Source organism: Stenotrophomonas sp. EMP41 (genome assembly GCF_047495535.1).
GTDB lineage: Bacteria > Pseudomonadota > Gammaproteobacteria > Xanthomonadales > Xanthomonadaceae > Stenotrophomonas > Stenotrophomonas sepilia.
In genome coordinates this window covers 680,280-792,582 of the sequence record NZ_CP179923.1, presented here as the reverse complement: position 1 = coordinate 792,582, position 112,303 = coordinate 680,280, and the positions used below count along the sequence as shown (strand labels likewise).

General features: G+C 66.9%; 109 protein-coding genes (2 of these 109 only partly in view). 59 read left to right on the top strand and 50 right to left on the bottom strand.

Translation table 11 applies throughout. The features are described from left to right. From mdcB to ACMGRF_RS03645, 4 genes are all read left to right on the top strand, one after another. Positions 1–503, top strand: the 3' portion of a protein-coding gene (gene mdcB, locus ACMGRF_RS03660; RefSeq protein WP_049414202.1) for a triphosphoribosyl-dephospho-CoA synthase MdcB. Its footprint begins 355 nt before the window's first position; the window shows 503 of its 858 coding nt (coding positions 356–858); its start codon lies off the left edge, out of view; it ends in the stop codon at positions 501–503. After that, positions 500–1,420 (top strand): malonate decarboxylase subunit epsilon, encoded by a 921-nt coding sequence (gene mdcH / locus ACMGRF_RS03655; protein ID WP_049414201.1) that lies wholly within the window; start codon positions 500–502, stop codon positions 1,418–1,420. The genes mdcB and mdcH overlap by 4 nt, the downstream gene beginning before the upstream one ends. A 105-nt stretch (positions 1,421–1,525) precedes the next feature. After that, positions 1,526–2,893: an SLC13 family permease gene (locus ACMGRF_RS03650; protein WP_414485640.1), complete on the top strand. Its 1,368-nt coding sequence runs from the start codon at positions 1,526–1,528 to the stop codon at positions 2,891–2,893. Between the two features lie 105 nt (positions 2,894–2,998). Further along, entirely contained in the window at positions 2,999–3,718 is a 720-nt protein-coding gene (locus ACMGRF_RS03645; RefSeq protein WP_049414197.1) for a GntR family transcriptional regulator, read from the top strand. Positions 3,719–3,810: 92 nt separating this feature from the next. Here the strand turns inward: ACMGRF_RS03645 and ACMGRF_RS03640 are convergent, their stop codons facing one another. After that, entirely contained in the window at positions 3,811–4,143 is a 333-nt protein-coding gene (locus ACMGRF_RS03640) for a hypothetical protein (RefSeq protein ID WP_414485639.1), read from the bottom strand. 152 nt (positions 4,144–4,295) lie between these two features. Between ACMGRF_RS03640 and ACMGRF_RS03635 the strand changes: the two genes are divergently transcribed. Further along, positions 4,296–5,243, top strand: a complete 948-nt coding sequence (locus tag ACMGRF_RS03635) for a nucleoside hydrolase (RefSeq protein WP_414485638.1) — start codon at positions 4,296–4,298, stop codon at positions 5,241–5,243. 4 nt (positions 5,244–5,247) lie between these two features. Here the strand turns inward: ACMGRF_RS03635 and ACMGRF_RS03630 are convergent, their stop codons facing one another. From ACMGRF_RS03630 to ACMGRF_RS03610, 5 genes are all read right to left on the bottom strand, one after another. Beyond that, positions 5,248–6,507 carry an MFS transporter gene (locus ACMGRF_RS03630; protein ID WP_414485637.1) on the bottom strand — a complete coding sequence of 420 codons (1,260 nt, stop codon included), beginning with the start codon at positions 6,505–6,507 and terminating at the stop codon, positions 5,248–5,250. Positions 6,508–6,691: 184 nt separating this feature from the next. Further along, positions 6,692–8,005, bottom strand: coding sequence for a sensor histidine kinase (locus ACMGRF_RS03625; protein ID WP_099495243.1), 1,314 nt, complete (start codon positions 8,003–8,005; stop codon positions 6,692–6,694). Next, a complete protein-coding gene (locus tag ACMGRF_RS03620; protein ID WP_005415664.1) occupies positions 8,002–8,742 on the bottom strand; it encodes a response regulator in 741 nt (246 codons plus the stop codon). The genes ACMGRF_RS03625 and ACMGRF_RS03620 overlap by 4 nt, the downstream gene beginning before the upstream one ends. A 57-nt stretch (positions 8,743–8,799) precedes the next feature. Then, on the bottom strand, positions 8,800–9,345 hold the full coding sequence (locus ACMGRF_RS03615; RefSeq protein ID WP_099495242.1) for a redoxin family protein: 546 nt from the start codon (positions 9,343–9,345) through the stop codon (positions 8,800–8,802). Between the two features lie 3 nt (positions 9,346–9,348). Beyond that, positions 9,349–10,143: an alpha/beta fold hydrolase gene (locus tag ACMGRF_RS03610; RefSeq protein WP_049416535.1), complete on the bottom strand. Its 795-nt coding sequence runs from the start codon at positions 10,141–10,143 to the stop codon at positions 9,349–9,351. A 338-nt stretch (positions 10,144–10,481) separates the two neighbouring features. Between ACMGRF_RS03610 and ACMGRF_RS03605 the strand changes: the two genes are divergently transcribed. The 5 genes from ACMGRF_RS03605 to ACMGRF_RS03585 all read left to right on the top strand — a co-directional run bounded on the left by ACMGRF_RS03605 (position 10,482) and on the right by ACMGRF_RS03585 (position 14,068). Further along, entirely contained in the window at positions 10,482–11,126 is a 645-nt protein-coding gene (locus ACMGRF_RS03605) for a DoxX family protein (RefSeq protein WP_111191509.1), read from the top strand. Between the two features lie 96 nt (positions 11,127–11,222). After that, positions 11,223–11,699 (top strand): EF-hand domain-containing protein, encoded by a 477-nt coding sequence (locus ACMGRF_RS03600; protein WP_134708962.1) that lies wholly within the window; start codon positions 11,223–11,225, stop codon positions 11,697–11,699. A 56-nt stretch (positions 11,700–11,755) separates the two neighbouring features. Then, a complete protein-coding gene (locus tag ACMGRF_RS03595) occupies positions 11,756–12,601 on the top strand; it encodes a DUF692 domain-containing protein (protein ID WP_049438582.1) in 846 nt (281 codons plus the stop codon). After that, a complete protein-coding gene (locus ACMGRF_RS03590) occupies positions 12,594–13,328 on the top strand; it encodes a DUF2063 domain-containing protein (protein ID WP_049438581.1) in 735 nt (244 codons plus the stop codon). The genes ACMGRF_RS03595 and ACMGRF_RS03590 overlap by 8 nt, the downstream gene beginning before the upstream one ends. Positions 13,329–13,411: 83 nt before the next feature. Next, the gene (locus ACMGRF_RS03585; RefSeq protein ID WP_262258150.1) at positions 13,412–14,068 is read left to right on the top strand and encodes a ferric reductase-like transmembrane domain-containing protein; all 657 of its coding nucleotides are present in this window, start codon (positions 13,412–13,414) and stop codon (positions 14,066–14,068) included. A gap of 117 nt (positions 14,069–14,185) precedes the next feature. On the opposite strand, the gene ACMGRF_RS03580 is transcribed toward ACMGRF_RS03585, so the two are convergent. From ACMGRF_RS03580 to ACMGRF_RS03555, 6 genes are all read right to left on the bottom strand, one after another. After that, positions 14,186–15,322, bottom strand: a complete 1,137-nt coding sequence (locus ACMGRF_RS03580; protein ID WP_414485635.1) for a metallophosphoesterase — start codon at positions 15,320–15,322, stop codon at positions 14,186–14,188. 120 nt (positions 15,323–15,442) lie between these two features. Then, the gene (locus ACMGRF_RS03575; protein ID WP_414485634.1) at positions 15,443–16,984 is read right to left on the bottom strand and encodes a TerC family protein; all 1,542 of its coding nucleotides are present in this window, start codon (positions 16,982–16,984) and stop codon (positions 15,443–15,445) included. A gap of 43 nt (positions 16,985–17,027) precedes the next feature. Next, a complete protein-coding gene (locus ACMGRF_RS03570) occupies positions 17,028–17,252 on the bottom strand; it encodes a helix-turn-helix domain-containing protein (RefSeq protein ID WP_049416521.1) in 225 nt (74 codons plus the stop codon). Then, the gene (locus ACMGRF_RS03565) at positions 17,252–17,719 is read right to left on the bottom strand and encodes a DUF2975 domain-containing protein (RefSeq protein WP_099486882.1); all 468 of its coding nucleotides are present in this window, start codon (positions 17,717–17,719) and stop codon (positions 17,252–17,254) included. Before ACMGRF_RS03565 ends, ACMGRF_RS03570 begins: the two co-directional genes overlap by 1 nt. A 203-nt stretch (positions 17,720–17,922) precedes the next feature. After that, positions 17,923–18,504 carry an NMCC_0638 family (lipo)protein gene (locus tag ACMGRF_RS03560; RefSeq protein WP_414485633.1) on the bottom strand — a complete coding sequence of 194 codons (582 nt, stop codon included), beginning with the start codon at positions 18,502–18,504 and terminating at the stop codon, positions 17,923–17,925. A gap of 94 nt (positions 18,505–18,598) precedes the next feature. Further along, the gene (locus ACMGRF_RS03555) at positions 18,599–19,030 is read right to left on the bottom strand and encodes a pyridoxamine 5'-phosphate oxidase family protein (RefSeq protein WP_111191517.1); all 432 of its coding nucleotides are present in this window, start codon (positions 19,028–19,030) and stop codon (positions 18,599–18,601) included. A 285-nt stretch (positions 19,031–19,315) separates the two neighbouring features. On the opposite strand from ACMGRF_RS03555, the gene ACMGRF_RS03550 reads away from it, so the two are divergent. After that, on the top strand, positions 19,316–19,750 hold the full coding sequence (locus ACMGRF_RS03550) for a hypothetical protein (protein ID WP_312546836.1): 435 nt from the start codon (positions 19,316–19,318) through the stop codon (positions 19,748–19,750). A gap of 35 nt (positions 19,751–19,785) precedes the next feature. Then, positions 19,786–20,292, top strand: a complete 507-nt coding sequence (locus ACMGRF_RS03545; protein WP_414485632.1) for a PaaI family thioesterase — start codon at positions 19,786–19,788, stop codon at positions 20,290–20,292. 9 nt (positions 20,293–20,301) lie between these two features. Here ACMGRF_RS03545 and ACMGRF_RS03540 read toward each other — a convergent pair whose 3' ends face one another. From ACMGRF_RS03540 to ACMGRF_RS03525, 4 genes are all read right to left on the bottom strand, one after another. Beyond that, positions 20,302–22,044: a diguanylate cyclase gene (locus tag ACMGRF_RS03540; protein WP_312546837.1), complete on the bottom strand. Its 1,743-nt coding sequence runs from the start codon at positions 22,042–22,044 to the stop codon at positions 20,302–20,304. Positions 22,045–22,206: 162 nt separating this feature from the next. Next, positions 22,207–23,232 carry an AI-2E family transporter gene (locus ACMGRF_RS03535; RefSeq protein ID WP_072168658.1) on the bottom strand — a complete coding sequence of 342 codons (1,026 nt, stop codon included), beginning with the start codon at positions 23,230–23,232 and terminating at the stop codon, positions 22,207–22,209. Positions 23,233–23,348: 116 nt separating this feature from the next. Further along, complete coding sequence (locus ACMGRF_RS03530; RefSeq protein WP_414485631.1) at positions 23,349–24,401, bottom strand: diguanylate cyclase; 1,053 nt, start codon at positions 24,399–24,401, stop codon at positions 23,349–23,351. Between the two features lie 148 nt (positions 24,402–24,549). Next, positions 24,550–25,554, bottom strand: a complete 1,005-nt coding sequence (locus tag ACMGRF_RS03525; RefSeq protein ID WP_414485904.1) for a LacI family DNA-binding transcriptional regulator — start codon at positions 25,552–25,554, stop codon at positions 24,550–24,552. 95 nt (positions 25,555–25,649) lie between these two features. Here ACMGRF_RS03525 and ACMGRF_RS03520 point away from each other — a divergent pair, with 95 nt between their 5' ends. Genes ACMGRF_RS03520 through ACMGRF_RS03500 form a run of 5 tightly spaced genes read left to right on the top strand, consistent with a single transcriptional unit; the run spans position 25,650 to position 30,285 of the window. After that, on the top strand, positions 25,650–26,702 hold the full coding sequence (locus ACMGRF_RS03520; RefSeq protein ID WP_100477701.1) for a sugar phosphate isomerase/epimerase family protein: 1,053 nt from the start codon (positions 25,650–25,652) through the stop codon (positions 26,700–26,702). Positions 26,703–26,729: 27 nt separating this feature from the next. Continuing rightward, positions 26,730–27,947, top strand: coding sequence for a nucleoside permease (locus ACMGRF_RS03515; RefSeq protein ID WP_100477700.1), 1,218 nt, complete (start codon positions 26,730–26,732; stop codon positions 27,945–27,947). Between the two features lie 12 nt (positions 27,948–27,959). Then, positions 27,960–29,084 carry a Gfo/Idh/MocA family protein gene (locus tag ACMGRF_RS03510; RefSeq protein ID WP_100477699.1) on the top strand — a complete coding sequence of 375 codons (1,125 nt, stop codon included), beginning with the start codon at positions 27,960–27,962 and terminating at the stop codon, positions 29,082–29,084. Positions 29,085–29,103: 19 nt separating this feature from the next. Then, positions 29,104–29,970: a sugar phosphate isomerase/epimerase family protein gene (locus tag ACMGRF_RS03505; protein ID WP_049416503.1), complete on the top strand. Its 867-nt coding sequence runs from the start codon at positions 29,104–29,106 to the stop codon at positions 29,968–29,970. A gap of 18 nt (positions 29,971–29,988) precedes the next feature. Beyond that, positions 29,989–30,285: a c-type cytochrome gene (locus tag ACMGRF_RS03500; protein ID WP_049416501.1), complete on the top strand. Its 297-nt coding sequence runs from the start codon at positions 29,989–29,991 to the stop codon at positions 30,283–30,285. Positions 30,286–30,295: 10 nt separating this feature from the next. Here the strand turns inward: ACMGRF_RS03500 and ACMGRF_RS03495 are convergent, their stop codons facing one another. The 9 genes from ACMGRF_RS03495 to ACMGRF_RS03455 all read right to left on the bottom strand — a co-directional run bounded on the left by ACMGRF_RS03495 (position 30,296) and on the right by ACMGRF_RS03455 (position 43,231). Further along, on the bottom strand, positions 30,296–31,054 hold the full coding sequence (locus ACMGRF_RS03495; protein ID WP_049416541.1) for a DUF1080 domain-containing protein: 759 nt from the start codon (positions 31,052–31,054) through the stop codon (positions 30,296–30,298). Next, positions 31,054–31,629: a gluconate 2-dehydrogenase subunit 3 family protein gene (locus tag ACMGRF_RS03490; RefSeq protein ID WP_049416500.1), complete on the bottom strand. Its 576-nt coding sequence runs from the start codon at positions 31,627–31,629 to the stop codon at positions 31,054–31,056. Before ACMGRF_RS03490 ends, ACMGRF_RS03495 begins: the two co-directional genes overlap by 1 nt. Continuing rightward, on the bottom strand, positions 31,629–33,314 hold the full coding sequence (locus ACMGRF_RS03485; RefSeq protein ID WP_049416498.1) for a GMC oxidoreductase: 1,686 nt from the start codon (positions 33,312–33,314) through the stop codon (positions 31,629–31,631). Before ACMGRF_RS03485 ends, ACMGRF_RS03490 begins: the two co-directional genes overlap by 1 nt. A 26-nt stretch (positions 33,315–33,340) precedes the next feature. Continuing rightward, the gene (locus tag ACMGRF_RS03480; protein ID WP_134708964.1) at positions 33,341–34,234 is read right to left on the bottom strand and encodes a hydroxypyruvate isomerase family protein; all 894 of its coding nucleotides are present in this window, start codon (positions 34,232–34,234) and stop codon (positions 33,341–33,343) included. 511 nt (positions 34,235–34,745) lie between these two features. Continuing rightward, a complete protein-coding gene (locus ACMGRF_RS03475; protein ID WP_157803431.1) occupies positions 34,746–35,291 on the bottom strand; it encodes an Imm57 family immunity protein in 546 nt (181 codons plus the stop codon). A gap of 1,437 nt (positions 35,292–36,728) precedes the next feature. Then, entirely contained in the window at positions 36,729–37,067 is a 339-nt protein-coding gene (locus ACMGRF_RS03470; RefSeq protein WP_414485630.1) for an RHS repeat-associated core domain-containing protein, read from the bottom strand. 151 nt (positions 37,068–37,218) lie between these two features. After that, positions 37,219–37,635, bottom strand: coding sequence for a hypothetical protein (locus ACMGRF_RS03465; protein ID WP_049416238.1), 417 nt, complete (start codon positions 37,633–37,635; stop codon positions 37,219–37,221). Beyond that, positions 37,622–42,169, bottom strand: coding sequence for an RHS repeat-associated core domain-containing protein (locus ACMGRF_RS03460; RefSeq protein WP_241896433.1), 4,548 nt, complete (start codon positions 42,167–42,169; stop codon positions 37,622–37,624). Before ACMGRF_RS03460 ends, ACMGRF_RS03465 begins: the two co-directional genes overlap by 14 nt. Positions 42,170–42,658: 489 nt before the next feature. Beyond that, the gene (locus tag ACMGRF_RS03455; protein ID WP_043034165.1) at positions 42,659–43,231 is read right to left on the bottom strand and encodes a single-stranded DNA-binding protein; all 573 of its coding nucleotides are present in this window, start codon (positions 43,229–43,231) and stop codon (positions 42,659–42,661) included. Positions 43,232–43,522: 291 nt separating this feature from the next. On the opposite strand from ACMGRF_RS03455, the gene ACMGRF_RS03450 reads away from it, so the two are divergent. Then, entirely contained in the window at positions 43,523–44,554 is a 1,032-nt protein-coding gene (locus tag ACMGRF_RS03450; RefSeq protein ID WP_049440213.1) for a LacI family DNA-binding transcriptional regulator, read from the top strand. 112 nt (positions 44,555–44,666) lie between these two features. Here the strand turns inward: ACMGRF_RS03450 and ACMGRF_RS03445 are convergent, their stop codons facing one another. The 5 genes from ACMGRF_RS03445 to ACMGRF_RS03425 form a co-directional block, all read right to left on the bottom strand. Further along, entirely contained in the window at positions 44,667–44,984 is a 318-nt protein-coding gene (locus ACMGRF_RS03445) for a hypothetical protein (RefSeq protein WP_180879873.1), read from the bottom strand. Between the two features lie 141 nt (positions 44,985–45,125). Continuing rightward, positions 45,126–45,512 (bottom strand): SseB family protein, encoded by a 387-nt coding sequence (locus tag ACMGRF_RS03440; RefSeq protein ID WP_049440217.1) that lies wholly within the window; start codon positions 45,510–45,512, stop codon positions 45,126–45,128. Positions 45,513–45,633: 121 nt separating this feature from the next. Continuing rightward, the gene (locus tag ACMGRF_RS03435; protein WP_180879875.1) at positions 45,634–47,349 is read right to left on the bottom strand and encodes an alpha-amylase family glycosyl hydrolase; all 1,716 of its coding nucleotides are present in this window, start codon (positions 47,347–47,349) and stop codon (positions 45,634–45,636) included. Further along, on the bottom strand, positions 47,349–48,836 hold the full coding sequence (locus ACMGRF_RS03430; protein WP_049411627.1) for an MFS transporter: 1,488 nt from the start codon (positions 48,834–48,836) through the stop codon (positions 47,349–47,351). Before ACMGRF_RS03430 ends, ACMGRF_RS03435 begins: the two co-directional genes overlap by 1 nt. Continuing rightward, the gene (locus ACMGRF_RS03425; protein WP_414485629.1) at positions 48,833–51,022 is read right to left on the bottom strand and encodes a Six-hairpin glycosidase-like protein; all 2,190 of its coding nucleotides are present in this window, start codon (positions 51,020–51,022) and stop codon (positions 48,833–48,835) included. Before ACMGRF_RS03425 ends, ACMGRF_RS03430 begins: the two co-directional genes overlap by 4 nt. A 237-nt stretch (positions 51,023–51,259) precedes the next feature. Between ACMGRF_RS03425 and ACMGRF_RS03420 the strand changes: the two genes are divergently transcribed. Together ACMGRF_RS03420 and ACMGRF_RS03415 are read left to right on the top strand one after the other, a co-directional pair. Next, positions 51,260–53,311, top strand: coding sequence for a glycoside hydrolase family 97 protein (locus ACMGRF_RS03420; RefSeq protein ID WP_049411632.1), 2,052 nt, complete (start codon positions 51,260–51,262; stop codon positions 53,309–53,311). A 250-nt stretch (positions 53,312–53,561) separates the two neighbouring features. Further along, the gene (locus ACMGRF_RS03415) at positions 53,562–56,318 is read left to right on the top strand and encodes a TonB-dependent receptor (RefSeq protein ID WP_198994648.1); all 2,757 of its coding nucleotides are present in this window, start codon (positions 53,562–53,564) and stop codon (positions 56,316–56,318) included. Between the two features lie 269 nt (positions 56,319–56,587). Here the strand turns inward: ACMGRF_RS03415 and ACMGRF_RS03410 are convergent, their stop codons facing one another. Further along, positions 56,588–58,201 carry an alpha-glucosidase family protein gene (locus tag ACMGRF_RS03410; RefSeq protein WP_099495223.1) on the bottom strand — a complete coding sequence of 538 codons (1,614 nt, stop codon included), beginning with the start codon at positions 58,199–58,201 and terminating at the stop codon, positions 56,588–56,590. Between the two features lie 214 nt (positions 58,202–58,415). Between ACMGRF_RS03410 and ACMGRF_RS03405 the strand changes: the two genes are divergently transcribed. Continuing rightward, positions 58,416–59,414, top strand: a complete 999-nt coding sequence (locus ACMGRF_RS03405) for a polyprenyl synthetase family protein (RefSeq protein WP_005408451.1) — start codon at positions 58,416–58,418, stop codon at positions 59,412–59,414. A gap of 155 nt (positions 59,415–59,569) precedes the next feature. Here the strand turns inward: ACMGRF_RS03405 and ACMGRF_RS03400 are convergent, their stop codons facing one another. Then, positions 59,570–60,361, bottom strand: a complete 792-nt coding sequence (locus tag ACMGRF_RS03400) for a dienelactone hydrolase family protein (protein WP_049440230.1) — start codon at positions 60,359–60,361, stop codon at positions 59,570–59,572. Between the two features lie 133 nt (positions 60,362–60,494). Between ACMGRF_RS03400 and ACMGRF_RS03395 the strand changes: the two genes are divergently transcribed. Continuing rightward, on the top strand, positions 60,495–61,088 hold the full coding sequence (locus ACMGRF_RS03395; protein ID WP_032953996.1) for an SMI1/KNR4 family protein: 594 nt from the start codon (positions 60,495–60,497) through the stop codon (positions 61,086–61,088). An 87-nt stretch (positions 61,089–61,175) separates the two neighbouring features. Here ACMGRF_RS03395 and ACMGRF_RS03390 read toward each other — a convergent pair whose 3' ends face one another. The 4 genes from ACMGRF_RS03390 to ACMGRF_RS03375 form a co-directional block, all read right to left on the bottom strand. Continuing rightward, complete coding sequence (locus ACMGRF_RS03390; protein ID WP_180879879.1) at positions 61,176–61,709, bottom strand: hypothetical protein; 534 nt, start codon at positions 61,707–61,709, stop codon at positions 61,176–61,178. A 106-nt stretch (positions 61,710–61,815) separates the two neighbouring features. Then, a complete protein-coding gene (gene murD, locus ACMGRF_RS03385; RefSeq protein WP_180879880.1) occupies positions 61,816–63,225 on the bottom strand; it encodes a UDP-N-acetylmuramoyl-L-alanine--D-glutamate ligase in 1,410 nt (469 codons plus the stop codon). After that, a complete protein-coding gene (murL, locus tag ACMGRF_RS03380; RefSeq protein ID WP_100477685.1) occupies positions 63,206–64,558 on the bottom strand; it encodes a UDP-N-acetyl-alpha-D-muramoyl-L-alanyl-L-glutamate epimerase in 1,353 nt (450 codons plus the stop codon). Before murL ends, murD begins: the two co-directional genes overlap by 20 nt. 76 nt (positions 64,559–64,634) lie before the next feature. Beyond that, entirely contained in the window at positions 64,635–67,229 is a 2,595-nt protein-coding gene (locus ACMGRF_RS03375; protein WP_049440238.1) for a bifunctional aspartate kinase/diaminopimelate decarboxylase, read from the bottom strand. Positions 67,230–67,304: 75 nt separating this feature from the next. Between ACMGRF_RS03375 and ACMGRF_RS03370 the strand changes: the two genes are divergently transcribed. After that, a complete protein-coding gene (locus tag ACMGRF_RS03370; protein ID WP_099495217.1) occupies positions 67,305–68,180 on the top strand; it encodes a PhzF family phenazine biosynthesis protein in 876 nt (291 codons plus the stop codon). A 108-nt stretch (positions 68,181–68,288) separates the two neighbouring features. Then, a complete protein-coding gene (locus tag ACMGRF_RS03365; protein ID WP_049440242.1) occupies positions 68,289–69,167 on the top strand; it encodes a PhzF family phenazine biosynthesis protein in 879 nt (292 codons plus the stop codon). A gap of 185 nt (positions 69,168–69,352) precedes the next feature. On the opposite strand, the gene ACMGRF_RS03360 is transcribed toward ACMGRF_RS03365, so the two are convergent. Then, positions 69,353–69,784, bottom strand: coding sequence for an OsmC family protein (locus ACMGRF_RS03360; RefSeq protein ID WP_049414152.1), 432 nt, complete (start codon positions 69,782–69,784; stop codon positions 69,353–69,355). A gap of 374 nt (positions 69,785–70,158) precedes the next feature. On the opposite strand from ACMGRF_RS03360, the gene ACMGRF_RS03355 reads away from it, so the two are divergent. The 4 genes from ACMGRF_RS03355 to ACMGRF_RS03340 all read left to right on the top strand — a co-directional run bounded on the left by ACMGRF_RS03355 (position 70,159) and on the right by ACMGRF_RS03340 (position 72,434). Next, entirely contained in the window at positions 70,159–70,557 is a 399-nt protein-coding gene (locus ACMGRF_RS03355) for an HU family DNA-binding protein (RefSeq protein WP_005408442.1), read from the top strand. A gap of 294 nt (positions 70,558–70,851) precedes the next feature. Further along, a complete protein-coding gene (locus ACMGRF_RS03350; RefSeq protein ID WP_005415605.1) occupies positions 70,852–71,160 on the top strand; it encodes a DUF3861 family protein in 309 nt (102 codons plus the stop codon). A 56-nt stretch (positions 71,161–71,216) separates the two neighbouring features. After that, positions 71,217–71,756 (top strand): hypothetical protein, encoded by a 540-nt coding sequence (locus tag ACMGRF_RS03345; RefSeq protein WP_180879882.1) that lies wholly within the window; start codon positions 71,217–71,219, stop codon positions 71,754–71,756. 81 nt (positions 71,757–71,837) lie between these two features. Then, the gene (locus tag ACMGRF_RS03340; protein ID WP_049414158.1) at positions 71,838–72,434 is read left to right on the top strand and encodes a DUF1439 domain-containing protein; all 597 of its coding nucleotides are present in this window, start codon (positions 71,838–71,840) and stop codon (positions 72,432–72,434) included. 38 nt (positions 72,435–72,472) lie between these two features. On the opposite strand, the gene ACMGRF_RS03335 is transcribed toward ACMGRF_RS03340, so the two are convergent. Together ACMGRF_RS03335 and ACMGRF_RS03330 are read right to left on the bottom strand one after the other, a co-directional pair. Continuing rightward, positions 72,473–73,015, bottom strand: coding sequence for a type 1 glutamine amidotransferase domain-containing protein (locus ACMGRF_RS03335; RefSeq protein ID WP_099495215.1), 543 nt, complete (start codon positions 73,013–73,015; stop codon positions 72,473–72,475). A 122-nt stretch (positions 73,016–73,137) separates the two neighbouring features. Further along, entirely contained in the window at positions 73,138–73,605 is a 468-nt protein-coding gene (locus ACMGRF_RS03330) for an SET domain-containing protein (RefSeq protein WP_012479369.1), read from the bottom strand. A 210-nt stretch (positions 73,606–73,815) separates the two neighbouring features. On the opposite strand from ACMGRF_RS03330, the gene ACMGRF_RS03325 reads away from it, so the two are divergent. The 5 genes from ACMGRF_RS03325 to ACMGRF_RS03305 all read left to right on the top strand — a co-directional run bounded on the left by ACMGRF_RS03325 (position 73,816) and on the right by ACMGRF_RS03305 (position 79,118). Then, positions 73,816–74,271, top strand: coding sequence for an SUF system Fe-S cluster assembly regulator (locus ACMGRF_RS03325; protein ID WP_049414161.1), 456 nt, complete (start codon positions 73,816–73,818; stop codon positions 74,269–74,271). 17 nt (positions 74,272–74,288) lie between these two features. Next, on the top strand, positions 74,289–75,764 hold the full coding sequence (gene sufB, locus ACMGRF_RS03320) for a Fe-S cluster assembly protein SufB (protein ID WP_049414162.1): 1,476 nt from the start codon (positions 74,289–74,291) through the stop codon (positions 75,762–75,764). A 74-nt stretch (positions 75,765–75,838) separates the two neighbouring features. Then, positions 75,839–76,603, top strand: coding sequence for a Fe-S cluster assembly ATPase SufC (gene sufC, locus ACMGRF_RS03315; protein ID WP_049414163.1), 765 nt, complete (start codon positions 75,839–75,841; stop codon positions 76,601–76,603). Then, positions 76,603–77,865, top strand: coding sequence for a Fe-S cluster assembly protein SufD (sufD, locus tag ACMGRF_RS03310; RefSeq protein WP_180879884.1), 1,263 nt, complete (start codon positions 76,603–76,605; stop codon positions 77,863–77,865). Before sufC ends, sufD begins: the two co-directional genes overlap by 1 nt. Further along, a complete protein-coding gene (locus tag ACMGRF_RS03305; RefSeq protein WP_049414166.1) occupies positions 77,862–79,118 on the top strand; it encodes a cysteine desulfurase in 1,257 nt (418 codons plus the stop codon). The genes sufD and ACMGRF_RS03305 overlap by 4 nt, the downstream gene beginning before the upstream one ends. A 41-nt stretch (positions 79,119–79,159) precedes the next feature. Here ACMGRF_RS03305 and ACMGRF_RS03300 read toward each other — a convergent pair whose 3' ends face one another. Next, entirely contained in the window at positions 79,160–79,810 is a 651-nt protein-coding gene (locus tag ACMGRF_RS03300) for a transposase (protein WP_049440250.1), read from the bottom strand. Positions 79,811–80,017: 207 nt separating this feature from the next. On the opposite strand from ACMGRF_RS03300, the gene ACMGRF_RS03295 reads away from it, so the two are divergent. From ACMGRF_RS03295 to ACMGRF_RS03235, 13 genes are all read left to right on the top strand, one after another. Continuing rightward, positions 80,018–80,557, top strand: coding sequence for a GNAT family N-acetyltransferase (locus ACMGRF_RS03295; protein WP_049413172.1), 540 nt, complete (start codon positions 80,018–80,020; stop codon positions 80,555–80,557). Beyond that, positions 80,554–80,886 (top strand): non-heme iron oxygenase ferredoxin subunit, encoded by a 333-nt coding sequence (locus tag ACMGRF_RS03290; RefSeq protein ID WP_049413175.1) that lies wholly within the window; start codon positions 80,554–80,556, stop codon positions 80,884–80,886. The genes ACMGRF_RS03295 and ACMGRF_RS03290 overlap by 4 nt, the downstream gene beginning before the upstream one ends. A 176-nt stretch (positions 80,887–81,062) precedes the next feature. Next, a complete protein-coding gene (locus ACMGRF_RS03285; protein ID WP_049413176.1) occupies positions 81,063–81,467 on the top strand; it encodes a hypothetical protein in 405 nt (134 codons plus the stop codon). Positions 81,468–81,615: 148 nt separating this feature from the next. Continuing rightward, on the top strand, positions 81,616–83,907 hold the full coding sequence (locus ACMGRF_RS03280) for a TonB-dependent receptor (protein ID WP_049440252.1): 2,292 nt from the start codon (positions 81,616–81,618) through the stop codon (positions 83,905–83,907). Positions 83,908–83,975: 68 nt separating this feature from the next. Further along, a complete protein-coding gene (locus ACMGRF_RS03275) occupies positions 83,976–84,695 on the top strand; it encodes a tetratricopeptide repeat protein (RefSeq protein WP_414485628.1) in 720 nt (239 codons plus the stop codon). A gap of 10 nt (positions 84,696–84,705) precedes the next feature. Further along, the gene (locus tag ACMGRF_RS03270) at positions 84,706–85,383 is read left to right on the top strand and encodes a Fe2+-dependent dioxygenase (protein ID WP_414485627.1); all 678 of its coding nucleotides are present in this window, start codon (positions 84,706–84,708) and stop codon (positions 85,381–85,383) included. A gap of 164 nt (positions 85,384–85,547) precedes the next feature. Then, positions 85,548–85,949, top strand: coding sequence for a hypothetical protein (locus ACMGRF_RS03265; protein WP_049413184.1), 402 nt, complete (start codon positions 85,548–85,550; stop codon positions 85,947–85,949). A 145-nt stretch (positions 85,950–86,094) separates the two neighbouring features. Next, positions 86,095–88,515, top strand: a complete 2,421-nt coding sequence (locus ACMGRF_RS03260; protein WP_180879888.1) for a TonB-dependent receptor domain-containing protein — start codon at positions 86,095–86,097, stop codon at positions 88,513–88,515. Positions 88,516–88,681: 166 nt separating this feature from the next. Then, entirely contained in the window at positions 88,682–89,320 is a 639-nt protein-coding gene (locus ACMGRF_RS03255) for a PepSY-associated TM helix domain-containing protein (RefSeq protein WP_049440259.1), read from the top strand. A gap of 40 nt (positions 89,321–89,360) precedes the next feature. Beyond that, positions 89,361–89,879, top strand: a complete 519-nt coding sequence (locus ACMGRF_RS03250) for a DUF2271 domain-containing protein (RefSeq protein WP_049413191.1) — start codon at positions 89,361–89,363, stop codon at positions 89,877–89,879. A 75-nt stretch (positions 89,880–89,954) separates the two neighbouring features. Next, positions 89,955–90,758, top strand: coding sequence for a DUF4198 domain-containing protein (locus ACMGRF_RS03245; protein WP_099486860.1), 804 nt, complete (start codon positions 89,955–89,957; stop codon positions 90,756–90,758). Between the two features lie 55 nt (positions 90,759–90,813). Then, positions 90,814–91,785 (top strand): FAD:protein FMN transferase, encoded by a 972-nt coding sequence (locus ACMGRF_RS03240; protein ID WP_414485626.1) that lies wholly within the window; start codon positions 90,814–90,816, stop codon positions 91,783–91,785. Beyond that, positions 91,782–93,386: a sulfite reductase subunit alpha gene (locus ACMGRF_RS03235; RefSeq protein WP_414485625.1), complete on the top strand. Its 1,605-nt coding sequence runs from the start codon at positions 91,782–91,784 to the stop codon at positions 93,384–93,386. Before ACMGRF_RS03240 ends, ACMGRF_RS03235 begins: the two co-directional genes overlap by 4 nt. A gap of 50 nt (positions 93,387–93,436) precedes the next feature. On the opposite strand, the gene ACMGRF_RS03230 is transcribed toward ACMGRF_RS03235, so the two are convergent. From ACMGRF_RS03230 to ACMGRF_RS03215, 4 genes are all read right to left on the bottom strand, one after another. After that, entirely contained in the window at positions 93,437–94,045 is a 609-nt protein-coding gene (locus tag ACMGRF_RS03230) for a HutD family protein (protein ID WP_414485624.1), read from the bottom strand. 34 nt (positions 94,046–94,079) lie between these two features. Beyond that, the gene (locus ACMGRF_RS03225) at positions 94,080–94,805 is read right to left on the bottom strand and encodes a murein L,D-transpeptidase catalytic domain family protein (protein WP_099495204.1); all 726 of its coding nucleotides are present in this window, start codon (positions 94,803–94,805) and stop codon (positions 94,080–94,082) included. 17 nt (positions 94,806–94,822) lie between these two features. Continuing rightward, complete coding sequence (locus ACMGRF_RS03220; protein WP_049413199.1) at positions 94,823–95,908, bottom strand: L,D-transpeptidase; 1,086 nt, start codon at positions 95,906–95,908, stop codon at positions 94,823–94,825. 352 nt (positions 95,909–96,260) lie between these two features. After that, the gene (locus tag ACMGRF_RS03215; protein WP_414485623.1) at positions 96,261–96,572 is read right to left on the bottom strand and encodes a ComEA family DNA-binding protein; all 312 of its coding nucleotides are present in this window, start codon (positions 96,570–96,572) and stop codon (positions 96,261–96,263) included. A 216-nt stretch (positions 96,573–96,788) separates the two neighbouring features. Here ACMGRF_RS03215 and ACMGRF_RS03210 point away from each other — a divergent pair, with 216 nt between their 5' ends. From ACMGRF_RS03210 to murU, 4 genes are all read left to right on the top strand, one after another. Then, entirely contained in the window at positions 96,789–98,282 is a 1,494-nt protein-coding gene (locus tag ACMGRF_RS03210) for a M20 family metallopeptidase (protein ID WP_069139004.1), read from the top strand. 69 nt (positions 98,283–98,351) lie between these two features. Beyond that, positions 98,352–98,621 (top strand): GlsB/YeaQ/YmgE family stress response membrane protein, encoded by a 270-nt coding sequence (locus tag ACMGRF_RS03205; protein ID WP_005415577.1) that lies wholly within the window; start codon positions 98,352–98,354, stop codon positions 98,619–98,621. A gap of 64 nt (positions 98,622–98,685) precedes the next feature. Next, positions 98,686–99,711, top strand: a complete 1,026-nt coding sequence (locus ACMGRF_RS03200; protein ID WP_414485622.1) for an aminoglycoside phosphotransferase family protein — start codon at positions 98,686–98,688, stop codon at positions 99,709–99,711. Continuing rightward, positions 99,708–100,418 (top strand): N-acetylmuramate alpha-1-phosphate uridylyltransferase MurU, encoded by a 711-nt coding sequence (gene murU / locus ACMGRF_RS03195; protein WP_049413204.1) that lies wholly within the window; start codon positions 99,708–99,710, stop codon positions 100,416–100,418. The genes ACMGRF_RS03200 and murU overlap by 4 nt, the downstream gene beginning before the upstream one ends. A 517-nt stretch (positions 100,419–100,935) precedes the next feature. Here murU and hda read toward each other — a convergent pair. From hda to ACMGRF_RS03180, 3 genes are read right to left on the bottom strand one after another with little or no spacing between them, the layout of a single operon-like run. Then, the gene (gene hda, locus ACMGRF_RS03190) at positions 100,936–101,643 is read right to left on the bottom strand and encodes a DnaA regulatory inactivator Hda (RefSeq protein ID WP_049415140.1); all 708 of its coding nucleotides are present in this window, start codon (positions 101,641–101,643) and stop codon (positions 100,936–100,938) included. Then, positions 101,643–102,812, bottom strand: a complete 1,170-nt coding sequence (locus ACMGRF_RS03185; RefSeq protein ID WP_049415142.1) for an AI-2E family transporter — start codon at positions 102,810–102,812, stop codon at positions 101,643–101,645. Before ACMGRF_RS03185 ends, hda begins: the two co-directional genes overlap by 1 nt. Then, complete coding sequence (locus tag ACMGRF_RS03180; RefSeq protein ID WP_414485621.1) at positions 102,809–103,948, bottom strand: DUF2066 domain-containing protein; 1,140 nt, start codon at positions 103,946–103,948, stop codon at positions 102,809–102,811. The genes ACMGRF_RS03185 and ACMGRF_RS03180 overlap by 4 nt, the downstream gene beginning before the upstream one ends. Positions 103,949–104,047: 99 nt before the next feature. On the opposite strand from ACMGRF_RS03180, the gene purM reads away from it, so the two are divergent. The 7 genes from purM (at position 104,048) to ACMGRF_RS03145 (ending at position 108,968) form a co-directional block, all read left to right on the top strand. Then, the gene (purM, locus tag ACMGRF_RS03175) at positions 104,048–105,106 is read left to right on the top strand and encodes a phosphoribosylformylglycinamidine cyclo-ligase (protein ID WP_049415145.1); all 1,059 of its coding nucleotides are present in this window, start codon (positions 104,048–104,050) and stop codon (positions 105,104–105,106) included. 21 nt (positions 105,107–105,127) lie between these two features. After that, the gene (locus tag ACMGRF_RS03170; RefSeq protein WP_049415148.1) at positions 105,128–105,616 is read left to right on the top strand and encodes a hypothetical protein; all 489 of its coding nucleotides are present in this window, start codon (positions 105,128–105,130) and stop codon (positions 105,614–105,616) included. After that, positions 105,613–106,035: a hypothetical protein gene (locus tag ACMGRF_RS03165; protein ID WP_049415149.1), complete on the top strand. Its 423-nt coding sequence runs from the start codon at positions 105,613–105,615 to the stop codon at positions 106,033–106,035. The genes ACMGRF_RS03170 and ACMGRF_RS03165 overlap by 4 nt, the downstream gene beginning before the upstream one ends. Positions 106,036–106,073: 38 nt before the next feature. Further along, positions 106,074–106,736 carry a DUF2238 domain-containing protein gene (locus ACMGRF_RS03160; RefSeq protein WP_111190419.1) on the top strand — a complete coding sequence of 221 codons (663 nt, stop codon included), beginning with the start codon at positions 106,074–106,076 and terminating at the stop codon, positions 106,734–106,736. Further along, entirely contained in the window at positions 106,733–107,392 is a 660-nt protein-coding gene (gene purN, locus ACMGRF_RS03155) for a phosphoribosylglycinamide formyltransferase (RefSeq protein WP_111190418.1), read from the top strand. Before ACMGRF_RS03160 ends, purN begins: the two co-directional genes overlap by 4 nt. 68 nt (positions 107,393–107,460) lie before the next feature. Continuing rightward, complete coding sequence (locus ACMGRF_RS03150; protein WP_414485620.1) at positions 107,461–108,282, top strand: DUF3108 domain-containing protein; 822 nt, start codon at positions 107,461–107,463, stop codon at positions 108,280–108,282. A 2-nt stretch (positions 108,283–108,284) separates the two neighbouring features. Next, positions 108,285–108,968 carry a DUF3108 domain-containing protein gene (locus ACMGRF_RS03145; RefSeq protein WP_049415158.1) on the top strand — a complete coding sequence of 228 codons (684 nt, stop codon included), beginning with the start codon at positions 108,285–108,287 and terminating at the stop codon, positions 108,966–108,968. Between the two features lie 122 nt (positions 108,969–109,090). On the opposite strand, the gene ACMGRF_RS03140 is transcribed toward ACMGRF_RS03145, so the two are convergent. The 3 genes from ACMGRF_RS03140 to ACMGRF_RS03130 are packed head-to-tail and all read right to left on the bottom strand — an operon-like array spanning position 109,091 to position 110,928. Next, positions 109,091–109,408, bottom strand: coding sequence for a hypothetical protein (locus ACMGRF_RS03140; RefSeq protein ID WP_049440428.1), 318 nt, complete (start codon positions 109,406–109,408; stop codon positions 109,091–109,093). Further along, a complete protein-coding gene (gene murA / locus ACMGRF_RS03135; protein WP_049415159.1) occupies positions 109,405–110,676 on the bottom strand; it encodes a UDP-N-acetylglucosamine 1-carboxyvinyltransferase in 1,272 nt (423 codons plus the stop codon). The genes ACMGRF_RS03140 and murA overlap by 4 nt, the downstream gene beginning before the upstream one ends. Positions 110,677–110,697: 21 nt before the next feature. Next, a complete protein-coding gene (locus ACMGRF_RS03130; RefSeq protein ID WP_005408396.1) occupies positions 110,698–110,928 on the bottom strand; it encodes a BolA family protein in 231 nt (76 codons plus the stop codon). Between the two features lie 54 nt (positions 110,929–110,982). On the opposite strand from ACMGRF_RS03130, the gene ACMGRF_RS03125 reads away from it, so the two are divergent. Both ACMGRF_RS03125 and ACMGRF_RS03120 read left to right on the top strand, forming a co-directional pair. Then, a complete protein-coding gene (locus tag ACMGRF_RS03125) occupies positions 110,983–111,984 on the top strand; it encodes a KpsF/GutQ family sugar-phosphate isomerase (RefSeq protein WP_049415161.1) in 1,002 nt (333 codons plus the stop codon). A 66-nt stretch (positions 111,985–112,050) separates the two neighbouring features. Further along, positions 112,051–112,303: the 5' end (the start) of a KdsC family phosphatase gene (locus ACMGRF_RS03120; protein ID WP_049415164.1), read on the top strand. 296 nt of this gene lie beyond the right edge of the window; the window shows 253 of its 549 coding nt (coding positions 1–253); it begins with the start codon at positions 112,051–112,053; its stop codon lies beyond the right edge, outside the window.

Sequence of the window (112,303 nt, the reverse complement as noted above, 5' to 3'; positions counted from 1 at the left end):
CCGCGGCCTGTCGCTCCCGCTTGGGCCATGCCGCCACGGGTGAGCAGGTCTGCCAGGAAGTGTGCCGCTGGTCTGCCGAACTCGCCGACGCACCCCTGGATGCGAACAGCCCTGGCCAGCGCGCTCGCGCCCGGCATGGCGTGCAGGGGGTGCGCGAACAAGCAGCCGCTGGCTACCCGCTGCTGCGCGAAGTGGCGCTGCCTGCCCTGCGCCACGCAGTGGCCAACGGACTGCCGCGCGAGGCCGCGATGTGCCAGGCCCTGATGCAGCTGGTCGCATGCGTGGATGACCTCAACCTGCTGCACCGTGGCGGCGCCGACGGCCTGCGCTGGGCACAGCGACAGGCGCATGGTTTCCTCGACGGCGGCGGTGCGTTCGTGCCCGGCTGGCAGGCACGCCTGCACGGCATCGGTGAGCGCTTCGTCGCGCGCCGCCTGAGTCCCGGTGGCAGTGCCGACCTGTTGGCCTGTGCCTGGTTCCTGCTACAGCAGGAGGACGCATGAGCCTTGCCCTGCTCTGCTCCGGCCAAGGTGCGCAGCATGCGGCGATGTTCGACCGCGTGCGCGATCTTCCGACCGCACGCCATACCCTTGATGTGGCCAGCACGGTACTCGGCCGCGATGTGTTTTCCGCCGCTGCGGCCGACGACCGTTTCGACAATGCGCAGGCGCAACCACTGCTGTGCGCGGCCACTCTGGCGCAGTGGCAGGGGCTGCGCGACAACGTGCCAACGCCGACGCTGGTCGCCGGCTACAGCATCGGCGAGTTGGCCGCGCATGCCATCGCCGGCAGCTTCGATGCGACCACCTGCCTTGCCCTGGCTGCGCAGCGCGCGCAGTTGATGGACGGCGCCAGCCCCGCCGATGCAGGCCTGCAGGCCGTGCTCGGCCTGGAACGCCATGTACTGCAGCCGCTGTGCGATCTGCACGGTGCGCACATGGCCATCGCCAACGGGCAGGACCATTTCATCGTGGGCGGCACGCACGCCTCGTTGCTGCGGCTAGCCGATGCAGCGCAGGCGCAGGGTGCGGACATCCGTCCGCTGCCGGTGAACGTGCCTGCACACACACCGTTGCTGGCGGCGGCGGTAGCACCGTTTGCTGCCGCACTCGATGCCTCGCCACTGCAGGCCCCACGCCTGCCGCTGCTGGCCGGCATCGATGCGCGACCGGTGCGGGATCGCGCAATGGCGGTCCACACGCTGTCGGCGCAGCTGGCGCAGACCATCGAATGGGCGCAGGTGATGCGCCAGGCCTTCGAGCGCGGCGCGCGGGTTTTCCTGCAGCTGGGCCCGGGCAACGCGCTGGCGCGCATGGTCGCACCGGCCTATCCGTGCTGCGAAGTGCGCGCGGTGGAAGAGTTCCAGAGCCTGGAAGGCGCCGCGGCGTGGGTCCGCAGTGCGCTGGAGCGGCTGCAGTAACGGGTTCGAGCAGTACGTATCACGCATCACGCAGTACGTCGCCTTACCCCGGGGATGGCGGGTCTCCATCCGCGCTGTACGTGAGTCACGTGTCTGGGAGGGCGCATGAGTCCACAAATCGCAACGATCATCGGTCTGGTGATCATGTTCATCGTCGCCACGGCGATGCCGATCAACATGGGCGCGGTCGCCTTCGCGTTCGCCTTCATCATCGGTGGGCTGTGGGTCGACATGGGCGGCAAGGAGGTCCTGGCAGGCTTTCCCGGCGATCTGTTCCTGACCCTGGTCGGCATCACCTACCTGTTCGCCATCGCGCAGAAGAACGGCACCATCGACCTGCTGGTGCACTGGGCTGTAAAAGCCGTGCGCGGCCATATCGTGGCCATCCCGTGGGTGATGTTCGTGATCACCGCGGTGCTCACCGCGTTCGGTGCGCTGGGCCCGGCAGCGGTCGCGATCATCGGCCCGGTCGCGCTGCGCTTTGCCAAGCAGTACAACATCAACCCACTGATGATGGGCCTGCTGGTCATCCATGGCGCGCAGGCGGGCGGCTTCTCGCCGATCAGCGTGTACGGCAGCATCACCAATGGCGTAGTGCAGAAGGCCGGGCTGGAAGTGACCGAGATGGCGGTGTTCCTGACCAGCCTGGGCTTCAACCTCATGATGGCGACGATCTGCTTCTTCGCCTTCGGTGGCATCGCCCTGCTGCGTCGCGGCTCGATCACCGCAGCAGGAACGATCGGCAATGCCGAACTGGCGATGGCCGGTGGCCCGCAGGCGTCGTCGCGCCAGTTCGCGATCGAAGGCCATGGCGCGCTGGTCGCAGCAGGCGGCGGCACGCTCAGCAATGATCCGGCGGCACTGGATGCGGTGGGCCTGACCAGCGAACGGTTGTTCACCCTGATCGGCCTGCTCGGCCTGGGCGTGGCCGCGCTGATCTACAACCTCAACGTCGGTCTGGTCTCGATCACCGTGGCGGTGGCACTGGCGCTGCTGTCGCCACAAAGCCAGAAGGGTGCGGTCGATGGCATCAGCTGGTCCACCGTGCTGCTGATCTGTGGCGTGGTGACCTACATCGGCGTGCTGGAACATGCCGGCGCGGTGGACTTCATCGGCAATGGTGTGTCCGACATCGACATCCCGCTGCTGGGTGCACTGCTGGTCTGCTACGTGGGTGGCATCGTCTCTGCATTCGCCTCGTCGGCCGCGGTGCTGGGCGCCACGATTCCGCTGGCGGTACCGTTCCTGATGCAGGGTCACCTCAGCGCCGCCGGCGTGATCTGCGCGCTGGCGGTGTCGTCCACCATCGTCGATGTCAGCCCGTTCTCCACCAATGGCGCACTGGTGGTGGCCTCGGCAGCGAAGGAAGAGCGCGAAACCCTGTTCCGCCGCTTTCTGGTCTACAGCGGTCTTGTGGTGGCGCTTGGACCGCTGCTGGCCTGGCTGGTATTCGTGGTGCCCGGCTGGATGTAACCACCCAGCGGTAGTGCCGGCCGCTGGACGGCAATCTCATGAAGCCATCCAGCGATCACGGGTTGCCGGCCAGCGGCCGGCACTACCTGGCGGTACACTTCCTCCATGGCCATTGCCCCTGCCCCGCGATCACCGAAGAAGCGCGCGCCTCTGTATGAAGAGGTGGCCGACCACGTGCGCGAGCGCATCTACGACTACCGGCTGCCGCCGGGCGAGTGGATCGACGAGCCCGCGCTGTGCGAAGAACTGGGCATCAGCCGCACGCCGCTGCGCGAGGCGTTGAAGCTGCTGGCCGCCGAAGGCCTGGTACAGATCGACGCAGGTCGTGGCAGCCGGGTCACCCGGTTGACGCTGGAAGACCTCAACCAGCTGTTCCCGGTAATGGCCATGCTGGAAGGCCGTTGCGCACACGAGGCGGTCAGGCACATCGATGATGCCGGCGTGCAGCAGCTGGAAGACCTGCATGCAGCGATGGAAACCGCGGCGGCCGAGGGCAACATTGCCGAGTACTACCGCAACAACTACCTGATCCACGAAACCGTGCAGCATTACGCGGGCAATCCGTGGCTGATCCGCATCACCCACGACCTGCACCGCATCCTGAAGATGCATCGCGGCCGCCAGCTGCTGACTCCAGGCCGCACCGCGCAGTCGCTGGCCGAACACCGCGAGTTGATGGAGTGCTTCCGCCGCCGCGACGCGCAGGCTGCCGAACGCACCATGGAACGCCATCTGCTCAGCCAGGGCCAGGCCCTGGCCGCCTATGTGGCAGCGGGCGGGCTGTTGAACGTGCCGGCGCCGTTGCCGACCGAAGGCGGCGGTTGAGCGGATGAGGGTGTCGGCCAGCGGCCGGCACTACCCAGCCGAGGTCACGCCCTGGTAGTGCCGACCGCCGGCCGGCATCCTGGAACATCTCGTCAATCGCCACCACCGCAGCTGCCGCCGTCACCGCTGCCACCGTCGCTGCTGCAGTCGGAGCTGCTGTAGCTGTGATGGCTGTAGCTGTCGCCGGAATGGCCGCCTGGATGGTCGTAGCCACCGCCGAAACTGTTGTCGCCCCGGATCCCGGAGCCATCGGCCGTGGCCACCGCCATGCACAGGATGGCGCCGACCGGCGGCGGCAACCAGACCAGCAGCAACTGCACCGTCCGGCAACCCGCCGACAGCCCATCACGCCTGACGATCACCACGGTGGCCACCACGTTCAGGCCCAGCACCAGCAGGACCAGCAGAAGGGCAACGATCAGCATTCGGCGACTCCATGCCTGGACTGGGGGCATTATGGCCTGCCACCCCGGCAATGGCCCTGCCTGTCATGAAGATGGGACAATGTGGGCGCGCGCCGGCCTGCCCCGTGGCCGCCGGCGCCCCCCGCACCACACGGAAGAAGAAGAACAACAACATGCTGAAAGTCATTTTCGATACCGACCCGGGCGTCGACGACGCCCTGGCCCTGCTGTACCTGCACAAGCACGCCCAGATCGACCTGATCGGTGTCACCACCACCTTCGGCAATGCCTCGGTGGAGTCGACCACGCACAATGCGCTGTACCTGAAGCAGGCCTGGGGCTTTGCCGCCCCGGTCGCGCGCGGCGCCGGTGGCCCGCTGCAGCCGGAAGCCACCCCCGAAGCCTGGCCGGTCCACATCCATGGCCACAACGGCCTGGGCAACCACCCGGTGCCGGCCGAACTGGACGTGGCCGCCGACACGCGCCCCGCCCACCAGCTGATCATCGACCTGGTCCGCGCCCATCCGGGCGAAGTGACCCTGGTCGCGGTCGGCCGCATGACCAACCTGGCCCTTGCCCTGCAGCAGGCCCCGGACATCGCCGGCCTGGTGCGCGGCGTGGTGATCATGGGCGGCGCCTTCCACGTCAACGGCAACATCACCCCGGCCGCCGAGGCCAATATCTGGGGCGATGCCGAAGCGGCCGACGTGGTGTTCACCGCCAGCTGGCCGGTCACCGCGATCGGCCTGGACGTGACCACCCGCGTGGAAATGGACCGTGACGGCCTGGATAGGCTGGCCGCCATCGGCGGCGCCGACGCCGAGCTGGTCCGTGCGCTGTCGCAGGATTACGTGGACTTCTACCTGCAGGCCGGCCACAAGGGCATGGTCGTGCACGACTGCTGCGCGTGCATCGCGCTGACCCGCCCTGAGCTGTTCCAGTTCGAGCGCGCCAGCGTGCGCGTGGCCACCGACGGCGTTGCCAGAGGCATGACCATTCCCAAGCCGGAAGGCCTGGCCTTCGGCCCGAGCGTGTGGGACGGCCACGTGGTGCAGTCGATTGCCACCGGCGTGGATGCGGCTGCGGTACTGGCCGACATAGAGCAGACCCTGAAGGTCTGACCGGCTAGCGCCTGGCCCTGCCCGGGACCGTCTCGGGCAGGGTCCACAGCACCGGCAGCACCAGCACCGCCACCAGCGCGATCATCGCGCCCGGCGCCGCCGCCCAGCCGCTGCGTTCCACCCACCATTGCGCCAGCCACGGCGTCGCACCGCCGAACACCGCCGTGGCCATGGTTACCCCCAGTGCCAGCCCGCTGACCCGGCCTTCGCCGGGGAACTGCTCTGCCGTGGCCGGCGCCGCCACCGCGCTTACACCGCCGGCCACGCAAGCCAGCAGCACCGCAGCCAGCACGATGCCCAGCGCCGTCGCCTGTGCCATCCACGCAAACAGGGACAGCGGCAACAGCGCTGCCAGCACGGTCAGGCCCAACAACACCGGCCGTCGTCCGACCCGGTCCGACAATGCGCCACACAGGGGCGTGATTGCGATCACTGCCACCGCCGCGATCGTCGACAGCCACAGTGCGTCACCCTCATTGTGGCCCTGCGCGTGCAGGAATGCAGGCACATAGGTGATGCCCACGTAGTAGGTGATCGACCCCAGCGCCGAAATCGCGAACGTGCGCGCCACGGCCAACGGATGTTGCTGCAGCACATGCCGCAGCGGTGTGGCGGGAATGCTGCCTTCGCGGCGCTGGCGCTCGAACTCCGGCGACTCGTGCATGCCCGAACGCGCAATCAGGATCACCAGCGCAAGCGCCGCGCCGACGAGGAACGGAATCCGCCAGCCCCAACTGTCCAGCTCCGCGGTGGGCAGCAGCGCGACGGTAAGTGCAGAGATCGCCACCGCCAGCAGGGCGCCCACTTCGCTGGCGGCCGAGGCCAACGAGGTCACCAGGCCGCGTCGGCGCGCCGGTGCGCTTTCCAGCAGGTAGGCCACCACCCCGGTGTACTCACCGCCCACCGAAAACGCCATCACGCAGCGCAGGATCAGCAGCAGCACGCCGGCCGTCGTACCGGCCGTGGCCGCGGTCGGCAGCAGTGCAGTGGTCAGCATCGCCGCTGCCATCAACGCCATCGACGCCAGCAACATCCAGCGCCGGCCCAGGCGGTCACCCAGGTGACCAAAGCACAGCGCGCCCAGCGGACGCATCAGATAGGACACCGCGAAGCCAGCCAAGGTCACCAGCAACGCCTGCTCGCCACCGCCGAAGAACACCCGCGACAGCACCGTGGCGAAGTACAGGTACAGGGTGAAGTCGTACCACTCCACCACCGTGGACAGGCCCGCCACCCACATCGAGCGCTGCCGCGCCGCGGTCATTGCGTATTCGCCTTCAACAGCCTCTATCCCGGTTGGGCAGGTTCCGCGCAGCGTGGCATGGACCGGGTGAAATGCCGGTCATCGGCTGTCGGCTGCGTGCATGCACTGGGTTTCATGACCGGTGAAGCGCTCACCGCCAAGGCCGAAGCAGAAGCATCCTTGCTGGAACGCAAGGCCGGGCAACTCAGCCCGGCAGCTGCAGTTCCGCCCGCAGCCCGCCACCCTCGCGGTTGTGCAACCGCAGCGAACCACCCAGCGACTGCGCCAGCTGCACCGCGATGGCCAATCCCAGGCCAGTGCCCCCGGTATCACGATTGCGCGAGCTTTCCAGCCGGTGGAACGGCGCCAGCACTGCCTGCAGCTGATCCTCGGGAATGCCGGGGCCACGGTCGGAAATGCTGATCCACACCCTTCCGGCCTTATCGCGGCCCGCCTCGATCTCGGCGGCGCCGGCGTAGCGCAGTGCGTTGTCGACCAGATTGCCGACCACGCGGCGCAGCGGCTGTGGCCAGGTCTGCACGACCAGTCCAGCGGGCGCACCGCCAGTGACCGGCTTGCCCATGTCCTCGTAGTCGCCGACCACACTGGCGAGGAACGCGCCCAGGTCCATCGACACCGGCGCGCCAGCGGCAACGTGGCTGCTGCGCGCATAGGCCACGCCCTCACGCACCAGCTGCCCAAGGTGATCGAGGTCGGCCAGCAGGCGCTGCTGGGTGCTGTCTTCGGGCAGGGTCTCCACCCGCAGCTTCATGCGCGTGATGGGGGTCTGCAGGTCATGCGAGATCGCGGCCAGGATCTGCAGGCGTTCACTGACATGGCCACGAATGCGTGCCTGCAGTGCATTGAGTGCGGCCGCCGCGCCGCCCACTTCGGCAGGGCCATCTTCAGGCAGTGCGGGCCCGTCCTTGCCCGGCTGCAGATGCTCCACCGCATGCGACAGCTGTTGCAGCGGGCGCAGGGCCAGACGCACCGCCAGCCACGCGCACACCAGCAGCAGCGCCAGCTGCACCAGCAGCACGGCGGGCAGCCAACGTGCCAGCGGCAGGCCCGACGGGGTGACTTCAATGGTCAAGGGTGTGCCGTCGTGCAGGCGCAGTTCCACCTCGAACCGCTCCGGCAGGCGAGCCAACTGGCGCGCCTGCAACGGATAGCCGTGCTGCAGGCTGTCGTCGATGATCGCCGTGACCTGGCGTGCACGATCGGTCTGCAGCCCTGGTCCGGCCGCGGCCGGGCGCAGCAGATAACGGTAGGTGCGCCGCTCCAGCCGCGGCACCCAGGCCTCACGCTGCTCCGCAGGCAGGTGCTCCAGCAGCGCGACACTCACCGCCACGTCCTCGTCGAGGTTGCGCAGCATCATGCTGCGGGTGGACTGGTAGCGTTCGAAGAACAGCAGGCCGAAGGACAGTGCGTGGGCCAGGGCCAGTCCGCCCAGCAGCACCAGCAGCAGACGCGCCGACAGCGTGCGCGGCCAGCGTGGACGGCGTGCGGCGGTGTTCATTCGTCCGGCCCCAGCAACTGCACCGGTACGCTGAACACATACCCTTCGCTGCGCACGGTCTTGATGTAGGTCGGCTCGCGCGCGTCGTCACCCAGGCGCTGGCGCACGCGGCTGACCAACAGGTCGATAGAGCGATCGAACAGTTCGGCATCGCGGCCCTGGGTGAGGCTGAGCAGCTGGTCGCGGCTGAGCACCCGATTGGCGTGGTCGAGGAACACGCGCAACAGGCGGAACTCGGCGCCGCTGAGCGGATATGCGGTGTCCTGTGCGTCCAGCAGGTGGCGGGCGGTGGTATCCAGGCGCCACTCGCCGAAGGCCAACTGGCGGCCGGCTTCGCTTACCTGCAGATTCGGCGGCAGCATCTGCGTGCGACGGATCACCGCATTGATGCGTGCCAGCAGCTCGCGCGAAGAAAAGGGCTTGGTCACGTAGTCGTCGGCGCCCATTTCCAGGCCGATGATGCGGTCGGTCTCGTCGTCGCGCGCGGTCAGCAGCACCACCGGTACCGCCCGATGCTTGCCGGCGCGCAGGTTGCGGCACAGGCTCAGGCCGTCCTCGCCCGGCATCATCACGTCCAGCACCACCAGATCCACGGCATGGGTATCCATCAGCGCGCGCATCGCGCGGCCACCGTCGGCCTGGCTCACGCGCAGGCCGTTGCGCTGCAGGTAGTCGGCCAGCATCTGGCGGATCTCGCTGTCATCGTCGACGACCAGGATGTGCGGTACATGGTTCATTGCGTTCTCGATGAAGACGGAGGTCAGGGCCGCGCGGCGCGGCCATGGTAGCGCGGCTCAGGGGCTGGCCAGCAGGCGCTGGATCTCGCTTTCGGTACGTGCGTAGTCGCCCTCGCCGTAATGGCGGTAGACCACCCGCCCCTGCCGGTCGAGCAGGTACAGTGCGGGCCAGAAGCGGTTGCCCCAGGCGTTCCAGATCCGGTACTGGTTGTCCTGCACCACCGGCCAGGTGATATCCAACCGTGCGATGGCCTTGCGCACGTTGCCGGGCAGCCCTTCATGGGCGAACTCCGGCGTATGCACGCCGATCACCCTCAGGCCCTGCGGCGCGTAGCGTGCATGCCACTGGTGGACATACGGCGCCACGTTGAGGCAGTTGCTGCAGGTATAGGTCCAGAACTCGACCAGCACGACCTGCCCCCGCAACTGCTTCAGTGTGAGCGGCGAGCTGTTGTGCCAAGGCCCGCCACCGTCGAACCCGGCGGCGGGAAGGGCCTGTGCCGACTGCGCACCGGCCTCCGGGCCGGGCCAGGCCAGCAACAACGCTGCTCCGCCCAGCAGGCCCAGCAGCAACGGCAGTGCGTACCCTCGCAGGGCGGCCATCGTTCAGCCCCCCTGCTCGGCCAGCGGCAGTTCCGCCGGCTTCACCCCCGCCGCTTCCAGGATGCTGTCGGCCACCTGCGCCGGATGCGAAAGCAGCGACACATGGCTGCTGCCGATCGATTGCAGCTGTGCACCGATGCGACGTGCGGTCGCGGCCTGCAGCTGTGGCGACAGCATGCGGTCATCACGACTGAGCACGTACCAGCTCGGCTTGCTGCGCCACGCCGCAACGTTCACCACCTCGCCCAGCGCGCTGGCCTTCAACGGGACCTGCGTGCTGTACAGCAGTGCGGCCGACTTTTTCATCACGTCCGGCGCGAAGTCCTGGGCGATGGCATCGGCCGGCAACGTCAGGTAGCCATCCCTCTCCTGCAGCCGGGCCAGGCCCGGCCCGACCGGGAAGCCTTCGCCCTGTTGCGCTGAAGACTGCCCTGCATCCGGTGCGAAGGCCGCCACGTACACCAGCGCCTGCACCTTCGGGTCATTGCCCGCTTCAGTGATGACCGTGCCACCCCAGCTGTGGCCGACCAGCACCACCTTGCCGGGCGCGGCGGCAATCGCGCGGCGGGTGGCGGCCACATCGTCGGCCAACGAGGTGAGCGGGTTCTGCACCGCCACCGCCGGCACCTTCCAGTCTTGCAGCGTGGTGATGACCTTGCTCCAGCTGGAGCCATCGGCAAACGCGCCGTGCACCAGGATGACGGTGGGCGGTGCAGCGATATCGGCCTGGGCAGCGAAGGCGGGGGCGGCAGCGCTGGCCAGGGCGAGAGCGGCGGCAAGCAAGGAGATACGGATCATGGGTGGCACTCCGGTGTTGGGAGTGGCCATTTCCGCCTGCCGGTGTATCGGCGCTGTTTCTCCGTAGCGCGGAGTTGTACCGGACTGTAGGGCGCAGGCGGGTTTCTACAGTGGGATACATTCGCGCGCCGGGCCAGGCCGGCCGCTACCGGCTGGATATCGTTCCCCGCGCGCGCGCAACGCCCCGATGTGCATCCACGCATCGTCTTTGTATCCGACTGTACGAAACCCCGGTCGCGGCCACAGTCGCTGACAAAACCCCGGGCAACGGCACACGTTGCCGATACCTGCACCGCCTGGAATGGCCTCCATCGACCACTGGCCCGCAGGACACCACCATGATCAGCACCGCCTCTTCCGTGTATACCCCCCGCCTGGACGCCGTCGGCCGCTGGCTCTCGCCACTGGCGCTGCGCACGCTGCTGGCCTGGGAGTTCTTTGAGTCCGGCCGCGAGAAGCTGGGCGGCCAGAACTGGTTCGCCGACCTGGAAGGCCGCTTCCCGTTCCCGTTCTCCACCCTGCCCGCATCGTTGAACTGGCAGCTGGCCACCTGGCTGGAACTGGTGGGTGCGGTGATGCTGCTGCTCGGCCTGGCCACGCGCTCGGTGGCCTACGTCTTCTGGGTGTTGACGGTGGTCGCCATCGCCGCCGTGCACTGGCCCGACCAGTGGAACGGCCTGGGTGAACTCTGGCAGGGCTATGCGATCACCGACCAGGGCTACGGCAACTTCAAGCTGCCGCTGCTGTTCCTGGCCATGCTGCTGCCATTGATCCTCAACGGCGGTGGCGCACTCAGCGTGGACCGGCTGCTGGCCGGCCCACAGCATGCCCCCGTCGGCAGTGACGGCCTGGGCTGGGGCGTCAGCCTGATCGCCCTGTTGCTGCCGGTTGCCGCGCTGTTGCCCGGCATCGGCTTCGGTGGCGCCCTGCTCGGCGGTGTGCTGCTGCTGGGCCATCTGCTGCGCCGTCGCCGCGCCGCCTGAGCCGACTCCCCTGTTCCCGCGCGTTTCGCTTTCCGTCGCCTCTTCGGCGGCGTCCATCCCGCACGCCTGGCGTGCCATTCCCAAGGAGTCACCACCATGTCCGTCTCGACCAAGAACACCCCCTCCTCCCGCCTGCCGCGCATGGGTGCCATCGGCATCGCCCTGGCCGGTGGCCTGCTGCTGGCCGGCCAGGCCGCAGCGATCCAACCGCTGGCGATCAGCGCCGTAGCCATGAGCGCCGCCGCCGAAGGCAAGTGCGGCGAAGGCAAGTGCGGGGCCAACAAGGCCACCGCCGGCAAGCCCGCCGGCAAGGCCAAGGTGGCCGAAGGCCAGTGTGGTGAAGGCAAGTGCGGTGACGCCTCGTTTGCCCGCACCGACCGTGACCACGACGGCAAGGTCTCCCGTGCCGAGTTCAACGCCGTGGCCGCCAAGCGTGCTGCCGAGTTCGACCGCATCGACACCGACCACGACGGTTACATCAGCGAGCAGGAAGCGCACGACTACCTGCGCAGCGTCTACACCGCCAACGGCAAGCCGATGCCGAAGGGCCTGTTCTCCCGCGTTGCCGATTGATCGACGTCCAACCGGCGCCGCCTTCAAGGCGGCGCCCTTTCTCTGGAGCATCCGCCATGTCCCTGCCCCTGCCCTTCAATGCCGCCGGTCTTGGCCTGCGCCGTGGCCTGATCGACGAACTGCTGGCAATGCCGGCCGGTGCCATCGACTTCCTCGAAGTCTCCCCTGACAACTGGATCGGCGTCGGCGGTGCACACGGCGCCGCGCTGCGCCAGCTCAGCGAGCGCCATCCCCTGACCTGCCACGGCCTGTCGCTGTCGCTGGGAGGTCCTGATCCGCTGGACCGCACCCTGCTGGCACAGACCCGTGCCTTCCTCGACCTGCACCAGGTGCAGCTGTACAGCGAACACCTGAGCTACTGCGCCGCCGGCGGCCATGTCTACGACCTGCTGCCGCTGCCGTTCACCACCGAGGCTGTACACCATGTCGCCGGTCGCATCGCCCAGGTACAGGACATGCTGGGCCGACGCATCGCCGTGGAGAACATCTCCTACTACGCCGTTGCCGGCGCGGACATGAGCGAGATCGACTTCATCAACGCCGTGCTCGCCGAAGCCGACTGCGACCTGCTTCTGGACGTCAACAACGTTTTCGTCAACGCCTGCAACAACGGTTATGACGCCTTCGAATTCCTGGCCCGCGTGCCGGCCCACCGCGTCGCCTCGCTGCACGTCGCGGGCCACTTCGATGAAGACGATGGCTTCAAGATCGATACCCACGGTGCCCCGGTGAAAGGCGTGGTCTGGACGCTGTTGCGCGAGGCCTATGCGCGGGTCGGCGTGCGCCCCACGCTGCTCGAACGCGACTTCAACTTCCCGCCGCTGGCGGAGTTGCTGACCGAGGTTGCGCAGATCCGCCAAGCGCAGGTCGAGGCACGTTCACCCGAGGTGGCCCATGGCTGAGTCGCTGGCTACGCTGCAACGGCGCTGGGCCGATCATGTGCGCGACCCAGCAATGGCCGCACCCGACGGCGTCGAGGCGGGCAGGCTGGCGGTTTACCGCCGCCTGTGCATCGACAGCCTGGACACTCTGCTGGCCGGCAGCCTGCCGCGCCTGCAACAGCAGTTGGGCACGCCACGCTGGCGTGACACAGTGGAGCACTACTACGCCCGCCACGCCTGCCAGACCCCGTTGTTCCCACAGATCGCCGGCGAGTTCGCGGCCTGGCTGGCAGTGCAGGACACGCTGGCACTCCCGGCCTGGGCAGCGGAACTGGCGCACTACGAGAGCACGCAGCAGTCGCTGCACATTGAAGCGCGTGACGCCGGGCGGTCGCTGCACCGCGTTCCCGGGGGCAGCGATGTGCTGGCGGTTTCGCCGCTGGTGCGGGTGCTGGGCTACCAGTGGCCGGTGCACGAGGACGAGGCCCTGGAGCCGGTGCTGAGCGCAGCTCCCACGCTGCTGGTGATCCGGCGCCGCGCCGATTTCAGCCTGCAGGTCGAGCAACCGTCACCGCTGGCCTACGCGCTGCTATCGGTCTTCGGTGACGACGGCGCGCCTGTGGATGAGGCACTGCAGGTGCTGTCCGAAACACATGGCATGGCAACGGACGCATTGCGCTTGGCCTGCGTGCCCGTTCTGGGCGAGCTGTGCGCGGCGGGCGTGCTGGTTGCATTGCCTGCTTTCTGAGGTTGCCGGCCAGCGGCCGGCACTACCCGTTCCTTGACCGGCCAGCGGCCGGTGCTACCCATCCCCTACTTCGAGGTTTGATCATGGCCGTTTCCAATCCCCCTCTGCTGCACGGCTGGCGCCTGTTCGTGGCCATCGCGGCGGTACTGATCGCCTTCGCGCTGGGCGCGTTCGTCCTGCATGCCGATGTGGCCGAGGGCAGCCGAGCAGCGATCCGGGTCACTGCACGCACATCGTTCCTGCTGTTCCTGGCGGCGTTCACCGCATCGTCGTTCGCCAGTCTTCTGCCCGGCCCGTTCACCCGGTTCCTGCTGCGCGAACGGCGCACCGTCGGTTTGTCCTTCGCGTTCTCGCACCTGCTGCATGCCATCGCCATCACCAGTTTCGGCATCCTCAACCCGGCGTTCTGGCCAGCACGATCCGCGCTGGCCAACCTCCCGGGCACGGTGGGCTACATCGCCATCCTGGCGCTGGCCATCACCTCGCACCGGGGGCTCGCCCGGCGCATGGGACCCACCGCCTGGCGTCGCCTGCACGTCACCGGCATGTGGATCATCGCGGCGGTGTTCACCTACTCGTACTTCAAGCGCGTGCCAGGCAACTTCTGGTATGCGGTGCCGTCGGCACTGCTGTTCACCGCCTTTGTGGTGCGCTGGATCGCCAAGCGGGCGCAGGCGCTGCGCCGAAGCGCGCATGCGCGGCCACCGCTGCGGAGTTCTCAAGGAGGCGGTTACTTGTAGAGCCGAGCCCATGCTCGGCTGCCTCTGGTTCAGCCGAGCATGGGCTCGGCTCTACAGAGGGATCCCAGCACGATAGGCAGCCAATTCTCGGCGGAAAGGGATCTGCCCCACTTCAGGTCACGGCGCGCGGCGCAATGTTACCAGGGTGATCTCCGAAGGCACGCCGATGCGTGCCGGGAAACCGGCCCAGAGGCCCGCACCATTGCTCACGTACAGCGTCATCCCATCCACGTCGTAGCGGCCGGACACGAAGCCACCATTGGCCCGCTTCACCAGTTGGTCCATGCCGATGATCTGCCCGCCGTGGGTATGGCCGGACAGCTGCAGTTTGACGCCGCGCGCCGCTGCCGCACGTGCATTGCGCGGGCGGTGATCGAGCAGGATCACGGGCGCAGCGGGATCGGCGCCGGCCAAGGCGGCGTCCAGATCCGGCAGCGGCAGGCCGTAGCGTGCGGCCACCGGATCGGTGACCCCGGCAATGGTCAGCGCCGCGTCGCCACGGCGTACCTGCAGGTGGCTGTTCTCCAGCACCTGCATGTGCAGCGCGCGGAACGCCTGCATCCACGCCTGGTACTGCGCGTAGTACTCGTGGTTGCCGGTGATGGCGACGACGCCGTCCGGCGCCCGCAGGTCCGCGAGTGGACGCGCGTCGTCACGGCGGGCCTCGACACTGCCGTCGATCAGGTCGCCGGTGATCACGATCAGGTCCGGCGTCAGTGCGTTGCTCTCATCCACCACCCTGCGCACCCAGTCGCCGGTCAGCAGGCGACTGGCATGGATGTCGGTCAGCTGCAGCACGCGATAGCCGTCGAACGCAGCGGGCAGCCCGGCGATGCTCACCTCGATCTGCCGGGGCTTGGGCACCGCCATGCCCTGGCTGACGCCATACCCACTGACCAGCAGGGCCAGCACGCTGGCCGCCGGCCGCAAGCGCCGCGTGCGCAATGCGGCTACCGCACGTGGCCAGCGCAGCAGGCGGGACGCGAGCAGGCCCACATCCATCGCCAGCATCAGCAACGCCAACAGCAACACCGCCGTGGAGCCGGTGGCCAGCGTGGCGATGGCCAGTTTCGGAATTTCCGGCGACGCCATGGTGCCCCAGAAGGCGGCGACGATACGCAGCTGCACGGCTACGCCCACCAGCAGCAGCGACAGCACGACCTTCAGCCAAGTGGGCATGCGCAGTGGCCAGAACAGGCGCCAGGCCACATACAGGCCCATCAACAAACCGATCGTACTCAGCACTGCAACCATCCTGGAAAGAAAGCGGGCCGCCATGGTGACGGCTGCGGGTCGTGTTGTGTAGCGCCGAGCCCATGCTCGGCATTTCAACCTGCAGCCGAGCATGGGCTCGGCGCTACAACAACAGGTGCGTCAAGCCATTCCGTCGAGGCGCTGCACCCGAAGGCGGGCGATACGGCGTTTTTCCATCGCCAGCACGGTGATGCGGAAACCGGCCACTTCCACGCTGTCGCCCACGTCGGGCAGGCGCCCCAGCTGGTCCAGCACCAGGCCGGAAATGGTCATGTAATCGGCGCTGCGCGGCAGATCCACGCCAGTCATCCGCTGCAGGTCATCGAGAGTCAGCGCGCCATCGGCCTCCCATTCGTCCTCGCCCTGCGCCACCACGCCGTAGCGTTCGTCCTGGGTGTCGGCCAGGTCGCCGGCAATGGCCGCCAGCAGGTCATTGGCGGTCACCAGGCCTTCCACGCTGCCGTACTCGTCCACGGCCACCGCCAGCGGCACCGGATGCTGGCGGATCAGCTCCAGCGCCTGCAGCGCACTGGCACTGGACAGTACGTACTGCGGCTCACGCAGGTTGCCTTCCAGCTGTAGTGGCTTGCCCTGCAGCAGGTCGGCCAGCAGGTCGCGGCTCTGCACCACGCCACGCAGGCTGTCCAGGTCACCCTCACCCACCAGCAGGCGGGTATGCGGCGATGCCACCACGCGCGCCACCACATCCTCGTGGCCACGGGCCAGGTCGATCCACTGCACGTCGGCGCGCACGGTCATCACGCTGGACACCGGGCGATCGGCCAGGCCCAGCACGCTGCGGATCATCTCGTGCTCGGCCGGCTGCAGCCGCTCCTCGTCTGCATGTTCTTCCTCGCCGTGGCCATCGTCGTGGCCGTTGGCCGGGCGTGCCCCCAGCATGCGCAGAACGGCGTCGGCGGTGCGCTGGCGGAAGGGCTGGCGGCGCTCGTTGCGCTCACGGTTGAAACGCACCCACTGGTTGAAGGCTTCCACCAGGATCGAGAACGCGATGGCCGCGTACAGATAGCCCTTCGGGATCTTGTAGCCCAGGCCTTCGGCCACCAGGCTGAAGCCGATCATCAGCAGGAAGCCCAGGCACAGCACCACCACTGTCGGGTGCTTGTTGACGAAGCGGGTGAGCGGCTTGCTGGCCAGCAGCATCAGCGCCATCGCGATGGTCACCGCGGCGTACATCACGCCCAGGTTGTCGACCATGCCGACCGCAGTGATCACCGAATCCAGCGAGAACACCGCATCGAGCACCACGATCTGCGCAACGACCATGGCGAAACTGGCGTAGACCTTCTTGCCATCGTCGTGGTGCTCGCGGCCTTCCAGCCGTTCGTGCAGCTCCATGGTGCCCTTGAACAGCAGGAACAGGCCACCGCCCAGCAGGATCAGGTCACGCCCGGAAAAGCTGTGCTCGAACAGCGTAAGCAGCGGCTCGGTCAGTTTCATGATCCAGGCCAGCGCCGCCAGCAGCACCAGCCGCATCAGCAGGGCCAGCGCCAGGCCGATCACCCGCGCGCGGTCGCGCTGGTGTGGGGGAAGCTTGTCGGCCAGGATCGCGATGAACACCAGGTTGTCGATGCCGAGCACGATCTCAAGCACGACCAGGGTTGCAAGGCCCATCCATATCGAGGGGTCAGCCAACCATTCCATTTCAGGTCCGTTTCGTCAGTAGGTAAGGGAGAAGAACAAACACTCAGTCTGCGTCCTGCGCGCGCGACGGGTCGTGCCCGAGCAGGTCGCCAGGCGTGCACTGCAGCTCGCGGCAGATCGCATCGAGCGTGGAAAAGCGGATGGCGCGCGCCTTGCCGGTCTTCAGGATCGACAGGTTGGCCAGGGTGATGTCGATGCGCCCGGCCAGCTCGGACAGGGTCATGCCCCGTTCCTGCAGCACGCGGTCCAGGGTGATGATGATTGCCATCAGATGACACCGTCGAGGTCATCGCGCATCGCCGCCCCCACGGCGAAGACGCGTGCCAGCACGAACAGCATCAGCACCGCCACCAGCCCGGTGATCGACATGCCGCCGCCCACCTCCATCCAGGTGAAGTCGGGACCCATCCAGGCCGCGTAGGCGCCGATCAGGATAGACAGCAGCTCCATCGCCAGCATCAGCCACGCCATCCGTTGCAGGCGCTGCGCATTGGCGTGGGTGAACGGCCTTTCGCGCGCCGCCGATTTCAGCAGCCGCAGCAGATGGCGCAGGAACAGCAGGCACAGCACCAGCAGCGCGACGATCGCAGCCAGCCCCAGGCAGAAGTGCAGGAACAGAGCGTTGCCGTGTGCAGCAGCGGCAGCGGCATCGTGGACGTTGTCGAGCAGCCAGCGGCGGTCGTGGGCGACCAGCGGCACCGCCAGCAGTGCGGCCAGGATGCCCAGCCAGCACATCGCCCGGACGGCCTGGACGGCGGCCTGGGCCAGGGTGAACAAGCCTCGCGCGGGCCTGGCGCGGGCGGGACGAGCGGTCAAGCGGCCTCCGGCATTGGGGCGGCCTCGCCGCCCCGGGTGGATTTATCGATAAACGATATATCACAACCTGCGTGAAAGGCTGAATCGCAGGCAGGGGCGGTCTGCGCGGCGCGGGGCCAGCGTTACCGGCTGGGTGCAGCCTGCTCCAGCATCGCTTCGCCCGGCGTCACCGAGGCCATCGCCTGCACGCCGGCCTCGGCCGCCTGCCGCGTGACCAGCCGGAAACGCACCTGCAGCTTGGCCTGCCCCGGCGTGGCCCAGCCGTACTGGATCGCCACCTGGTCCGCCGACAACGGCCCACGGCCTGGCAGCGAGCGCGCCTGCAACGGCTTCGGCGCCGCCTGCACCAACCGGGCAAAGCCCTTCTGCACGACCGCCGCGTCGGCCTTTTCGGCGTAGACCGTGCACGTGCCATCGTCAGCCCAGCTGACCGCATAGCGGCCGCTGGCCAGCGGCACCATCCAGGCCACGCCCGACTGCCCCTGCAGCAACGTTGCCGCCTCGGCAGGCTGCAGCGGTGACAGCCCGTTTGATTCCATCAACGACTGCAACCGCGCCGGCGCGCCGATGTGCTGCATGCAGGCGGTATCGAACAACTCACTGAAAGGGACCTGCGCCTGTGCGCTGGCCTTGGGTGCACGCGCAGGCTGCGCCGCCGCCAGGGCAGGCAGCAGGGCCAGGATCAGCCAGGAGGCAGGGCGCATTGGAACTCCACGGTACGGAACGCAGCGGGGAGGATGGCAAAGCCCGGGCGTGGCGTGCAATGGCCGCGTTGCCGCCGGCCTCCCCGCGCCGGGATCAGGCTGTGATTTCGCCCTCGTCCTCGCCATCCCAGTAGTGGATGCGGCTGGCGCGCACATGGATCAGTACCAGTCCCGGTGTATCCACTCCCTGTTCGAACCACCGTTCCAGGTCCTTCACCCAGTGCTCGCGCATCGTGGCCCGATCGCGCACCAGCGCCGCCCTTCCCTGCACGTGCACGAACAGCGGCGGCTTGCCCAGCAGCGACTTGCTGCCGGAGAAACCCAGCGCGACGGTGGGGTCAGCCTCGATCTCGCGCACCATGTCGGTGTCTTCCATGGTGAAGAACCAGCTGTCACCGTCATAGTCCACGTCACCGTTGTTGCTCATCGGGCGACCGGCAATTTCTCCACCGGCGTGGGTCTGCAGCATCGTGAAATCGATGCCGGCCATTTTCTTGGCAAGTTCTGGGAGGGTGAGCTGGGTCACGGCGCGGTCCTTGATCGGAGGGACGCCCAGCGTCTGCGCAGAGCGGTGACCGGAAAGTGGATGAGCACTTGCGGCCTCTTCACGGGAAACGAGATAGGGCGCGTGGTCTGTGTGTGACGTACTCCACACCACCACACCCACGTTAAAGGCAGATGGAGGAATGCCCCTGCGAAGCACCACAGCCGGCTAACAGGGGGGTGCCCGAGAATCGCGCAACCCCGTGGCACGACCGGCATGGCAGGCGGCGTGCACGCGGCGACTCCTCTGCAACCGCATGGCCTCCACATGGATCTGTTCGCCTGGCTCGCGTTCGGCTGCTACCTGTTGGCGTTCTTCATTGTCTCGCTGTTTGCTGCGGCCTATCTGAAACGTTCCGACTTCATGCCCTACCACGCGCAGGCCGTGGGCATGTCGTGGGCGGAGATCGAACCGCGCATGCAGGTGCTGCTGATGGCACTCATCCGCGTAGTCGGCGCCGGCTGGATCGCACTGGCCGGCGCCGGCGTGATGCTGGCCTGGCTGATCTTCTTCGGCGGACACTTCGCGCTGCCGCAACTGCTGGCCTTCCAGTTGTTCTGCCTGGTCGCCACCGTGCCGCCGGTACTGGTCGCTTCCGGCGTGCGGCGACGCACCGGTGCACGCACACCCGTACCCGCTGGCGCCATGGTGGCGCTGCTGTCGGTCATCGGATTCGCGCTGGCCCTGTTGGCACTGTCCTGATGCGTGCTCCCTCCTCTCCCTCCATCGAGGCTCCCATGAATCCCGAATCGATCTTCTACAGCGTGGTCAACGGTGATCTGCCGCCCTCCCAGGCGGGCACCCTGCTCGGCTGGCGATTCGTCGACTACGACGATGCGCTGCGCCGCATCCATGTCGAGTTCGACGCCGGGCCGATGCTGACCAACCCGATGGGCAACGTGCAGGGAGGCTTCCTGTCGGTGATGCTGGATGACTGCATGGGGCCGGCGATCTACGCCACACTGCCCGCCAACCGCATCGCGGTCACGGTGGAATCCAAGACCAGTTTCGTCAGTCCGGCGCGGCCCGGGCGGATCATCGGCTGGGGCGAGGTCGAGCACAGCAAGGGCAGCATCGCCTTCACCCGTGGCTGGCTGACCGACCCGGGCGGCAAGGTACTGGCTACCGCCAGCGCTACCTTCCGGGTGGGTGCGCTGCGCTGGCGCGGGCTCTCGGTGCCGCGTCCCATCGCCCGCCGGATGATCGCGCGCACGCTGCGGCGCGTGCATGCGCGCGTCGGCTGATGCGTGTGCTCAACGTGCGTTGCGGCCGCCGCCGGCCACCCGCACGCGGTCGCGGCCCTGCGCCTTGGCCTGGTACATCGCCGCGTCGGCGGCACGCAGCAGGGTGCGCCAGCCCAGCGCATCGGTGCCCCCCTCGGCGACGCCGAAGCTGGCAGTGACCCGCAGCACGTTGCCTCCGGCCAGTGCGATGTCCAGCTGCCGCATGGCCACGCGCAGCGACTCGGCCAACTGGCGGCCGCCGGCCAGATCGCCGTCGGCCAGCAGCACCAGGAATTCCTCGCCACCGTAGCGGGCGATGCTGTCGCTGCGGCGCAGGTGACGCTGCAGCAGCTGTGCCACCTGCACCAGCACCTGGTCGCCAGCAGCATGCCCATGGCCGTCGTTGATGGCCTTGAAGCGATCGACGTCAAGCAGGATCACCACCGCGCTGTTGCCACCGTCGGCATGGCGCTGCTGCACCCTCTGGTCCAGCGCGCGCCGGTTCAACAACCCGGTCAGTTCATCGGTGCCGGCCAGCTGGCGCAGCTCGCTGGTCAATGCCGAGCGCTCGCGCGACTTCTCGCGCAGCACTTCGATGGCATCGAACAGGCGCTGCATCTCGGCCAGCGGGTGGGTCACATGCTGCTCCGGGCCGGGGGCTTCCGAGGCGATCTGGATGACCTGCTTCTGCGCCTGCAGCAGCGGCCGCAGGATCTGCAGATGGGCAATGCGCAGCGCCACGCCCAGCACCACCAGCGTGCCCAGCACTGTCGCCACCAGCACCACCAGGCGCGTCGCTTCGCGGTTGCGGGTGCGCTCGAAACGGGCGATGGACACGCTCAGGTAACCATCACGCAGCGCTTCCAGCGACCGCAGGGTCGGTACGTAGCGCGTGGTGAACTCGGCGGCAGTCCACGGCGGCGGCACGCCGCGCCGTCCATCTTCGATCAGCTGTTCGATCATCGGTAGCGATTCGCCGAAGAACTGGCGGCGTGCCATGTCCCAATGCCAGGACAGCGTCGGATCGCTGCGGAACACGGCTTCATGGCTGCCTGCCAGCCGCCACAGTTCCAGCAGGCGTCCTTCGGTCTGCAATGCAGCCTGCACCTGTTCGTCACGCCAGGCCCCCGGTACCGCCACCGGCGCCATCACGTTCGAGGCCAGGCGGCCGCCATGCTCGCGCAGGTCGATCAGCACCTGGCCCTGCATCGCCGGGATCGCCGCTTCGCGGTCGGCACTGACCAGCACGCTGATCTGCGCCGAGGTCAACACGTGCAGGCGATCGACCACGGCGAACATGCTGCTGATCGCGCGCTCCACGTCTTCCACCCGGCGCGCGTCGTGCGGCTGTGCCACCACCTGGTCCACCGCGGCCCGCGCCAACTGCAGGCGACGTTGCACGTCGGCCAGCAGCCCATGCTCGTCGACCACGCCCGGATCGGCCTTGAACACGGCGTCCAGTTGCAGCAGGGCAGTGTCGACCCGCTTGCGCGCAACCGCCAGCTGCGCGGCCAGCCGGGCCTGTTCGGCCGCATCGGCCGTATTGGCTCCCAGCAGGCTGTTGGCGGGGCCGCGCTCGGCCGACACCCGGTTGGCCAGGTCGAAGGTCTGCCGCAGCTGGCGCAGGCTGGCCAGGTTGTCCTCGGCGGCGGTGAAGCGCAGCGTGCCCTGCACCAGTGCGATGGCCATCAGCGGCAGCGTACAGAGTACGAACAGCCCGGCCAGGATCCAGACCCAGGTCCGCAATCCGATGGGCGACGCCTTGCGGGCCATGCACATTTCCCCTGTCGTGCGGAACACTGTAGCGGCCGCCTGCACAGGCGCCAAGCCGCTAATGGGCCAGCCGTGGCCGTGGGTATATCGTGCCCGCCGCGAACGCACCGGCAAGGTCGTGCGAACGCTGGAACCGGGACGAACACATCATGCCCCGCCGCGTCAGATCCAGCGCTGGTCGACCAGTTCGCGCTTCACGTAGGCATAGAACACCGGCGCGGCGACCAGGCCCGGCAGGCCGAAGGCCGCCTCCATCACCAGCATTGCCAGCAGCAGCTCCCAGGCCCGCGCCTGGATTTCACCACCGACGATGCGTGCGTTGAGGAAGTACTCCAGCTTGTGGATCACGATCAGGTACAGCAGCGCCGCCACCGCCACGTAGAACGAGACCGACAGTGCGACGATGGTGATGATCGTGTTGGAGATGATGTTGCCCACCACCGGCAGCAGGCCGGCCAGGAAGGTGATCAGCACCAGGGTCTTGGACAGCGGCAGGTGCACGCCGAACAACGGCAGCACGCCCAGCAGGAAGATCGCGGTGAACACGGTGTTGAGCAGCGAGATCTTCACCTGCGCGAACACCACCTGGCGGAACGCGGTGGCCAGGCGGCTGGTGCGCCCGATCAGCTCCTGCGCCAGCGGGCCCATCTTCGGCAGCGGCAGTTCGTCATACAGCGCGATCATGGCGCCGAGCACCATGCCGATCAGCACGCGCACACCGACCTGTACCACCGAGGTACCGGCCACGCCCAGCTGGCGCTGATGCTCGGCGGCCCAGTCGTTCAGCGCCGCGCGCAGTGCCGGCATGTCCTCGGGAATGTAGGGTTGCAGCAGCGCCGGCACCTGGTGCCGCGAGGTGTTGAGGATCTCCATCAGGCGCGCCAGCAGTGCGTCCGGGCCGCCGGTCTCGTTGCGGAAGAACGAGGCCACGCCGATCCCGGCCAGTACCAGCGCGCTGATGATGATCGCCGAGAGCACGATCACTGCGATCGCCCGTGCGCGTCCCGGCGGCAGCCTGCCTTCCACGGTGGAGGCCAGCAGGTGGGTCAGCTGGAACACCAGCAGGCCGGACAGAAGGGTGACCACCAGGCCCAGTTTCAGCGCCAGCCACATGCCCAGCAGCATCATCAGCCACGCCGCGATCCTTGGAATGGGGGGCTTGGGCTGGGCAACGAGAGCGTCTTGCATGGGAGCGCGTCCGGGCGGGGTGGCCCATGGTAGAGGATTGGCGTGCTGATTCCGCGTGCAGGATGAATGGGCATTTCATCCTCGGCCGGCAGCAGCCGTGCCGTCCCCACGCGCGCTCACTCGCCGTAGCTGGCGGTGTTCTTGCCCTGGCGCTTGGCGTGGTACAGCGCGCGGTCGGCCAGTGCCAACCAGTCCTCGACACTGCCGCCACGCGGCGTGGCCGCAATGCCGATACTGACGCTGAATTCCACACCCGGCGTGGCCTGCCGCGCGGCCTCGAGCAGGTGCAGGCGCACCCGCTCGGCCACGTGCATCGCATCCACCGGCGCGCAGTCGCGCAGCAGCACCACGAACTCATCGCCCCCCAGCCGCGCGGGCGTATCACCGGGCCGGGCAACGGTGCGCAATGTCGCCGCGATATGCCGCAGCACCTCGTCACCGGCGCGGTGGCCATGCGAGTCATTGATGCGCTTGAAGTCGTCCACATCGAGCATCAGCAGGCAGGCAAGGCCGCCCTGGCCCTGGGCCCGGTCCAGCGCCTGCTGCGCACGCTGGATCAGGAAACCACGGTTGGCCAGCTCGACCAGCGGGTCCATCCGGCTGAGCCGCTGCAGCTGGCGGTTCTGCGATTTGACCCGGCGCGCCAGCTGCCAGCTGAGGATGCTCAGGCCGATGCCATAGACGAACAGGAACGGCACACTGAGCACGATCGTGCGCTGCGAGGTGACCGGCTGGTAAGGGAAGCCGAGCGTCCACCAGGTCAGAGCGAAGCCCAGCAGCAGGGCCAGCGTGGCACGCATCGCCAGGCGAACGCCACCGGCAGCGATCTTGTCGGCCACCAGCAGTGCGGTGAACAGTGCACTGGGCACCGCGCTCAACGCCATGAAGGCGATCCAGCCACCGCCGAAAAAGGAGTCGGCCACCATGCAGCGGAACTGGACGAGCGCGGGCTGGGCGGAGCGCTGGGTCAGCATCAATGCCAGCGCAGGCCACGCCAGCGCGTTGAGCAGCAGCAGGGTCCATGCCAGCGGCCCATCGTGGCGTTCGAGGATGATCGAAGCGATGGGGATTGCCCCCAGTCCATTGCCGACGAAACGCATCCAGCCGATGCGACGTGCCGCGCCAATGCCTTCGACCGCGCCTTCCGCCGAATCGGTGAAGAATGGCATTGCCCCCCCCTGCGCGATCGCACCTGCTGCTACGGCCCTTGCCGGGCTGCCTGCGATGAGTCTGACAGCTTTGCGTCAATTCGGGATCAAGGTCGTGGCACGGCGCGCGGGCCGGCCGCCCTGCTCCGGCTGCCCTGCCTCGCCTCCGCTACCGCCTGGGCACCGCCGTCGAACCGCGCAGCATGAAGCTGAACTCCAGCGTCTGCTGAAGCGGTACATCGACCTGTTCGATGATGGAGAGCAGCAGGTTGACCGCGCGCTCGCCGATTTCACGCATCGGCTGCCGGACGGTCGTCAGCGGCGGGGTGAGGTAACGCGAAGAGGCCAGGTCGTCGAAGCCGACGATGGAGAGCTCGTCCGGAACGCGGATACCCCGGTCGCGGCAGGCCGCCAGTGCCCCCAGTGCCATCTGGTCGCTGAAGCAGAACACCGCGGTCGGCACGGGCGTGCCGTCCAGCAGCGCAATCACCGCCGCATGCCCGGACTCAACGGAAAAGTCCCCCGGCACGATGCTCAGCTGGCGCAGGCGACCCCGCGCCTTGCCGGCGGCCCGGACCCCTTCCAACCGCTGCTGGTGCAGGGGGTTGTCAGGTGGCCCGCCGACCACGGCGATCCGTTCGTGCCCCAGGCCGTACAGGTGCTCCATCACCGCGCGTGCGGCGGCCGCGTTGTCGATGTGGACGCTGGGGATGCCCAGTGCGGGGTCGAACTCGCATCCATTGACCACCGGCGCAGCCGCGCCGCGCTGCTCGACGATCTCGCGCGCGGTCGGTGGCAGGCGATGGCCCAGCACGATCATGCCGTCCGCCTCGTTGCGCCGGAGCATCTGTGCGTAGCGCTCCTCACGATCGGGTTGATGCTGGGTATCGCCCAGCAGAACCGCGTAGCCGACCGCCTGCGCGGCCTCCTCCGCACCCTGCAGGATCTGTGCGAAGAACGGATTGGCGATGTCCGGGACGGTGACCAGGATCTTGCCGCTGCGCTGGGTCTTGAGCGTGCGCGCCACCGTGTTGGGCACATAGCCCAATGCGGCGGCGGCCTGCTCGATGCGCGCACGGGTGGCCGGCAGCACCTTGTCCGGCCGGGAAAGCGCCCGTGACACCGTGCCTGCGGAGACGCCGACGTGCCTGGCGATGTCGTAGATGGTGGCGATGGCGTTAGTTCTCCTGTCCGCTGTGCAGTGCACAACAGGTCCTGCGTGCGCCCCTGCTAGGATAATGCAATCGATTGCATCGAGGGCGAATCACGTTGAAGACGCTCAAGGGTCCAGCGCTGTTCCTGGCGCAGTTCATCGGCGACACGGCTCCTTTTGATCGGCTGGACACGCTGGCCGGATGGGCCGCGGGTCTGGGCTATTCTGGCGTACAAGTTCCCACCTCCGCGCCCCACCTGTTCGACCTGGCCGAGGCCTCCCGCAGCCAGGCGTACTGCGACGATGTTGCCGGCATGCTGGCCGGGCACGGCCTGCAGATCACCGAACTGTCAACCCACCTGCAGGGGCAGCTGGTCGCGGTCCATCCCGCCTACGACAGCCTGTTCGACGGATTCGCACCCATAGACGTGCGCGGCAACCCGCCGGCGCGCCAGGCCTGGGCCGTGGAGCAGCTGCGGCTCGCTGCGCAGGCCAGCCAGCGCCTGGGGCTGACCGCGCACGCCACGTTCTCCGGTGCGCTGGCCTGGCCCTACTTCTATCCGTGGCCGCAGCGCCCGCCGGGACTGGTGGAAGAAGCCTTCGCCGAACTCGGCCGTCGCTGGCGCCCGATCCTGGATGTGTTCGACGCCTGCGGCGTGGACCTGTGCTTCGAACTCCACCCCGGCGAGGACCTGCACGACGGCGCGACCTTCGAACGCTTCCTCGATGTGGTGGATCACCACCCGCGCGCGAAAATCCTTTACGACCCCAGCCACCTGCTGCTGCAGCAGATGGACTACCTCGGTTTCATCGACCGCTACCACGCCCGCATCGGCATCTTCCACGTCAAGGACGCGGAGTATCGCTCCAGCGCGCGCAGTGGCGTGTACGCGGGCTACCAGGACTGGATCGATCGTCCGGGCCGTTTCCGTTCACTGGGCGACGGCCAGATCGACTTCAAGGCGATCTTCTCGAAGTTCGCCCAGTACGACTTCCCGGGCTGGGCGGTACTGGAATGGGAGTGCTGCCTGAAGCACCCCGAGGACGGCGCGCGCGAGGGTGCCGCCTTCATCCGCGATCACATCATCCATGTGACCGAACGCGCCTTCGACGACTTTGCCGGGAGCGACACGGACGCTGGATCACTGCGCCGCATGCTGGGAATCTGAGCCAAGACCGCCCCGGGAGGGCAAGCCATGACGCACGCCATGTCGCGCCTGGGCGCGATGATGTTTCTGCAGTTCTTCATCTGGGGGGCGTGGTTCGTCACCCTGGGCACCTACCTGGTACAGGGCCCGCTGCAGGCCAGCGCAAGCCAGGTGGCAACGGCGTTTCTCAGCCAGTCCATCGGTGCCATCGTGGCGCCGTTCCTGGTCGGCCTGATCGCAGACCGCTATTTCGCGGCACAGCGCATCCTGGCGGTACTGCACCTGGCCGGCGCGGTGCTGATGTGGCTGGCGTCCACCGCCACCAGCTTCAGCGTGTTTTCCGCGTGCGTCATGGGCTACATGCTGCTGTTCATGCCGACGCTGGCACTGGCCAACAGCGTCGCCATGCGGCACATGCAATCGCCGGAGAAGCAGTTCCCGCTGGTACGCGTGGCCGGCAGCGTCGGCTGGATCGTCGCAGGGGTGCTGATCGGCTGGCTGGGCTGGGAACAGGCGCATCGGCTTGAACTGACCTTCCGGATGGCGGCGGCGGCATCGCTGGTGCTGGGCCTGTATGCGTTCACCCTGCCGCACACGCCGCCACTGGCACAGCAGCGCGATGCCGGGCTGGGGCAGATCCTCGGGCTGGATTCGTTGCGGCTGCTGAAGTCGCGTGCCTACCTGGTGTTCTTCCTGGCCTCCATCGCCATCTGCATCCCGTTGTCGTTCTACTACAACTTCACCAATCCGTATCTCAACGACCTGGGCGTGCAGGGCGCCGCCGGCCTGCAGTCGCTGGGCCAGGTGTCCGAAGTGCTGCTGATGCTCGCCATGCCTTTCCTGTTCGTGCGGCTGGGGGTGAAGACCATGCTGGCGGTCGGCATGGCCGCCTGGGTGGTGCGCTACGCCCTGTTCGCCTTCGGCGATGCGGGCAGCGGCTTCCCGCTGCTGGTGATCGGCATCGTGCTGCACGGCATCTGCTACGACTTCTTCTTCGTCACCGGCCAGATCTACACCGACGCACACGCCGGCCCCGCCGCGCGCAGCAGTGCGCAGGGTTTCATCACCCTGGCCACCTATGGCGTGGGCATGTTGATCGGTACCTTCCTGTCCGGTGCGGTGGTGGAGCACTTCACCACTGCAGCGGGCCCGGACTGGCAGCAGATCTGGTTGTTCCCTGCCGGCGTCGCACTGGTGGTGCTGATCGCCTTCCTGCTGCTGTTCCGCGACCGCCCGGTAGCGGTGGCGGCGTCGTCCACACCCTGAGGAGACCAGCCGATGCCCCCGCTTGGAATCGCCATCGTTGGTACCGGCATGATCGGCGCGGTGCATCGCCGCGCAGCACTGCTGGCTGGCGCCGAGGTGCGCGGCGTGGCCGCCTCGTCGCCGCAGCGCGCGCGCGAGGTGGCGCACGTGTGGAATGTCCCGCGCGCCTATCGCGATATCGAGGACGTCGTCGCTGATCCCCAGGTACAGGTCGTGCACATCTGCACGCCCAACCACCTGCACCGCGCGATGGCGCAGGCCGCACTGGAAGCCGGCAAGCACGTGATCTGCGAGAAACCGTTGGCGACGACGCTGGACGACGCGCAGGCGCTGGCGGCGCTGGCCGCCTCGACCGGATTGGTCGCCACCGTCCCCTTCGTCTACCGCTACCACCCGGTGGTCCGCGAGGCGCGTGCGCGCATCGCGCAGGGCGACCTGGGGCCGCTGCACCTGATCCATGGCAGCTACCTGCAGGACTGGCTGCTGGATCCGGCCAGCAACAACTGGCGGGTTGACCCGGCACTGGGCGGCACATCGCGCGTGTTCGCCGACATCGGGTCGCACTGGTGCGACCTGGTTGAATGGGTCAGCGGCGAGTGCTTCGCCGAAGTGAACGCGGCGTTTGCCACGGTGATCGCCGAGCGCAGCGCAACCACTTCCCAGAGTTTCAGCACGCCGGCGACAGACGGCGCAAAGCAAGCGGTCGAGAGCGAGGACGTAGCCGCAGCGATGTTCAGGACCGGCGCGGGCACGCTGGCGTCATTGACGGTCAGCCAGGTCTCGGCCGGACGCCACAACCGGCTCTGGTTCGAGATCGACGGCGCCAACGCCAGCGTGGCGTTCAACCAGGAGGATGCCGAGCGGCTGTGGATCGGCCTGCCCGAGCAGCGCGAGGAAATCTTCGTGCGCGGCCCGGGCGCCGGCAGTGCCGAACAACGCCGGTTGTCGCCGCTGCCAGCGGGACACGCGCAAGGCTACGGGCAGTGCTTCGAAGCGTTCGTGGCCGACACCTATCGCGCCATTGACGGCGAGCGGCCGCAGGGCCTGCCCACCTTCGAAGACGGCCTGCGCTCGGCGCAGATCGTTGATCGTGTCATTGCATCGGCCAGGTCACGCACCTGGACCGCCATCGGTTGAATCCCGGGAGGATCTGTTGATGAACATCCCTGTCCGTAGAACTGCAACCCTCGTCCTGCTGCTGCTCGCAGTCCTGCCCGCCTTCGCAGGAAACACAGCCGGTGCGCAGAAGCCCATCGCCGTGCAGATGTACACGCTGCGCAACGCCGGCCCGCTCGACCAACAGCTGAAGATCGTCCACGACGCGGGCGTGCGTGCGGTGGAGACTGTCGGTACGCAGAATGCAAGCGCTGCGGAACTGAAACAGTTGCTGGACCGTTACTCGATCAAAGCGGTTTCGTCGCACGTTCAGCTGGCCGAGCTGCGCGACAACCTGGATGCCGTGGTGGCCTTCAACCGCTCGATTGGCAACAGCACGCTGGTGGTGCCCTACCTGGACCAGAAGGATCGTCCGCGCGATGCCGCCGGCTGGACCGCATTGGGCCGGGAGCTGGGCCGGATTGCCAGGCAGGTGCGCGGCAAGGGCATGCAGCTGGCCTACCACAACCACGACTTCGAGCTGGTCGACTTCAATGGCAGGACCGGACTGGAGCTGCTGTTCGCCGCCGCCGGACCCGAACTGCAGACCGAACTGGACCTGGCCTGGGTCGCGCGCGCGGGACTGGACCCGGTAGTGATGCTGGGTAAGTTCCGCGGCCACGTATTTGCGGTACACGCCAAGGACAATGCGCCCAAGGGCCAGGCCGAAGACGAAGGTGGATTCGCTGCGGTCGGCCAGGGCGTGCTGGACTGGAACGCGATCCTGCCGGCCGCCGCCACCGCTGGCGTGCAGTGGTACATCGTGGAACACGACCAGCCACGCGACCCGGCCAAGGTCATCCAGGCCGGCGCGGACTACCTGCGTGGACACCTGACCACCAACCTGCCCACCCGTGCCCACCGGTGACGCATCAAGGAGCCCCACATGAAAATGATCCTGGCAGTGGCCGTGGCCCTGGGCGGCATGAACGTTGCGCCGGCAGCGTGGGCCAAGGACGACCCGGCCGCCGGCGCTAAACTCTACGCCCAGCACTGCACCGCCTGCCACGGTGCTGAACGCACCGGTGTACCGCCGACGTTCCCGGCGCTCACCGATGTCGGCAAGCGGCTGCAGCCCGCCCAGGTCAAGGACAAGATCAGGAAGGGCGGCGGCCTGATGCCGCCCTTCCCGCAGCTGTCACAGCAGGAGATCGATGACATCGCCAGCTACCTGGCGAAGTAGCGGGTGGGCGCTACAGCTCGCGCACCCAGATGTTGCGGTAGCTGACCTTGGAGTCATGTTCCTGCAGATACAGCGGCGCGCACCCATGCGGTGCGTACGAAGGCGCACCGATGTATTCGGTCTTGCCTGCCAGCACGGTATCGTCCTGTACCAGCACGCCGTTATGCAGCACGGTGATCCGCGCGGGCGACGTCAGGCCGCCGCCCGGCGAGAAGCGCGGGGCCTTCCAGATGATGTCGTAGGCCTGCCACTGGCCCGGTGCGCGCGAGGCGTTCACCCGTGGCATGGCCTGCTTGTAGATCGAACCCGCCTGGCCATTGGCGTAGGTCGGGTTGTTGTAGCTGTCGAGTACCTGCAACTCATAGAGTCCCTGCAGGAAGATCCCGCTGTTGCCCCGGTTCTGGCCGTCGAAGCCCTTCGTTTCGGTGGGCGTACGCCATTCGACATGCAGCTGGACATCGCAGAAGGGTTGCCGGGTACGGATGCCCTTGCTGCCCGGAACAACCGTCATGGCGCCTCCGGCAACCTTCCAGGGCACGCGGCCACCCCGCTCCGACTCCCACGCGGAGACATCCTTGCCATCGAACAGCACGATCGCATCGGACGGTGCCTTGCCGGGCGGCGTTGCCACGGTCGCGGGCACAGGGGCCCACACTTCGGTCTTCTTCGGGTCACGCACAGCGTCGGCACTGTCCTGTGCGAACGCCGATGCAGCGGCCAGCAGGCCGGCGGTGATCAACGCAGGGCGGATCATCAGGGTGGTGTCCATCAGCTGGTCCCCCACGCGGGCGTACCGGGGACATAGGCGAGGTCACCGTCGTAGCGCCCCGGCACGGCGACGTACTGCAGCACCCCGGTCGCACCGACCCTGGATGTGAAGAAGCCGAAGATGGCCAGCTGCTTGATCATCGTGAAGTAATGCGGCATGGCTTCGCCCTCTTCGGGCGTTCCGGTCTCGGTCACGTCCGCATTGCGCGCCTTGGCCTCGGCATCCAGTGTACGCAGCAACCCGGTGCGCGCCTCCGGCGTGAGCGACACGAAGCGGCCACCGGCGCGCTTGTCGATGTCCGCCAGCCCGGCGCGGAACACCGCCTGCTGCCTGGCGGTGTAGCAGTCGCTGACGAAGGTTGCCATGAACAGACCGGCGCCCGCGTCTTTCGCCCCGGGTGTCCGGGTCCGCGGCAGGATGGTCTCGGCGATCTCGTCCAGCGTGCCGATATCGGCATCGGAGAACGCGGCCATCGCCCCGGCCGCTGGCGCTTTGCCATGCACCAGCGCAGGCAGGCCGACCATGGCCGCACCGGTGGCGGCGACGATCATCTTCAGCAGTTCGCGGCGATCCATCACAGGTTCCCCGCTTTCAGTTCGCGTACCGCGTGGTCGGCCGCGCGCGCGGTCAGCGCCATGTAGGTCAGCGACGGATTCACGCAGGCGCTGGAGGTCATGCAGGCACCGTCGGTGACGTACACATTGGGCGCATCCCACACCTGGTTGTGCGCGTTCAATACCGAGCTCTTCCGGTCACGTCCCATACGCGCAGTCCCCATCTCATGGATGCCCTTGCCCGGGGCGTAGTCGTTGTCGTGCATCTTCACGTCCTTGACCCCGGCCGCCTCCAGCATCTCGGCGGCGTCAGCAGCCATGTCCTTGCGCATCGCCAGCTCGTTGGCACGCATGGACACGTCCATCGCCAGCACCGGCAGCCCCCACTTGTCCTTGCGCTCCCGGTCCAGACGGATCGCGTTGTCGTGGTGCGGCAGCATTTCGCCAAACCCGGTCATGCCGATGCGCCAGTCACCCGGCACGGTCAGGGCCTCCTTCAGATCCGCACCGATGTTCAGCTCGGCGATCTCGCGCGACCAGCCGGTGCGGCTGGCACCGCCCTGGTAGCCGAACCCGCGCAGGTAGCCGCGCTTGTCGGCGGCCACGTTGCGGAACCGCGGAATGTAGAAACCGCAGGGACGACGACCGAAGTAGTACTTGTCTTCGTAGCCCTCGACCCGGCCCGAGGCGCCCGCACCGAAATGGTGGTCCATCACGTTGTGCCCGAGCTCACCCGACGAAGAGCCCAGCCCCCCGTCCCAGACGTCGGTCGCCGAATTCATCAGCAGCCAGGTCGAATTGAAGGACGATGCATTGAGGAAGATGACCTTGGCCGTGTACTGGTAGGTCTGGCCGGTTTCGGCGTCGATGACCTCCACGCCGCGCGCACGCTTGCGGTCCTTGTCGTAGAGCACTTCCTTGACGATCGAGAACGGCCGCAAGGTCAGGTTGCCGGTCTTCATCGCCGCCGGCAGCGTCGCCGACTGGGTCGAGAAGTAGGCACCGAAGGGACAGCCCAGAATGCACTTGTTGCGATACTGGCAGTTGACGCGCCCCTGCTCGGGCATCGGCTGGGTGATGTTGGCGGTGCGCGAGTGGATCATGTGGCGGGTGCCGCCAAAGGCCTTCTTGATCCGCGCGGCCACATCCTTCTCGACGATGTTCAACGGGATCGGCGGCAGGAACTCGCCGTCCGGCAACACGTCCAGTCCCTCGCGCGTGCCGGCGATGCCGGCGAACTTCTCCACGTGGTCGTACCACGGCGCGATGTCGGCGTAGCGGATCGGCCAGTCGGTGGCGATGCCGTCCTTGAGATTCGCCTCGAAGTCCAGGTCGGAGAAGCGATAGCTCTGCCGGCCCCACAACAATGAGCGGCCACCGACGTGGTAGCCGCGGAACCAGTCGAAACGCTTGGTTTCGATGTAGGGTGAGTCCTGCTCGTTGGCCCACATTCCTTCCAGGTTCTCGGCCAGGCCGTAGTCGCGCATCAGCACCGGAAAAGCGGCCTTCATGGCCTGCGTCGGACGGTTGCGATGCGGGAAGTCCCACGCTTCCTTCATCGCATTGACGTAGTCCTTGACGTGCTCGATGTTGCGCCCGCGTTCCAGCATCAGGACCTTCAGGCCCTTCTCGGTCAGCTCCTTCGCTGCCCAGCCGCCACTGATTCCCGAGCCAACAACAATGGCGTCGTAGTGATTATCTGCCATGGTCTCTCACCTGGGTGGATATCGTTTCAGACGTCGCAGAGGCGGATCGCCTCGCGCAATGAAGCAACGGGATCGGGCGCGGCAGGCGTGAACTCCTGCGCCAGATACCCCTTGAAACCGGTGTCGCGGATCGCGCGGCAGATGGCCGGATAGTTCAGCTCCTGCCGGTCTCCGATCTCGTTCCGGCCGGGCACGCCTGCGGTGTGGTAATGCTTGAAGCAGGCGTGGTGTTTGCCGATGGTGGCGATGATGTCGCCTTCCATGATCTGCATGTGGTAGATGTCGTAGAGCAGGCCGAAATTGTCCGAGCCCAGCCGCTGGCACAGCTCCACGCCCCAGGCCGAGTGGTCGCACAGGTAGTCACGATGGTCGACCCTGGAGTTGAGCAGCTCCATCACCAGCACCACGCCGCGCTTCTCGGCATGCCCGAGGATGCGCTTGAGGCCGGCCTCGGCATTGGCCATGCCGTCGTGGGGGTCCATGCCATTGCGGTTGCCGGAGAAGCAGATGAGATTTCGGTAACCGGCATCGGCCACCAGATCGATGTGCCGCGTGTAGCGCTCTATCAGCTGGTCGTGGAACTCACGGCCGGCAAAGCCCTTGGTCAGGCCCAGCTCCGCGCCATTGCACATCGAGCTGTAGACGCCGTTCGCCTTCAGCGTGGGCCAGTCTTCCGGGCCGACCAGGTCGATGGCGGCGAAGCCGATGTCCTTCACCGTCGTGCAGAGCTGGGCGACCGACAGCTGCGGGAAGGTCCAACGGGCGACGGAGTGCTTCAGGTTTCCTTTGAGTGGCGCAGCGGCGAATGCAGGCAACGCTCCCGCAGTACCCAGGGCTACGCCTCCAGCAACCGCCATGCGCAACGCATCACGCCGCGTGAGGCCCGTCGCCGGAGCCGGTCTGATCGAATGGATGGACATCCACCTGCCGGCCTCCCAACCGGTATCAAACGCAACGATTCACAGCAATGCAATCGATTGCACCATAGGGGATGAAATTGGATGCTTGCAAGTTGCGGTGCACGAAAACTGATGCTGCGAAGCACAATGCCAACGACATCGCGCAGAAAGAAAAGCCCCGCATTGGCGGGGCTTTCTTTTCTAACCAGATCAGTCGCTTGAGATAAAATCTACTGGCTTTTTTCTCAAGCGAGCGAGCAAAGTCAGTAGAACTTCGACGCCCCGACCCAATGCATTGGCCCTATTCTCGGAAGCATTGAATGATCACCGGGCGTTCGTAGCCTCACGAACCATATCAGCCAGTTCCTGGATGTCTTCGTTCTGCATCCGGGTGCACCCCGCCGCCAGGGTCCAGCCCTGCCTCGGAGCCAGCGGATTGCAGAACTGCATAGCTCGCGACGGCGAGCGACAGCAGTCAACCAAGCCAAGGCTTCGCGAATCACGTACGCATCAGCTTGTTCCGATGACCGACTCAGAAGCCGTCACATTCACCGCCTGCATTGGCTAGTCGAACAGCTTCACGCAGGGATCGCTGGATGTCCGCCACTGAGCTGCAAACATTATCGGGCGCCACGTCGAACTTTGCAGCGCCGGCCCGACGTTTGAAAGCAGCAAGTTCGGACATGCATTGCCCTGCCAGCTTTTTGGCATCCAGCTTCGACGCGGCCTGAACCGTTGAATTGCCATGCGCGGCGAGGTAGCACTTGTAGTCCTCGGAAAGCGCTCCATCCATACGAAATCGCGACAGCTCAACCAAGTGCCGAGGAGCGGCAGCACTCCTGCTGCCCCCTGTCAAGGCGAGACCAAGCTCAGCACCGTCTGCCCCTACACAAGCATATGGCGTCTGAGAGCACAGTGACTTGCTCTCGGAACTTTTGTGCACCACCAGCGAGGCAAGAATAGAGTGTTCGGCCATCTCAATGTCCGCCGCGAGTCTCTCTGCAAGCGGCCGCGCGGACACGGAAGAGCCAAGCAGAACGCAAAGGATGAGGCACGAAATTTGCGCAGTGGTATTCATCGGCTCACCAGAAACGTGGGGGAAGACGGACCAAAAGGCGTTTGCACAGCTGTGTGACCTTATCAGGGATCTGCCAAATGTATTGGTTCCTTGAGCGGGCTCCAAGGCTCGGCGATTGGGCTTGCTTTGGTGAAGAACAGCGCAATTGGGCATAGGCCCGCGGTGACCGTGTCCGCAGGATCTGCGACAGTCCCGCGCCAGTTCGCCAGGCTTATGGCCGTCCTTCGCACGCCGTCATCAAGACCCGCCGAGACCCTGCACAGATCCATAGTCGAAACGGGCCGATGCTGATGATTGCCTCCCCGGCCAGCGATGGACTCGAGCAGACTTCTTCCCGTACTGCTCTGCGTTCTCAAATCTGATTAGCTCAGATGTTTCGTCCCTCATCCATCAACATCTCGCCGTAGGTAGAAGGCTGGGTCACGACCGGATGCTGCCAAACGAAAAAGGCCCCCATTCATAAAGATGGGGACCTCTATCAACACTAAAAGTGTCCAGTAGGAATCAGAACGGTTGTGACTACCAAGCGTGTAAACAAATCCTCGCTGGTCAGGCAAGACAGGCGTTCTGTTCGATTGAGCCTGTTCGAACGTAAACATCTGCACTCGTCAGGTGCACCCGTCAGTCAAGAGCATCGACACGGCCCGGCAGGCGCGCGCCCCAAGGACATCTCCGCCTTCAAGCCATTCCTTTAATTCATCCAGGCCCAAGAACTTCGCCATCCTCATCCTCCAAACCGAGGCAACGCCTGCCCTGTGGCGAATCAAAAACTATGTTCTCGCCTAAAAGCTTGAAGAACTCATCGAAGACAGCGTTGCCAGCTACGCACGGCCCGGAGGGCAATTCCACCGAGGTATATAGCTCTCGACGCCGGGATGAAATCCTGTAAATCGATAGAATTCTAGTCTCTTCATCTATCTCAACCAAGTGGGAATAACCCCCAGAATTCATTGACTTCCACCTGAAATTAATTGTTCCATACGTCAAATACGGGAACGTGCTCGCCCCGTAAGCACGCTGCATATCGCTGTGCGCCGGAAGCGTAGCACCTTGCGGCTGCTTTTGAGCTTCGGCGATTCTTTATCGCCCTGCACACTGCCGTCTCTTCCGCATACCTCTTGTCACAGTGATCATCTTCGTCGCCCTCATCTGTGGAGCAAGCCTGCTTAATCACGGCCAATGACATCTGCGACGTAGCGCTATTGGGGTTAAGCCAACCGTTGGGACCGATCCCCATCATTTCTTGGAGCATCAAGACATTCTTGAGGGAGTCCAAGTTGATCTTCGGACCAAAATCCCAATTGCCGTTCGGGTTGCTGAGGTCTGTCCCATTGTACGCCCCAACGGCATCCGGGGCGCCCGTGACCACGGGGGGCGGGGGCAGCAAAGGAATTGCCTGCATCCCATCGGGGTCAATCGAGGTAAGCGGGTTGCCCTTCACGTAGCCATAGGTGCTGATTCCCCCTGCAATCCGAGCGGGTCTGACGTCACGAAGCGTCCACTGGCGGGATCGTAGTCACGCTGAACATTGTAGTGAAGACCGCTCTCAGCGTCGTATCGCTGCCCAGGGAAGCGCATCGCGAACTCAAACAGCGTGCCGTCCTGGTCCGGATCCTCGTTTGGTGCCGTCGCACCGAACGCTTCCCCCTTCAGATCCCAACTCCAAACTACGACGTCACGGGCTGGATCAACGACAACGCGAGGGGTGCCCAGATGATCCGGCTGAACGTAGTAGAGCGCGCTACCCTTCAGCAATCCGACAGGCAGGTTGTCCAACCAGATCACCTGCTGAAGTGCAATACCCGGTCGCCGAAAGCCACCGACGCGGCCCTGGAGGCGTCTTGATTGCTCAAGCTGAAGCGCTTCCTATTGACAATCAGATGACTGGACCTCAACCAGGAGAGGGAATGCCCCTCTCCTGACATCTTCAATCACCGCTCCCAGTTCGGCCGTCACCCAACGACGGCTGCTCCGCACGCATTCGCTCTTCAATCAAACTCAGTGCGTCCTCGTGTTCTTCCAAGACTGCATCGTGGAAGGGAGCGCCTCTTTTGGCCACCTTACGGAAGGAGAGGATTACCTCGCGGGCCTCCTGGTAGCGCTCGATACTCATAAGTGCATCGACCAACCCAGACGCCACATAGGCATCGTGAGGGCGGGTCTTTTCGAGTGCCCGAAACGCGCGAAGGGACAATTCTGCGTCATTCGCACGCATGCCGATGGCTGCGAGAAGTAGCCAAGCCCCTTCCGTTTCATGGCCCTGGTCAACGAAATCAATCAGCCAAGCGCGTGCTCTAGGAACGTCTCCCGCTTCAAGCCAGCTTTTTACTTCATCGAATTCCATTGAGGTCATCTTCAGTTATTTTGTCTTGGCAACGCCAAGATACGCATCCAGTAAGGCAACGGGCCCTGCTTCCACCCCATACTCCCTTAAGGTCGGGATCCCTGCGAGCGCGACTGCAGATTGACACGCAGTGCTCAATCTCCTTCCTGCAGTCCTCATCCTTGTCTCTGTCCGAGCAGGCTTGCTTCAGCACTGCCAATGACATCTGCGACGTAGCGCTATTGGGATTGAGCAAACCGTTGGGACCGATCCCCATCATTTCTTGGAGCATCAAGACATTCTTGAGGGAGTCCAAGTTGATCTTCGGACCAAAATCCCAATTGCCGTTCGGATTGCTGAGGTCGCCCCCATTGTACGCCCCAACGGCACCCGGGGCGCCCGTGACCACGGGGGGCGGGGGCAGCAAAGGAATTGCCAGCATCCCATCGGGGTCAACCGAGGTGAGAGGATTGCCCTTCACGTAGCCATAGGTGCTGATTCCCCCCTGCAATCCGAGCGGGTCTGACGTCACGAAGCGGCCACTGGCGGGATCGTAGTCACGCTGAACATTGTAGTGAAGACCGCTCTCAGCGTCGTATCGCTGCCCAGGGAAGCGCATCGCGAACTCAAACAGCGTGCCGTCCTGGTCCGGATCCTCGTTTGGTGCCGTCGCACCGAACGCTTCCCCCTTCAGATCCCAACTCCAAACTACGACGTCACGGGCTGGATCAACGACAACGCGAGGGGTGCCCAGATGATCCGGCTGAACGTAGTAGAGCGCGCTACCCTTCAGCAATCCGACAGGCAGGTTGTCCAACCAGATCACCTGCTGACGCGCAATACCCGCCTGGTCGTATTCCCCCAGCCATTGCCCGCGCTCATCGTAGAGACTCAGCGCTGAGGCACCTCCGGCCTTACGTGCTATCTGCTGGCCAAGATCGTTGTAATGGTATTCCGCAGCAACCGTGCCGTTTCGCTTCACCGCACTCAGGCGCCCCATTGCGTTGTAAGCAAACTCGCGTTCTACGCCTTGGATCGAAAGCGTGTTGCCAGCCGCATCGTAGGCACGCGACACGCCCCCGACGCTTTGCAGGCGATGACTGTCTGACGGATAGACGTAGGCTTGATCAACTCCATTGACCTTCGCGGACGTGCGATTGCCCGTGGCGTCGTAGGCGTAGCTGTCGATGATCGAGCCAGTCGCCGCATCCTTGAAGGCAGTCAGTCGGCTCAATGCGTCATAGGTCAGCGATACGGACGTTGCCCCAGTCCCTCCGGAGGTGAGGCCGGTCAACTCGCCCACGGCACTGAACGAGAAGGCTGCATTCAGTGCTCCCGAGCCACTGCCGATCAACGCTGACGGACGGTAATCCTGGTCAACGTCTCGCGCCAGCGTACGCCCGTTGCCGTAGGCCCAGCCCGCAGTGGGGCCGAAGGGATGGCGCTTTGCACTGGAAAGCAACACGACACGAGCAGCCCCCGGTCGCGTCACGCCGATCTCGGTGACCATGCCGGCTGCATCTCGCTTGTAGTCCGCCACCATTCCGTCAGGATAGGTGACAGAACGAAGTCGGCCAGCATTGGTATAGGCATAGCTGACGCCTACGCTCTGCCCCGATGACGTCTGCACCTTGCGCGTCACATTGCCGGCGCGATCGTAGCAATACTGGGTTTTAGCGCCGTCATCCTGCATGGATGAGAGCCGCCCGCTTGCAAACGACTCACCAGCTGAGCAGATGTCCTCGACTTGGTCATACACGTATGACGCAACAATCGCCTGGTCCCCATAAACCTTGCGCACCACGCGTCCCAGGGCATCGTATGTGTAGCTGCTAGCCGTGCCATTGGCGTCAACCTGCTTCGCCGGCTGCCCTGCACTGTTGTAACTGGCAGTGGTTGCGCCCGTGTCAGGACTCTGGCGGCTCAACAAGTCGCCCAGCCCTGAATAGCCGTAAATGGTCGCCAGGCCTTTGGGATCGACCACCTTGGTGGTCCGGCCTTCGACGTCATACTCGTATCGCGTCTCGACTGCCATTCCGGAAACGTCCTGAAGCACCCTGCTGGGCCTTCCATAGGGATCGTAGTCAAACTGCGTCTTGCGCTTCAGGGCATCGGTGATGAGCTGGACGTTGTTCGCCAGGTCATACGTAAAGTCGGTTGAATTCCCCGCTGCCGTCTTCTGGGACACCAGTTGCCCCAGCTTGTTGTAAACGCGAGAGAGCGAACGCTTCAGTCCACCACCTGCGTCGAACACCTCCTCTTTCGTGCGATTGCCTGCCACATCGAGGGTGTAGCGAATGTTGTTCCCGGCCCCGTCATTGATCTGGACGAGACGGTGCGCATCATCGTAGGTGTAGCTGAGGGATACTCCATCGGGGTCAACAAGCGATGCGACATTACCTGTCGCATCATAGGAAAGGGAGGTCACTCGATCGTTGGTAGACGCAGCTCCGTCCACGCTGTTCCGCTCAGTTATCGAGGTGAGCTTGCCTCGAGTGGAATAGCCAAAATCATGGATCGTACCGGTCGCGTCTCGAAGGCGGCTGACACGTCCATTTCGGTCGTAGGCCAGCCGTGTCGTCACTTGACCGAGAGCATTGGTCTCGGACTGAAGGTCACCAGCGCGGTGGCAGGAGCCCCCGAGAACGCCGCAACCCGACTCATCCGCGGCCAGGTAGTAGCTGTACCTGGTAACGTCCTGAACATCGGACCGCGGCCCGTCTTCGGCAAGGACAAGACCGACTTGCGGGCATTGGGTGGCATCCACCGCCGAGCAGTAGGCGGTGGTCCATTGACGAACCCCAGCGGGTGCATTGGTTGCAGTTCCGCACGCATACGCGACCGCAGCCGAATTGGCAGGATCCACCTCGCACCGCGCGACCTCCAGGCCCAACGCGTTGTACTTCCATGAACTGCTGGAAACGGCCACGCCCGCGGAGTTCTTTACCACCCGACTCAGGGGCAAACGCAGTGCGTTATCCCACGTGGTCGTCGTGGTGCGCTGCTGGGGGGTGTCGGCGGCGTCAACCTGTTCGGCCAGCAACCCGTCTGCCGTGTAAGTGGTCCTTGTGGTGATTCCCTTGAAGTCCGTGACCGACGCCGGGTAGCCGTTCGCGTCATAGGTCATGGCTTTGTAGGGTTGGTTGCACTGGTCGCCACAGGGGGCCGAACCGCCCGCGGGCATCAAACGCCCCTTTCCTGTATCCACGAAGCCCAACTTAGAAGTGGCTCCGAGTGGCCCCTTGACGGTGACTGGCAGCGTTCCCTTCCACGTGGAAGCGGCATAGTCCAGGGTTGTGGTATCAACTCCGCCAGCGAATTCAGCGTGATAAGCGCGATGGGTGTAGTCGAACTTTATGGTCTCGTAACGGACGCCTTTCTCATCCACAATTCCTGTGAGGAAGGACGCCCCTGCGACAGTGGGACTGTTTGCTGTTTCGTTGTAGATGTAGCCCTTGCTTGTGGCGTCCGGATAGGTCACCGATGCAAGCTGCCCGGCGGGGTTGTAGCCAAACGCTTGCGATACACCGTCCGGCAACATCATCGTGGTCAATCGCGATGAGGCATCATACTTAAAGCTCAGCGTGCGCCCGCTGGCGTCGCCAACGGTCAACAGGAGTCCAGCGACTGGCGCCACATCTGCCGGCGTGGTTGCGTCCGAATACTGCAAGGACAGAAGCTTCCTGCCTGCAGCGTCGTAGACTTCCTTCAGCAAGCCTGTCGCATCGTAGATTTCGGTTTGGCGGTTCGCCGCCAACTGCAATGCATAGCCGGTGCCCGCCTCTCGATCGACGAGCACGTCTGCGACATCGGCGTCGACAGTCCAGCCGCTTGAGGTTCGAGTGAACCGCTCTGAACTGCCATCCGGCCGAATAGCACGGATGAACGTGTATTCTCCGGCAGCTCCAGTATTGGAAGCTAGCACCTCAAGTCGCCGATCAAACAGGTGGCGCCACTGAGGCCCCAAGGAAGAACCCGGAGCACGGGGAGAACTGTTGTAGAACCGCCGGAACATCAGGCCTGATGGAGATTCGAAGTCGGTTTCCTGCCGGTAAAAGTTGCCGGTAGACGTATTGATCGGATCGCCCTCAAACGGGCTCCCTGGGTCACGGGCATTGGCCTTTGAAGCACTGTCAGCAGCACCTCGAGCCCCAGTTCCATCGGTTGCAGAGCCAAGCCCGGCTGAACAGCGTTTCTGACACCCTCCGAAATTTTTCTGGGGCTGTCCAATCAATATCTCGGAAGCAAAAACATTGTCACTTGCACTCCCGTTGACGTAGATCGTCGCCGCCCAGCCATCGTTGCCGTATCGCACGGTAACAACGGGCGGCTTGGTGCACTTGGGGTCCTGTTGGCAAGGGGCTTGGATCTTCCCAACCAGGAAGTTGACCGCAGCACCGACGCTCTCAAACGAGCCAACCCCGCGGAACGACTGGACCTTGTAGGGAGGGCCGTAGTAGGTGGCTGCACTTGCAGTCGATGCACCGCCTAATGCCAGGCAGAATGAGAGAATCGCGGCAGCCTTGTGACTGCGCAAGGGCATTGCAAATGCCATTGGTACACACTCCATGTGAAAGAAAACTGGCAATTCCGGCCAAAGCATTCCATCCGACATCCGTCCTTAATGCGCGGAACGAACATCTTCTCCCCCAACCTTGCTGGGGATCGGCAAATCCTAGAGCAAGCTAATGACAGATTTTGTGCGACAAGACAAGCTTTGGAGAAGCACACCGCAATTGAGCATAGGCCCGCGGTAACCGTGTCCACACGGTGTGCAGCAGCCCCGCGCCAGCTCGTTAGGCTTATGCCTGTCCTTCGCACGCCGTATCAAGACCCGCCGAAGCCATGCACCAGCGGTGGGCTCGCGCAGACGGCTTTCCCGTGCCGCTCTCCATTCTGATTTGCTATGGTGTGTCGCCAGTCATCCATCAACACCCTGCCGCAAGTAGAAGGTTAGATCACGGCCGGATTCTGCCGAACGAAAAAAAGGCCCCCATCCGCAACGATGAGGGCCTCTATCAACACTAAAACCGTCAAGTAGGAATTAGAACGGAATATCGTCGTCAGCGAAGTCGTCCATCGGCGGCGCCTGCTGCGGCTGCGGGCGCTGGTTGCCGCCCTGGTTGCCGTAGCCGCCACCCTGGTTGCCGCCTTGGTTGCCATAGCCACCGCCCTGGCCACCACGCTGGCCGCCGCCACCGCCGCCGTACTCCTGGCGCGGTGCCTGCTGGCGCTGCGGTCGATCGCCGCCGTAGTTGCCGCCACCACCGCCGCCGCCTTCACCGCGGCCGCCCAGCATCTGCATTTCATCGGCGATGATGTCGGTGGAGTACTTCTCCACCCCGTCCTGGCCGGTGTACTTGTCGTAGCGCAGGCTGCCTTCGACGTAGACCGAGCTGCCCTTGCGCAGGTACTCGCCGGCGATCTCGCCGAGCTTGCCGAAGAACACCACGCGGTGCCATTCGGTGCGCTCCTGCTGGTTGCCATCCTTGTCCTTGCGGACGCTGGTGGTGGCCAGGCTGATGCGGGTGATCGCCATGCCGCCCTGGGTGTACTTCACGTCCGGGTCGTTGCCGAGATTGCCGACCAGGATGACTTTATTGATGCCGCGCGCCATAGGTACCTTCGTCCGTTGTCCAAGGGCAGACCGCCAGTGATAGCACAGCCCCGGGCGGGGTGCAGTACGCTGGGCCGCCCCTGGTGAAATTTGGGGGAATGCGAGAACGACGCATCTTACCATTGCCGCCGCCATCCGCCCGGTCAGGAGACCCCGACCGCACAGAAGGATCAGGCTGATTTCCTTGTCCGGCAATGACTTACCTGCGCCCCGACCGACGTTCAGAGGGGCATTCGCGTCTGCGCATGGCATCATGCCCGGGCACCTTCCACCTGCCCGCTCCGCCCGCACATGACGATCAAAGGCAAAGCCACCTCCCTCGACATCGCCCACCTGGCCGGGGTCTCCCAGCCGACCGTGTCGCGGGCCCTGCGTGGCAGCCCGATGGTCAACGCCGAGACCCGCGAGCGCATCCTGCGCATCGCCCGCGAGCTGAACTACAAGGTCGACAAGAACGCCTCCAGCCTGCGCCTGCGCAATGCCGGCACGCTGGCCCTGCTGTTCTTCGAGGACCCGACCAACGACGATTCGCTGATCAACCCGTTCTTCCATTCGATGCTGGGCTCGATCACCCGCGCCTGCGCCCTGCACGGGCAGGACCTGCTGGTGTCGTTCCAGCAGCTGTCCACCGACTGGCAGGCGGATTACGAAGACAGCAACAAGGCCGACGGCATCATCCTGCTCGGCTATGGCGACTACCACGAATCGCGCGACCGCCTGCAGCGGCTGGTTGAACAGGGCACGCACTTCGTGCGTTGGGGCGCCGCACTGCCCGGCCAGCCCGGTGTCTCGATCGGCAGCGACAACTTCCAGGGCGGGCATGACATCACCACCCACCTGTTGCAGCAGGGCTGCCGCCGCATCGCCTTCCTCGGCCATGCCTCCAGCCATTACCCCGAATTCCAGGAGCGCTACCGCGGCCATGTCGCGGCGCTGCAGGACCACGGTCTGGCCGCCGAACCGGTGCTGCAGCACGATGCGATCACCACTGAGGCCTCCGGCCAGGAAGCCTGCCAGGCGCTGCTGGCGCGCGGTGAACCGATCGATGCGATCTGCGCCGCCAGCGACCTGATCGCCATCGGTGCGATGCGCGCCCTGCGCGAGGCCGGGCTGCGCGTACCGCAGGACGTGGCGGTCACCGGCTTCGACGACATCCCGCTGGCGGCCTCGGTGTCCCCGGCGCTGACCACCGTGCAGCAGGACACCAAGCAGGCCGGCCAGCTGCTGGTGGAACGCCTGCTGGCGCTGATCGGCCGGCAGCCGGTGGACAGCCAGAGCATCCCGGTGAAGCTGGTGGTGCGGGAATCGTCGCTGCGCGGGTAGGCGCCGCTGGGCCGGCATCGCTCTTGGCCTCACCCGTGTTGTTTGGCCTGGTCGTACCCAGGTGCCAGTACCGAGCCGTGCTCGGCAAACTACCCGCGACAGGCGCGCAGGTTCAGCGTGCCCCGGCCTTCGGCCCCAGCAATGCCAACAGCACATAGACCACGATCGAAGCGACCGTACCGAGCACCGCCGGCAGTCCGAATGCCCACGCCGAACGACCCTGCTGGCGCGCCCACTGGGCCAGATACCAGGCCGAACCCAGGTTGATCAGCCAGGCAATGGCGAAGGCCGGCCACTGCACCATGCCCATCGCGCGCAGCAGGGGCACGGACACCAGCGCGGCGACGATGGCTGCGATCAGGAAGATCAGTGCGGAGCAGGAATGGCGTGATCGTGCCGGTGAGCCGGCAGGTAATTCCCTCAATTCCATGGCAGAGCCTCGATCCTGGTGTCATCCAAAGGGGATCACGTACGGCACCCGAAGGGAAGCGTTCGGTAGCTTCGAGCCGTGCTCGACCGATCCGGCATTGCGCGAACGGCAGCCGAGCATGGGCTCGGCTCTACAGGACAATCAGCCCTGCGCGAAGTCCTTCAGGATCTCGCCGACGCCGCTGGACGAGATCTCGAAGCCCAGCGCGGTGCCCGGATTGATCACCACGCCGTAGCCACCGGGCACGCGGCGCAGCACGTCCAGCATCCGCCAGCGGATCTGGTGCTCGGCCTGCTGGCTGTAGATACCCACGCGCGATGGATCGGTGAACACGGCCACGTGCAGGGTGCCCTGCTTGTCGAACAGCAGCGGGTCGAAGCCGCTGCCGTCGGGGGTCACCAGGCTGCCGGTGAGCAGGACCACGTCGGAGGCGACGAAGGCCTCCATGAAGGCGCGGATCGGCACCGCCCCGTCCATCGCCGCCTTCAGCAGGGTTTCGATCGGGGTCTGCGGGGCGAGGTCGGTCATGGCGATACGGCGGGGCGTGAGGGGTGCCTATTGTGCCGGATGTGCCCCCCCCGGTAGTGCCGGCCGCTGGCCGGCACCTGAAGGGACCATGGATTCACGAGTTGCCGGCCAGCGGCCGGCACTACCGCCCCAGACGCACGTCCCGCGCCTTCTGGTCGGCCATCGCCTTGTCCAGTTCGGCCTGCAGTGCCGGCTGCTGCACGGGCGCATCCAGTACGTAGACCTTCACCCCATGCGCTGGCACGTCAGCCTTCAGCTGGCGCTTGACCTGCACCGTGCCGCCACCCAGCGCGTCACGCCAGGTGCCGGCTTGCAGGTAGCGATCCACCTCGAAGGTGCGCGCCACATCGCCCTTGTTCAGCAGCACCAGCACGGTCTGCGCCACCTCGCCCTGTTGCAGCACGCGGAAGAACACCGCCTCGTCGCCCTGCAGGCGCTCGTTCACCTGCAGGCCGCGCTGCAGCGCCGGGGTGGCTGCGCGCAGCCTGGCGATGCGCTGCAGCGGCGCGAAGATCGGGCTCTGCGGTGCAGCGTCCACGCGCGGCTGGCCGAAGTAGGCACGGTTGCCGGCGTGCTCGGCGCGGCCGCGCATGAAGCCGGTCTCCGAGCCGTAGTAGACCACCGGAATGCCGCGCGCGGTGAACAGCCAGTTGTGCGCGTCGATGAAGCCGTTGTCGCTGGCCTGCAGGCGCGGCATGTCGTGGTTGTCGTAGAAGCTCATCAGCTCGTACGGATTGGCATACGGGCCACCGCTCAGGTGCAGTGGCTCGGCCAGGGTCTCGAAGCCCTTGTTGGCGGTGCCGAAGGTCTGCTCCAGTGCGCCGCGCAACGGGAAATCGAGCACGCTCACGTTGGCATTGGATGGCCAGGTGTGCTCGGCAATGGTCGCCGCGTTGTAGTCGAAGGCTTCGCCAAACATGAACATGCCCGGGTGCTCGGCGCGGATGCGCTTGACGAATTCATGCCACCACGGGTGCGGCAGCCAGCCGATGGTGTCGATGCGCAGCGCGTCCACGCCCTGCGCGGTCCACTGCAGGTAGGCGCCGACCAGGTAATCCATCACCGCCGGATTGTCCTGGTTGAAGTCGGACAGTTCGGCCAGGTTGCCGTCGAAGATCGAACCGTCCTTGCTGTCGACCGGACCGATGTTGTTGTAGAACGCGTGCAGCGGATTGTGCGTCGGATCCAGCTTCTGCGGCGGCAGGTTCTGGTGGTCGGCAATCAGCGTTCCGTCCTTGTCGAAGATCTGGCCGAACTGCGGCTGCCGCGTCGGCATGGTCCAGGCCGGCGAGCCGTGGTTGCCGACGATATCCAGCACCACCTTCAAGCCGGCGCCGTGCAGGCCCTTGGTCAGCCCGGCGAAGTCCAGGTCCCTGCTGGGCAGGTGCTCATCGAGCTTGTAGAAATTGATGCCCCAGTAGCCGTGGTAGCCGGTCTTGCCGCGATCGGTCAGCGTGCTGGTGCAGCTGATCGGCTTGCTGCCGGTAAAGGCCTGGTCCGGGTTGTCGACGATCGGCGTGATCCACACCGCGCCGAAACCCAGGTTGCGGATGTACTGCGCATTGTCGAGCACGCCGCGGAAGTCGCCGCCGAGGTAGCCGATGTTGCCGTCCACCTTGTCCGGGCACGGCACCGGAATATCGAAGGTGCGATGCGTGCCGCCCTGGTCGCGGTGATCGTTGGACGGATCGCCGTTGACGAAGCGGTCGGTGACCACGAAGTACACCGCATCGCTGGCGAATGGCTCGGTGGTGCCGACGTAGTCCGGGCGCGGCGTGGCCACGGCCTGGCCGGCGAACAGGGCAAGGGAAACAGCAACAGCCAGGACACCACGCATCACACCACCTCCGGACGGGACGGAACCCGCAGCACGCACAGGCCGGCGACGAACAGGCTGCAGCCGCCCAGCACCAGCACATGCATCGGCTGGCCACCCAGCCAGGCGCGCAGGGCAAAGCCGAGCGCACTGGCCGCCACCAGCTGCGGGATCACGATGAAGAAATTGAAGATGCCCATGTACACGCCCATCTTCGACGCCGGCACGCTGTCGGACAGCAGTGCATACGGCAGCGAGAGAATCGATGCCCAGGCGAAGCCGACGCCGACCATCGACAGCAGCAGCCAGTGCGGGTCGCGGATGAACATCAGCGAGACCAGGCCGGCAGCGCCCAGCCACAGGTTGACCAGGTGGCTCCAGCGCAGGCCGATCGCACGCACCATCGGCGGAATCAGCACCGCCGCCAGCGCAGCGAAGCCGTTGTAGGCGCCAAACAGCACGCCCACCCAGTTGGCACCTTCGTTGTAGGCCGCCGACTGTGGATCGGTCGAACCGAAGTGGGCACCGGCGACCGCAGCAGTGGTGTAGATCCACATGGCGAAAAGCGCGAACCACGAGAAGAACTGCACCCACGCCAGGCGGCGCATGGTCACCGGCATCGCGCGCAGGTCGCCGACGATGGCGGCCAGCATGTGCGTGGCCGGCAACGCGCGCGCGGCCGCCAGCAGCAGGCCGTAGCCGGCGCACAGGCCTGCGAGCACGTACAGCATTCTGTCGCCTTGTCGCCAGGTGATCAGCAGCGCCAACAGCACACCCAGCCCTAGCCACAGGGTCACCCGCGTCCATGGAGCCGGGCCGTTGATCACCGCTCCCGCATGATGCGCCGGCGGCTCGGCATCATCGAAGGCAGCCAGTTCGGCTGGTGAATATTCGCGGGTGCTGAGCACCGTCCAGGTGATCGCCGCCAGCAGCACCACCGCGCCGAAGTAGAACGCATAGCGCACGGTGTCCGGCACCTCTCCTGCGGCGGCCGTATTGGCGACCCCGAAGTGGGCCAGGATGAACGGCAGGAAGCTGGCGACGATGGCGCCCACGCCGATGAAGAAGCTCTGCATCGCGTAGCCGGCCGGACGCTGGCGTGGCGCCAGCTGATCGCCGACAAAGGCACGGAAAGGCTCCATCGATACGTTGATCGAGGCATCGAGCACCCACAGCGTGCCGGCCGCGATCCACAGCGTCGGCGAATTCGGCATCACCAGCAGGGCCAGCGTGGTCAGCACCGCACCGATCATGAAGAACGGACGGCGCCGCCCCCAGCGCGTCCAGGTGCGATCGGACAGGTAACCGATCACCGGCTGCACCAGCAGGCCGGTCAGCGGCGCGGCGATCCACAGCCCCGGTACCGCGTCGATGTCCGCGCCCAGCGTCTCGAAAATGCGGCTGGCGTTGGCATTCTGCAGGGCGAAGCCGAACTGGATCCCGAGAAAACCGAAACACATGTTCCAGATCTGCCAGAACGACAGCTGGGGTTTGGCGGGGCGATTCATCGTGCGCCCTCTACGGCCACGGGCGCCACCGTCAGCGCCTGCACCTGCGCCTGGTTGAGCGCGCCGTCGCGCCCGCCCTTGCCCCCGGTGTAGTGCGCGAAGTGCTGCAGCGCGCTCATGTTGAAGCCTTCTTCAAGCGCGACCGTGCATCGGCCCTTGGGCACCGTAAATGCCGCCGAGGTCGAGTGCTGCACGGTCACGCTGTGCGGCAGGGTGACCGCATGCCGCTGCAACGGCTGGCCCGGACACTGCAGCACCAGCTGCTTCACCGCGGCGGTCACGCCCGTGTTGATCGGCCCATTCGGGTTGCTGTACTGCAGGCGCAGGCGCACCTGCCCCGCCTTGGCCGAGGTGAACTGCCAGCGCTCGGCACCCTTCAGTCGCTGCTGCGGACCGACGCAGACCATCGGGCTGTGCAGCGATTCCAATGCACCATCGCGCCGGGTCAGGCTGAGGCAATGCTGCAGGCCGTCATCGACGATGCGTGCCACGCCCTGGGTGATCGCGGTCACCGCCCGGCCGTCCTGCCACAGCACCTGGCCTTCAGCCACCGGTACCGACCAACCTCTGCCGCTGCGTCGCGCCTGCGGCGCGGGCGGGGTTGCCGGCGCGCGCGCATTGGCATCGACCGTGCTGGCGGGCGACGTGCGCGACGGCGCGGCCACCAGCTGCACGGTGGTGGCGGTACCACGCGTCTTTACCTCGCCCGCCACCAGCAGGCCATCACCCACCTGCTTCGGCCGCTCCAGCACATAGCGCTTGCCATCGGCCTCCAGGGAGATGCGGCGCCGCTTGCCGAACAGTTCGGGGACCAGCGCCGCTGGCAGCTTGGGCTGCACGCGGCCATCATCCTGCACGCCGAACACGCCCTCGACCACCATCGACAGATACCCAGCCACCGACCACAGCTGGCGCTCCGAATTGACCACCGGCCCGCTGAGCGCGCCTTCCTCGACATGCACGGCCTGGCTGACCAGCTCGTAGTTCTCCATGTTGGAGCCGGCCAGCGCGGCACCCTGCATCAGCGAGCGGATCTCGGCGGCAATGCGCGGCGCATCGTCCAGCTGCCGCGCCGCACGCAGCGAGTAGGCACTGACGAACGGCCAGATCGCGCGGTTGTGGTAGATCGGCTGTTGTGCTTCCTGCGGCCAGACCACCGGGCTGCCGGCCGGGCCCATCGGATACGCCGCCAGCGCACGCCGCGCGCGCTCGGGCGGCAGCACCTCGGCGAGGATGCCCAGCGAGAGGCCGAGCAGATCGACCTTGGCGTACGGCACCGGGTGCGCGGCTTCGCCGATGTAGCTCATGTACTGGCCGATATCCTCGCGCCAGAAGCGCGCATCGATCTGCTGCGCCAATGCATCGGCCCAGGCCTTGTAGTCGGTCGCGCGGGCATCGCCGTGCTGCCCGGCCAGGCGTTCGGCCAGGCGCAGTGCCTGGTAGTGCAGCACGTTGGTGGACAGTGCGTAGGAATCACCGATGAAACGCACATCCTCGCGGGTCCAGTCTGGATAGGTCTGCTCGCGCCAGTCCAGGAAGGAGGTCTCGCCGCGGTACAGGCCCATCTGCACGTCGAACACCATCGCGCGGTCCTGCGCCAGCGTGCCCTGCAGCGCCTGCCAGACCTGGTCGGCAAACGCGCGATCCTCCAGCAGGTGACGTGCTGCCAGGAACCACACCACGCGGTCGCTGCTGATCGGCCAGCTGCCGCCGGAACCGGTGTCCTGCGCAACGAACAGGCCGGACGTATGGCCATCGCGGGCCGCCGACAGCTTGAACTGCAGCGACTGCCGGGTGCGCTGCGGATCCAGCCGCGCCAGCGCCAGATCGGCGGCGAAGCTGACATCGCGCGTCCACACGTAAGGCCAGCGCGCACCGGTCTGGAAGCACTCGCAGGGCACCGGCCGGCCTTCGTCGAAGGCGGGATCACGGATGGCATCCACGCGGTCCTGGTCCATTTCCTGCTGGGCCAGCGCGAACAGGGCGTCGAACATCACGCTGCCGGTCTGGCTGCGCATCGGCATCGGCGCGATGCGCACCTCACCTTTCGGCGCATGCAGCACGAAGCTGCCCTCGGCAGCGGCTTCGGCGCGCGCATGGCGGCCGTCGAATTGCAGGTCGGCCGCCTGCGCGGTCGTCCCCAGCGCTGCCCCCAGGGCAGCGGTCAGGCAAATGATCTTCAGCATCGAAGCGGCGGACCGGCTTGCGCCCGTCGGCCTCCCTCCCTCTCTGCACGCGTTGTAGGTCCGCACCGTCGTTGCCGGCGGGCGGGCGCGGCCCCTCCCTCAAGGTGCCCTGGCCCCATGGTAGACGCGGGGCTGTCGGCTGCGTCCAGTTGCATACGTATTCATGGCATCGCGCGGTAGCGCACCCGCCGCGCTGGCTTATGGTCCGGGTCTGCCAACGGCGCCTTGGGAGGGGAATTGCCGATGTCACCCACTGCTGTACGCGCGCTATTCGCGCACATGCTCGGTCTGGCCCTGATCGGATGGGCCACGCTGGTACAGGCCGCGCCCCAGGTGGCCAGCGTCGAATCGCCGGGCAAGGTATTGAAGGTCAGTCTGCTGCTGGATGGCGGCACGGCCCGCTACCGGGTCGAGCGCCTGGGCGACACCGTGGTGGAGGATTCGAAGCTCGGCTTCGCCCTGCGCGACGGTCGCCTGGACCGCGATTTCACCCTGCTGGGCCAGCAGCGGCACAGCGTGGATGACACCTGGGAGCAGCCTTGGGGAGAGCGCCGGCTCACCCGCAACCACTTCAACGAGCTGACCGTGCAGCTGGCCGAAACCACCGGCAGCAAGCGGCGGCTGGATGTGGTGTTCCGCGTCTACGATGATGGCCTTGGCTTCCGCTATGTGTTCCCTGAACAACCGAACCTGCGCGAGGCCATCATCGATGACGAACTGACCGAGTTCGCCATCGCGCCCGAATCAACCGCCTGGTGGATTCCCGCCGGCGAGCCGATCCACTACGAATACCTGTACCAGCGCACGCCGCTGCGCGAAGTGCCGCTGGTGCATACGCCGATGACCCTGCGCAGCCGCGACGGCCTGCACGTGGCGATCCACGAAGCGGCGCTGGTGGACTATGCCGGCATGTGGCTGCGCCGGACCGAGGGACAACGCCTGCGCGCGCAGCTTTCGCCCTCGGCCGAAGGCTGGAAGGTACGCCGCACCCTGCCCTTCGCCACGCCCTGGCGCACGCTGCAGATTGCCGACCGCGCCGGTGGCCTGGTCGAATCGGACCTGATCCTCAATCTCAACGAACCCAATGCGCTGGGTGATGTGAGCTGGGTGAAGCCGGCCAAGTACCTGGGCGTGTGGTGGTCGATGCACCTGGACAACGAGAGCTGGGCGACCGGGCCGAAGCACGCGGCCACCACCGCCAAGACGAAAAAAGTCATCGACTTCGCCGCCGCGCACGGCTTCCGTGGCGTGCTGGTGGAAGGCTGGAACCCGGGCTGGGACGGCATGTGGGTGGGCAATGGCTACGACTTCGATTTCACCCGTGCCACGCCCGATTTCGACATTGAGGCGCTGTCCGCGTACGGCCTGAAAAAGGGCGTGCACCTGATCGGCCATCATGAAACCGGCTGCGCCATCGAGCACTACGAGGACCAGCTGGGTGCCGCGCTGGACCTGTATGCACGGCTGGGCGTGGACCAGTTCAAGACCGGCTATGTGTGCGACGACGGCCAGGTCGATCGTCGCAATCCGGCAGGGGGACCGCTGTGGCGCGAGTGGCACGACGGGCAGTTCATGGCACGCCACCATCTGAAGGTGGTGCAGGAGGCCGCGCGCCGGCACCTGTCGGTCAACCCGCATGAGCCGATCAAGGACACCGGCCTGCGCCGCACCTATCCCAACTGGATCTCGCGCGAAGGCGCACGCGGCATGGAGTACAACGCCTGGGGCCAGCCGCCGAACCCGCCCGAGCACGAGGTCAACCTGGTGTTCACCCGCATGCTGGCCGGGCCGATGGATTACACCCCCGGCATCCTCAGCCTGAAGGGCCGCCACGGCCAGGCCATCCCCAGCACGCTGGCGCGGCAGCTGGCGCTGTATGTGGTGCTCTACAGCCCGATCCAGATGGCCGCCGACCTGCCCGAGCACTACCTGCAGCATCGCGAGGCGTTCCGCTTCATCGAGGACGTGGCGGTGGACTGGGAGCAGAGCCGCGTGCTCGATGGCGAAGTGGGCGACTACGTGACGATCGTGCGCCGCGACCGCAACAGCCGCGACTGGTTCCTCGGCAGCATCACCGATGAACACGGACGCGTGCTGCCGGTCTCGCTGGGCTTCCTGGAGCCGGGTGTGCGCTATCGCGCCGAGATCTACCGTGATGGTGAAGGCGCTGATTTCCGCAGCAACCCGTTCGGGTTCGTTCGCGAAACCCGCGAAGTGACCAGCGCCGATGCACTGACGCTGGTGCTGGCACCAGGCGGTGGCCAGGCCATTCGCTTCACACCGCTTTGAACGCACGGGTAGTGCCGGCCGCTGGCCGGCAACCCGCTGATCGTGATGCCGGCCAGCGGCCGGCACTACTGCAAGCAGTACCTGAAAGCGATTACATCCCTGTAGACGCCATTGAATACGTATGCAGGGTGATTCCCGCGAAGAATGCGCTGCCTACCATAGCGGCGACGACAGCGGCCACCGCGTCGCACGTTCACGGCCCCGCCGGAACGCTCACAAATCGATCTGCAACATTGCCTGGGAGGGGAAAATGTTGAACCACAAGCGCAGCGCGCTGAGCATCGCGCTGGCCGTTGTCCTGGCGCCGACACTGGCGTCGGCACAGTCCACGCAGAACACCACCACACCGGCCGGCACCGCCGCCACCAACCTCGATACGGTGCAGGTCACCGGCATCCGCCGCGGCATCGAGAGCGCGATCGCGGTCAAGCAGGACGCCACCTCGGTGGTGGAAGCAATCTCCGCCGAAGACATCGGCAAGCTGCCCGACGTCAGCATCGCCGAGTCCATCTCGCGCCTGCCTGGCCTTGCCGCACAGCGCGTCGCCGGACGTGCGCAGGTGATCAGCGTGCGCGGCCTGTCGCCGGACTTCGCCACTACACTGCTCAATGGCCGCGAAGTGGTCAGCACCGGCGACAACCGCGGCGTCGAGTTCGACCAGTACCCGTCCGAGCTGGTCAACGGCGTGACCGTGTACAAGACCCCGGATGCGGCGCTGGTCGGCCAGGGCCTGTCGGGCACCATCGACATGCAGACCGCGCGCCCGCTCAGCTTCGGCGAGCGCGTGATCGCGGTCAGTGGCCGCTACCAGAAGAGCTCGCTGGGCCGCGCCGCCAACACCGATCCGTACGGCAACCGCTTCAGCGCCAGCTACATCGACCAGTTCCTGGACAAGACCCTGGGCATCGCCATCGGCTATGCGCACAGCGACATGCCGATCCAGGAGAACCAGGTCGGCCTGTACGAGCCGTGGACCACCGAGCACACCGACAAGGGCGACCGCCCGGGCGTGGGCGCCGGCACCTACTTCTCCGATGGCATCAAGGCGCTGCGCCGCACCGGCAACAACAAGCGCGACGGCGTGATGGCCACGATCCAGTTCCGGCCCAACAACAGCTGGACCAGCACCTTCGATGCGTTCCACACCGAAGCCGAGCAGATCGATACCGCCAACCAGTTCGAGCTGAATCTCAGCAACTACAACGGCAACTACACCCCGGGCCTGCTGGTCAGCAACCCGCAGGTCAACGCCAATGGCTCGTTCACCGGCGGCACCGCCAGCGGCGTGTATCCGCTGGTGCGCGGCATGTACAACAAGCGCAAGGACAAGATCGACGCGTTCGGCTGGAACAACGAGTTCAACTTCAGCGGCGTCAAGCTGGTCGCCGACCTGAACTACTCCAAGGCCACGCGCGATGAGCTGAACCTGGAAAACAACCTGCAGCTGACCCCGATGCCGCAGCTGGATACGGTCGGCGTGTCGATCCGCCAGGACGGCTTCTCGCAGATCAGCCCGGGGCTGAACTACTCCAACCCCGACGCTCTGTTCCTGACCAACACCATCTACGGTTCCGGCTACGGCAAGGTGCCGCAGGTGGAAGACCGCCTGAAGGGTGGCAAGCTGGCAGCCACCATCGCCCTGCCCGATGCCGTCGCGTCGTGGGCGCCGGACATCGACATCGGCGTGAACTATGCCGACCGCCGCAAGGTGAAGACCCAGTCCGAAGGCAACATCCTGCTGGGTGCTCAGGGCGACGCCAACATCGCCTCGGACCTGCAGTACCGCCCGGTCAACCTGGGCTTCGCCGGCCTCGGCACCATCCCGGCCTGGAACGTGCCCGCCGCGGTGGGGCGCTACATGACCTTCAACCCGGTCGACAACCTGGACTACCTGATCCCCAAGTCGTGGACGGTACAGGAGAAGATCACCACCGCCTGGGCGCGCCTGAACATCAACGCCGACATCGGTGAAGTCGGCGTGCGCGGCAACATCGGCGTGCAGATGCAGCACACCGACCAGAGCTCGGATTCGCGGTACTGGGACAGCTCGCAGTCGGCCGGCAACAACGTGCAGCCGTACTCCAATGGCCGCACCTACAATGACTGGCTGCCGAGCCTGAACCTGGCCTTCCTGTTCCCGCATCAGCAGACGCTGCGTTTTGCCGCCGCCAAGCAGGTTGCGCGGCCGCGCGTGGACCAGATGCGCGCCGGCCTGGAGTTCGGCGTGGACACCGGCACCGGGCGCCCCGGCGGCAGCGGCGGCAATCCGCTGCTGGACCCGTGGCGTGCCACCGCGCTGGACCTGTCCTACGAGAAGTACTTCGGCGAGAAGGCCTACGTGGCCGCCGCGATCTTCTACAAGGACCTGAAGAGCTACGTCTACACCCAGTCGGTCGACAACTACGACTTCACCGCGCTGCTGGGCAGCTACGTGCCGCCGCCGGGAATGACGGCACCGGTGCTGACCACCGGCACCTTCTCCGCCCCGCAGAACGGCAAGGGCGGCACGCTGAAGGGCCTGGAACTGACCGCCTCGTTCCCGCTGGAGATGCTGACCGACAGCCTGCGTGGCTTCGGCGTGCAGGCCAGCGCGACCTTCAACAAGAGCGACATCACCATCCTGGACCCGGAAAGCGCGTCCAGCGTGGGCAGCGACCCGATCAGCCTGCCCGGCCTGTCCAAGCGCGTGTACAACTTCACGGCCTATTACGAGCGCAGCGGCTTTGAAGCTCGCGTCAGCCAGCGCCGGCGTTCGGACTTCATCGGCGAGATCGGCAACTTCAACGGCAACCGCAGCCTGCGCTACGTTGTCGGCGAGAACGTGACCGACGCGCAGATCAGCTACACCTTCAGCGACAGCAGTGCCCTGCGTGGCCTGACCCTGCTGCTGCAGGGCAGCAACCTGACCAACGAGCCGTACCGCACCTACGCCGGCAGCAAGGACCGCCCGCTGGAGTACATCGAGTGGGGCCGCACCTACATGCTGGGCGTGAACTACAAGTTCTGAGGTAGCGCCGGGTCCTGCCCGGCAGCCCGGACCCGGTAGTACCGGCCGCTGGCCGGCAACACAAAGGGAGCAGGACCGGAAACCCGCTGCGCAGGCAGCGGGTTTTCTTTTGCGCGGATGCCAGCACGTGATCGGCAAGGCCCATGCAGCGACGTTCCAACCCGTAGATCTGCGTCATGCGTGGATGCCGTTCTCTGGAATCCCACCCACAAAAAAGGGACGGGGCGCTTCGGCCCCGTCCCCGCAAGTACCGCCACCGGAGAAAACGGTCAGCTGCGTCGGGCGCAATACACCGCGCGCGGCGGCAGCTGGAGTTCGTTGCCCTGCACCGTGCCCGCATCCGGGCCCGGTACCGCCACCTGCTGCCAGTTGCCCAGCGGCAGCGGATGGGTTACCGCCTCGGCCGACAGGTTGAAGGCCAGCAGGAGGGTTTCATCTGCAAGCATACGCTCGAACAGCAGCACAGGCTCGGCGCTTTCAAGGAATCTGATGCTGCCATGCAGAAGCGCCGGCTGGGTATGCCGCCAGGCCAGGAACGCGCGGAACGCCGCCAGCACCGAGTGCGGGTCGCGTTCCTGCACGGCCACCGCCGCCGCGCGGTGCTCGGCCGGGATCGGCAGCCAGGGCTGGCCGGTGGTGAAGCCGGCCAGCGGTGCATCGGTCCACGGCAGCGGCGTACGGCAGCCGTCGCGGCCCTTGAAGTTCGGCCAGAAGGTGATGCCATACGGGTCCTGCAGGGCCTCGAACGGCACCTCGGCCTCGGCCAGGCCCAGCTCCTCGCCCTGGTACAGGCAGACCGAGCCGCGCAGCGAGCACAGCATCGCCACCAGCATCCGCGCCAGGCGCGGATCGGCCGGGTGACCGCCCCAGCGGCTGACCGCCCGCTCCACGTCGTGATTGGACACCGCCCAGCACGGCCAGCCTTCGGTCATCGCCGCTTCCAGCCGCGAGACCGTGTCGCGGATGTAGGCCGCGCTGTAGTCATCCACCAGCAGCTCGAAGCTGTAACCCATGTGCAGGCGGCCATCGCGGGTGTACTCGGCGGTGGTCGCCAGCGAATCCTCCGAAGAGATCTCGCCCAGGCTGACCGCCCCCGGATACTCATCCAGCAGCGCGCGCAGGCGCTCCAGGAACGGCAGGTTCTCTGGCTGGGTGTTGTTGTAGTAGTGGTACTGGTACGCGTACGGGTTGTCCGGGCTGAAGCCGCGCCCCACCCGCTTCTCCGCCGGCTTGGGCGGGTTGTCGCGCAGCTGTGCGTCGTGGAAACAGAAGTTGATCGCATCCAGGCGGAAGCCATCCACGCCGCGATCGAGCCAGAAGCGCACATTGTCCAGGGTGGCCTGCTGCACGTCCGGGTGATGGAAGTTCAGGTCCGGCTGGTCGACCAGGAAGTTGTGCAGGTAGTACTGCTCGCGGCGCGGCTCCCACTGCCAGGCACAGCCGCCGAACAGCGACAGCCAGTTGTTGGGCGGGGTGCCGTCCTCGCGCGGGTCGGCCCAGACGTACCAGTCCGCCTTCGGATTGCTGCGGTCCTGGCGGCTCTCACGGAACCAGGCGTGCTCGATCGAGGTATGGCTCAGCACCTGGTCGATCATCACCTTCAGGCCCAGGCCGTGGGCCTTGGCCAACAGGCGGTCGAAGTCGTCCAGGCTGCCGAACAGCGGGTCGACGTCGCGGTAGTCGGCGATGTCGTAGCCGAAGTCGGCCATGGGGGACTTGAAGAACGGCGAGATCCAGATCGCATCCACGCCCAGTGCAGCGATGTGGTCCAGGCGCTCGATGATGCCCGGCAGGTCGCCCACCCCATCGCCGTTGGCATCGAGGAAACTGCGCGGGTAGATCTGGTAGATGACGGCTCCGCGCCACCATGGATAGTGCGACATCGACAGCCCCCCTCCGGGCATGCGGGACCCGCCGGCAGCGGGCCGAAATCCTGTTCCGGCAAGCTTAGCGGTGGCCTCGCGGGCATGGCGCAACCTGCATACGTATTCACGCGAAGGGCCGCGCAGGCCGGGCTGGAATTGCCGCTCGGGCCCGTTTGCGCCCGAATTCACGGCCAGCGCCTATAATCGGTGGTGAGCCTGAAAGCCTGATCGCATGACCATCACCGAAGACACCCGTCCCGCCCTGGGCCTGCCCCAGATCCAGTCGCTTGCCGCGGCCGACATGGCCGCCGTCGACGCCCTGATCCGGCGCCGGCTGTCCTCGGACGTCGTGCTGATCAACCAGATCGCCGACCACATCATTTCCGCCGGCGGCAAGCGCCTGCGTCCGATGCTGGTGATGCTGGCCGGCCATGCGGTCGGCCAGGCCGGCCCGGAGCACCACCAGCTGGCGGCGATCATCGAGTTCATCCACACCTCTACCCTGCTGCACGACGACGTGGTGGACGAGTCCAGCCTGCGACGTGGCCGCAGCACCGCCAACGCGCTGTGGGGCAACGCGCCCAGCGTGCTGGTGGGCGACTTCCTGTACTCGCGCAGCTTCCAGCTGATGGTCGAGCTGGAGCGCATGCCGGTGATGCAGATCCTGGCCGATGCCACCAACCGCATCGCCGAGGGCGAAGTGCTGCAGCTGCTGCACGTGCACAATCCGGATACCGACGAAGCCGCCTACCTGCGCGTGATCGAGCGCAAGACTGCGGTGCTGTTCGCCGCCGGCACCCGCCTGGGCGCGCTGGCCAGCGGCGTGGATGAAGCGACCCAGCAGGCCCTGTTCGACTACGGCATGCACCTGGGCTACGCATTCCAGATCGCCGACGACGTGCTGGACTACTCGGCCAACGCCGAGGAGCTGGGCAAGAACCTGGGCGACGACCTCGCCGAGGGCAAGGCCACGCTGCCGCTGATCCACGCGATGGCCCACTCCGACGACGCGACCCGCGAACGCCTGCGCACCATCGTGCAGGACGGCGACGCCTCGGCGATGCCGGAAGTGCTGGCCGCGATCCGGGCTACCGGCGGCCTGGAGTACAGCCGCGCGCGTGCGGAAGAATATGCCGAAGCCGCCGAGCGCGCGCTCGATGGCCTGGGCGACAACGATGCCGTGGCCGCCCTGCGCGGCCTGGCGCGTTACGCGGTGCAGCGCTCGCATTGATGGAGGCGTGCCGACCAACGGTCGGCACGGAAACATCGGTGGGTGCCAACCCCTCGCATCGACCGCATTGTAGTGCCGGCCGCTGGCCGGCAACCTCCTGAGGCTGCCGATGCCACGGGAATGCCGGCCAGCGGCCGGCACTACCACTGCACGAATCAACGTTTCTCGAAGCGCTCCTCGAAGAACTCATCCAGTGCCTTCCACGCGCGCTTGGCCGCCCGCTCGTTGTACTGGCACCCCGGCGGGCTGCTGGCGTCGCGCTCGGCGAAGCAGTGCACTGCACCGCTGTAGTTGGTGAACTCCCAATCGACCTTGGCCGCATCCATTTCCTTCTGGAACGCGGCGATGTCCTCGGCGGTCACGCTCTTGTCATCGGCCCCGTTGAGCACCAGCACCGAAGGATGGCTGCCACCGGCCTGCGCCGGCAGCGGCGAACCCAACCCACCATGCAGGCTGACCACACCGGCCAATGGCGCACCGGCGCGAGCCAGTTCAAGCACGGTGGTACCGCCGAAACAGAAGCCCACCGCACCGATCCGACTGGCATCCAGCGGCGCCTTGCCGGCCTGCGCCTTGAGCACGTTCACCGCTTCCAGCGCACGTGCGCGCAGCAGCGGCCGATCGTTGCGCAGCTTGGTCGCCACCGGCCCGGCCTCGGCATCGGTCTTCGGCCGCACACCCTTTCCGTAGACATCGGCCACCAGCACCACGTAGTCGTCGCCGGCCAGCTGTTTGGCCTTCTCGACCGCCGACTCGTTCACACCCTTCCAGTTCGGCACCATCACCAGGCCAGGTCGCTGGTCATGCTCGCCATCGTCATAGACCAGCACGCCACTGAAGGTCGTGCCCTGGTGTTTCCACTCCACCGGCTGCGTCTTCATCGCCGCCCACGCTGGCATCGCCGCCAGCCCCAGCATCATCGCCACACCGCATCGCCAACGATTCATGCGCCTGCTCCGCAAGAAAAAGGGGACGGAGGGGATTAAGCCGTATTCGCCCCTCCCGCGTCGCATTCTGCATTGGCGGCGTGACGCAGGTGTGGTTGGATACGACTTAATCCCCTCCGTCCCCTTTTTTCGCATGAATCTTGTTGATCGCTTTCTGTCTGGCCTGATCCCGCGTTTGCCTGCCGAGGATGCCCCGCAGTGGGTCCACGTGCAGGGCGCCAGCGCTGAAGACCTGCAGCGCCTGCGTGTGCAGTGGCCGCAGGTGCCGGACAGCCTGGTGGAACTCCTATCGCGCGTGGATGGCACCCACTACCGGGAGTACCCCGGCGGCAAGGTCTGCGTACTGATGCTCGGCTCGGACGTGGAGGACGGTGGCTACCCGTACTACCTGCGATCGGTCGCGCAGATCTTCGAGGACCAGCAGCGATGGGACGACAGCATCCGTTCCATCTACGAAGAGTGGCTGGATGAGGAACCGGAGATTCTCGGCGAGGGCATCGACGCGGATCTGCCGATGAACCGCCGGCTGTGTTTCTCGCACTGCATGAACAACGGTGGCACGTCGATGCTGTACCTGGATTTCGATCCCGCGCCAGGCGGCACCGTCGGCCAGGTGGTGCGCTACCTGCACGATCCGGACAGCTATGCGGTCATTGCGCGGAGCTTCGATGTGTATCTGCAGCAGCTGATCGATGGCGATTACGCGTTCATCGATGAAGACGAATGAAGGCAGCCGAGCGTGGGCTCGGCTCTACAGTAGAGCCACGCCATGCGTGGGTGAATTTCTCCGCAGGTTGCCGGCCAGCGGCCGGCACTACCCGCGCTCGATCCAATGCAACGTGCCCGGCATGAGCGCCAGCAGGTCCGCTGGGGCCAGCTGATTCCGCGGCCAGTGGCGTTCCGGCGGCTTCGGCTGCCGGGCACCGACCGAACCGTCGTAGTCGCGCACCAGCAGGCCGATGCGCGCGGCTCCGGCCTGCAACAGCGCGTCGATACGCTGCAACCACTGGCCGGCATCGTCCAGCGCTTCATCGCGGCGTGCCTGCTGATCCTGTTCATGCCGCGCCTGCTGCTCGGCCAGCGCGCGGGCGATCTTGGCTTCGCTCCAACCCTTCTTCCGCCAGCGCCCGGCATCGCCCTTCCACTCCCGCTCGGCCCGCGACGAGGCCAGCGCGGTACCGCAATCGCAGTGCGCGGCGCTCAGCCACGGCTGCCAACCGGGCCCGACCGCTGACTGCAGGCTGGGCGAATCCTGCGCGAACAGGCTCCGGCCGCTGCGCTGCATGATCGCGGCGGCATCGACCTGCGCAAACGACGCAGGAAGGAACAAGGTGATGAAGGTGCACATGCGGCTATCCGGGTCCGTCCGGGGGATGCGCCCCATGGTAACTCGCCGGGATCAGAGCCCTTTCCTGAGGAAAGGGATCCGACCCCGATCCGGCGGATCAGGCGGATCAGGCGATGCCCAACCCCGGAATCGCGCTGATGCTGTCCGGATCGAATCCGGCCAGTTCGGCGAAATGGCGGCCACGCGCCACGTAATCGCGGTAGGCCCCGAAGCTTGGCGCACCCGGCGACAGCAGCACCACCCCGCCCTGCGCGCCCAGCGCCGTGCGCGCCAGTGCCATCGCCTCGGGCAGATCAGCGGCGGCGTGCAGGCCGAAGCGACCGGCGTCGGCCAGCGGCTGCAGCATCGTGTGGATGCGCGGGCCGTTGCTGCCCATGGTCACGATCTCCACCGGCGGCACATCGTGCGCCATGTGCTGCATGAAATCGGTCCAGTCCAGGCCACGGTCGTGCCCGCCTACCAGCAGCGCAATGCGCTGGCCAGCGAAGCACTCCAGCGCTGCCAGGCTGGCGTGCGGCGTGGTGCTGATCGAATCGTTGATGTAGGTCAGGCCATCGGCCAGGCCAATCCGCTGCAGGCGGTTCGGCAGCGGGCGGAACTCCTGCACCGCCGGTGCCAGCGCCACGGCGTCAAGGCCCAGTGCTTCCAGTGCGGCCAGCACCGCGCACAGGTTGCCGCGGTTGTGGCGGCCCGGCAGCGGCGTGTTGCGGGTATCGAACACCGCCTGTTCGCCGCGATGCACGATGTCGCCCCGCATATGCCAGCCCTGCGGCTGGTTGAACCAGACCACCTCACTCTCGGGCAGCGACAGCGCGGCCAGGTGCGGATCTGCGGCATTGAGCACGGCAATGCGCGGCGCGGCTTCCGTCACCAGCCGCAGCTTGTCCTCGATGTAACGCTGTTCGCTGCCGTGCCAGTCCAGGTGTTCCGGGAACAGGTTCAGCACCACTGCCACCTGCGGGCGGGCGCCACTGCGCGCCACTTCACCGGTCTGGTAGCTGGACAGCTCGACGGCCCAGTACTCGGGCGCCGGCTGCGGGTCCAGCACTTCCAGCAGCGGCAGGCCGATGTTGCCGACCAGTCCGGTGCAATGCCCGGCGGCCCGCAGCAGGTGCGCGACCAGCGCGGTGGTGGTGCTCTTGCCCTTGGTGCCGGTCACGCACACGGTGTCGTGCACGATGCCATCAGCACCTGCATGCTCGGCAAACCACAGCGCAGTGCCACCGATGAAGGTGGTGCCCTGCTCCACTGCTTGCAGCGCGATCGGCTGGTAGGGACTGATGCCGGGCGATTTGATCACCACGTCGAACGCCGCCAGCGCCTCGGCCGACGGCTCACCACGAACGTCCAGCGCGCCCTGCGTTTCCGCACGCGCGGCCTCGACTTCGGCCGCCGGGCAGAACAGGCTCAGCGGCAGCGTGGGCAGTCGCTCACGCAGCACCGCAAACGCGGCGCGGCCCTCACGGCCCCAGCCCCACAGCGCGACGCGCTTTCCTTCAAGCTTCGAAATCTTCACGCACCCGTTCCCACAGCGCAGCCGGAACGCGGTGCTCGCCCTGCAGCTGCAGCAGCGGTGCCAGTTCCAGTTCGGCGGCATCCAGCTGCGGCTGGATCTCGTTGCAGAAGCGCTTCACCAGCACGTCTTCCTTCCATTCCGGGCGCTGCGCCAGGGTCGCCATCGCCGCACGCGATTCGCGGCCTTCGCCCACGCACTCGAACGGCTTGTGGTCCTGGAATTCCAGCAGCGCGTCGAAGCCAGCAGCCTGTTCGGCATCGTCCAGCAGGTTGCGGCCGAAGATGCGCACCAGGCGCGTCTTGGGCATGAACGGGGCCAGCGCCAGGAACACGAAATGGCACTTCGGGCAGACGCCGCACCAGCGGTTCACCGGGCGCTCGCCAAGAATGTGGAAATTGCGGTTGCAGCTGGAGAAGTGCGCGTCGTAGAAATCGGTCTTGGCGAACTGGCGGGCCACCGCCAGCTCGGACATCGGGCGCAGCAACGAGTAGTACTGCAGGTCCGCCGCCACGTACTTCCGCACATGGCTGCCGAACGCCTGCTCGCAGGCCCAGCCCTTGGACCACTGGTGATTCACTTCGCCGGTGCCCGGAATCTGGCTGCCGTAGCTGGCCGAACGCTCGTTGGAGAACACAACCTGGTCCACGCCGTGCAGCAATGCGGCCAGCACCATGATCGCCGAGTTCACCACCGTCACCGGGATATGGCCGTTCCAGGCGCCCTGGCGGTTCAGCTCGAACAGTTCCGGTGCCAGCGTGCGGCCCAGGTTCAATGTCGGCAGGCCAGTGCGCTCGGCGCACGCACGGATCAGCTGCGAGCCGCCGATCCAGGTCACGGTCTCGTCCACGCCGGCACGGCGCAGCGCTTCGATGCTGACCAGCGAATCCTTGCCGCCGCCGATGGCCACCAGCGCGTGCGGCTGCAGGCCCAGCGCCGGCGCCTGCACGGCCTCGCCCTGCACCGGCAACCGGAAGCGGCCACGCAGGTTCAGGCCGTTGCGGTAGGCGAATTCGCCCAGGCCGTTGAGGTAGATGGTCTCCACCAGCGCGGCGGTATCGGCATCGATGCTGTAGCTGTCGATGCTGACCGTATCCGGTACGCCGGCCTTGTAGTAGCTGACGCCGGCGATCAGGTGCAGCAGCTGCAGCGCGCGCTGCACCGCTGCCGCACGCGCCGGGTCCAGCACGAACGGGGCACCGGGCACGGTGATGGTTTCCACCATCTCCGGGCCGTCGTCGAAGGCGTAGACCAGCCGGGCCACGCCGGTATCCGCTGCGAAGTCGCAGCGGACGAAGCGGAAGCGGGAAACCTGGTGTTTGTCGAAAGCAGTCATGGTGTATCCGGTCAGGCACGGGCCCGCGCGAGGGCGCGGGGCGTGTCGGTGGGCGGGTGCAGGGCGTGCGCGGTGGTCATTCGATCACGTCTTCGCGCGGCAGCATCCGCTGGTTGTAGGTGTTGGCCATCACATATCCGTAGGCACCGGCATCTGCGATCAGCATCACGTCGTCCGGCGCGGTCGACACCGGCAGCTTGCGGCGCTTGCCGAACACATCGCTGGATTCGCAGATCGGGCCGACCACATCGAACGCCGCTTCGGCATAACCGCCCTGGCGGCTGAGGTTCTCGATGTCATGCCAGGCGTCGTACAGCGCCGGGCGCATCAGTGCGTTCATGCCGGCGTCCAGGCCGACACGGCGCACGCCGTCCTTTTCCACCACCTGGGTGGCATGGGTCAGCAGCACGCCCGATTCGGCCACCAGGTAGCGGCCCGGCTCGATCGCCAGGCGGAATGCCGGGTGCAGTGCCTTTACCTCGGCCAGGCCCTCGGCCCAGGCGTCCAGGTCGAAGGGTTCGTCTTCGTCGCTGTACGGAATCGGCAGGCCGCCACCGATATCGATGGTCTGCACGCTGCCGATGCGGCGGGCGAAACCGGCCAGCTCATCGCACATCAGGCGCCAGTGCTGCGCGGTTTCCACGCCGCTGCCCAGGTGCGCATGCAGTCCCACCACGCGGCTGCCCAGTTCGGTTGCCGCGCGCACGAACTCGTCGACGCGGGCGATCGGCAGGCCGAACTTGGACTCCTTGCCACCAGTACGGACCTTGGCGTGGTGGCCCTCACCCCGGCCCAGATCGACACGCAGCCACAGCTCGCGGTTGCGGAACAGGTCCGGCCAGCGCTGCAGCGCTTCCACGTTGTCGACGGTCACGGTCACGCCCAGCGCGAACGCCGCCTCGTACTCGCTGCGCGGACAGAAGCTGGGGGTGAACAGCACGCGCTTGGGCGACAGTTCCGGCAGGTGCTGGAACACATGCCTCAGCTCGCCATGCGACACGCACTCCAGGCCGAAGCCCTCCGCTTCCAGCAGCTGCAGGATGGCCGGGTGGCTGTTGGCCTTGATCGCGTAGTAGCGCTGGTCGATCGGCTTGATTGCGGCCAGTGCACGGGCGCGGGCGCGCACCGTCGGCAGGTGGTAGACGTAGCGCGGCGTACCGGCATCGGCCAGCTGCAGCAGGTGCGCACGCTGGCCGCGCCACCACGGCGTGCCGCGCGGGCGCACGGTGCCGGCAATCTCGCGCCAGCGCGGGCCGAACACTTCGGTCTCTTCCACCGGCATCGCGCCGCTGTCGATCAGCTCGGCGTGCAGGATCGGCAGCAGGCCATCGGCATCGGCCTCGTCGATGACGAAGGTCAGGTTCAGGTCGTTGGACGACTGCGAGATCATGTGCACGCGCTCGCGGCCGAAGGTGGCCCACACGTCCGACAGCTTGTGCAGCAGCGACCGCATGCCACGGCCCACCAGGGTGATCGCCGCGCACGGCACGATCACCTTCACCTTGCAGATCTGCGACAGGTCGGCCGACAGCGCGGCCAGCACATCGGTGTTGACCAGGTTCTCGGACGGGTCCAGCGACACCGTGACGTTGGTCTCGGCCGAACCGATCAGGTCCACCGACAGGCCGTGCTTCTTGAACAGGTTGAACACATCGGCCAGGAAGCCGACCTGCTGCCACATCCCGATGCCTTCCATCGACACCAGCACGATGCCATTGCGGCGGCTGATCGCCTTCACCCCCGGCACCGGTGCGGCGCTGCCATCGATGCTGGTGCCCGGCAGTTCCGGGCGCTCGGTATCGAGGATGGCCATCGGCACGCCGGCATCGCGGCACGGCTTGATCGAGCGCGGGTGAAGCACCTTGGCGCCGGTGGTGGCGATTTCCTGCGCTTCGTAATAGTCCAGGCGGGTCAGCAGGCGCGCGTCCGGCACGTCCTTCGGATTGGCGCTGAACATGCCCGGCACATCGGTCCAGATCTCCACCCGGCTGGCGCCGAGCAGCGCACCGAAGTACGCCGCCGAGGTATCCGAGCCACCACGGCCGAGGATGGCGGTACCGCCATCGGCATGCCGCGAAATGAAGCCCTGGGTGATCAGCAGGCGGGTCGGCTGCGCGCGGAAGCGCTGCATCCACTCCGCGTCGGCGCGCCACTGGCAGTTCACCGACAGCCGCTGCGACCAGTCGCTCTGGTTCGGCTGCGGCGGCATCGCGTCCAGCCACTGGCGGGCATCCATCCAGCCCATGTCCAGGCCCGAGGCGCGCAGATAGGCCGCACCCAACGTGGAGGACAACAGCTCGCCCTGGCCCAGCACTTCGGCCTGCCAATCCAGCGGACGGGTGGCCGCCCGCGCATCGTCGAGCAGGCCCTGCAGCGCCGCCAGCCGTTCGGCCAGCACCTCGCGACCCAGGCCGAGTTCGGCCAGGAAGCCCTCATGGCGCTCGACAAGCGCTGCCACGCGATCACCGCTGTCCGGCGCGCCGTCGGCAATCGCGGTCAGTTCGTTGGTGACCCCGGACAGCGCCGATACCACCACCAGCACGCGCGATCCGGTCTCTTCCGCGCGTTTTTTCGCCAGCTTCCCGATCGTGTCCCAGCGGTGACGACGCGACACCGAGGTGCCGCCGAACTTCAGTACGATCCAACGATCGACAAGGGGGGAAGCTGACATGGATTGGCTATGTAGAATGTGGGGAGGCCGCCCTCGGGGGCGGAACCTTCGATTCTAAGCGCAATACCCCCGTAGATGGCCCTCCTTCGTTACCTGCAGCTCGATGTCTTCGCCCCCCGCCCCGGAACCGGCAATCCACTGGGCGCCATCCTGGACGCCGACGCGCTCTCCAGCAGCCAGATGCAGGCCCTGGCTGCCTGGCTGAACCTGTCCGAGACGGTGTTCTTCCTGCGCCCCACCGCGCCCGGCGCCGATTACCACATCCGCATCTTCACCCCGACCCGCGAGCTGGCGTTTGCAGGCCACCCCAGCGTCGGCGCCGCCTGGGCGGCGGTGACCTGCGGCCTGGCCCAACCGCGCGACGGCGCCCTGCTGCAGCAATGCGCGGCAGGGTTGCTGCCAGTACGGGTGAGCGGCCCGGCCGGGGCACTGGAGATCCAGCTGGCCAGCCCGCCGGCACGGCAACTGGACACGGAGGCAGGCGGAGCGCCCGCCGCGCTGTTGGCGCTCGCTGCCGACGGGCAGGTGCCGGAACTCTGGGACAACGGCGCACGCTGGTGGCTGCTGCCACTGCGCGATGCCGACGCCGTGCGCAGCCTGCTGCCGGACATGGCCGCGCTGGCCGACTGGAGCCTTGCCACCGATGCCACCGGCGTGGCGGTGTTCGCCGACGAAGCCGGCGCCGGCCATGCCCGCGTGGTGCGCGCGTTCTGCCCCGCCGATGCCCCCAGCGTGCCCGAGGACCCGGTCACCGGCAGCGCCAATGCGTTGATCGGCGCCTGGCTGACGCAGCACGGCGCCCTGTCCGGCGGCGGGGGCCGCTTTGTGGCCAGCCAGGGCCGCGAAGTCGGTCGCGATGGTCGCGTGCAGGTACAGGTCGATGCGCAGGGCACGGTGTGGATCGGCGGCCAGGTGCAGCCGGTCATCGACGGCCATATCCGTTGGCTGTAGAGCCGAGCCCACGCTCGGCTGCGGCCCACCACACGGCAGCCGAGCGTCGGCTCGGCGCTACAGCGGCGGGTTAAGCTGCGCGCCACCCGATCCTGGAGTTTCGCCCCGATGACCACCCGCCGCTTCCTGCAGCTGGATGTGTTCTCCCCGCGCGCCGGCGCTGGCAACCCGCTGGCCGTGGTACTCGATGCCGACGGCCTGGACGACGCCAGCATGCAGGCCATCGCACGCTGGACGCGCCTGCCCGAGACCACCTTCGTGTTCCCGCCCCAGGCCGCCGGTGCCAGCTACCGGCTGCGCATGTTCAGCCCGCAGAAGGAAGTGCCGTTCGCCGGCCACCCCAGCGTCGGCACGGCGCATGCGGTGCTGCAGGCAGGCCTGGCCACACCGATCGACGGCGTGCTGGTGCAGGACGGCATTGCCGGTGTCCTGCCGCTGCGCGTCAGCGGTGAGGGCGCGCAGCGGCGCATCGCCATCCGCACACCGCGCGCGCAGTTGGCGGAGACCGCTGAAGCCACCGATCCGCGCCTGCTGGCAGCACTGAAGGACTGGCCACTGGGCTCGCTGCCGCCGGCGCGCATGCAGGGCGGACGCAGCTGGTGGGTGGTACAGGTGGCCGATGAAGCAGCACTGCGCACCCTGCGCCCGGACTGGGACGCGGTGGCTGCGCTGGCCGAGTCCACCGACAGCATGGGCGTGTTCGCCTATGCCTTCAGCGATGGCAGTGAGGGATTCGATCTGGCCGTGCGCGCTTTCGTCGGCAATGGTCGGCGCTTCGAAGACGCCGCCTCGGGGGCCGCCAATGCAGTGCTGGCCGCGTGGCTGGACCTGCGCGACGCGCTGCCACGTGGCCGTGCACCGTTCGAAGTCAGCCAGGGCCGCGAAGTCGGCCACGATGCGCGCCTGACCCTGCGGGTCGACGAGGACGGCGAGGTCTGGTCGGGCGGCCAGGTGCAGACCGTCATCACCGGCACCCTTGATTGGTGATCGCGCTGGCGGGTGGTAGAGCCGAAGGCAGCGGCAGGAGCCGCTGCCAACGTCGGACGCGACGGCCCGGAGGGTGGCGGCCAGGAAGGCCGCCATAATGCTGGCCGGCTGCTGCATGGACCTCGGCATGCTGCATGGACCTCGGCATCATGCGGTTGCCGGCCAGCGGCCGGCACTACCTTGGCTCAGCCCAGCTCGGCTTCCAGGCTGATCGGCACCGCGCTCAGTGCCTTGGATACCGGGCAGTTCTGCTTGGCGTCATCGGCGATGGCGCGGAACTGCGCCGCGTCGATGCCGGGCACCACCGCCTTCACCTTCAGCCGGATCTGCGACAGCTGCGGACCGCCTTCCAGCGACAGGTCGACCTTGGCTTCGGTGTCCAGCGAGGTCGGGGTGAAGCCCGCTTCGCCGAGCTTGGCCGACAGCGCCATGGTGAAACAACCCGCGTGCGCGGCGGCAATCAGCTCTTCCGGATTGGTGCCCTTTTCGTCGCCGAAGCGGCTGTTGAAACCGTAGCGGGTCTTGTCCAGCAGCCCACTCTGCGGCGTGCTCAACTGCCCCTTGCCCGTCTTCAGATCGCCTTCCCAGTGCGCGGTGGCGTGTCGCGAGATTCCCATTGTGCTGCTCCTGCGTGGCGGTGATGAACGGCTACCCTCGCACGCCACGCGTTAGCCCTGCGTCGCTCCGCCGCACGCCGGACGTCGCCCCCCCGAGCCCGGCGCGTGGACACTTCCTCGCCAGCCCGGAACGCATTTTCCTCTTGTTTTCAGTGGTTTCGCGCACCCCACCAATCGGCGGGCGCCGGCGATCGAACACGCTGGCGTGCCCCCATCCCCCATTGCCGACCATGTACTGAATCGGCCTGGATATGAAAAAACATGCACTTTCCGCGCTTCGGGCTATTGGCGGCGCCCAAGAGTTGCCCTACATTGCGCTTGCCGACGGGGTTCGGCGCCGACCAAACAACCAACCGTTCACGGAACAGGAAACCATGGCAAAGACCGCTAAGAAGGCTGCCCCGAAGAAGGCAGTGAAGAAAGTCGCGACGAAGGCAGCCGCCAAGCCGGCCGCTCCGAAGCCGATCAAGGAAGTGCTGACCAAGTCCGGCCTGGTTGCACACATCGCTGAAGCCTCCGGCGTCGTCGCCAAGGACGTCCGCGCTGTGCTGGCCTCGCTGGAAAGCGCCGTCGCCTCCTCGGTGCACAAGAAGGGCGCTGGCTCCTTCACCCTGCCGGGCCTGCTGAAGATCACCACCGTCAATGTGCCGGCCAAGCCGAAGCGCAAGGGCATCAACCCGTTCACCAAGGAAGAGCAGTGGTTCGCCGCCAAGCCGGCCACCACCAAGCTGAAGGTGCGTCCGCTGAAGAAGCTGAAGGACGCTGCGCTGTAAGCGCGCGCCCCAACGTGGATTCCGACGGGACGGCTCTGGCCGTCCCGTTTTTTTTTGCGTGCCCGGCGGTGGATCCACGCCATGCGTGGATGCGTCGCGCTGCGGCAATCCGCAACACAGCGTTGCCGCCTCCCGGGGAATGCCCGTACAGGCCCGTCACCACGGGCCGAGCGCGGCCTGGGCAGGTGCTGGAACGTACCGGGTGGAACACTGCGTGCAGCGCCGGCCGTCGCCTCAGGCCGTGGCCTTGCCTATGGTGGGCACATCCTCCACAGCTACGGCGAGCACACCCTCATGGCCAGCCCCTCCACCCGCTACCGGATCTCGGTGACCCCCATCGAAAAGGACGGGCTGCAGTGCACAGGGCGCTGCACCATCGAACTGGAGCATCGCGCCAGCCGCGACCTGATGCGCCTGCTGGAGGCGGCCCCGCGTACCGCCGGTATCAGCGGCGACGAGCGTGCGACCCTGGTGATCGCCACCCAGCTGCTGCGCGATATCGTGCAGCGCCATGCCGAGACCGGCGGCCACGCACTGGCGGCCATCGCCGGCCAGGTCCTGCCAGCGCTGGACGCTCTGGATCAGCTGCCCTCCTCCCGCTGATCCCGGCGCAATCGCTACACTGCCGCCCTCCAGGTTGCCTCGGGGAGGAGGCAGACATGCGCAGGATCCTGTTGCTGATCGCACCCCTGGTGCTGCTGGGCTGTTCACGCCCGGCAGCACAGACGACCGGCGGCATCGCGGCAGCGTCTGCTCCCGTCGCTGCCACCGCAGCGGCGGACACCCGCACCGGCCCCGATCCCGCAGCAGTGCAGGCAAGTGAAATGCCGGTGCTGTCTGCTGTCGCCGACGATGCCGAGCCGCCATCGACGATGCTCAACCGCTACGTAGCGGCGTTGCTCAACCGCGACCGCGCCGCCAGCGATGCCGCCTGGACGATCCCGCCCAGCGACCCGCGGCATGCGGACGACGCCGCGCTGCGGCAGCTGCAGGACCTGCGTACCCTGCGCCTGCAAAGCGATCCCCCGGTCGCCCGCGATGATCGGCAGCCACCGCAGCTGCTTGAGGTGCCGGTGCAGATCCGCGCAGTCACCGCCAACGGTACGTTCCGCTTCGGTGGCTGGTACCGCGTGCAACCCAGCAGCGACGGCAGCGCCTGGCAGATCCAGTCGGCGCAACTGCGTCCAATGCTGGACTGAACCGTTACAACCGCATGCACGCGCGATTCAGCCTGCACGGCTACTCTTTGATCCATCAATTCCCTGCCATCGGTCACCGCCATGCGCCTGCGTTCCCTGATGACCCGCCTCGCTGCCTCCACCGTACTGATCGCAGCTGCGATCGGCGCGCAGGCGGCTCCCTCCATTTCCGGCCGCGAACTGTCGGTGGGTGCCAGCGACGTCCAGCAGTACCTCGATGGCAGCTTCCCGCGCACCCAGGACGCCCTTGGCGGCCTGATCTCCCTGACCATGAGCCATCCTCAGCTGAGCCTTCCGGCCGGCGAGCGCTTGAACCTGGGCATGGACGTGGCACTGGCCACCGCCGGCGGCAACCCGGCCAGACTGGGTACGGTGAAGCTCAGCAGCGGCCTGCGCTACGACGCGCAGACCCAGGGCTTCCACCTGCAGCAGCCCAGCGTGGACGACTTCACCCCGGCCAACCAGGGCGGCCGCCTCGACTCACGCACCCGTGGCCTGCTCAATGCCTGGCTGAGCGACTACGCCCAGCGCGAACCGATCTACAAGCTGGACCCGGCCGTGGCCGGGGTGCTCGGCGCGCTGCAGGTGCAGGCGGCACAGGTGAAGAACGGCAAGCTGGTGGTCACCTTCAACCAGAACCTGGGCAACCTGGTGCCGGCAGGCCTGCTGGGCAAATAAGGGAGTGCCGGCCAGCGGCCGGCACTACCGGCAAGGCATCACGCGGCAAGTGCCTTGACCACCGCCTCGCTGAAGGCGGGAATGTCATCCGGCTTGCGGCTGGTGATCACGTTGCCGTCGACCACGACCTCGGCATCGCGCCAGTTCGCACCTGCGTTGGCCAGGTCCTGCTGAAGGGAGGGCCAGGAAGTCAGCTGGCGGCCATCTGCCAGCCCGCTGTTGATCAGCAGCCATGGGCCATGGCAGATCGCCGCGACGGGCTTGCCGGCTTCATCCACTGAGCGGATGAAGCTGAGTACCGCGTCGTCGGTGCGCAGTGTGTCCGGATTGATGACGCCTCCGGGCAGCACCAGGGCATCAAAGCCCGCCGGATCCGCCTCGTCCAGCGGAATGTCGACCGCGACGGCGTCGCCCCAGTTCTTCTCCTTCCAGCCCTTGATGGTCGCTTCCTTTGCGGGCGACACCACGCTGACGCGCGCGCCTTCCGCTTCCAGCAGCCGTTTGGGCTCGGTCAATTCGGACTGTTCAAAGCCGTGGGTCGCGAGGATTGCGATCTGCTTGCCCTTCAATCGCTCTGCCATGGGTGCACTCCGGTTGGGGGAGTGCACAGCGTGGACGAACGGCCCTTGCACGGCGGTGACCCTGCCGTGCACGGCAGGTGGAGAGGACCCGTGCCGGCCAGCGGCCGGCACTACCGGAAGGATCAGCGCTTGGGCTGCAGCATGGTGCCGGTGCACTTGGGCGAGCCGCAGCGGCATTCCCAGATCTTCTTCAACTTGGCGGTGTGACGCTCGGCCAGGGTGATGCCGTAGTTGTAGGTCAGCTCCTCGCCAGCCTTGATATCGCGCAGCGCCTCGATGAACACCTTGTCGCCGCGGCTGTCGCCGTCCTCATCTTCCTCGATCACCGCCTCGCAGTTCGGGTCGCAGCTGTGGTTGATCCAGCGCGCGTCGTTGCCCTTGTAGTTGGCATCGATCACCCAGTCGTCATTGAGGGTGAACAGGAAGGTATGGCCGCTTTCGACATCGCCGCTGTCATCGGCATCAACGTCGCCGTGGCTGCGCAGCAGGCCCTTGTACTGGATCACGCGCTCGCCCTGCTTGATCGGGGCGACGGCGAACACGCCATTGCCATGGATGGCGGACTTGCGGGCTTGGATCTTCTTCGGCATCGGCACGGGCTGTTTGCAGCGAATGGAACAGGGATTCTCGCCCATTCCGGGTGATTGCGAAAATCACCCGGTTGGCGCAGCATGGCGCCCCGGCAGCGCCCGCCGGCAGAGCCTGCCAGCCCGGCCCCAGCGCCGGCTGAATGCCCGGGTTGGATGGTGGCGAATAAAAGCGTACAATTTCAGTCCGCTTTAAGAACCACTCGCATCCCCATGTTGCGCGTCACCAAGCTCACCGATTACGCCACTGTCGTGCTGACCGTGCTCGCCGCCCGTCCGGGCGAGGTGCTCAGTGCCACCGAACTGGCCGAATTCACCGGCCTGGAGCCGCCCACCGTCAGCAAGGTACTCAAGCCGCTGGCCCAGGCCGGCCTGGTCGAAGGCCTGCGCGGCGTCCGTGGCGGCTACCGGCTGACCCGCCCGGCCATCGAGATCTCGCTGTTCGAAGTGGTCGAAGCGATGGAAGGGCCGCTGGCCCTGACCGAATGCAGCCACGACCACCACCAGTGCGGCATGGCCCCCAAGTGCGGCGCGCGCAGCAGCTGGCGGTTGATCAACGACGTGGTCTCCGAGGCCCTGCGCGACGTCAGTCTTGCGCAGATCCTGCCCCCCCTTCCCCTTGCCGATGACGAACAGCGCCGCACCATCGCTGTCGACGTCGTCTCCTGATCCACAGGCAGCCCCCCATGGCCACCGAAACCATCGAAAACGTCGCCCACGACGACACCCCCAACCGCGAGATCCACGAGCAGCTCGGCCGCAAGTATTCGGCTGGCTTCATCACCGAGATCGAGTCGGACTCCCTGCCGCCGGGCCTGGACGAGGACACCATCCGTGCCCTGTCGGCCAAGAAGGACGAGCCGGAGTGGATGACGCAGTGGCGCCTGGACGCCTACCGCCACTTCCTGACCATGCCGATGCCGGACTGGGCCAAGCTGGAGATCGCCCCGATCGACCTGCAGGCGCTCAGCTACTACTCCGCGCCGAAGGGCCCGAAGTACGCCTCGCTGGACGACGTGCCGAAGGAACTGCTCGACACCTACGACAAGCTGGGCGTGCCATTGCACGAGCGCGCCAAGCTGGCCGGCGTGGCGGTGGACGCGGTGTTCGACTCGGTCTCCGTCGGTACCACCTTCCGCAAGGAACTGGCCGAGAAGGGCATCATCTTCTGCTCGATGTCCGAGGCCATCAAGGAACACCCGGAGCTGGTTCGCCAGTACCTGGGCACCGTGGTGCCGGTGGGTGACAACTACTTCGCCGCGCTCAACTCGGCGGTGTTCTCCGATGGCAGCTTCGTGTTCATTCCCAGGGGCGTGCGCTGCCCGATGGAACTGAGCACCTACTTCCGCATCAACGCCGGCCACACCGGCCAGTTCGAGCGCACCCTGATCGTGTGCGAGGACAAGGCCTACGTCTCCTACCTGGAAGGCTGCACCGCGCCGATGCGCGATGAGAACCAGCTGCACGCTGCGGTGGTCGAACTGGTGGCACTGGAAGACGCGGAGATCAAGTACTCCACGGTGCAGAACTGGTACCCGGGCGACGAGAACGGCGTCGGCGGCATCTACAACTTCGTCACCAAGCGTGCCGAATGCCGCGGCGCGCGCAGCAAGGTCACCTGGACCCAGGTCGAGACCGGCTCGGCGATCACCTGGAAGTACCCCTCGTGCGTGCTGCTGGGCGACGATTCGGTCGGTGAGTTCCACTCGGTCGCGCTGACCCATCACCGCCAGCAGGCCGACACCGGCACCAAGATGATCCACGTCGGCAAGCGCACCAAGAGCAAGATCGTCAGCAAGGGCATCAGCGCCGGCCGCGGCCAGAACACCTATCGCGGCCTGGTGCGTGTGGACCGCAACGCCGACGGCGCGCGCAACTACACCCAGTGCGATTCGCTGCTGATCGGCAAGCAGTGCGGCGCCCACACCTTCCCCTACATCGAGGTGAAGAACCCGGGCGCCACCGTCGAGCACGAGGCCACCACCTCGAAGATTTCCGACGACCAGCTGTTCTACTGCCGCGCCCGTGGCATCAGCCAGGAAGACGCGGTGTCGATGATCGTCGACGGCTTCTGCAAGCAGGTGTTCCGCGAACTGCCGATGGAGTTCGCAGTGGAAGCCAAGAAGCTGCTGGAAGTCTCGCTGGAAGGTTCGGTGGGCTGACCGCCCGCCCCTGCCCCTCGCAAACGCATTCTCTTTACCGGCGGGCCCTGGCCCGCCCCACGGAAACCCCCACCATGCTGAAGATCGACAATCTCCACGCCCGCATCGGCGACAAGGAAATCCTCAAGGGCCTCTCGCTGGATGTGAAGCCCGGCCAGGTGCACGCCATCATGGGCCCCAACGGCGCCGGCAAGTCCACCCTGGGCAATGTCCTGGCCGGCCGCGACGGCTACGAAGTGACCGAAGGCAGCGTGCAGTTCGACGGCGTCGACCTGCTGGAGCAGGACCCGGAAGCACGTGCCGCCGCCGGCCTGTTCCTGGCGTTCCAGTACCCGGTGGAGATCCCGGGCGTGAACAACACCTACTTCCTGCGCGCGGCACTGAACGCCCAGCGCAAGGCGCGCGGCGAGGACGAACTCGACTCCATGCAGTTCCTCAAGCTGGTGCGCCAGAAGCTGGCCGTGCTGCACCTGAAGGACGAACTGCTGCATCGTGGCGTCAACGAAGGCTTCTCCGGCGGCGAGAAGAAGCGCAACGAGATCTTCCAGCTGGCCGTGCTGGAACCGAAGCTGGCGATCCTCGACGAGACCGATTCGGGCCTGGACATCGACGCGCTGAAGAGCGTGGCCGACGGCGTCAATGCGCTGCGCGCCGCCGACCGTTCGTTCCTGGTCATCACCCATTACCAGCGCCTGCTGGACTACATCAAGCCGGACGTGGTGCACGTGCTGGCCGATGGCCGCATCGTCAAGAGCGGCGGCCCCGAACTGGCGCTGGAACTGGAAGCGCACGGCTATGATTTCCTGAAGGACCGGGTCGTGCCCGAGGCGGCGGTCTGATGAGCGCCCTGCTCGACTCGATGGCCCAGGCCTTCTGCGGCAGCGATGCGCGCCGCGAAGTGCTGGATGCGGCCCTGCGCGACGGCCTGCCGGCCGCCCGCAATGAAGCCTGGAAGTACACCTCGCTGCGCCAGCTGGAACGCCGTGCGTTTGCTGCGGCACCGCTGCAGGGCCCGGCGCTGGACGCCGCGCTGCTGGACGACATCCCGGCACCGCGCCTGGTGTTCGTCAACGGCCGCCTGGATGCCGCGCTGAGCGACGTGCAGGCCCTGCCGGCCGGCGTGCAGCTGCAGCCGCTGTCGGCCGCACTGGCCTGCGGCGAAGACGCCGTGCGTTTCCTTGGCCGCCGCTACGAGCGCAGCGAGGAGATCTTTGCCCGCCTCAACGCCGCGCTGGCCGATGAAGGCGTGGTGCTGCGCGTGGATGAAGGCGTGCAGGTCGAAGCGCCGCTGCAGCTGGTGTTCGCCAGTGTGGCCGGCGAGACCGACCTGGCCTGGCATCACCGCCACCTGATCGAACTGCGTGCCGGCGCCAGCCTCGGCGTGGTCGAGCACCGCTTCAGCGTCGGTGATTCCACCCACCTGGACAACACCGTGCTGCATGCCCACGTCGCCCGCGATGCCGTGCTCAAGCACGCCCGCGTGCAGGCCGGCAGCGCGCGCCAGACCAGCTTCCTGCGCACCGACGCCGTGCTGGCCCGCGACGCGCAGTACCACCGCGTCGACCTGGAACTGGGCGCCGCGCTCAGCCGCCATGAACTGAATGTGCGACTGGAAGGCGACAACGCCCAGCTGACCGCCAACGGCGTGCTGCTCGGCAATGGCCGCCGCCACGTCGAAACCCGCCTCGGCATCGACCACATCGCCCGCGATACCGCCTGCGAACTGCTGTGGCGCGGCGTTGCCGCCAACCGCAGCCGCGTGGTGTTCCATGGTGGCATCCAGATCCGCGAAGGCGCCGATGGCACCGACGCGAACCTGTCCAACAAGAACCTGCTGCTGTCGGCCGACGCCGAGATCGACACCCAGCCGACGCTGGTGATCGACGCCGATGAAGTGAAGGCGGCGCACGGCGCGACCGTTGGCCAGCTCGATGCCAATGCGCTGTTCTACCTGCGCTCGCGCGGCCTGCCGCAGGCCCAGGCGCAGGCGCTGCTGAGCGCTGCGTTCTGCCATGAACCGCTGAAGATCCTGCCGGACGCGCTGCGTGCGCAGCTGGCACGCCGCCTGGACAAGGCCTTGGCCGAGGCGGGTGTGGCATGAACCTGTCCACGCCGCGCCCGATCGAAGAACGCACCGGCGCCCCCGACTGGGACCGCGTCCGCCTCGACTTCCCGCTGCTGATGCGCGAAGTACACGGCAAGCCGCTGGTCTATTTCGACAATGCCAACACCGGCCAGAAGCCGGTGCAGGTGATCGGCGCGGTGGACGAGTTCTACCGCCGTTACAACGCCAACGTCAGCCGCGCGGTGCATGCACTGGGCAGCGAAGCCACCGATGCCTACGAAGGTGCGCGCAACACACTGGCGCGCTTCCTCAACGTGCGCCCCAGCGACCTGGTGCTGTGCAGCGGCACCACCTTCGCCATCAACCTGGTGGCGTATTCGTGGGCGCTGCCGCGGCTGAAGGCCGGCGACGTGATCCTGGTGTCGCGCATGGAGCACCACGCCAACATCGTGCCGTGGCAGCTGGTCGCGCAGCGTACCGGTGCCACCATCCGCGTGGCCGAGATCACGCCTGACGGCGCGCTGGACCTGGATGCGCTGCGCGCGGCGATGACCCCCGAGGTCAAGCTGCTGGCGGTCACCCACGTTTCCAATGTGCTCGGCACGGTCAACCCGGTGCGCGAGATCTGCCGTGAAGCGCGCAAGCGCGGCATCATCACCGTGGTCGATGGCTCGCAGGCGGTGCCGCACCGCAAGGTCGACGTGGCCGCGATCGGCTGCGACTTCTACGCCATCACCGGCCACAAGATGTGTGGCCCGACCGGTACCGGCGCGCTGTGGGCCCGTCGCGAGCACCTGGACGCGATGCCACCGTTCCTCGGCGGCGGCGAGATGATCAAGGAAGTCAGCTTCGACGGCACCGTGTTCAACGACGCCCCGCACAAGTTCGAAGCCGGCACCCCGAACATCGCCGGTTTCATCGGCCTGGGCGTGGCCGCCGACTACCTGCAGCAGCTTGGCCAGGACAACGTGGAAGCGCGCGAAGCCGAACTGCTGGCGCACTTCACCGAAGAGCTGCGCCGCGTCGATGGCCTGCGCATCATCGGCCAGGCACCGGAGAAGGCCGCCGTGGTCTCGTTCCTGATCGATGGCGCGCATGCCCACGACCTGGCCACCCTGCTCGACCTGGAAGGCGTGGCCGTGCGATCGGGCCAGCACTGCGCACACCCGCTGCTGCAGTACTTCGGCGTCGCCGCCACCTGCCGTGCCTCGCTGGCGTTCTACAACACGCATGCCGAGATCGAGCGCTTCATGGCCGCGCTGACCAAGGTGCGCAAACTGTTGGGGTAACCCCGGAAGACCGGGGTCAGATCCCTTTCGGAAGACCGGGGTCAGATCCCTTTCGCATCGCGAAAGGGCTCTGACCCCACCAGCATTCCCGACAGCCGCCGTTGCGACTGCAATGCCCGCCGGATCGCCAGCAGATCCCCCGCCGGAATACCCGCCTCGATGAACTCCACATAGCGCCTGCGCCGTTCATCCGCATCAGAACCCATCAGCTCGAGTGCCGAATGCGGCTCGAGCAGCGCATTGGGCCTGCCACGCGCATTGGCGCGATAGCTGGACCAACGATAGTCGCCGGGATGCGCCACCTTCCCCGCCCGAACCGGGTTGAGCTCTATGTAGCGCTGGCAGGCCAGCAGATAGCGATCCGAATCCACCACCGTGGAGTGGAAGCGCCCTTCCCATAACGTGCCGGTGCGGCCCTGCCGATCATTCACCCGACGTACGTAGGTCCGGCTCACGGCCTGCATCATCCGTGACAGCCCGCCGCAGACATCAGGCGTTGCCAGAAGATGGACGTGGTTGCCCATCAACACATAGGCGTGAACCCGGCAATGCTGCTGGTGCGCGTGATGACACAGCAGGCGAAGGTAGGCGACGTGGTCGCCATCGGTGAAGAACACGGGCTGGCGGTTGTTGCCGCGCTGGACGACATGTTGCGGATATCCGGGTGCATCGACCCGTCGTGGCCTCGGCATGGGCTGCTCCTGGTAACAGGGGGTCAGAGCCCTTCGCTGCGCAAAGGGATCCGACCCCGAGCATCTGCCGATTCCGCGCCCGTGCCAGTCGGTCCATGGCCTGCCGTTGGGTCAGTAGACGCCGGGGGCAGAGCTCCTCCGCCTTGCGAAAGGGATCTGCCTCCTCCCCCCATTTGCGCCCGCCCACACCCCACCTAGAATGGGCCCATGAGCACCCTGACCTTCCGCGCCGCCACGCCGGCCGACATCCCCGCCCTGATCGCCCTCGTCACCTCGGCCTACCGGGGCGACGCCAGCCGCGTGGGCTGGACCACCGAAGCCGACCTGCTGGATGGCGCCCGCATCGACGCCGAAGGCATCCAGTCCGACCTGGACCGCCCGCGCTCCACCATCCTGCTGGCCGAGCGCGATGGCCTTCTTGTCGCCTGCGCCCACGTTGCCGATGTCGACGGCAAGGGCTACTTCGGCATGTTCTCGGTCGATCCGGCGCAGCAGGGCGGCGGCGTCGGCAAGCAGCTGATGGACGCCGCCGAAGCCCACGCCGCACGCGAATGGAACGTGCCGGTGATGCAGATGACGGTGATCGACGTACGCGACGAACTGATCGCCTTCTACGAGCGTCGTGGCTACCAGCGGACCGGCATCAAGAAACCCTTCCCGTATGGCGACGAACGCTTCGGCATCCCCAAGCGCGACGACCTGCGCTTCGAGATCCTGGAAAAACCGCTGGCCGGAGCGGCCGCGTGAGCGATACCTGGACCTTCGTGTGCGCCAGCAACGAGCTGCTGCCCGGTGAAATGAAGAGCGTGTTCGACGAGGTGACCGGCACCCCGATCGTGGTGTTCAACCTCGACGGCGAGCTGTACGCGCTGGAAGACCAGTGCACGCACGAGGAATTCGAGCTGTCCTCTGGCGAATTCAACACCGCCGAAGGCAGCGTGGAGTGCGTACTGCACGGTGCGCGCTTCGACGTGCGCGATGGCCGCGCCCTGTGCGCCCCGGCCTACACGCCGGTACCCAGGTTCCCGGTGAAGCGCGAACACGACGCCGTCTGGACGCGCGACGACCGCGATTGAGGCCGCGCCCCGACCTTGGGGGGTATCCACCCAAGGGCTGGATCTGCAGGAGGCCCGCAAGGGCCTTCCGAGGGCGTTCCCCGGCCGCCCCGACGTCCCGCAACATCCCGTACATGCGAATCATTATCGTTGATGTTATTCTACGTAACATCTTCGTAACGACTCGCCCTCGCGCCATGGCTTCGCCCGCGCCCACTGCCACGTTGTGCCAGCTCGCCCGCCAGGGGTGGCCGCTGGCCGTGGCCGTGCTGCTGACGCTGCTGCTGGGCTGGTCGGCGCTGCACGAAGGACGCAGCAACGACCCGACTGCCCAAGGGTGGCAGGCACATGCCGAAGGGTTGCGTCAGGTCATGCCATTGCCGGCGCCGTCGGCAGACGAATGCCCGCAACATGCTGCACCTGCACCGGAGCCGCCGCTTGAGGGTGAGGGCAACACGCCCTGCACCGGACTGGCACCCCTGCGCGCGCCCCTGGTCGCACATGTTCCGCTATGGCGCTCCGACGCCCTGCGCCGGCAACTGCACGATCCCGCACTGCGATTGAACCCCGGCCACGCGCCGCCCGCACCGCACGCCGGCTGAGGCGCCCTGCGGCCGTTGCCGTGCGCCTGAAGTCGTTCACCGCATCGCCGGGCATCGGCCCGGTTCTACAGAAAAGCTCTCTACGTGTCGTCGCGCTGTCTGCGCTTCGGCCTTCGCCGTTTCCCGATCCACGCCACTACCCATAGCCATGACCCACATCACGTCCCGCAAACACGCCCCGCGCGTATCCCTGCTCGCCACCGCCACCCTGGCCGCCGGCTTCGCGCCGCTGGCCGCGCAGGCTGCCGACAGCGCCGATGCCGCATCCAGCAAGGCCACCGACCTGGACAAGGTGCAGGTGCGCGGCAGCTGGTTCAATCCGTCCTCGCCGAAGTTCACCGCCGAACTGCTGGACACCCCCAAGTCGGTGTCGATCGTCTCGGAGAAGCTGATCGCCGAAACCGGTGCGACCAACCTGCAGGATGCGCTGCGCATGGTGCCGGGCATCACCTTCGGTGCCGGCGAAGGCGGCAACCCGACCGGCGACCGCCCCTTCATCCGTGGCTTCGATTCGCAGAGCAACGTCTTCGTCGACGGCCTGCGCGACGTCGGCTCGCAGACCCGCGAAATCTTCGACCTGGAGCAGGTGGAAGTGGTCAAGGGCCCGAGCTCGGCCTACGGTGGCCGTGATTCCGGTGGTGGCAGCCTGAACCTGGTGAGCAAGACGCCGAAGCTGAAGAACGAGACCAGCGCCAGCATGGGCATCGGTACCGACAGCTACGCACGCGGCACCGTGGACGCCAACTACGTGCTGGGCGATGGCATCGCCGCGCGCCTGAACCTGATGAAGCACGAATCGGACATCGCTGGCCGCGACGCCGCCAATGTCAGCCGCTGGGGCGTCGCACCGTCGATCGCATTCGGCCTGAACGGCCCGGCGCAGCTGATCGCCAGCCACTACCACATGCAGAGCGATGACCTGCCGGACGCCGGCGGCTTCCCCTATGGCAACCCGAACGGTGCGCCGGCCTCGAAGTGGGTCGATGGCCGCCCGATGGTGCCGGACCGCAACAACTACTACGGCCTGGTCGACCGTGACTTCCAGCGCACCCGCGCCGACATCAGCACCCTCGATGCCAGCTACGATTTCGGCGGTCACAAGCTGCGCAACATCGCGCGCCTGGGCAACACCAGCAACGATTACCTGTGGACCCAGCCGGACGACAGCCAGGGCAACCCGAACAACTACGGCACCCTGTGGCGCCGTACCAACAGTCGTGCCGTCGACGTCAAGAGCTTCGCCGACCAGCTGGGCCTGACCGGTGCCTTCCAGACCGGCGCGCTCAAGCACAGCTACAGCGCTGGCGTGGAATACAGCGACGAGAAGATGACCCGCGGCAGCTACCTGATGACGCCGGGCACCAGCAACCCGCTCACCGGCAACAGCAAGTGCCCGACCACCGGCGCGGCCACCGGTTACAACTGCACCGATTTCGCCCATCCGGATCCGCGCGATCCGTGGGCGGCCACGCATTCGGTGTACCGCAGCGACAAGGCACTGGACGTCGAGCAGCGCACCAGGACCACCTCGGCCTACGTGTTCGACACCATCGAGCTCAATGAGCAGTGGATGATCAACCTCGGCCTGCGCTACGACGACTTCCGCACCACCCTGACCACTCCGGTGGCGGGCAAGGCACCGACCCGCGTGCGCAACAGCAACGACTTCCTGAACTACCAGGCCGGTGTGGTGTTCAAGCCGGCCGCCAACGGCAGCATCTACCTGTCGTGGGGCACCTCCTCGACCCCGCCCGGCATGGACGGTGGTGACGGTTCGGACGGCCTGAGCGCCGCCGTGGCCGACCTCAAGCCGCAGGACACGAAGAACCTCGAACTGGGCACCAAGTGGGACCTTTTCGACCAGCGCCTGAACCTGACCGCAGCGATCTTCCACACCGTGATGAACAACGCACGCGTGACGGTCGACAACGGCACCAGCCAGAACGCCGGCAAGAAGGAAATCAACGGCTTCGAACTGGGCTTCACCGGCCAGCTGACCGACGCCTGGAGCCTGTACGGCGGCTACACCTACCTGGACTCGGAACTGAAGGACAACGGTTTCGTCTGTGGCGCACCGGTGGGCCGCACCTGCCCGTCCAACGTGTACGTGCCGTCGCCTTACAACGGCAACGTGTTCCCGAACACTGCCAAGCACAGCGCCAACCTGTGGACCACCTACCGCTTCCCGATCGGCCTGACCCTCGGCGCCGGCGCGTTCTACTCGGACAAGCAGTACGGTGATGTCGCCAACACCAAGTGGATCCCGAGCTACACCCGCTTCGACGCGATGGCCAGCTACGCGATCCAGGACAACATCAGCCTGCAGCTCAACGTGCAGAACCTGACCGACAAGACCTACTTCACCAAGGCCTATGCCTCGCACTACGCGAGCATCGCCCCGGGTCGCTCGGCCACCCTGGCACTGAACGTGAAGTTCTGAAGTAGCTTCGCTCCACCACGGCGGCAGGCGCTCCTGCCGCCGTTTTTGTTTCCGGCGATACTCACCCCATGGTTACCCGCACTCCCATCGACCGCGACGCCCTGGCCGAGCTGCTGCAGCACGATCCGCAGGCCGCGTTCGCACGCGTGCGCGACGCCGCGCAGGCCGGACAGGTCGAGGCACAACTGCTGCTCGCGCAGATGCTCATGGAAGGCAAAGGCACCGCACAGGACGCCTCGGCCGCGCTGCTCTGGTACGAAACCGCCGCCAACAACGGCGCACCGATGGCGATGAACATGCTCGGCCGCTGCCATGAGCTGGGCCAGGGCACCACGGCCAACCCGGCACTGGCGGCGGTGTGGTACCGGCGTGCGGCCGACACCGGGCTGGACTGGGGCCTGTACAACCTGGCCAACCTGCTGGCCACCGGCCGCGGCGTGACCCAGGACCGCGCGCAGGCACTGGCCCTGTACACCCGTGCCGCGCACCTGGGCCATGCCAAATCGATGAACCTGCTGGCCCGCCACCTCGAGGACGGGCTGGATACCGCACCCGATCCGCAGGCGGCGCTGGCCTGGTACCAGCGCGCGGCCGAGGCCGGTGATTTCCGCGGCCAGGCCAACTATGCCTCGATCCTGCTGCAGGCCGGCCAGGTCGAGCAGGCCGTGCACTGGCTGCAGCTTGCACTGGCGCACGGCAGCCCGGCGTTCATGGCGCACATCGTGCCGGAGCTGGCCGCATCGCCGCATCCACAGGTGCGCGCCCTGGTCGCGCCACCGTCGCTCTGAGGAGTTCCGCATGCTGCTGCACATCCCCGATGTTCTCAGCGCCGACCAGGTGGCCGACTTCCGCCGCCGCCTCGATGCTGCCGACTGGACCGATGGCCGCGAAACCGTCGGCCATCTGGGCGCGCAGGCCAAGCACAACCAGCAGCTGCCCGAGGCGTCGCCGCTGCGCCGCGAGCTGGGCGAGATCATCCTCGTCGCGCTGGCCCGGCATCCGCTGTTCTTCAGCGCCGCGCTGCCACTGAAGTACCTGCCACCGCGCTTCAACCGCTACAGCGGCGGCGGCACCTACGGCTTCCATGTCGATGGCGCCGTGATGAACCTGGCCAACGGCGAACAGCTGCGTTCGGACATCTCCTGCACCCTGTTCCTGTCCGCGCCCGAGGAGTACGAGGGCGGCGAGCTGATCATCAGCGACACCTACGGCGAGCACGAAGTGAAGCTGCCGGTTGGCGACCTGATCGTCTACCCGTCCAGCAGCCTGCATCAAGTGCGCCCCGTCACCCGCGGCGCGCGCGTGGCGTCGTTCTTCTGGGTGCAGAGCATGGTCCGCGACGATGTGCAGCGCCGCCTGCTGTGGGAAATGGATGGCTCGATCGAGCGCCTGCGGCAGACCGGCGGCGACGCCGAGGCGATCCTGCAGCTGACCGGCGTGTACCACAACCTGCTGCGGCGCTGGAGCGAAGTCTGAGCCCCATTCGGCAAGCCTGAGTCGGTTTGGAAATCATTCTCATTTGCAACAGCTAAAAGCTCTCATTACAATCACGCCCCGTTGATGCCGGCCGCTGCCGGCAGACCCCTGGGGACCTCTGCTTGCTGCGCCCGTTTCGCCCTCGCCCACTCATCCATCGCAAGATGGGCGCCGCCATGCGCGGCCAGCGTCCTGCGCTGGCCAGCCTGCTGGCGTGGGTGGCGATGCTGGCCTTGCTGCTGGGCACCCTGCCACTGCTGCCACACGGGCAGGCCGGAATGGCCGTGCAGATGCCGCTGGAAGAGCGCGGTGGCGAAGCCCCCCTGCAGGAAGAGGCGCCGGCCAAGCTGCGCCGCGGTGCCTCCACTCCGGTGAAAGCGACTGAGAACGCACACCCGCCGCTGCTGCTGGCCAGCCAATGGCTGCGCACTGAACTCGACCTCGTACCCGCCACGCCGGCCACGCCCGGCGTGCGCCCGGACTGGCCGCTGGCCACTCCGGACACGCCCTGGGCCGATGCGCCCGGGCGTCGCCAGCAACGCGGCCAGGCGCCGCCGCTCGCCTGATCCACGGCCCGACGTGACCGCCTGCGTGGTCACGCCTGTACGCCGCTGCCTGCTTCATCCCTGCCGCCCCTGACCGGGCCTTCCGCGCCTGCCGCGCCCTTCGCGCACGGCATCGCGCCACCCTGCATCCTTCGAGGTAACTGCCATGGCCCAGCGCCATCGTGTCCGTTCGTCCCTGTCCCGTACCCTGCTGACCAGCGCCGTGCTGGCCGCCATGACCGCCCCTGCCTTCGCCCACGGTGACGCTTCCGGCGCGCCACAGACGCTGGACAAGGTGGTGGTCACCGCCTCCGGCTTCGAGCAGAAGGTGGTCGATGCACCGGCCAGCATCAGCGTGGTCAGCCGCGAGGAACTCAGCAAGCGCCCCTACACCAACCTGGTCGACGCGCTGCGCGACGTCGAAGGCATCGACGTCGGCCTGGAGGCCACCGACAAGAACGGTCGCGCCACCATCTCCATGCGCGGCCTGCCGTCCGAATACACCCTGGTACTGATCGATGGCCGCCGCCAGAGCAATGTCGGCCAGCTGTACCCGAACAACTTCGGTGGCGGCCAGTTCGCCTACCTGCCGCCGCTGGATGCGATCGAACGCATCGAAGTCGTGCGCGGCCCGATGTCCACCCTGTACGGCTCGGATGCGATGGGCGGCGTCATCAACATCATCACCCGCCGCAACCAGGACCGCTGGCAGGGTGCGCTCACCCAGGGCTTCACCGTGCAGCAGGACGATCAGTTCGGCGATGCACGCACCACCGACCTCTACCTCAGCGGCCCGCTGCTGAAGGACCGCCTCAGCCTGGCGGTGCGCGGCAGCTACTACGATGCCAAGGCCTCCAATCCGGAGTGGGACGCACTGACCCTGCCCGACGGCGGCCTGTGGGAGCGCAGCATCGGCTTCGGCGGTGGTGGCAAGTCGGTGGCCAATACCAACTGGAACACCGGCGTACGCCTGGACTTCCGCGTCAACGACGATCACGAACTGTGGCTGGACTACGACGTGTCGCGGCAGAAGTACGACAACCGCGAAGGCCAGACCGGCACGCTGGACAGCCTGGCCAGCCTCTGGCGCGTCGGCAATGCGGTCATCCCCAACCCGAACGGCAGCGGCACCGTCACCCGCCGCGTGGTGCAGCCGCGCGTGGGCTACACCGCCTACCAGCGCTATGAGCGCGACCAGCTGTCGCTGACCCACCAGGGCCGCTACAGCTTCGGTACCTGGCAGACCTCGCTGACCCACAGCAAGAGCAGCAACCTGGGCCGTTCGCTGCCGCTGACCCTGGAAGAGCGCGCCAACCTGCAGACGCTGTGGAATGACGTCTGCCGCCGCACCGGTGCTGCCAACCATTGTGCGGCCGGCCGAGGCAACGCCCTGGCCGCCCTCAACCCGAGCGAAATGGCACGCCTGCAGGCGTTCCTGCCGCGCCCGCTGCGCACCATGGAACTGGAAGGCTACGTGCTGGACACGATGCTCGACCTGGACTTCGGCGCGCACACGCTGACCGTGGGTGGCCAGTACAACAACACCGACATGATCGACGGCGTGTTCGGCATGGATGGCGCCGGTTATCGCAGCAACACCAGGCAGAAACACCGCATGTGGGCCCTGTTCGCCGAAGACAACTGGGCGCTGACTGACACCCTCACCGCCACCTTCGGCCTGCGCTACGACGACCACAACGTGTTCGGCAGCCACGTCAGCCCGCGTGGCTACCTGGTGTGGAACGCCAGCGATGCGTGGACCTTCAAGGGCGGCGTCAGCACCGGCTACAAGACCCCGCGACCGGACCAGCTGTTCCCGGGCATCACCGGCTTCGGTGGCCAGGGCGTGCTGCCACTGGTCGGTTCGCCGAACCTCAAGCCTGAAACCAGCACCAACTACGAGCTGGCCGCCTACTACGAAGGTCAACGCTGGGGCTTCAACGTCACCGGCTTCTTCAATAAGTTCGAAGACAAGATCGCCAGCGGTGGCACCTTCCCGAACTGCGAAGTGGCCCGCGCCGGCAGCGGCTACTGCGTGGACATCGGCCCGGGCTGGGCCGCACTGGGCTACAGCACCTTCACCCAGAGCGTGAACATCGACAAGGCTGAAACGCGGGGTGCCGAACTGGCCGCCCACGTCGACCTGCTCGACACCCTGCAGCTGCGCGGCAACTACACCTGGACCAGGAGCGAGCAGACCAGTGGCGCACAGAAGGGGCTGCCGATCAGCGGCACCATGCCGGCAAAACACATGGCCAACGCCAGCCTCAACTGGCAGGTCAACGAAGCGGTCAGCCTGTCGCTGATCGGCGAGGGCCGCTACGACCGCTACCGCGACACGCTGCTGGACGCCAACGGCGCCAGCCACACCCGCTACTACGAGGACTACACGATCTTCCATCTCGGTGGCAGCTGGAAGGCCACGCCCTGGCTGACGGTGAACGCACGGGTCAACAACCTGTTCGACAAGGATTTCGTCTCGCAGTCGTGCCTGTTGATCAGCCAGAGCGAGTTCAACTGCGTGGACGACTATGCGACCAAGGACCAGCGCCGCAGCTACTGGATTTCGCTGAACGCGAAGTTCTGACCGCCGCGTCCTGCTCCTGCTTCACGCATGGCGTGGATCCACCGATCGGTAGTGCCGGCCGCTGGCCGGCAACCCGAAACAACTCCGGGATACAGAACGACACGCAATTGCGAGCTATTCTCATCAATGATGTAATGGGCAGTCCCCGTCCGCCTCGAACCGTGCCGTGAGCCGTCCTGCCTCTTCCACCGTGGCGCAGCAACAGAACCGTGGCTTCTGGCTGCGGACGCTGCACCAGTGGCACTGGATCAGCTCGGCGGTGTGCCTGATCGGCATGCTGCTGTTCGCGGTGACCGGCCTGACTCTCAACCATGCCGCGAAGATCGAGGCCAAACCCCAGGTGCAGAACCAGCACCTGGAGCTGCCGGCCGCGCTGCTGGGCCAGCTCGGCACGCGCGAAGACGGCAACGCGCCGATCCCGCGCCCGGCCCGGCAATGGCTGGACACGCAGCTGGGCATCGCCATCGGTGGACGTCCGGCCGAGTGGTCGGCCGAGGAGATCTACCTGTCGCTGCCACGCCCCGGTGGCGACGCCTGGCTGAGCATCGACCGCGAGACCGGCGCGGTGGAGTACGAATCGACTTCGCGCGGCGTGGTCTCCTACCTCAACGACCTGCACAAGGGCCGCAACGCAGGCCCGGCATGGGGCTGGTTCCTGGACCTGTTCGCCGTGGCCTGCCTGGTGTTCTGCATCACCGGCCTGTTCCTGCTGCACCTGCATGCGCGGCAGCGGCGCATGACCTGGCCGCTGGTCGGCCTCGGCCTGATGATCCCGCTGTTGATCGCCCTGCTGCTGATCCACTGACTTCCACCGTGAATTCCATCCGTTCCTCCGGAGCCGCCCCATGCGCGTCACCCTGACCATCGCCCTCAGCGGCCTGCTGGCCACCTCGCCGGCCTATGCCGCCACCCTCGACATCAACGTCGAAGTGCCCAAGCTCAACGTGGCCGAATACCACCGCCCGTATGTGGCGGTGTGGCTGGAAGGCGCCGACCAGAAGGTCGCGGCCAACCTGTCGGTCTGGTACCAGCAGACCAGCAACAGCGAAGGCCACGGCACCAAGTGGCTGCCCGACCTGCGCCAGTGGTGGCGCAAGAGCGGCCGCACCCTGCAGGTGCCGGTGGACGGCGTGACCGGCCCGACCCGCCCGGCCGGCAAGCACGCGCTGTCGTTCAACGACAGGCAGCCGGCACTGAAGCAGCTGGCCCCCGGCAACTACACCCTGGTGGTCGAAGCAGTGCGCGAAGTCGGCGGCCGTGAACTGCTGAAGATCCCCTTTACCTGGCCGGCCACCGCCGCGCAGAACGGCAAGGCGCAGGGCGCCACCGAACTGGGCCAGGTCACCCTGTCCGTCAAACCCTGAAAAGGGGACGGAGGGGATTAAGTCGTAATCCCCTTCTCCTTGCCGCATCACCCCGCATCCACTGGAGTCCTCCGCATGAAGCGCACGCTCGTCCTCGCCGCCGCCCTGGCCGCTGCCCTTCCCTTCTCCGCCCTGGCCCACAAGGCCTGGCTGCTGCCCTCGCAGACCGTGATCGCCGGCAATGCACCGTGGATCACCGTCGACGGTGCGGTCTCCAACGACCTGTTCTACTTCAACCACGTGCCGCTGCGGCTGGAATCGCTGGTGATCACCGCGCCGGACGGCAGCACCGTGCAGCCGCAGAACGCAGCGACCGGCAAGTACCGCAGCGTGTTCGACATCGAACTGAAGCAGCCCGGCACCTACCGCATCGCGTCGGTCAATGACGGCCTGTTCGCCACCTACGAGCAGAACGGCGAGCGCAAGCGCTGGCGTGGCAGCGTGGCAACCCTCGGCGAACTGCCCAAGGACGCGAAGAAGCTGGAACTGAGCCAGTCGGTGGGCCGCGTGGAGACCTTCGTCACCAACGGTGCGCCGAACGACACCGCGCTGAAGCCGACCAACCGCGGCATCGAGCTGATCGCCGTCGGCCACCCGAACGACCTGTTCGCCGGCGAGGAATCGACCTTCCGCGTGCTGGTCGATGGCAAGCCGACCGCCGGCCTGGAGTTCGAGATCGTGCGTGGCGCCACCCGCTACCGCAACGCACAGGACGAGCTGAAGGTCACCAGCGATGCCAAGGGCGAGATCAAGGTGACCTGGCCGGAAGCCGGCATGTACTGGCTGGAAACCGGCACCGAAGACAACAGGACCTCGGTGAAGCAGGCCGCCAAGCGCCGCCTGAGCTACGTCGCCACGCTGGAAGTGCTGCCGCAGTAATAGACGTGGACCGCGATGCCGGGCACGTCCCGGCATCGCGCCCGCAACACCCGCCATGACCGATTCCCTGTACGACATCGCCCGCCTCGGTGGCACCACCATGGGCACCACCTGGAGCGTGTCGCTGGTTGCGCCGCGCCAGCGCGACCTGCATCCGCTGCATGCCGGAATCCAGGCGCGCCTGGACGAGGTGGTCGCGCAGATGAGTACCTGGGAGCGCGGTTCGGATCTGAGCCGCTACAACCGCGCCGACACTGGCCAATGGTGTGTACTGCCCGCCGAAACGCGCCACGTTCTGGCCTGCGCACAGGCCATCGCTGCCGCCAGTGACGGCGCCTTCGATCCCACCGTCGGTCCGCTGGTTGCACTGTGGGGCTTCGGTGCACACGCCGGCGAGCGCCGCCAACCCGATGCCACCACCGTACAGGCCACGCGCGAGCGCTGCGGTTGGCAGCGCTTGCAGTGGCAGGGCGATGCGCTGCTGCAACCGGGTGGGCTGGAACTGGATCTCTCTGCGATCGCCAAGGGCTTCGGCGTCGATCACGTCGCCGCGTGGCTGCGCGGACAAGGCATCGCTGCCGCGCTGATCGAGGTCGGTGGCGAACTGGCCGGCTATGGCCGGAAACCGGATGGCCAGCCGTGGCGCGTGCTGGTGGAATCGGCGCCGGAAGAGGATGCGCAGACCGATACTCCGCCACGGGTGCTGGTACTGGAGGGCAAGGCGGTGGCCACCTCCGGCGATCGCTGGCATCAGTACCACGCCGATGGCGAGGCCTACAGCCACAGCCTCGATCCGCGTATCGGCAGGCCGGTGCGCGAGGTCGCTGCCGCAGTCACGGTGGTGGCCGGCGATGCGATGCACGCCGATGCCTGGGCCACCGCGCTGACCGTCCTCGGTCGCGAACAGGGCATGGCACTGGCCGAGCGCGAAGGCCTGGCGGCGCGCTACCTGCAGCGCGCTGCAGGCGGCCCGCACGAGTTCCTCAGCAGCGCCTTCCAGCGTCTTCTCGACGAGCAGGGCGCATGAGCGGACGCCGGTCACGCGCATGGCTCGGCAACGGCCTGGTCCTGCTTCTGCTGGCGCTGATCGGTTGGGCGCTGTTGCGCCTGCATCTCGGCGAAGCGTGGTGGCACGGCGCGCCGCCGGCACGGCAATCGCAGATCGCCATCATCGCCACCGCGCTGTACGCGCTGGCCTGCGCAGCCCTGTGGTGGCGCACTCGTCCGCGCGATGATGCGGCGTCCGCCGATACCGCACCGCTCCTGCTGGTCTGGTCCAGCCAGACCGGCTTTGCCCGCGAACTGGCGGAACGCAGTGCCGAGGCCCTGCGTGGTGCCGGCGTGCCGGTGCGTGTGCGCGGACTGCACGAGGTAGATGCAGCGTTGCTGGCCGACAGCCAGCGCGCGCTGTTCATTGCCAGCACCACCGGCGAAGGCGATCCGCCCGACCACGCCCTACCGTTCCTGCGCGGGGTGATGGCCACGCCGCCTCCGTTGCAGCACCTGCACTACGGCGTGCTCGCACTGGGCGACCGCAGCTACGGCCACTTCTGCGGATTCGGCCACCAGCTTGACCAATGGCTGCGCCAGCACGGCGCGCATCCGCTGTTCGATGCGATCGAGGTCGACAACGCCGATCCGGCAGCGCTTCGTCATTGGCAACAGCTGCTGGGACAACTCGGCGGCGGCGCCAGTGAACTGCCCGACTGGAGCCCGGCCGCGTACCAGCCGTGGACGCTGCTGCAGCGCGAACATCTGAACCCGGGCAGCCCCGGCGGTCCGGTGTACTGGTTGCGCCTGCAGCCACCGGCCGACGCAGAGGCGCAGTGGCAGGCCGGCGACATCGCCGAGATCGGCCCGCAACATGCCCGCGCCAGCGCGCGAGCCTGGCTGCACGCGCAGGGATTCGATGCGGACACCGTGCTAGAGGACGGGCAAACCTTGCTGGCGCGCGTCGCGCGCTCGCACCTGCCCTCGCTGGTTCCGCCGGGTGACCTGCCCGCATTGCTGGCAACCCTGCAGCCGCTGCCGCATCGCGAGTACTCCATCGCCTCAGTGATGGCCGACGGCGCGGTGGAGCTGCTGCTGCGTCGCCAGCTTCGCGCCGATGGAACACCCGGCATCGGCAGCGGCTGGCTGTGCGACCACGCCGCACTTGGCGAACCGGTGCAGCTGCGCCTGCGCCGCAACGACAATTTCCACGGCGTCGCCGCCGAGGTACCGCTGCTGCTGATCGGCAACGGTACCGGCATCGCCGGCCTGCGCGCACACCTGCACGAACGCGTACGCAGTGGCGCGCGCCGTACCTGGCTGCTGTTCGGTGAGCGCACCGCCGCGCATGACTTCCATTTCGGCGAAGAGCTGCAGGCAATGCTGGCCGACGGCACGCTGGCGCGGCTGGATGCAGTGTTCAGCCGCGATGGCGGTGTGCATCGCTATGTGCAGGACCGCCTGATGGCCGAAGCAGCAACACTGCGGCAGTGGGTCGATGAAGGCGCGACGATCCTGGTCTGCGGCAGCCTGCAGGGCATGGCCCCGGCGGTGGATGCGGTGATCGAGCAGGTGCTGGGGACTGCGGACAAGGAAGCGCTACTGCTGGCCGGTCGTTACCGGCGCGATGTGTATTGAGGTCGCCGCATCCACGCGTTGCGTGGATGGCGCCCACCGGCGCCGAGGCATCATCCCGCCGCCGCACTGACCCGTATCACCAACAACTCGCCCCCGCCCTGCAAAGCGTGCCGCTGCCGTTCACCCGCTGACAACCACGCGGTATCGCCGGCCTGCAGCGGCGGCAGGCCACTGTCGGCACCGAACGCCGCCCGACCGGCCAACAGATGCAACGCCCAGGCCACGCCCGGCTCGCAGAAGAAGAACATCGAGCCCACCAGCGGCCGATGCAGCAGTTCGGCCTGCAGCAGATCGCGCTTCCACATCAGGTTGAAATCGTGGGTGGTGCCATCCACCAGTTCGCCGTGCAGCCTTTCCTCACCCGCAAAGCGCACCCGCCCATGCGGTGGCAACACTTCCGCCACGCGGCCATCCTCGAAACGCAGGCGCACGCCATTGCCCTGCAGCAGCACCAGCTCGCGTTCCACGCCGGGGAACGCGGAAAACGCGGCGTCCTGTTCGATCTCGGCCACCGACAGGCGCAATGCCCAGTCATCGCCTTGTGCCGGCAGGCGCAGGATCTCACGCGTCCAGCCCAGGCCGTTGCGCCAGCGTTCGCGGCGGTAGTCCAGGCAGGAGATGACCTGGCTCGGAGTGTGCAGCAGGGAGTCGACGTTCATCGGCGCATTGCATCACGCCGCGCGCCATCGTGCATCACCGCGTGGCCAGCGTACCCTGGCCGCCGCACCCGCCGGCCAGCAGCTGCGAGTGTTTCAACCAGTCCTGGTCGGGGTAATAGGCGAACACCATCGTGCCGCCACGCAACGCATCGATCAGTGGCTTGGCCACCGACAGGCGCACCGCCGGACAGCCCAGGCTGCGGCCCAGCCGCCCCTGCAGCTGCGCGGTGGCCGGGTTCACATACGGCGCGCCGTGGATGACGATCGCGCGTTCGCGCGCGCGGTCATTGAAGCCCGGTTCCAGCCCGGCCAGGCGCAGCGAATACCCGTTGCCGCCCATGTAGGTCTCCTGTGCGGTGAACGCGCCGAGGCTGGACATGAAACTGCCATCGCGGTTGGAGAAGTGCTCGGTGCGGTTCTCGCCGCTGTTGCGGCCATGCGCCACCCATTCCTCGAACAGCAGGCGCTGGTGGGCCAGGTCGAACACCCACAGGCGCGGCTCGGTGGACGGCCGCGAGTAGTCGATCACGCTGAGGCGATCACCGTTGACGCCCAGCTCCGGACGCTGCAACGCACAGCGCATGGCGTGCGCCGCCAGCTGCAACACGTGGCGGTCGGCCTTGGGCGCACTGCGCGACAGCAGGGCAGCCAGATCATCGGCGCTGGTGGCAAGGGCGGGCGTCTGTGCCAGCGCCGGGGCGCTGGCCGAGGTCGCCAGCAGGCCGAACGCGGCCAGCCGGCACAGGCGGGATGCAGTCATGGGCACAACGAGGGGATTCAGTTGCCCTTGAGGGTGGACCCTGGCGGCTCGGATTCCAAGACCGGCTGCATTCCGGATTCAGCCGGGCTTGGGCGGACCGCCGGCAGCGAGGTCACCAGCAGGGTCGTGCCCGGCACCAGCACCTGGTACAGCTGGCGGGCGAAATCGGCCGGCAGCGCCATCGGCAGCGAGGGCGTGGCCAGCAGGTCCGGCGTGGCCTGGGCGCGGTCCTGGCCCAGCAACGGGTAGGCCGTCCACCGGTGCAGGCGCTGGTTCGCGTCCAGCGGGCTGGGCGTATCGCTGAAACCCTGCCCCATCACGAACAGGGTAGTGCCCTGGAAGGCCGGCAGCGCGTCCGCCTTCAGCGGCGACTCGCCGATCATCACGCCATCGCGCAGCACGTACAGGCGCTGGTCGTGCAGGCTGACCAGGATGCCGACCTGCCCGGCCGGCGCCGCGCTGTCGTTCCACCAGGCCTGTGCCGGCGCCCCACCCTCCGTCTCCGGCAGGGCCTGGCCGCGTGCGTTGACCGGTGCCAGCACCGACGGATAGGCCAGGGTCATCGGCGAGCTCTTGGCATCGGCCACCACGACGGTATCGCCGCGCTGGGTTTCGCTGAACAGCTTCTGCGCGAAGGCCTGCGGCAGGCGTACGCAGCCGTGCGAGGCCGGGTGCCCGGGCAGGCTGCCGCCATGCAGGGCGATGCCGTCCCAGGTCAGGCGCTGCATGTACGGCATCGGCGCGCTGTTGTAGAGGTTGGACTTGTGGTCCTTGTCCTTCTGCAGGATGGTGAACACGCCGGTCGGTGTCTCGTGCCCGGCCTTGCCCGAGCTGATCGTGGTCAGGCCGATGGCAATGCCGTTGCGGTAGACGTAGGCACGCTGCTCATCGAGGCTGACCACCAGCACGATCGGGCCGGTCGGCGAGATTTCCGGATGCCACAGGTATTCACCCGGTTTCAGGTCGGTCGGCCCGCGCACCTCGGCGGTGCCGGCAGTGGCAGCTGCGGGCTTGGCAGCCGGTGTCGGCGCAGCGGCATGGGCCAGCAGCGGCAGGGCCAGTGCAAGGGCGAGCATCAGGGTCGTGGGGCGGTGCGGAAGCATCCAGCGGGGGTCCTTTCCATGCGGAGCCGCCACCGTACACCATCGGCCCGTGGTGGCCGCGGCAAAACCTGGCGCCGGAAATGAAACTGCCCGGCGACACAGCCATGTGTCGTACCGGGCAATCGTTACGTCCTTGTCGGCCTGCTGCCGCCCCCTCGCATCCTGCGCTGTGGGGGAAGCGTTGCGTCCTGCACGCGGCCGCGTCTGTCCTGTTTGTATCTCAGCCCCTTCCACAGGTCTGTGATGCCACCATCCTGGTGATTGGTGCCGCATCCTGCGGCGGTCGGTGGTCACGGCCGTCCTGTCCGTGACCGGTGAACCAGCCTCCTGCCGGTTCCGACGATTCCTGCTGTCAGCGCCTGGGTACGGTCCGCACCGGTACCGATCCGGGTACCGGATCCGCCGGCAACAACCTGTTGCCTACGGTGATCCGCTGTCGATTCCGTTCGACGATTGCTTTCCCTATCCCCTTCACCTGCGTCAGGTCCTCGACGCGATGAAACGGGCCGTGTCTGCGCCGGTGCTCGACGATCGCCTCGGCCTTGGCGGCTCCGACCATCGTCAATCCCTGCTGCAGCGCCTGGACATCGGCGCGGTTGATGTCGATCGGTTCGGCGGCATGCGCCCCAGCGATCCCCACTACCAGCACCAGTGCCCTCAACACGACACTCCAAGGCACGACGTGTATCTCCCTGTGATTCTGGCCGCCCCGACCGGCAATCCCGTCGGTAGGAACAGTGTCCGTCACCACATGTGCACAGCCTATCGGTTTCCCGGATTTCCGTAAGCCAGCCAAATACCCGACGTGATGTAGGAAAAACCCTACCCGCGGCACAGGCGTAGAATGGCGCGATCACAGCCCATGCAACCGGAGTATCAGATGGACAGCGCCAAGCTCGGCCAATTCGTCAATGACAAGTGGGACAGCGAAATCGTCCCGCAGTTGGTCGACTACATCCGCATTCCCAACAAGTCGCCGATGTTCGACGCCAATTGGGTGCAGAACGGCTACATGGAACAGGCGGTCACGCTGATGGAGAACTGGGCCAGGGCCCAGCAGCTGCCCGGCCTGAAGGTTGAAGTGGTGCGCCTGGAAGGCCGTACCCCGCTGATCTTCCTGGAAATTCCGGCTACCGGCGCCGAAACCGGCGACGACACCATCCTGCTCTACGGCCACCTGGACAAGCAGCCGGAAATGACCGGCTGGGACGACGACCTCGGCCCGTGGACCCCGGTCCTGCGCGGCGACAAGCTGTATGGCCGCGGCGGTGCGGACGACGGCTACGCCATCTTCGGCTCGCTGGCCGCGGTGCTGGCGCTGCAGGCCCAGGGCCTGCCGCACGCCCGCTGCGTGGTGCTGATCGAGGCCTGCGAAGAGTCCGGCAGCTACGACCTGCCGGCGTACGTCGACCACCTGGCCGAGCGCATCGGCAAGCCGTCGCTGGTGGTCTGCCTGGATTCGGGCTGCGCCAACTACGACCAGCTGTGGTGCACCACCTCGCTGCGCGGCCTGACCGGCGGCAACTTCACCGTGAAGGTGCTCAACGAAGGCGTGCATTCCGGCGATGCCTCCGGCGTTGTGCCGTCCAGCTTCCGCCTGCTGCGCCAGCTGCTGTCGCGCATCGAGGACCAGGACACCGGCCGTATCCTGATCGACGGCATGAACGTCGAAATCCCGGCCGAACGCCTGGAACAGGCCAAGCGCGCGGCCGAAGTGGTCGATACCGAGATCTTCGAGAAGTTCCCGATGGTCGACGGCCTGCGTCCGATGAACGAGGACCTGACCGAACTGGTGCTCAACCGCACCTGGCGCCCGGCCCTGTCGGTCACCGGCGTGGGCGGCATGCCGCCGCTGGAATCGGCCGGCAACGTGCTGCGCCCGCAGACCTCGGTGAAGCTGTCGCTGCGCCTGCCGCCGACTGCCGATGGCAAGACCTGCGGCGAACTGCTGAAGGAAGCGCTGCTGCGCGATCCGCCGAACGGCGCGCAGGTCACCCTGGACCTGGAAAAAGCCTCCACCGGCTGGAACGCCCCGGCGATGGCGCCGTGGCTGACCCAGGCCATCGACGACGCCAGCCAGGCCTTCTTCGGCAAGCCGGCGATGTACATGGGCGAAGGCGGCTCGATCCCGTTCATGGGCATGCTGGGCGAGAAGTTCCCGGGCGCGCAGTTCATGATCACCGGCGTGCTCGGCCCGCACTCCAATGCGCATGGCCCGAACGAGTTCCTGCACATCCCGATGGGCAAGAAGGTCACCGCCTGTGTGTCCAAGGTGATCAGCGAGCACTACGCCGCCAGCCTGCGCGGCGAGACCAGCGGTTCGCCGGTGGCTGCCGACAGCGGCACCCGCCACGGCGACCACGGCTGCTGCTGATCCGGCACTCGTGACGGACGCAGCCTGGCCTTGCTAGGCTGCGTCCACACTCAAGCGGAATCCGCGCGCATGAATGGTCTGTTCGGCAGCAGCAGCTGGCTGTACATCCTGCTGGTCGGCTTCTTCGTCGGCCTGCTCGGGCGTTTCTTCATGCCCGGCAACAACCGCATGGGCTGCCTGCTGACCATCGTGCTGGGCATCCTTGGTGCCCTGCTGGCCGGTTGGTTCGGCCAGTACATGGGCTGGTACGCCCCCGGCGAACCGGCCGGTTTCCTCGGCGCGGTGGTGGGCGCGGTGGCCGTGCTGGCCGTCCTGCGCCTGTTCAGCGGTCGCCGCTGACGCCGTTCCCCCTTCCCTTCCTGTTGCCGACGTTGGCGCGCCCGGCGCGCCCGGATATGCCCGCATGACCGAACCCGCCTCCGATCCCCAGCGCAGCGCGCAGCGCCTGCAGTGGGCCCGTACCCAGCTCGATGATGCCAACGCGGTGGTCGAACGCGCTTCGGTCGATGCCGGCATGCGCAGCTACTGGCGCACCACCAGCACCCGTGGCAGCCATATCGTGATGGACGCCCCACCGGGGCTGGAAGATCCGCGGCCGTGGCTGCGCATGCGCGGCCTGCTGCACGACAACGGCCTGCGCGTGCCCGCGCTGCTGGCGCAGGACCTGGATGCCGGCTTCCTGCTGCTGGAAGATCTCGGCGGCCCGACCCTGGCCAGGATCCTCGATGAGCGCAACGCCGATGAATGGTTCGGCCGCTCGATCGAACAGCTGCTGCGCCTGCAGGCGATCCCGGTGCCGGCCGACTTCGGCCAGTTCGGCGAGGCGCTGCTGCAGCGCGATGCCGGCCTGTTCGACGAATGGTTCCTGCAGCGCCACCTGAACCTGGAGCTGGACTGCGGCGAGATCGAAGGCCTGCAGCGGGTGCATCGCCGCCTGATGGACAACGCGCTGGGCCAGGCCCAGCTGATGACCCATCGCGACTACATGCCGCGCAACCTGATGCCGGTCGACGATGGCCCCGCGGTGCTGGATTTCCAGGACCTGGTGCGCGGCCCGATCGCCTACGATGCGGTGAGCCTGTTCAAGGACGCGTTCCTGAGCTGGCCGCTGCAGCGCGTTGACGAGTGGCTGACGCAGTACCACGAACGCGCGCGCGCCGCCGGCCTGCCGGTGCCCGACCGCGCCACCTTCCTGCGCGATGCCGACTGGATGGGCATCCAGCGCCACGTCAAGATCCTCGGCCTGTTCTGCCGCCTGCGCTACCGCGACAACAAGGGCCATTACCTGGACGACGCACCGCGCTTCATCGGCTATCTGGATGAAGTGCTGCCTCGCTATCGCGAGCTGGCCCCCCTGCAGCAGCTGCTGGAAAACCGCATCAAGCCGGCGCTGGCCGAACTGGGCGCACCGATGCGCGTGGCCCGATGAAGGCGCTGGTCTTTGCCGCCGGGCTTGGCGAGCGCATGCGCCCGCTGACCCTGCACACACCCAAGCCGCTGCTGGAAGTGGCCGGCAAGCCACTGATCGTCTGGCACCTGGAACGCCTGGCGGCGCTCGGCGTGCGCGAGGTAGTGGTCAACACCGCGTGGCTGGCCGAGCAGTTCCCGGCGACCCTGGGTGATGGCAGCCAGTGGGGCCTGCGCCTGCATTTCCTTTACGAAGGGCAGACGCCACTGGAAACCGGCGGCGGCATCCTCAACGCCCTGCCGGTGCTGGGCGATGCCCCGTTCCTGGTGGTGAACGGCGATATCTGGACCGATTTCGATTTCGCCACGCTGCCGCGCGAGCCGCAAGGCCAGGCACACCTGGTGCTGGTCGACAATCCGGTTCAGCATCCGAACGGTGACTATCGGCTGGACGCACAGGGCCTGCTGCACCACGACCGCGCGGGGCCGTGCCTGACCTATGCCGGCATCGGCGTGTACCGTCCTTCGATCGTGGCCGACTGGCGCGCGGTGATCGGCGATGCGCCGGGCAGCGAGCGGCTGCCGCCGAGGTTCTCGGTGGTGCCGCTGCAGAAGCATTTCATGGCGCAGGGGTTGATGACCGGGCAGCACCATCGCGGGCGTTGGACCGATGTCGGGACCGTGGATCGCCTGCGCGCGCTGGATGCGGAGTTGGCGGCGAACGGCTGAGCCCCTCGTGGCTGGTCGCTCAAATCAAAAGCCGTGCTTGGCCGGGCGGGGTGGATTCGCGGGGGACGCCGTGAACCCGTCCCTGGGGGCTTGGCCGCGGCATCCATGCCGCGGACACCCCCGCGAACCCACCCCGCCCGGCCTCTGACAGTTTCCGTGCGCGTCCAGCCACGGAAGAAAGAAAGAAAAGCAAAAGCGGGTCGCTTCGCTGCGCTTGCTCTGGTGTCGACCAAGGTCGACACCCACCAACAGCAGTCAGCAGTCAGCAGTCAGCAGTGCAGTACGCAGTCCCGGCAGATCGCGGGAACCTGTCGAAGGCGGGTGGATCCGGTTGCGGGGGCGTGAGCGCCATGGATGGCGCGATCGGGCTACATGGACGTACTTGCGCCGTCTCCCGCAACCTGAGCCACCGCGCCTCCCCTCAGGAAGCCAGCTTTTGACGTTGCTGTTGAAGTTGCCGGCCAGCGGCCGGCACTACCGCGGGTGCAGGGCGCAGCCCTGCAAACAAACCCCACTCTCAGTAACGAGGCCGGCCTTCTTCCAGCACCTGGCGCAGGAATGGCACGGTGATCCGCCGCTTCGCCGCCAGCGACTCCCGGTCCAGCCAGTCCAGCAGGGTGATCAATCCACCCAGCTCACGGCCGGTATGCGACAGCAGCCATTCGATGGCCGCTTCGTCGATGGCCAGGCCACGTCGCAGTGCACGCTCGCGCAGCACCGCAGCACGACCCTCCTCATCCAGCGGCTGCAGCAGCACGCGCACGCACTGGCCCAGGCGCGAACGCAGGTCCGGCAGCACCAGGCCCAGCGCTTCCGGCGCCTTCTGCGCCGTGTACAGCACGGTCACGCCTGCGGCGCGCGCGCGGTTGTGGAAATCGAACAGCGCGATCTCGTCCTCGCGGTTGCCGGCAACCTCGTCCAGGCCGTCCAGCGCCACCAGTTCGCGCGCCTCCAGCCCATCCAGCGCCGCACGCACGCGGCCGGCCGCGCTGGCCAGCGGCACATAGGTCGGCAGGCGCCCGGCCTGCTCGGCGCTGGAGCACATCGCCAGCGCCTGGTGGGTCTTGCCGGTGCCCGCCGCACCTTCCAGGTAGACCCAGTCGTGGCTGGCGCCAACCGCGATCGCGCGCAGCTGCGCCAGCGCGCCATCCGGCGCGCCGATGAAGGTCTCCAGGCGCTGGTCCCGCGGGTAATGCAGGGCCAGCGGCAGTTGCGGCACACCCATCACTTCAGGTCGGGGCCCTTGTCGTTCGGAACGATGATATGGGGGGCGTCCACTACGCCATCAAGCACGATCGCCGGCTTCTCGCCCACGTACAGCTCGCTCTGGCGGTAGCGCTGATGCGCATAGCGCAGCAGAACATTGGTCACCGCCGCCACCGGCAGCGCCAGCAGCATGCCGAGGAAGCCGAACAGCTGGCCGCCGGCCATCACCGCAAAGATCACTGCCACCGGGTGCAGGCCGATCTTGTCGCCGACGATACGCGGGGTCAGTACGTAGCTTTCCAGCAGCTGGCCCACGGTGAACACCACGCCGACCAGGATCAGCAGCTTCAGGTCGAAGCCCTGCGCCTGCACCAGCGCGGCGATCACCGCCATCAGCACGCCGGTGGTCGCGCCCAGGTACGGGATGAAGCTGATCAGGCCGGCAATCAGGCCGATCAGCAGGCCCAGCTTGAGGCCGACCAGCGACAGGCCGCCGGCATAGATCACGCCCAATGCCAGCATCACCAGGAACTGTCCGCGGATGAACGCGCCCAGCACCTCGTTGGACTCACGCGCCAACGCGCTGATGGTGCCGATCTGGTTGCGCGGAATCACCGACGCCACCCGCTCGACCAGCTTGTCCCAGTCGCGCAGGAAGTAGAACGCCAGGATCGGCAGCAGCAGGATGTTGACCACCCAGGTCACCATCGCAAAGCCCGAACGCGAGACGTAGCCCATGAAGGTGGTGGCGACGCCGCCGGCCTGCTGCCAGTGGCTGCGCACCCATTCGATCAGGCGGTCCGGATCCAGCCACTGCATCACTTCCAGGCCGGTCTTCTGCTCGAACCAGGGGATCCCCTTCTCCATCAGCCACGCCTGTGCCTGCGGCGCGACCGCAATCAGGGTGGTGATCTGGCGCTCGATCATCGGCACCAGCACCAGCAGCAGCGCCACGATCACCAGCACCATCGCCGCGAACACCAGCACCACGCCGGTCATGCGCGAACGGCCGGTGGCCTCGATGCGGTCCACCAGCGGATCGCCCAGCCACGCCAACGCCAGCGCCAGCACGAACGGGGTCAGGATCGGCGCCAGCAGCCACACCACCCAGCCGACCAGGCCGGCGAACAGGATGTACTTCAGGCGGCGCAGGAACTGCGCGATTTCGGCTTCCGGGGTCAGGGTCATCGCAAGCGGTACTCGTTGCTGACCGGCGCGGCCACCGGGGCACCGGTGGTGTCATCGATCGGGGCCGGCAGGGCCGGCAGCGTCGCGCTGGGCACCAGCACGCCGTTGTCGCCCAGCATGCGGTTGAAGCCGGCCAGGCCGGTGGTCATCTCCAGGCTCAGCTCCAGCTGGCCGGCCGAAGCGTGCAGCGGGGTGACGTTGCGCACCACCGGCACCTCGCGCAGGCCGGCGGCAAGGCGCAGGTAGTCGTCGGCATTGTTGATGCCGGTGACCACCACGCGGTAGGTCCCGGCCTGGCCGACGGCGGCACCCGCCTTGGCATAGCGCTTGACCAGCGCGTCGGCGGCGCCATCGGCACCGGCGGCCATCGCGCGCATGGCGTTGGCGTCCTTGCTGGTCCACTTGTTCAGCTCACGGCCGTTGTCGACGAACACCCAGTCCGCCTGCCAGCCGCCGTTGGCGCGGTAGAGCTTGCCGATCAGCTGCATCGGCGGCGAGTAGCGCGAAGACGCACGGGCCACGGCGGCACTGTCCTGGCGCCAGATGGCACCGGCCAATGCCTGTTCGGCAGCACCGCCGCTGGGCAGGCCGAGCTTGTAACCCCGCTCGATGGCGCGGTTCAGCAGCGGGCGGGCGGCGTTGGCCTGCTGCACGCTGACCAGGCGCGGGCCACTGCCGTCGTCGACGGCCAACCACACAACCGGCTTCGGCCGCGGCTGCGGCCACAGCGGCAGGCCCAGCGCCGAGACCAGCGAGTCGACATCATCCTCGCGGAAGCGGGCCACCAGCAGGGTCCTGAAGCTCGGCGCGCCACTGGCGCCCACGCTCTGGTCCTGCTTGTAGTCGTAGCTGGCCACGTAGTCCTTGGCGTTGCGCAGCGCCTGCACCACGCCGGGGCGGGACATCACGTTGCGGTCGCCGGACAGTTTGCCCAGCACCACGCTCAGGGCACGGGCCAGGGCGCCGTTGCGATCGGCTTCGGCCTGGCTGTTGACGGGCACTTCGGCCTCGTACGCACCCGAGGCAGTGGCAACATCTCCCTCGGTGCGCAGGCCGCTCTGGGCCATCGTGGCCACCGGCAGGCTCAGTGCAAGGAGCAGGGTCAGAATCAGGCTGCGGCGCATCAGGACATCCATTGGCTCGACGAATCCGGGGGAATTGTTGCCCGAATACGGCCTTTGCGCCAATGCGGCCTGTTAAAATCGCCCGTTCAACCCCTGCCAGCGCCGACGCCCGTGACCAACACCCCGTCTTCCGCCCCCTCCCCCCTTACCTACCGTGACGCGGGTGTCGACATCGACGCCGGCAACGCGCTGGTCGAGCGGATCAAGCCCCTGGTCAAGCGCAGCTTCCGCCCGGAAGTGATGGGCGGCCTGGGCGGCTTCGGCGCCCTGTTCGACCTGTCCAACAAGTACCGCGAGCCGGTGCTGGTGTCGGGTACCGACGGCGTGGGCACCAAGCTGAAGCTGGCCCACCAGCTGAACCGCCACGATACGATCGGCATCGACCTGGTCGCGATGTGCGTGAATGACGTGCTGGTGCAGGGCGCCGAGCCGCTGTTCTTCCTGGACTACTTCGCCACCGGCAAGCTGGACATCGACACCGCCGCGGCGGTGGTGGGCGGCATCGCCAACGGCTGCACCGAGGCTGGCTGCGCGCTGATCGGCGGTGAAACCGCTGAAATGCCCGACATGTATGCCCCGGGCGAGTACGACCTGGCCGGCTTCACGGTCGCTGCGGTCGAGAAGAGCGAGCTGAAGGACGGCGCCAGCGTGGCCGCCGGCGACGTGCTGATCGGCATCGCCTCGTCCGGCCCGCACTCCAACGGCTACTCGCTGGTACGCCGCATCTACGACCGCGCCGGCCGCCCGGCCGACCTGGAGCTGGAAGGCGGGGTGAAGCTGGTCGATGCGCTGATGGCACCGACCCGCCTGTACGTGAAGCCGATCCTGTCGCTGCTGAAGTCGCACGGCGACGCCGTCCACGGCATGGCCCACATCACCGGTGGCGGCCTGACCGAGAACATCATCCGCGTGGTGCCCGACGGCCTCGGCCTGGACATTCAGGCCTCGTCCTGGACCCTGCCGCCGGTGTTCCAGTGGCTGCAGAAGGAAGGCGCGGTGGCCGACAGCGAGATGTGGCGCACCTTCAACTGCGGCATCGGCTTCGTGCTGATCGTGGCAGCGGACCAGGTCGCTGCCGTGTCCGAGGCGGTCCAGGCCCAGGGCCTGGACCACTGGACCATCGGCCAGGTGGTCACCGCCGAAGGCGACGAGCGCGTCCGCATCGGCTGAACCCGACCCCGAGGAGCCCGTATGGACGCAACGCCCCCGTTGGCACCGGCCCCGGTACCGCCGCCGTTGGCGGCCGTGCCGGTCTTCAGCAAGCAGGACGCTGACCATCTGCGCGCACTGTCCATCGCGCACTACGTGTTCGGCGGCCTGATCGCGCTGCTCTCGCTGTTTTTCATTCTGTACATCGTGCTCGGCATCAGTGCGCTGAGCGGCCATCTGCCGATGAACTCCGGGGGCCAGCCCTCGTCGCCGGCCGAACAGCGCCTGTTCGGCTGGGTGTTCACGGTCCTGGGGACCGTGTTCGTCGCCGGTGGCCTGGGCATGGCCGCATTCGTCATCCAGGCCGGACGCTGCCTGGCCCAGCGTCGTCGCCACCTGCTGTGCCTGATCGTGGCCGGCCTGCTCTGCCTGTGCGCGCCGCTGGGCACCGTTCTGGGGGTATTCACCCTGGTTACGCTGCTGCGCCCGCAGGTCAAGGCCGCCTTCGATGCAAGTGGTGCAACGACATGACGACACCCGGCGCACCACCGCCGCTACCGCAGCAGACCCTGGCGCAGCTGCAGCTGGCCAGCCACCTGCAGACGCTGAAGGTGCTGTTCTACGCGCTGGCGGTTTTCCACTGGATGGCCGCGCTGGCGTTCCTCGGTTTCATCGGCCTGGTCGCCAGCTCGCGCGGGCTGGGCGATGGCGCAGTACTGGCCACGGTCTACGGGGTCGTTTCGCTGTTGGCGGCCGCGCTTGGCGTCGTACAGCTGCACACCGCACGCCTGCTGTCGCGCCGCACCGGGCTGGCCTGGTGCCAGCGCGCGGCCTGGCTGGCGGTACTGGCTGGCCCGCTGGGCATGGCCCTGACCGCCTATGCCTGGGTGTTCCTGTCCAAGCCTGACATGGCCGCACTGTTCGACCGCGGCGACCATCTCAGCGTCTGAGCTTGCCGGCAGACGCCCCCTTCCCTGATCGACTCCCCATGTCCGCGCCTGCCCACTGCACGACCACCTCGCCAACCGCTTCCCGTTTCACGGGCCCCAAGAAGCTGGCCTTCGCCGCCGTGCTGGCGGTGTTTGCGATCAGCTGGATCCACCCGCTGTGGCCCACCGAGCAGGCCCTGCACAGCACCCTGACCGTGATCGGGCTGGCCGCACTGCTATGGGTCGACCGCCGGGGTGGCTGGCTGGGCAATGGCGCCTTCATCGCGATCTGTGGCTTCATCGCACTGCATTGCGTGGGCGCGCGCTGGCTGTACTCCAACGTGCCCTACGACGCCTGGGCACAGGCGCTGACCGGCTGGTCGCCGAATGCGGCGTTTGGCTGGCAGCGTAATCATTTCGACCGGCTTATCCACTTCCTGTTCGGCGTCTGCTTCACGCCTGCGCTGCTGCAGCTGGCACGCCATGCCTGGCCGGCGCTGCGCCGCGGCCAGGCTTTCACCCTGGCGGTGATGGCAGTGATGTGCGCCAGCCTGGTCTACGAGTGGTTCGAGTGGGCCATCGCGCTGGCCCTTTCGCCGGACGCCGCCGAGGCCTACAACGGGCAGCAGGGCGACATGTGGGACGCGCATGCCGACATGCTGCTGGCGACCGTAGGCAGTCTGCTGAGCTGGCCGTTGATCCGCCGGCGTGCCCGGCAATGACCGCGCCCAGCCGCATCGCCGTGCTCGCCTCTGGGCGCGGCAGCAACCTGCAGGCCATCCTCGATGCCATCGCGGCCGGGCGCCTGCGCGCCGAGGTCGTCGGCGTGTTCTCCGACCGCCCAGCCGCCGCCGCGCTGCAACGGGTCGGCGCCAGCCTGCGCTGGGCACATGCGCCGAAGGAATTCGAGGACCGTGCCGCCTACGAGCAGGCCCTGGGCGATGCACTGGCCGCAGTCGCGCCGGATTTGATCGTCTGCGCCGGCTACATGCGCATTCTCGGCGCCGCCTTCGTGCAGCGCTTCAATGGCCGCCTGGTCAACATCCACCCCTCCCTGCTGCCACTGCACAAGGGGTTGGATACGCATGCGCGGGCTTTGGACGCCGGCGATGCCGAGCACGGGGCCAGCGTGCATCTGGTCGTGCCCGAACTGGATGCAGGCGCCGTGCTGGCCCAGGCGCGGGTGCCGGTCATGCCCGGCGATGACGCCGACAGCCTGGCCGCGCGTGTGCTGGAGGTGGAGCATCCCCTGCTGATCGCCACCCTCCAGCTGCTGTGCGGCGGCCGCCTGACTGAACGGGAGGGGCAGCCGCACCTGGACGGTCACCCCCTGTTTAGCCCACTGGCCCTAGATTCCGCCGGAAACCTGAACCGGTAACGCCCACGCACACGCCCCGCTGACTGCGGGGCTGGCATCCTGCCCCCCTCCTGCAGCTCCTGCCCTCCATGAAGACCACGACCCTGCTGTCCACTTCATTGCTGCTGTCGCTTGTCGTGCTTCCCGGTGTGGGTTGGGGCCAGGTGCAAGCGCCTGCGGCCCCTGCGCAGCCGGCGCCCGTAGTACAGCCGCCTGCGGAACCGGCCGTGCCGATGCCCCCGGCGCTGGCTTGGGAGCCGCCGCCGCTGCAGCCGTTCACCGCGACGTACCAGGCCTTCTACAAAGGCAAGGAGGCCGGCGACGCCAGCATGCAGGTCACCCACAGCGGCGGCAACCAGTGGCGGGTGGACATGCAGGTGGTCGGCCGCCGCGGCTTTGCCAGCGTGCTGGGCCTGAACATCGAACAGAGCACGGTGTTCGAAGAGCGCAGCGGGGTCTATGCGCCGCTCAGCCAGAGCACGGTGCGCAAGGGCCTGTTCCTGGGCAAGAAAGCGTTCGGCACGTACAACTGGCAGGCCGGCACCGCGCAGTGGAGCGGCGACGTCAAGAAGGAACGTGCGCAACCGATCCCGCTGCAGCCGGGCGACCAGAGCGCGCTGCTGATCAATCTGGCGATCATGCGTGATGCCCGCCCGGGCGCCACCATGCACTATCGCTACGTGGACATGGGCAAGGTCCGCCAGCACGACTACCAGGCCGCGCCGCAGACCGAGAATGTCGAGGTCGGCGACCTGTCCTACAACGCGCTGCGGGTCTACCGGACCAACGGCGGCAACAATGAAACCATCCTCTGGATCGCCAACGGTGTCCCCACCCCGGTGCGCATCCTGCAACGCGAAGACGGCGAAGACCGCGTCGATCTGCGCCTGATCGAATACCAAGGAGTCTGAGCATGAGCACCCTGACCCGCCCCCTCACCTGGATCGCTGCAGCCGCACTGTCGGTGGCCAGCCTGCCGGCCATGGCCCTGCAGCCATTCAAGGCCGATTACCTGGCCAGCTACATGGGCATGCAGGCCAATGGCAGCATGACGCTGAGCAGCGAGGGAGCCAACAAGTGGCGCTACACGCTGCAGGTGAAGAACCAGCTGGCCGACCTGAGCCAGAGCACCGTGTTCGAAGAGGTGCGCGGCCAGCTGCGCCCGCTCAGCAGCCAGGACCGTTCGGCACTGCTGGTGAAGAAGCGCAATGTGCAGGCCAACTACAACTGGAGCAGCAACCAGGCCACCTGGACCGGCGACATCAAGCCGGACCGTGCGGGCCCCATCGCGTTGAAGACGGGCGACATGGACGCGCTGCTGATCAACCTGGCGATCGCCCGCGACCTGGCCGCCGGCAAGCCGCTGACCTATCGCATGGTCGACGAAGGCCGCATCAAGAACATGACCTACCGCGTGATCGGCAAGGAATCGATCACCGTGGGCGGCAAGAGCTACGAGGCCACCAAGGTCTCGCGTGCCGACGGCAACAAGGAGCTGATCGCCTGGATCGTGCCGGAATTCCCGGTGCCGGCGCGCATGCTGCAGCGTGAGAGCGGCCGCGATGCGCTGGACCTGACAATCAAGGCGATGAACTGACGGGCAAACCGGTAGTGCCGGCCGCTGGCCGGCATTTGTGCGGTGCTCCACGAGGTTGACGGGGTTGCCGGCCAGCGGCCGGCACTACCAAAAGAAAACGCCCGCTTCCGCGGGCGTTGTTCTTACTTCTTTTCCTCGGCCGCGGCCGGCTTGAACTCGGTGCGGCAGTCCACGCGGATCTGCTCGCCGGTGCTGCGCCAGACGAAGGTGCGGCAATGGCGGTTGCCGTCCTGGCTGTCGTGCACCGCGACCGCGTAGAACGATTCGATGATCTCGTCACGCGAGACCGTGCCGTCGCCGTTCCAGTCCATGTCCTTCTGCTCGATGCCCTGGGTGATGGCGATGTTGGCGTACCAGGCATAGCCCAGCCACGCCAGCACGATCAGCACCAGGGCCAGCAGCGCCTTGCGGCGCGGGCTGAACTTGCCGCGCAGGATCATGGCACGCGCCGGATGGTGGCGCCGAGCGAAGACAGCTTCTCTTCGATGTTCTCGTAGCCACGATCAAGGTGATAGATGCGGTCGATGGTGGTCTCGCCGCTGGCCATCAGGCCGGCCAGGATCAGCGAGGCCGAGGCACGCAGGTCGGTGGCCATTACCGGCGCACCGCTCAAGGTCTCGCTGCCACGCACGATGGCGGTGTGGCCTTCGACCTGGATGTCCGCGCCCAGGCGCAGCAGTTCGTTGACGTGCATGAAACGGTTCTCGAAGATCGTTTCGTTGATCACGCCGACGCCGTCGGCCACGCAGTTGAGCGCCATGAACTGCGCCTGCATGTCGGTCGGGAATGCGGGGTACGGCGCGGTGGTCAGGTTGACCGCCTTCGGTCGCTTGCCCTGCATGTCCAGGGTGATGGTGTCTTCGGTGGTCTCGATCTTCGCGCCGGCCTCGACCAGCTTGGACAGCACCGCGTCCATGGTGTTCGGGCGCGCACGGTTGACCGTGACCTTGCCGCCGGTCATCGCCGCAGCGACCAGGAAGGTACCGGTCTCGATGCGGTCGGGCAGCACTTCGTGGCGGCCGCCGGACAGACGCTCGACGCCTTCGATGACCAGGCGGGCAGTGCCCAGGCCTTCGATCTTCGCGCCCAGCGCGATCAGGCAATGCGCCAGATCGGTCACTTCCGGTTCCATCGCGCAGTTGTCGAGGACGGTGGTGCCTTCGGCCAGCACCGCGCCCATCAGCACGTTCTCGGTGCCGGTGACACTGACCATGTCGAAGGTGAAATGGCCGCCCTTCAGCCGCTTGGCGCTGGCCTTGATGAAGCCGTTCTCGACCACGATCTCGGCACCCAGCGCCTGCAGGCCCTTGATGTGCTGGTCGACCGGACGCGAACCGATCGCGCAGCCGCCGGGCAGCGACACTTCCGCCGCGCCGAAGCGGGCCAGCAGCGGGCCCAGCACCAGGATCGAGGCGCGCATGGTCTTGACCAGCTCGTACGGCGCAACGTGCTGGTTGACCGAACGCGGGTCGACCACGATCGCACTGCCACGCGACAGCGTGCCCTGGTCGATGGTGACCTTGGCACCCAGCTCGCCCAGCAGCTTCACCGTGGTGACCACGTCGTGCAGGTGCGGCACGTTGGTGATCTCCACCGGCTCATCGGCCAGCAGGGTCGCGCAGAGGATGGGGAGGACGGCGTTCTTGGCGCCGGAGATGCTCACTTCACCGTGCAGCGCAGCGCCGCCGGTCACAACGATCTTGGCCATGTATTCGGGATCTTCTGCGGTTCAGCCGGCTTCGGCCGGGGTCACGGTTTTCAGCGCCAGCGCGTGGATCGCGCCGCCCATCAGGTCGCCCAGCGTGGCATAGACCATGCGGTGGCGGGCCAGCGGCATCTTGCCGGCGAAGGCCTCGCAGACCACGGTCGCTTCGAAATGCACGCCATCATCGCCCTGCACATCGGCGCGGGCGCCAGGCAGGCCGGTTTCGATCAGATTGCGGATGGTGTCGGCGTCCAACGGGCTTTCCTAATAAAATGTGCCTCCATTCTACTTCCGCTGCGTGGCGTCCGCATGGCCGAATCCCTGTTGCCCCCCCGTTCCGTCGACCCTGCCGGCCTGGTCGCCAGTGGCCGCCGCGTGTTCGAGATCGAGCGGCAGGCGCTGGATGCCGTGGCCGACCGCCTGGGCGAGGCCTTCCAGCAGGCCTGCGAGGCGATCCTGGCCAGCCGCGGCCGGGTGGTCGCCACCGGCATGGGCAAGTCCGGCCACATTGCCCGCAAGATCGCCGCCACCCTGGCCTCCACCGGCACACCGGCGTTCTACGTGCATCCCGGCGAAGCCGGCCACGGCGACCTGGGCATGATCACCGAGGCCGACGTGGTGCTGGCCCTGTCCTATTCGGGCGAGTCCGATGAGGTGCTGATGCTGTTGCCGGTGCTCAAGCGCCAGGGCAACCTGCTGATCTCCATGACCGGCCGCCCGCAGTCGAGCCTGGCCACCGCCGCCGACATCCACCTGGATGTGAGCGTGCCGGCCGAGGCCTGCCCGCTGGCGCTGGCGCCGACCTCCAGCACCACCGCCTCGCTGGCGATGGGCGATGCGCTGGCCGTAGCCTTGCTTGACGCACGCGGCTTCACCGCCGACGACTTTGCCCGCTCGCACCCGGCCGGCAGCCTCGGCCGTCGCTTGCTGCTGCACATCACCGATGTCATGCACACCGGCGAGGACCTGCCCAGCGTGAACGCCGATGCCAGCCTCAGCGAGGCGCTGGTGGAAATGAGCCGCAAGCGGCTCGGCATGACCGCCGTGGTCGACGCCGATGGCGTGCTGATCGGCCTGTTCACCGACGGCGACCTGCGCCGGGCGCTGGACAGCGCGCTGGACGTGCGCACCGCGAAGATCGCCGATGTGATGACCCGCAACCCGCGCACCATCGGTGCCGACCAGCTGGCCGTAGAGGCGGCGCGGCAGATGGAGACCCAGAAAATCAACGGCCTGATAGTGGTCGATGGCCAGGGCCGTGCGGTCGGCGCCCTGAACATTCATGACCTGTTGCGGGCCCGGGTGGTTTAACCGACAGTCCGTAGACCCCATTCAGTCTGTAATGCCCCACCCGCCCCCACCGAGCCTGATCGCCTGATGCCCTGGTCCCCGCTGCCCGCGTTCCCCGCCCACCTGCACGCCGCTGCGGCCCGCGTCCGCCTGGCCTGCTTCGACGTGGACGGTACCCTCACCGACGGTCGGCTGTACTACGACAAGGACGGCAACGAGAGCAAGGCGTACTTCGTGCAGGACGGTCTGGGCCTGAAACTGCTGCAGCAGCACGGCATCCACCCCGTGCTGATCACCGCGCGCAACAGCCAGTCCGCGCTCAAGCGCGGCGCCGACCTCG

Bases quoted from the DNA above. Each gene is read 5' to 3' on its own strand.
- ACMGRF_RS03480 (WP_134708964.1), bottom strand. From the start codon at position 34,234: ATGTCCATCCATTCGATCAGACCGGCTCCGGCGACGGGCCTCACGCGG.
- ACMGRF_RS03445 (WP_180879873.1), bottom strand. From the start codon at position 44,984: ATGGAATTGAGGGAATTACCTGCCGGCTCACCGGCACGATCACGCCAT.
- ACMGRF_RS03585 (WP_262258150.1), top strand. From the start codon at position 13,412: ATGGCCGTTTCCAATCCCCCTCTGCTGCACGGCTGGCGCCTGTTCGTG.
- ACMGRF_RS03235 (WP_414485625.1), top strand. From the start codon at position 91,782: ATGAGCGGACGCCGGTCACGCGCATGGCTCGGCAACGGCCTGGTCCTG.
- mdcH (WP_049414201.1), top strand. From the start codon at position 500: ATGAGCCTTGCCCTGCTCTGCTCCGGCCAAGGTGCGCAGCATGCGGCG.
- ACMGRF_RS03545 (WP_414485632.1), top strand. From the start codon at position 19,786: ATGAATCCCGAATCGATCTTCTACAGCGTGGTCAACGGTGATCTGCCG.
- ACMGRF_RS03540 (WP_312546837.1), bottom strand. From the start codon at position 22,044: ATGGCCCGCAAGGCGTCGCCCATCGGATTGCGGACCTGGGTCTGGATC.
- ACMGRF_RS03550 (WP_312546836.1), top strand. From the start codon at position 19,316: ATGGATCTGTTCGCCTGGCTCGCGTTCGGCTGCTACCTGTTGGCGTTC.
- ACMGRF_RS03610 (WP_049416535.1), bottom strand. From the start codon at position 10,143: ATGATCCGTATCTCCTTGCTTGCCGCCGCTCTCGCCCTGGCCAGCGCT.
- ACMGRF_RS03475 (WP_157803431.1), bottom strand. From the start codon at position 35,291: ATGAATACCACTGCGCAAATTTCGTGCCTCATCCTTTGCGTTCTGCTT.
- purN (WP_111190418.1), top strand. From the start codon at position 106,733: ATGACCGCGCCCAGCCGCATCGCCGTGCTCGCCTCTGGGCGCGGCAGC.
- ACMGRF_RS03515 (WP_100477700.1), top strand. From the start codon at position 26,730: ATGACGCACGCCATGTCGCGCCTGGGCGCGATGATGTTTCTGCAGTTC.
- ACMGRF_RS03295 (WP_049413172.1), top strand. From the start codon at position 80,018: ATGAGCACCCTGACCTTCCGCGCCGCCACGCCGGCCGACATCCCCGCC.
- ACMGRF_RS03350 (WP_005415605.1), top strand. From the start codon at position 70,852: ATGGCCAGCCCCTCCACCCGCTACCGGATCTCGGTGACCCCCATCGAA.
- ACMGRF_RS03645 (WP_049414197.1), top strand. From the start codon at position 2,999: ATGGCCATTGCCCCTGCCCCGCGATCACCGAAGAAGCGCGCGCCTCTG.
- ACMGRF_RS03145 (WP_049415158.1), top strand. From the start codon at position 108,285: ATGAGCACCCTGACCCGCCCCCTCACCTGGATCGCTGCAGCCGCACTG.
- ACMGRF_RS03220 (WP_049413199.1), bottom strand. From the start codon at position 95,908: ATGCTTCCGCACCGCCCCACGACCCTGATGCTCGCCCTTGCACTGGCC.
- ACMGRF_RS03650 (WP_414485640.1), top strand. From the start codon at position 1,526: ATGAGTCCACAAATCGCAACGATCATCGGTCTGGTGATCATGTTCATC.
- ACMGRF_RS03355 (WP_005408442.1), top strand. From the start codon at position 70,159: ATGGCAAAGACCGCTAAGAAGGCTGCCCCGAAGAAGGCAGTGAAGAAA.
- ACMGRF_RS03495 (WP_049416541.1), bottom strand. From the start codon at position 31,054: ATGGACACCACCCTGATGATCCGCCCTGCGTTGATCACCGCCGGCCTG.
- ACMGRF_RS03360 (WP_049414152.1), bottom strand. From the start codon at position 69,784: ATGGGAATCTCGCGACACGCCACCGCGCACTGGGAAGGCGATCTGAAG.
- murL (WP_100477685.1), bottom strand. From the start codon at position 64,558: ATGACTGCTTTCGACAAACACCAGGTTTCCCGCTTCCGCTTCGTCCGC.
- ACMGRF_RS03605 (WP_111191509.1), top strand. From the start codon at position 10,482: ATGATCAGCACCGCCTCTTCCGTGTATACCCCCCGCCTGGACGCCGTC.
- ACMGRF_RS03620 (WP_005415664.1), bottom strand. From the start codon at position 8,742: ATGAACCATGTACCGCACATCCTGGTCGTCGACGATGACAGCGAGATC.
- ACMGRF_RS03580 (WP_414485635.1), bottom strand. From the start codon at position 15,322: ATGGTTGCAGTGCTGAGTACGATCGGTTTGTTGATGGGCCTGTATGTG.
- ACMGRF_RS03185 (WP_049415142.1), bottom strand. From the start codon at position 102,812: ATGACCCTGACCCCGGAAGCCGAAATCGCGCAGTTCCTGCGCCGCCTG.
- ACMGRF_RS03225 (WP_099495204.1), bottom strand. From the start codon at position 94,805: ATGACTGCATCCCGCCTGTGCCGGCTGGCCGCGTTCGGCCTGCTGGCG.
- ACMGRF_RS03600 (WP_134708962.1), top strand. From the start codon at position 11,223: ATGTCCGTCTCGACCAAGAACACCCCCTCCTCCCGCCTGCCGCGCATG.
- ACMGRF_RS03465 (WP_049416238.1), bottom strand. From the start codon at position 37,635: ATGGAATTCGATGAAGTAAAAAGCTGGCTTGAAGCGGGAGACGTTCCT.
- ACMGRF_RS03240 (WP_414485626.1), top strand. From the start codon at position 90,814: ATGACCGATTCCCTGTACGACATCGCCCGCCTCGGTGGCACCACCATG.
- ACMGRF_RS03450 (WP_049440213.1), top strand. From the start codon at position 43,523: ATGACGATCAAAGGCAAAGCCACCTCCCTCGACATCGCCCACCTGGCC.
- ACMGRF_RS03365 (WP_049440242.1), top strand. From the start codon at position 68,289: ATGACCACCCGCCGCTTCCTGCAGCTGGATGTGTTCTCCCCGCGCGCC.
- ACMGRF_RS03250 (WP_049413191.1), top strand. From the start codon at position 89,361: ATGCGCGTCACCCTGACCATCGCCCTCAGCGGCCTGCTGGCCACCTCG.
- ACMGRF_RS03305 (WP_049414166.1), top strand. From the start codon at position 77,862: ATGAACCTGTCCACGCCGCGCCCGATCGAAGAACGCACCGGCGCCCCC.
- ACMGRF_RS03345 (WP_180879882.1), top strand. From the start codon at position 71,217: ATGCGCAGGATCCTGTTGCTGATCGCACCCCTGGTGCTGCTGGGCTGT.
- ACMGRF_RS03180 (WP_414485621.1), bottom strand. From the start codon at position 103,948: ATGGATGTCCTGATGCGCCGCAGCCTGATTCTGACCCTGCTCCTTGCA.
- ACMGRF_RS03340 (WP_049414158.1), top strand. From the start codon at position 71,838: ATGCGCCTGCGTTCCCTGATGACCCGCCTCGCTGCCTCCACCGTACTG.
- ACMGRF_RS03460 (WP_241896433.1), bottom strand. From the start codon at position 42,169: ATGGCATTTGCAATGCCCTTGCGCAGTCACAAGGCTGCCGCGATTCTC.
- ACMGRF_RS03165 (WP_049415149.1), top strand. From the start codon at position 105,613: ATGACGACACCCGGCGCACCACCGCCGCTACCGCAGCAGACCCTGGCG.
- ACMGRF_RS03205 (WP_005415577.1), top strand. From the start codon at position 98,352: ATGAATGGTCTGTTCGGCAGCAGCAGCTGGCTGTACATCCTGCTGGTC.
- ACMGRF_RS03635 (WP_414485638.1), top strand. From the start codon at position 4,296: ATGCTGAAAGTCATTTTCGATACCGACCCGGGCGTCGACGACGCCCTG.
- ACMGRF_RS03535 (WP_072168658.1), bottom strand. From the start codon at position 23,232: ATGCAAGACGCTCTCGTTGCCCAGCCCAAGCCCCCCATTCCAAGGATC.
- ACMGRF_RS03150 (WP_414485620.1), top strand. From the start codon at position 107,461: ATGAAGACCACGACCCTGCTGTCCACTTCATTGCTGCTGTCGCTTGTC.
- ACMGRF_RS03230 (WP_414485624.1), bottom strand. From the start codon at position 94,045: ATGAACGTCGACTCCCTGCTGCACACTCCGAGCCAGGTCATCTCCTGC.
- ACMGRF_RS03275 (WP_414485628.1), top strand. From the start codon at position 83,976: ATGGTTACCCGCACTCCCATCGACCGCGACGCCCTGGCCGAGCTGCTG.
- ACMGRF_RS03210 (WP_069139004.1), top strand. From the start codon at position 96,789: ATGGACAGCGCCAAGCTCGGCCAATTCGTCAATGACAAGTGGGACAGC.
- ACMGRF_RS03615 (WP_099495242.1), bottom strand. From the start codon at position 9,345: ATGGCCGCCCTGCGAGGGTACGCACTGCCGTTGCTGCTGGGCCTGCTG.
- ACMGRF_RS03435 (WP_180879875.1), bottom strand. From the start codon at position 47,349: ATGCGTGGTGTCCTGGCTGTTGCTGTTTCCCTTGCCCTGTTCGCCGGC.
- ACMGRF_RS03510 (WP_100477699.1), top strand. From the start codon at position 27,960: ATGCCCCCGCTTGGAATCGCCATCGTTGGTACCGGCATGATCGGCGCG.
- ACMGRF_RS03245 (WP_099486860.1), top strand. From the start codon at position 89,955: ATGAAGCGCACGCTCGTCCTCGCCGCCGCCCTGGCCGCTGCCCTTCCC.
- ACMGRF_RS03265 (WP_049413184.1), top strand. From the start codon at position 85,548: ATGGGCGCCGCCATGCGCGGCCAGCGTCCTGCGCTGGCCAGCCTGCTG.
- ACMGRF_RS03370 (WP_099495217.1), top strand. From the start codon at position 67,305: ATGGCCCTCCTTCGTTACCTGCAGCTCGATGTCTTCGCCCCCCGCCCC.
- ACMGRF_RS03500 (WP_049416501.1), top strand. From the start codon at position 29,989: ATGAAAATGATCCTGGCAGTGGCCGTGGCCCTGGGCGGCATGAACGTT.
- ACMGRF_RS03280 (WP_049440252.1), top strand. From the start codon at position 81,616: ATGACCCACATCACGTCCCGCAAACACGCCCCGCGCGTATCCCTGCTC.
- ACMGRF_RS03560 (WP_414485633.1), bottom strand. From the start codon at position 18,504: ATGCGCCCTGCCTCCTGGCTGATCCTGGCCCTGCTGCCTGCCCTGGCG.
- ACMGRF_RS03140 (WP_049440428.1), bottom strand. From the start codon at position 109,408: ATGATCCTGCGCGGCAAGTTCAGCCCGCGCCGCAAGGCGCTGCTGGCC.
- sufD (WP_180879884.1), top strand. From the start codon at position 76,603: ATGAGCGCCCTGCTCGACTCGATGGCCCAGGCCTTCTGCGGCAGCGAT.
- hda (WP_049415140.1), bottom strand. From the start codon at position 101,643: ATGGGTGTGCCGCAACTGCCGCTGGCCCTGCATTACCCGCGGGACCAG.
- ACMGRF_RS03270 (WP_414485627.1), top strand. From the start codon at position 84,706: ATGCTGCTGCACATCCCCGATGTTCTCAGCGCCGACCAGGTGGCCGAC.
- ACMGRF_RS03425 (WP_414485629.1), bottom strand. From the start codon at position 51,022: ATGCTGAAGATCATTTGCCTGACCGCTGCCCTGGGGGCAGCGCTGGGG.
- ACMGRF_RS03485 (WP_049416498.1), bottom strand. From the start codon at position 33,314: ATGGCAGATAATCACTACGACGCCATTGTTGTTGGCTCGGGAATCAGT.
- ACMGRF_RS03530 (WP_414485631.1), bottom strand. From the start codon at position 24,401: ATGCCATTCTTCACCGATTCGGCGGAAGGCGCGGTCGAAGGCATTGGC.
- ACMGRF_RS03455 (WP_043034165.1), bottom strand. From the start codon at position 43,231: ATGGCGCGCGGCATCAATAAAGTCATCCTGGTCGGCAATCTCGGCAAC.
- ACMGRF_RS03400 (WP_049440230.1), bottom strand. From the start codon at position 60,361: ATGAATCGTTGGCGATGCGGTGTGGCGATGATGCTGGGGCTGGCGGCG.
- ACMGRF_RS03570 (WP_049416521.1), bottom strand. From the start codon at position 17,252: ATGGCAATCATCATCACCCTGGACCGCGTGCTGCAGGAACGGGGCATG.
- ACMGRF_RS03325 (WP_049414161.1), top strand. From the start codon at position 73,816: ATGTTGCGCGTCACCAAGCTCACCGATTACGCCACTGTCGTGCTGACC.
- ACMGRF_RS03125 (WP_049415161.1), top strand. From the start codon at position 110,983: ATGGCCGAATCCCTGTTGCCCCCCCGTTCCGTCGACCCTGCCGGCCTG.
- ACMGRF_RS03375 (WP_049440238.1), bottom strand. From the start codon at position 67,229: ATGTCAGCTTCCCCCCTTGTCGATCGTTGGATCGTACTGAAGTTCGGC.
- ACMGRF_RS03590 (WP_049438581.1), top strand. From the start codon at position 12,594: ATGGCTGAGTCGCTGGCTACGCTGCAACGGCGCTGGGCCGATCATGTG.
- sufB (WP_049414162.1), top strand. From the start codon at position 74,289: ATGGCCACCGAAACCATCGAAAACGTCGCCCACGACGACACCCCCAAC.
- ACMGRF_RS03260 (WP_180879888.1), top strand. From the start codon at position 86,095: ATGGCCCAGCGCCATCGTGTCCGTTCGTCCCTGTCCCGTACCCTGCTG.
- ACMGRF_RS03595 (WP_049438582.1), top strand. From the start codon at position 11,756: ATGTCCCTGCCCCTGCCCTTCAATGCCGCCGGTCTTGGCCTGCGCCGT.
- ACMGRF_RS03395 (WP_032953996.1), top strand. From the start codon at position 60,495: ATGAATCTTGTTGATCGCTTTCTGTCTGGCCTGATCCCGCGTTTGCCT.
- ACMGRF_RS03565 (WP_099486882.1), bottom strand. From the start codon at position 17,719: ATGTGCTGGCTGGGCATCCTGGCCGCACTGCTGGCGGTGCCGCTGGTC.
- ACMGRF_RS03630 (WP_414485637.1), bottom strand. From the start codon at position 6,507: ATGACCGCGGCGCGGCAGCGCTCGATGTGGGTGGCGGGCCTGTCCACG.
- ACMGRF_RS03490 (WP_049416500.1), bottom strand. From the start codon at position 31,629: ATGGATCGCCGCGAACTGCTGAAGATGATCGTCGCCGCCACCGGTGCG.
- ACMGRF_RS03405 (WP_005408451.1), top strand. From the start codon at position 58,416: ATGACCATCACCGAAGACACCCGTCCCGCCCTGGGCCTGCCCCAGATC.
- sufC (WP_049414163.1), top strand. From the start codon at position 75,839: ATGCTGAAGATCGACAATCTCCACGCCCGCATCGGCGACAAGGAAATC.
- murA (WP_049415159.1), bottom strand. From the start codon at position 110,676: ATGGCCAAGATCGTTGTGACCGGCGGCGCTGCGCTGCACGGTGAAGTG.
- ACMGRF_RS03200 (WP_414485622.1), top strand. From the start codon at position 98,686: ATGACCGAACCCGCCTCCGATCCCCAGCGCAGCGCGCAGCGCCTGCAG.
- ACMGRF_RS03285 (WP_049413176.1), top strand. From the start codon at position 81,063: ATGGCTTCGCCCGCGCCCACTGCCACGTTGTGCCAGCTCGCCCGCCAG.
- ACMGRF_RS03390 (WP_180879879.1), bottom strand. From the start codon at position 61,709: ATGTGCACCTTCATCACCTTGTTCCTTCCTGCGTCGTTTGCGCAGGTC.
- ACMGRF_RS03160 (WP_111190419.1), top strand. From the start codon at position 106,074: ATGTCCGCGCCTGCCCACTGCACGACCACCTCGCCAACCGCTTCCCGT.
- ACMGRF_RS03440 (WP_049440217.1), bottom strand. From the start codon at position 45,512: ATGACCGACCTCGCCCCGCAGACCCCGATCGAAACCCTGCTGAAGGCG.
- ACMGRF_RS03330 (WP_012479369.1), bottom strand. From the start codon at position 73,605: ATGCCGAAGAAGATCCAAGCCCGCAAGTCCGCCATCCATGGCAATGGC.
- ACMGRF_RS03430 (WP_049411627.1), bottom strand. From the start codon at position 48,836: ATGAATCGCCCCGCCAAACCCCAGCTGTCGTTCTGGCAGATCTGGAAC.
- ACMGRF_RS03640 (WP_414485639.1), bottom strand. From the start codon at position 4,143: ATGCTGATCGTTGCCCTTCTGCTGGTCCTGCTGGTGCTGGGCCTGAAC.
- ACMGRF_RS03170 (WP_049415148.1), top strand. From the start codon at position 105,128: ATGGACGCAACGCCCCCGTTGGCACCGGCCCCGGTACCGCCGCCGTTG.
- ACMGRF_RS03410 (WP_099495223.1), bottom strand. From the start codon at position 58,201: ATGTCGCACTATCCATGGTGGCGCGGAGCCGTCATCTACCAGATCTAC.
- murU (WP_049413204.1), top strand. From the start codon at position 99,708: ATGAAGGCGCTGGTCTTTGCCGCCGGGCTTGGCGAGCGCATGCGCCCG.
- ACMGRF_RS03335 (WP_099495215.1), bottom strand. From the start codon at position 73,015: ATGGCAGAGCGATTGAAGGGCAAGCAGATCGCAATCCTCGCGACCCAC.
- ACMGRF_RS03625 (WP_099495243.1), bottom strand. From the start codon at position 8,005: ATGAACACCGCCGCACGCCGTCCACGCTGGCCGCGCACGCTGTCGGCG.
- ACMGRF_RS03505 (WP_049416503.1), top strand. From the start codon at position 29,104: ATGAACATCCCTGTCCGTAGAACTGCAACCCTCGTCCTGCTGCTGCTC.
- ACMGRF_RS03415 (WP_198994648.1), top strand. From the start codon at position 53,562: ATGTTGAACCACAAGCGCAGCGCGCTGAGCATCGCGCTGGCCGTTGTC.
- ACMGRF_RS03575 (WP_414485634.1), bottom strand. From the start codon at position 16,984: ATGGAATGGTTGGCTGACCCCTCGATATGGATGGGCCTTGCAACCCTG.
- ACMGRF_RS03300 (WP_049440250.1), bottom strand. From the start codon at position 79,810: ATGCCGAGGCCACGACGGGTCGATGCACCCGGATATCCGCAACATGTC.